Below are 115,343 nucleotides of genomic sequence, written 5' to 3' on the forward strand. Positions count from 1 at the left end.
TCGAGGACTACCACCTGACCATCGACAAACGGGACAAATCACTGAATCCCCGGACCTTGGCGACCAGCGGGGTCGGAGCCCGGCTGAAGAACCGGTTCGACCGCGACGGGACCTGGCCGGTACAGGCGACATTCGAATACTGAATGACGCGAACCGGTCCGGTCACGGCCCGGCCGAGGTTCACGAACCGGCGAGCCATCCGGATCACGACGCGACGCCGGAAAGCCAGGACCCGGATTCCACCTCCGAGAGGCAGACCGGCGGATCGACCAGGCCCCGCAACCCGTTCGACGAGCCCGCGCAACATGCGTGGGCTGACGATGCTTACGACATCATCCGCGCGTCGGACACCGACGTCCGCGATGCCGTCGCGAACCTGTCGGGGCTGGTGCGCGGCGACGGTTCGGTCGGGTTCACCACGACGGAGATCGGTGCGATCAAACAGCACCTGTTCGTGGATGAACACAAGCTGAGTATCTTCGACGACAACGGCGACGTCATCGGATACGAACAACGCCGATTCGACGCCGATGCCGATATCGCCGAGGCATGGATGCGCCTGACCCGGGGCGAACCGCTGGCGGCCGATGTCACGCTGCTGGAACACGAACTCGCCGAAGCGGATTACCTGCGCCGGCATCCGGATGCCAGTTATCGGGAAGCCCACGAGTACGCTAATTCGAAAGCCCACTGGGAGAACGAGATTCCCGGCCGGACCGGCGAGAACCACGAGAAATGGGGTGAGACCGATCGCGCTGTACCTGGTCTACCGGAAGGTCGGCGAAACCCCGGCCGAGGTGACGTACCACTTCGGGAACAACGAGACGGCCCTGGATCGGCAACTGACCATCCGGAAGGAAGACGAGGCCGTGACAGCGGCGGACGGTCGATCGGACCCGCTGCTGACGAAGGTGGCAGCCCGAATCCTGAGCAGGCACACGGCCGACCGCGTCTGGCCGGGTGGGGGCGGGATTCAGGCCTGACCGACCGGCTACCGGTCGAGGACAAACCGTATTACGGCAACCCGGAATATCGCGATCCGGTTGCTGAGCGCGAATACGCGCGAACTGCGAAGCTGGACGAGGCCATCAGGATTCGGGCCGAAAATGCAGCGGACCATCCCGAGATCGCCCGCCTGTCGAACGCGGATATCGCCGTCATTCGCCGCAATCAGGATATGAACCTGAACCAGGCGGTGAACGGGGCGACACGCGATGGTGACGGCGCACTCCTGGACAAGCACGACATCGAGATCCGCGCCTTGATCAACGCCTACAACAAGCTACCGGATCACCAGGGCCGGGTATTGCGATCGCTGTACATCGACGACCCGGTGAAGCTGAGCAACTTCCTGGACGAGTACCGGCAGGGAAATACCGTTCCCGATCGCGGCTTCGCCTCCGCCGACAAGGAATCGTCGATGGTCGGCGGAAATATCGAGCTCATCATCGATTCGCACTCCGGCAAGGACATCTCCTGGGCCTCCACCTGGCAGGACGAGGTGGTCTTCCCGCCCGGAACCGAGTTCAGGGTCCGATCCGTTGTTCCGCGCGACGGCAAGGTCTACATTCACCTCGAGGATCTCGGAAGGAATGCCGATGCCCATCACTCCGGAGGAATGGGACGCGATCATGCGGAAGGTGGAGGAACACAACGCCACCCAGCCCCCGCTGTCCCCCGAGAGCCAGGCGGTGGTCGACCGCAATATGGCGTTCATCGAGGAGCGGGAAGCAGCCGGCCGGCGGCCCGCGACGAAGGAACAGGCCGAGATCTGGCAGGCGTGGGGCGAGTCGGAGCTCCGGAGGATAGACCGGGAGCAGGGCGGCACGGCCGAGTAGATCCGGCGCCTCGGCACCCGGCTCCCGAACATGCTGCCGGACAGCACCGGCCGGCGCACGCGTACTCCCGGCAGGAGGTGGAGCAGGCCCGGCACGGACGGCAGGCGCGCGAGCAGTTCCGCCAGGCTCCGCCGGAACACGGCCGAATGACACAAGTCCCGGCGCACGGTCCCGGCAGCCGACCGGCGTTCGAGGTGCGCCGCCACCTTGACGCATCCGGTGGACCGATCTCGGTCGTCACCGTCCGCGCGCACGCGACGGTGGATGCCCGGATCCCGGTCCACGAGATGAACCGCCTCTGGGAGAACGCGCAATTCGCCTGCGACACCGCGTTCAACCATGGCAGGTCCCTGCCCTCCGGCGATCGGCTGCTGGTCGACCTCGTCCATACCCCCGACCCCGCGGCCGCCCACCTCCACATCCACGCCGACCCGCGGCCCGGGGCGCCCTGGCATCCCGGAAACCACCCACGGGTGCTGGCCGACCACCTGCGCGCCCAACTCGGGCTGGCGCCGGACTCGCACGGCCACGGCCTCGCACCCCACGAACTTCGGCATCTCGGTGCACATATCGACGCCGCGACCCACCCTGTGCCGCACCGCCCTTCCGTGCACGAGGCCGGTGCCACTCACGGCGAGCGCACCGCGGCCGGTATCTCCCACCACGACGATCCGGGGCTGCGCAATCACGCACGACTCGTCCCGCACGACTCCTACCACTACACCGCCGACGTGCACCTCACCCCTGACGGCCATGCCGTCATCGGCGGACACGAGTACACCGCAGCGGACTACGCGGACCTGCTCCGCAACGAGCCCGCATGGAACCACCGCGACCCGATCCGGCTCATCGGATGTGACGGCGCCACCAACGGTTTCGCCGCCGACCTGGCCCGCCATCTCGGCGTCGACGTCACCGCCCCCACGCACAGCGCCTGGACCGACAACCACGGCCGGGTCTACACCTCGACCCCCGAGGCCGACGCCTACGGCAACCGCCGCCCCCGCATCCCACCGGACGGCCACTGGGAGACCTTCCACCCCGACGGCACCAGCATCCGCACGAGCACCGACGGTTTCGCTCCCTTCACACCCGACGCGCACAAGTACGGGCTCGATACGGACACCGCACGGGAACGCGCAATCGAGGGCGGATATCGACCCGAACCGGACGGACCTCCGCACCCAGGCAGCGTGGATGACCCTCATGCCATCCACGAGGATGCTCGGGAAGCTGGGCCCGGCACGTCCGACGAGCCCGCACACGGCCCGGACGACGAACCACCCACTCGTCGCTTCGAGACGGATGCCGAAGGTAGTCATTACGGCGAGACCGTGCTGGGTCCCGTCCGCGACGGCTTGCCGCCGCACGAGTTCGGCGAGGCTCAGCAGTACACGAACACGTCGGTGGTGAACGCGTTTCTACGCCACGGCGACGTAGCGGACCTCGTGCGTACGCTGGAGCGGGACCACGGCCATTTCCGGGACTTGTCGAACCTGTTCGGCAGCGATCAGGTGCCGACACCTGACGTGCTGATGCGACACTGGCAACGCACGGATCTGACTCCCGGTCATCGCGACCTGCTGGCCGAGATTCTCGACAGCGAGAATCCGCTGCGACACATCACATCGATCTGGAAGAACGCGTCTAAATATCGGAAGATATCGCTCGATTTCAGAGCTCCACCGTCCGTCGATCTCATCGAGAATCACGCGACAACACTGGATGCGGCCGGACGACCACTGCCGGAGCACATCGAAGGCGTCCGCGGCCTCTCGACCATAGAATTCCTGACCGTCGACGGTATTCCACTGGGCCCCCACGGCAGCCCGCTCGACCTGATCGGCACGATTCAGACCGAAGCCGGTTTCATGTCGGCGAGCCTCGGGGCCAAACCACCACCGGACTTCGACGGGGAATACCGCATGGAACTCGAAATACCTTCCGGCACCAGAGGAGTATGGATGGGGTTGCGGAGCAGCTATCCCGACCAACGCGAGTTGATCCTGCCCCGAGGCGTACGCTACGAGATAATCGCGGCCATTCCCGACCCGCCGGGAGAGCGTTACTCCGAGGTGAAATGGCTGCTCCGGGCGCGCATCTCGATACAGCGCCCGGCACCACCCCCATAATGGGAATCGTTGTCCCGAGAACAGCACGCCCAGAAGGAACCTCATGCCGCCGAACGCCGACTCACCCCTGCCTCCCCCGGATCGGGGCTTCGATCCGGGCCCGGCACCGATCCTGCCCGAGGGATACGACCGCTGGACGCGCCGGCCCATCCTGTTCGTGCCGGTGATGCTGGACGGACAGGTGATCGGAGTGCTGTGGGCATCGAAGGGCGGCAATGCCGCCGCATATCAGCGACGCACCGCGGTCGATCCCGACAAGTTCACCCGACCCGAGTTCTGGGAGAACCGCCTCGACGAAGGATACCGCCGCGGTCTTCCAGCCGAGGACGCCGTCCGTTCCTGGGTGGGGGTCGACGAGGATCCGCGTATGGGCGGGGTCCCAGCGGGCACTCGGTTGCAGGAAATCGGAAGTGAGCAGTTGCTGTGGGAATGGCTCAATCCGGGCGCACCACCTCTCGAGGAGGGGCCGTGGATCCAGGACGGCGAATTCCCCGATGGCACACCGGAAGACCGATCGAAGGGGTGGACGGTGCCGGTATCGCTCAACGAGTCGAATTATGCCTCTTCCACGGACACAACGATTCACTATTTTCCGGTGACGAGAGGCGGACCGATTCTCGGCTATCTCTGGGCATCGGCGACCGAGGCCGCCGCCGGATATATCGCCCGGCCTTCGGCCGGTGTGGACGGCATTCGCGGTCGCGGCCTGTGGATCGCACGGCTGCAAGATTGCCACCGGGCCGGCCGCACTGCGCTCGAGGCCGTACGTTGGTGTGCGGCCCAACCGGCCGACGAGTATGCGGGCGTGATCGAACCGGGGACACCCGAACAATCAGCATCCAGCCCGACGGAATTGACGGAAATCGCTGGTCGCTGATCATGCCGAGTGAACGTCCGTCACGTTTCGATGGGATTCCCGGCGGTGTTGGATCGAATCTCCCCTTTCCGCCTGGTGGGTCCGCACCACCAAGATCGTCCCGTAGCGCTACGGAAACCGCACGGCCGCAGTCGATCCCACGGCTATCATTGTCACGGGAGCACCGGGTTCGGGGACGACCACCACGATCCGGGCCGACGACGTCGTCACGTGGGGATGCACTGGGCCGGACGGCACTGGCGGTCGAATCCGCGGCGCTGGCGCGAGCGGACATCCTCCATTGCCGCCGCGGACATCGGCAGGCCCTCATCGACGAGACCGGATAGCGGCGTTCATGGAGGTGAACAATGCCGGAGCAATACCGAACGCAGGATCAAGTGGAGGAGTATCTGGCCCGTATCTTCGGTCCTGACACGAAGTTCTCCCTGCTTCGGGCAGAACACGGTTGGGTATGTCACCCGAAACCGGCGGAACCCCGAGATCCGGGGACGCCACCACAGCCGGGCCAAGCGAATTTCGTGGTGAACGCCACCACAGGAGTGGTGACGGTCCACTCGAGTCTGTCCATGCAGATGATCGGCAACCAGTACGACCAAGCAATCCGGTCCGGACAGCCGATACCCGGATATCAGGTTCATCCACCCCGCTGGAGGCTGACGCTCCAACGAGAAAGGGAGAGCGAGGCCGAGATCGAGTACCGGGTAACGGCCGAATCCCTGACGATCCCATCGGAACCGACGACCCGAGATCGACTAACCATCGACAAGAGCAGCCTTCGATCCCGAACGAACCGGCACGGAATCCCGGTGCACTGCCGCTACGCGAAGGCATGGGCCTACGCAAACCGGTCGAACGGGGTATGGCCGGAGAGCGGAAGCTTCGAGTACTGACCGACCCGTCGACTCGTGGAGAGGACCACACAGTGGCACCCCAACTGCACACCATGGAACAGGTCCGGGAATACCTGACCTACGCCTTTCCGAGCCAGCGGTTCGAGGCGATCATCCCGAGTCGGCACGGGTGGATCTGCCGTCCGGAACTCACCACGGAGGAAACCGCCCAAGGACACGGCCTGGGCCTGAGCAACTACGCGGTGCACCGGGAGACCGGCATCGTGACAGTGCACGCGAGTCTGGACCCGGTGACGATCGGCGAAATGTACGACCAGGCGATCTCGACCGGCCAGCCGGTCCAGGGCGCCCAGATCTACCCCCCGCTCACCCGGACGATCATCCAGCGAGCCCACGAGACCGCGACGACGATCCGCTACCTGGTCCGGACCGAATCGCTGAGCCGACCACCCGAACCATCGACGGAATTCCAGCTGACCATCGACAAGAACAGCCTGAACTATCACCCGGCCGACACGATCGCGGCAGCCACGACGTCGTGGGTGGACTGGAAGCGCAGCCAGATCGGGACATGGCCGGATCAGGGGACCTTCGAGGAATAGGGCACCCGGCCGTCACGGATCGGAGGAGATGATGAATCAGGTGAACGAGCAAATACGTGAAACATTCACGGCGCATGCGCAGGAGAGCGCGAGGATGGTCGCGATCATCGTTCAGCGAATCCAAGAGCTCGAACTCCTGTATTCGGCCATCGGATGCAACCGACCGTCGAGAAGTCGAGAACAGCTCCACGGGCTCGGTCGTCAGCGCTCACTCGGGCGACCGAGACGGCGGCCAGGTTCTGTTGCATGACGGAGTGGCGCGCACTGGACCATGCGGAGATCACGCAATGGGCCACCGGCCTACTGTCTTTCACATGGTCGTGGCGCACTGCCGAGGTACCGGAACTCGTGGCCGCCTTCGGCTGGCAGGTGCTGTTGACCCGCCCCAGCCGAGTATTGTTCGACACCGGATTCGGCCTGTCCAGCGGTCTGGCCTTCGGGCTCGAAGAGGGGCGCGTCGACCACATCGAGTTGGAAGTCAGCGACACCGCAGATGATGATGCATCCGGCCACGCGCTGGTACAGGATGCGTTCGCCTCGATGGCAGCGGCACTGACCCGAGCGTTCGGTGAGCCGACCCAACGGAGACCCGGCAAGTACGCCGAAATACGCTGGGCAGGAGCAGAAACGACACTGTTGCTGGAGCGGCTACCGAGCTTGCTGCTGCTTCGCCTGGCCCGTAATGCCTACCTGGCGTCCCAGGACCGGATCGATGAATTGGACAAGCAGGGACTGTTGTGACCGACTGGGAGACCTTCGCCGCGGGACTCGTCGAGGAACTGGCCGACCTGCCGTCCGGCGCCTTGGTCGTCATCTCCGACATGTCGGACGCAGATTCGACCTACTTCGCGCAGTTCGCACAGCTCGACGATAAGTTGGCAGCCCAATTGACCGGTGACGCCAATCTGACCGGGGGCCGGCCGCCGGCCGTGGATCATCGGCAACGCCTGATCGACGTCGGTTGGCAGACACCCGATCCCACAGATTCCGACAACTGGTGGGTCGAACTCCCGTGGCCGGTCACGTCGGCGCTCTACCGGCAACTGGCGACAATGGTCGTCATCGGGCTGCGCGATGCTTTCGGTGTCGCCGAGCCCGCCCAGCTGGCGTACCGCGCATGGAACGGTAACGACCGCAACCGGCCGATAGAACTGCCCCGGCTCGGCCTTCCGAGAGTGGACCGGACATGAAATTGCTGAAGCGGCTTTCGACAGTGACGGTCCGAGGGCAACTCGATCAAGCGCATCTCGACCAATTGTGCCGGAACCTGGGCCTGGAGACCCTGGGCACGCCGAGCGCGCCCATAGGTACCGAGTTGGGCAGGCGTATCGAGGCCCACCCGCGGTTCCGCACCGTCACCGCGGTGGTCATCAGCGTGACGCGCACCGGGGCCGACGAATGGACCGTTACGGTCGATACGATCCCGTCGCAAGAATTCGCGCGCTGGCGGACCTTCCCCGAGATCGCCGTTCGCGCGTCAGGGCTCACGGTCCACCCGCCGCATGTGCCTTCGCCGCTGACGATTTCACCCGGTGACACGGCAGACAGACCCCTGGTGGATGCGTCGGCGCCCAGCGATCGGACCACGCCCGAGCCAACTGCCGCGCCCGACGCACAGGCATCATCGACCTCTGAGTCCGCCATGGACGACGACGAATTGCTGGAGCTCGTCGACGGGATGCGCAATCACGTGTGGGCCTGGCGCATGGACGATCTCGGGGGACTGGGCAGGTTCGCCAACCGCTGGTTGATTCTGCGATTCGAGCCCGGACGGATCGTTTTCGACACTCAGGCGGTGCCGGGCGAATGCTACCTGATCGGATCGAACGGCGATGTCGTGGCCATGGACGTGCCCGTGGCAGCGGTGTCCGCGACCAGCGAGCCGGAACTTTCTCGGCTGCAAGCGATCACGAACCGAATGGCGGCTGTACTGATCTCCCGTTACGGCGAACCCACGCTCTGGACTTCACGGCCCTACCCGCACATCCGTTGGCGAGACGCGAAGAATTCACTGATACTGAGCTGCGAACCGCCTTGTGTTCGAATTATTGTCGAGCCCGAAAGAGCCGCGGACGACGTCGGCTTACCGATTTCGATCGACGAAGCCATCCGCAGAAGAGGGTCCTGATCCGAGCAGCGTCGTTTCGAAGACCGCACCGGTGAAGGTTCACCTCGATATTCCAACCGGAGATCGTGCCACACGTATTTCCGCTCCGGCAGCCCGTCGGGGGTACCGGGTAGAGCGCAACACGGAGGGCCCCTCTGCCAGACTCGGCCGAGACATGGTGACCACGTAGTTATCTGTCGATACGGGCGAGATCGGGCTGTTTCAGCGTGACGTCGAGTGTTGCCGAACTGGCCGCCGGGAACGACGGTGGCGTGGCGGGTGAGAAGAAGGGCCCTCGGGCCGATCGATCGGAGCGGCGAACTCATCGTCGACTGGACCCGCCGGCGCGACGCGGGAGCATGTTCGGTCTCCGCGATGTATCGAATCCTGCTCGCCAGCAATGAGATTCGTGAACGCCGACGACAAGCTGCCCACCCGAATCGGGTGTTCGGCTGGGACATCACCGAGTTGAAAAGCCCACTACGACCGGATGGTGAAGTGGCAGGAGCCGGGTCGGCGGATGAGGTTCGGCCGGCGGCGCGGGCAGCCTCCTCAGTACGGGCCGCCCGCCAGTTCGATCAGTCGCTTCAGCAGGTTGGTGGAGGCGCCACGTTGTACAGGATCGTCGGTTGCCGGGATTGCGTAGGTGATCGGGATGTTGCCGGCCAGGAGCTGCGCCGACAGTGGATCGCAGGTGTCGGGGCAGGGCTGGCGGTCGCTGTAGAGTGCGGTGATCTTGTCGGGGCCGAAACCTCGGGCTTTCAGCTGGTCGAGGATGTGGTCGTCGGCGCCGTCTTCGCCGTCCTTGCCGACTCCGATCACGAGGTCGCCGGTTCCGGGGTCGTTCCAGCCGGGTACCTGGGCGACGCCGATATTTTGTTCGGCCGGGACGTTGGTCGTGACCCTGGTCTTGTAGGCAGCGCGGCTCAGTTCGTCGCTGTCGTAGGGGACCATGGCGAACGAGCAGTTGTGGACCAGGACGGCGATGCCGTTGGCGACGACGAAGAAGGTGGGGGTGTCGGCGATGCTGAGGTTGTAGGTGCTGGTGGTGGCGGTGTAGGGGGTTACCGCTCGGACTTCGGCGGTGGCGGTGGGGGTTTGCAGGTGGTTGCCGGGGGTGAGGGTGGCGGCTTCCGTCCAGGTGGCGGTGGTGGTGTCGTAGAAGCGGTGGCCAGCGGTCGTGTCGATGACGCCGGTGGTGTCCGGGGCCGCAATGGTGAGGTGGACGAAGTCGTGGTCTTCGTCGGTGCGGTGGACGGCGGTGACCCGATTCGTCTGCGGGACGGTCCTTCCGGGGGTGGCGTTGCGGATTTCGTCGCCCGCGGTGAGGGTTTCGATCGGGCGGGTGGTGCCGTCGGCCATCAGGACGGGGGTGCCGGCGACGAAACTGTTGCGGGTGCAGGCGGAGGCGCGGTTGTCGGTGTTGCGTTGTTCGCCCTGCTCGCTGGCCACCCAGAGATCGACCTCGGCCTGGACACCGGCGAGGGCCTTGATGTCGACGTGGGCGTGGTAGTCCAGGGTCCAGGTGATGGTGACGTTCTGGCCCGCGATTCTGGCCTGGGCGTTGGCCTTTGCTTGTTGTTCTGCTCTGATGGCGGCGATGACGGGGGCGACGCCGGGGTCCACACAGCTCAGGGTTCCGGTGCCGTTGATGGGCAGGGCGCCGGTGGCGTCGCAGCCACCGGCGGGGCGACCGTTGACGGTGACCGTCGCGGCCATCGACGCGGTGACGGTGCCGGACAGGCGGGCCTGGCGGGTGGCGGTGGTCGTGGTGCCGATGTGGCTGGTGACCGTGCAGCTGGTGTTGTCGTCGCAGCTGAGACCGCCGGCGGCGTCGAAATCGAAATTCACGCCGATGTCGACGGCGTCGGTGAGGGTTCGGGTCTGCGCGATCAGGTCCGAGTACGCCTGGTCGGTATCGGCCGGTGACATCGGCAGGAAGATGATCGGGCCGACGCCGTCCGCCAGGGGTGAGCTGTCGACCGGCAGGGGGCCGATTTGCGCGCCCGGATCGTCGGTGGTCGGGGTGGGGCGGGCGATCGCCGGGACGCTGTGGCCCTCGGGGGCGGGCTTCAGTTGCAGGACGCGGTAAGGGGCGGTGGCCGAAACATCCAGTACGCCAAGGGGCGTGGTGACCTCGAGGGCTCGGTCGGTGCCGACCGGCACGGTGGGGCCGCCGATGCGAGGGAATTCGGGGGTGGTGTCCAGGGCGTTCAGGAGTGCGGCGCCGACGGTGTTCGGCGACCAGGAACCCGGCGGCAGGCCGGTGGTGAGTCCGTCTGTGCCGGTGAGCCATCGACCGGCCACCGATTGGGCGGTCAGGCCACCGGGCAGGGCGGGCAGGGCGTTCGCGGGTGGTTTCGCGTAGGTGCGGCCACCGGCGGCCAGGACGTCGGTTCGGTTGCCGCCCTGAACGATCGAGCCCAGCGACTCTCCGGCGCCGGTGGCGCGCAGGTCCCACCGCGCCGAATCGTCGGCCGCGGTACCGGCGTAGTGGCCCACCGGCTGGGTCAGCAGCGTGTTGACGGCGAGATAGAAGGGCGCCGAATTCTGCCGGGGTTCGGGACTGCCGGGAACGGTGGTGGCACAGCCGGTCAGGGCGATCAGCGCGATCAATATCGAGCCGAGCAGGCCGCCGCGGCCGACGGCGGCACGGACACCACACATTCCTGCATATCGCATGCGATATCTCCCCCTGCTGTGCGGTTTCGGCGTAGCGCACCGAACAGCCCAGTGCGGCTCGGCATTTCGAGCCTGTCGACCCATATTCTGCAATTCTCCGCGCGGCAGCGCCACCCCACCGCCCGTCAGGAGCCGATGATCCACAGGCTGCCGTTGCCGACGGCGTAGGCGGCGTGGTCGGACGGGTCGACGGCGACGGCGGTGGCCGCGGCGGTGAGTGGGATTGTCGCCGTGACGTTTTCGGAGACCGTGTCGACGACCGCCAGGCGAGCGGCCGCGGGATCGGCGATCGCCAGGTAGGCGGTGTGATTGCCGGGGTCCAGGGCGGCGCGGGTACCCGGTGGCCCGGTCCGGACGGTGGTGGTCACGGTGCCGGAAGTGGTGTCGAGAACGATGACGCCGGCGGTGGTGGAATCGCCGGTGGTGGTGAGGTACAGGGTGTGCACGTTCGGGTTGACGGCCAGTCCGGTGGCGCCGCCGGGGGCGGGGATCGTGCCGGACAGGGTCAAGGTGGCGCCGTCGACGACGCGGACGGCCGGATCGCCGCCCGGAGCGGGCAGCACGTAGAGCGTGTGGGTGAACGGATTGATCGCGAGGTCGCGGGCACCGGCCGCCAGGTGCAGTCGGCCGGTGACGGCCCTGGTGGTGGTGTCGAGAGCGACCAGGTCGGCGTCGCGATCGTCGGAGGTGGTCACGTAGACGGTGTGCCGGTCGGGATCGACGGCCAGGTGCCGGGCGTCGGGCCCGACCGGGACGGTGGCCTGGAGGGCGCCGGTGCTGCCGTCGACCACGAGGACCGAGCCGTGTCCCTGGCGGTCGGTGGCCGTGACGTAGACATAGCGTGAATCCGTCACCAGCGCAGCGGGATAGCGGCCCAGGGGCGCGACCGTGCGCAGTGCGCGGCTACGGAGGTCGACGATCCAGATGGTGGAGTCGGCGCCGAGTACGTAGGCGGAGCCGGAGCGGACGGCCACGTCGATGGGGTTGTTGCCGATCGGGACGGTGGCCCGGATCGCCGGAGCCGCGGGGGTGAGGACGGTGGGGGCGGCGGCGGTGCCGGTGACGGATCCGGCGAGATGCCGGGTCCGGGTCGCGGCGAAACCGGCGATCCCGGCCGCGGCGAGCAGCGCCACGACGACGGCGACCAGGATCGGTATGGTTCGCGACCTGCCGGCCGGTGGCGGGCGATTCGCCAGTACCTGCTTCAGTTGCGCTGGTGTGGTGTCGATGTCGAGTTCCGCGGTGGGCGGCCCGGCGGTGTCGGCCTGCCACACCGGCAGCGGTGGCAGGCGGCGCAGTGTGTCGGTGCGGCCGGTGGAATCCGGGGCGCGGCTGGTAATGGCCGGGGGGCCGGCGATGGAGAGTGCGCCGGCCGCGAGTTCCGGATGCCACAGGGCGCCACGGGCCGTCACGGTTTCCGGCTCGCTGTCGCGTTCGATCCGGCCGAAGCTCTGCAAGCGGTGCTGCACGATCGGGATACGGGTGCCGCCGCCGGTCGGATAGACCGCGTGCAGGTCGTCGCGGCCGCGCACCCCGGCGAGTTCCAATGTCTCCTGGACCAGATCGCCGATGCGGGCCACGAACGGCCGTGCCAGGGTGTCGAATTCGGCTCGGGTCAGGGTGATCTTCTCGTCCTCGCCGTCGGCGGAGATCACCAGCGTCGCGCCGGTGGCGGTGGTCAGCCGCTGCCGGGCCAGCCGGATGGTCGCGGCGAACGAGGGGTCGTCGGCCTCGGAATCGGCGCCGAGCGATTCGGCCACCTCCGAATCCAGGTCGCGGAGCCGGTCGGCGATCCAGTGCCGGATCGCGGTGTCGAGGGCGGCCACGTTCAGTGATTCGTCGGAGCGGGCGGCCAGCAGCGGGAAGGATCCGTCGGCGGCGGCCATGAGAACCGCCACATCCAGTGAGCCACTGCCGAAATCGACCACCGCGACCCGGCGGCCCGGCGCGACCGGGCTGGTCCGTTGATGGAATCGCACCGCCGCCAGCGGTTCCGGCACGGTGCGGATGCGATGTTCCGGCAGGCCGATGTCCCGGGCGGCCCCGGCCAGGATCTGCACCTGCGGGGGTGACCACAACTGCGGGTAGGTGAGCACCACACCGGTCACCGGGCGTTGCGCCACGACCTGGGCGCGGGCGATCACCGCGCGCAGCAGCGCCGCGATGGCGGCGCGCAACGACACACTGCTCCAGCCGACCTCGAAGCTGTTCTCACCGCGCACGATTCGCTGTTTGAGGTCGATCACCACACCGTCGCGAACGGTGCGGGCCCGGCGCAACGCCTCGGCGCCGACCTCCATGGCCGTGGACGAGTGCACGAACACCGCGGCAGGCAGGAATTCCCCGGAGTCGGTGAGCGGCAGCGTCTTCGGTTCACCACCCGGGCCGTAGCCGGTCGCCGCCGCCGTGTTGTCGGTGCCGATGTCGACGCACAACCATCCCGATGGATCCACCCCCGTCATGGCGGCCTCTCTGCTGCTCCGACACGCGGGCCGATCGTAACGCGAACATCGGGCGATCGCACCCTGCTGCCGCGCTCACCAGGCAGTTCGCGGCTCGTGCGGTGTCAGCCGCCGGTGATCACCGAGACCGCGAGATCCTTGGTCTCGTCATCGACCTCGTCGAGCCGGAAGTTGTGGTCCAGGATGTGCAGGACCAGGTCGGGTTCCGGGGAGAGTCCGTGCTTGCGCAGATAGTGGGACACCGAGCCCGACCAGATCCAGGTCCCGTCGGTGCGGTAGTTCATCGGGACGTCACGTACCCCGGGGGTGAACTCGTCGACGGCGAAACTGCGCGCGGCCAGCACGATCGGGGCCGCTTCGAGGTAGGTCAGCAGGGCCTCGCGCAGTTCGGAGTCGATCGCGGGCCGATCGACGACCGGCCTACCGGCATCGTCGCGCCGGTCGTAGACGCGTGCCAGGCGCAGGGGCCGGTCGCCGTTGCCGGCGAGAGGAGGGGTCATCGGTGAAATCCTCGGGTGTTCTGCATTTTTCGGTCGATGGATGGTAGCCGGAAAATCCCGACCGACGGGTCGAGGCCGAGGGGTGCGCCGACCCGCCGGTCGAGCAGCGACTACCAGCCGCTGTCTTTCACACTGCCGCGGCCGTCCACATCGAGTTCCTCGACATCCGGGATAGGAATACTCGAAATCGGCGACCCGCGTGGGCCGGTCGAAGGAATTCGGTGGACGCTGCGGTGTGAGTGCTCTTTGTCCGGGTGTGCCCGATCAGGTCGGGCATACCCTCGATGAGGCACGCTTTTGCGTGTCGGTGATGGTCGTCACCTGTTCGCGGAAGAGACGGAAGATGTTCGCCGCCTCTTGTTGTAAGTGTTCGTTCACCACCCCGACATGCCCCCTTTTCACTGTCTTGAATCACCGTACCCGACACGCGAACTCCGGTCACCCCGAATCGCGAAGCTGTCCCCGGTGTGACATGGCGCTCGCCGGGCGCGTCAGCGGCGTGCCGGGCTCCGCCGAAACATGCTGTGACCCCGCACGACCCGGTGCCACGCGGAGGTCCGTGACGCCGACTCGGTCGTGCGCGGAGTGTCGTGAGCACCACGCGGCCCACGTCGCCGCGGCCCGAGTGCGGAAAATCGGTGGGCTATTCCCGTCGGAGGAACTCCGGTACGGCACAGATCAGCAGTTCGGCGGGTACGTCCGGTAGTTCGTAATCGGCGCGGTCCGTTGGTCGTTCCGTACCGCGAAAAATGCCGGCAGGCCGCCGCCGGCCCTCGATCGCAGCGCAGTGGACGGCATTTTCCGGTTTGTGAACGTCGATGTCGGCGCGCATATCGACCGGCTCGGTGGCGCAGCCGGATTCGGATACTCGGCTCGCCGTCCGAGTGCTTCGGATCGGCGAATGCGAAATGCAGTGCGGGACGAACTGACCCAGTCAACCGGGGCACCGGTATCGGATTATCCGATCACGACATCCGAAATCCGTGACAGTGGTGACACGCGGCCGGCGGGCGCAATGGATCGCTCCGCCGCTCCCGCGCACCCACCCCGTCCGGGAGCGGGCGGGTTAGCGCCCGGAGATCGTGCTGCATACGATCTTTCCGACGGGGTTCGCCCTGTGTGTCGATGGTTCGAGGATGGAGTGACAGCGATGGATCCGCGCCGATGCGTCGTTCTGGTTCCGTGCGGCGGGTACGTGGAGCCGGAGTGCGGGCGTGGGCTCAACGAGTTGGAGCGGCGCGGGTACAAGGTGCGGGTGGTGACCGGGTACGCCGCGATCGATCAGGCGCGCAGTCAGATGGCCACCGATGCCCTGCAGGACGGGTTCGAGAGCATCATGTGGATCGACTCGGATATCGGGTTCGATGCCGATGCCGTGGATATGCTGCTCGCCCACGATCTTCCGCTGGTCTGCGGGATCTATGTCAAGAAGGGTGTCCGCGAGCTGGCTTGCCATCTGCTGCCGGGCACCGAGAACATCGTGTTCGGCGAGGGCGGCGGGCTGCTGGAGATCAAGTACGCGGCAACCGGTTTCCTGTTCACCCACCGGGGCGTGTACGAGGCGATCCGGATGCACGAGGGGCTGCCGTGGTGCAACAAGCGATTCGGTCGTGTCACGGTGCCGTATTTCCTGCCGATGCTGCTGCCGGAGGAGAACGACCACTGGTATCTCGGTGAGGACTACGCGTTCTCGGAGCGCGCGCGGCGCAGCGGCTTCCCGATCCTGGCGGATTCCCGGATCCGGTTGAACCACATCGGGCGCAAGGGTTACTCCTGGGAGGAAGCGGGCAGCGATCAGCCGCGCTACGCCAGCTACAACTACCGGCTCACCTGAGCGGGAAACAGCCGGAGAAGTAGACGACGTCAGGGCAACGGGCTGCCCGTGATCACGCAAAGAGTTGGTAACGGCTGCGTTTCGGGTGTGCGTCAGCCTCCGGTTCGAGCAATCATGGAGTAACGGGTGTTCTCGTCAGTGGCGCCCGGCTTCCGCGGGGAGGTGGATCACCGTGTCCGACAACCAGATCTGTACTGCCGATGTACGACCAGCGGACCTGGAGGAGGCGCATCGGCTGATGCAGGTACATCGCGCCTGCCCACGCTCGTGTCCGAGCCGGCGCGCGGCGCTGGCGACCCTGGTCGCGGCCGGGCACTACCGGCTGTCCACCCGGTTCGGGCCGACCGACGACACCCAGGTGGCCAGCTGAGGCGGTCAACTCGCCGGTGATACCAGGCCGGCCAGCGCGAATTGGGCGAAGGCGCCGACCAGATCGGTGTCACCGTCGAGATCGAAGGCGGCCGCGACGATGTCGCGGGTGACCGTGGCGGATTCGGCGGCGAGCACCAGGTCGCGGACCGCGGCTCCGGCCGCGCCGGGGCCGAGCACTCCGCAGACGACCTCGGTGACCGTCTCCGCGGTCCACAGTGCGGGGACGGCGGCGCCGATGCGCGCCGGTGACGGTGACTGGCCGCAGTGCCATCCGGCGCCGTCCCACCAGTAGCAGAAGGACAGTTGGCCGGTGATCACGCGCGGGTTCAGCACCGGGGCGGACACCCATTCCGGCGCTCCGGCAAAGTAATCCGGCATCGGGGCGCCGTCGTTGTAGGCGGCGTCCAGATCGGGGGCGTTCCAGACGCCGCCGGACAGCACGGCCCGGTTGCCGGGCAGCCGGTGCAGGGTCGCCCCGCTGCCGGTGGTGGCCTCGAAGATCGCGGTGGCGCCGAGAATCCTCGGGCCCCAGTCGGAGCCGACGGCCACCGCGGTGGCGGCGACGGTCGTCCAACGTGCCCAGAGGGTTTCCGGGTCGAGGAACCGGAACGGCGTCGCGACGGTGCCCGCCTCGCGATCGATCCGGGCCCGCACCACCGACTGGGCCGGGGTTCGCAGCTGCGGGCGGCGGTCGTCGAGATGCGCGGCCAGCCAGACCGGTAGCCGGTCGAGGGGGAAGGCTTCCAGATCCGCTCGGTAGTCGTCCGGGGTCAGCAGTTGAGTCGGCGGGAACGGCTGGTCACCGTAGTCGAATTCGTGGCCGGTCGCGCCGGATCGGTCGCGCCGCAGCCGGACCCGCCACCACGGGCGGCCGGTCAGTGGAACCGTCACCGTCCGCAGCAGACGCACCAGATCCGCGGCGGCGTCGGAGATCTCGGCGCGCGTCGGCTCGCCCTCGGCATCGAGGAACATCGCGTCACCCGTCATGGCCGAGATGGTCAGCGCACAGGTCATGGTGAGTTGTTCCCACCGGGGTGGGGCGTCCGGCAGCAGTGCGCCGGTGATGTCGGCGACGAGTCCGGTGACGTACTCCCGGATGTCGGTGGTCGGGTCGTACGAATCCTCGACTGCGGACGCCGTTGCGGGGATCGGGGCGGTCCCGGGGACGGGCTGCACCGCGGCGATCGGGGTGGGTTCGGAGGCGAGGGGTCCGGACCGTGGCATCGGCTCCGGTGCGCTCGCTGCCGCACCCGAGCGTGCTTCCGCGGGAACAGATGTGGTCTCCGTGCCCGGGGCCACGTCCGCGGCAACTGCCGGCGCAGGTGCGGCCCCTGGCATGGCTGCGGTCATGCTGAACGGAATGTCGGGGCTGCCATCGGCGATCAAGAGCGCCTCACCGTCGGACTCGTTGTCGCTCATCGGTTCTCCGCCTCCTGATCGTCGTCGGCCGGATCACCGTCGTCCGAGCTGTCGTCGGCCGAATCGTCCGGCACATCGCTGTCGGCCGGAGTGCAGTCGTCACCGGGGGTTTCATCGCTCCAGCCGCCACTGGAGGAACCGGGGTCGCCCACGCCACCGGCCCACCCCTCGCCCGGGGGACCGCCACCGTTCCGGCCGCCATCACCGGAACCACTGCCCGACGCGGCGCCGCTACCCCGACCGGCGGGCGGACCACCGTCACCCGGCCCGCTACCGCCGTCTCCGGGCACCGGGCCGGGCCGGCCGTCACCACCGAAACCATCGCCCGGCGAACCGCTTCCGCCCGGCGGGCCACCGGTGTACCCCCCATCGCTGCCGACGGAACTCCCGCCACCCACGCCACTGCCCGATCCACCATGGGGACCGTCACCGGGATGAGGACCGTCTCCACCATCGGGACCACTACCACCATGATGCGGACCATCCCCACCATCCGGACCACTACCACCATGATGCGGACCATCCCCACCATCCGGACCACTACCACCGTCCGGCCCACTCCCCCCGGGCTGCCCGCCCCCGCCCTGCCCGGTGCCCGCCGGATCGAGCCAGAAGGATTCCGGGGGCGCGGTGAGGGCGACGAACGGGTCCGGCATGCTCTGGTCGAGTTTGTGCTTGCGGTTCTTGGGTTTTCCGCTCATGTAGCCGCCGTCGATCAACTGGCGCTCGAAGCGGAGGTTCTTCTCGAGGTCGGCCAGTTCCCGGCGCAGCCGGACTTCCGTGCTGCCGGAGCGCAGCAGTACTTCGTCGCGGGCGCGGCCCATGTCGTCGAGGCGGTCCACGACGGCCTGGGCGCGGGCGCGGTCGTCGATCAACTGGTCGCGGGCAGCGGTGGCGCGGCCGAGAGCGGCGGTGCGGGCGGCGATCTCGGCGGCGCGGCGATCGCGTTCACCGTTGAGCGGACGGAGTTCGCGGTCGATGTCGGCGAGCGCGCGAGCGTCGTCCGGGGCCGTGCGGGCGCGGGCCTCGTTCAGTTGCCGGATCCGATCGTCGGTGACGGCCTGGGCTCCTTCCAGATCGCGGCGCTCGGTCGTCAGATCGGTGAGTTCCTGCTGGCGGCGGACGAGTTCGCGATTCGATTGCCGCAGTGCCGTATCGAGATCGTCGTGGGCGCGCCGGACCTCCGTGCCCGCGGCGGTCTGGCGGTCGATCACGGTGTCCAGGTCGGCCACGCCGCCCGGGGCGTTGCGGCTGCGCAGTGCGGCCAGACGCCGGTCGGTGAGTTCCAGGCGGGCGGCGGCGCGGTCGACATCCCCGGATGCCGTTCGCTCGTCCTGGGTGGCGTCGTGCAGTTGCTGCCGGGCCTGCTGCCGCGCGGCGTCGTCGACGGCCTCGTCGAGTTCGGTCTGGCGCTGCCGCACCAGATCCCGGGCGTCGGCGTGCTCGTCCTTCGCCGTCGCCAGCGCCTGTTCGTGCTCGGCGCGGGTGTTGCCGAGTTCGTCCAGTTCGGGACCGATCGCGGCGACGCGGCGCCGCACCTCGGCGTCGGCATTGCCGAGTTCGGCTCGGCGGCGGTCGAGTTCGCCGATCGTGTCGCGGACGTAGTGGTGGGCGCCGGCGTCCTGGTTCCGATAGCGGTTCGGCAGTTCGGGTTCCAGGCCGGCGAGCACGCCGACCTCGTCGTCGGTGAGTGCGCCGCGTCCGCGCAGCGCCCGGTTCTCGACCTCGCGCTGCCGCTGGGCAGCCACCGGGGGCGCCGCGTGCTCGCCACCGGCGGCCTCGCCGGCCCGCTGGGTGTCGGTGCGGACCCGGGTCGCGATGCGGCGAGCGGTGTTCAGCCGGGCCCTGGCGTTCACGACATCCGGATGCTCCTCGGGATTCGCGGCCCCCTCCGCGATCGCGCGGCCGCGGGTGCGGACCACCTCGAGTTCGGCCTGCCTCTCCGCCACCTGGGATCGGTTGAGCCGCAACTGTTCCACCTGCTGCCGCTCGGCCACCGCGGGACGATCGTCACCGGCGGTGCGCAATTCGTCGCGGTGACGTTGCTGCATCTGCTGCCGTACCTCGTCGAACGAGCCGACCGGCTGATTCTCCCGGACCGGCCGCGGCACCACCTCGTCCTCGGCGGGCGGGTGCAGATTGAGGGCGTCGGCGTCGAATCGCGCTCCGGTGCCGGGCTTCGCGCCGAGCTCGCCGATGTAGCCGCGCTGCGCGCCCATGATGCTGTTGCTGGCGGCGGCGCCGATCATGCCGTGCCACAGACCGGTGACGTCGAAGGTGCCGGTCCAGGCCGCGGCGACGCCCGCGCCGACCACCGAACTGGCCTCGGTCGAGATCACGCCCGTGAAGGCGCCGGCCGCGCCGCCCCAGATGCCGCCGGTCGCATCCTTTCCCAGCGAGCCCAGCAGCGACGCGGCGCCCCGCCCGGCGTAGGTGGCGACCGCCGCGCCCGCGTACCAGCCGGCGATCGAGGCGGTCACCGACATGCCGAATTCCTTGGCGTCGAAGCTGTCCCGATGTCCCTCGGCCATCTGGATGCCCTGCACGAACACGTCCTGGCCGCCGGCCCAGATGGTGTTGTTGATCGCCTTCTCGATCAGGAATTTGGTGAGCCCCTCGGGCATCTTGGCCAGCGACAGCGCCAGCGCCTCGTCGGCGCCGAGCCGCCCGGCGGCGCCGGCCAGCGACGGGGCCGACTTCGCGACCAGTTCGGTGAACGGTTTCGCGATGATGCCGGCGAGCCTGCCGGGCTGATCGCCGAGTACCGGCACGAATCGGATGGTCTTGACCAGATAGCTGCCGACGCCGGGGATCTTCTCGATCGCGTCCAGGGCCATGTTGGTGATCCGGTAGAGATAGGCGCGGGTGGCGCCGATCTCGGCGGCCTCGACCCCCGGTGCCGTGGGCGGCCACAACCAGGCCGCGATGATCTGCGTGGCCAGCATGACCAGCGCCATGATAATCATGATCTTGGTCTGTTCCATGGTGGTCGCGGCATGCCGGGTCGAGGTCCCGATCTGCCGGTAGTCGGCCACCAGTTTGGCGATCGAATTGTCGCCGGTGAGCAGTTGCTGCATCTCCGCGTCGACCGCGGCCACGGCACTACCGTCGAGATAGGCGTGGGTGACGTCGGTGCGGGCCGCGGACAGCAGCGGGGCGACGTCCTTCTCTATCTTGTCCGCGGCATCCAGCCAGGCCTGGGCCATCGCGAACATGCGATCCTCGTCGCCGGCGGGCCATTCCGATCCGGTGACCCAGCCCAGCCAGCGCAAACCTTCCGGCAGGTAGAGCGACACGATACGGCCGAGTCCAGCCTCACATGTTCCGGAAGTTGTCGCGGCCGGAGGCCTCGTTGCCGGTGAAGTTCCCGGCGGCGTCGATGAGGGTGCGGCCGACCGAGCCGATCACGGAGGCCATGTCGGAGCCGCCGCTCAGCAGATCGTCCCGCGCGGCGACGTAGCCTTCCTTCCCGTCGGCGAACTTCTTGCCGTAGGAATCGTCACCCCAGGTCTGGGATCCGTAGTTGTGCAGGGCAGTGGTCAGGTCGCCGACGATGGCGGCGAGTTGTCCCTGGGCGGTGGCGGATCCGCTGCCGCTCAACTGCCTGCCCGCATCGGCTAGTTTGCCGGGATACACCACGATCGAGCCGCTCGCCATGACACCTACTCCGATCACTCACCTGTGATTCACCCGAGATTGCGGCTGCGGCAATCTCGATGTCACCTCGTAGATAGTCGGACTTTAACCATTTCGGGTCGCCCGGGTGGGGCGGCTGCGTTAAATCGATGTGATTTCGCGACATGAATTGCCGTGTCGTGCAGCGTTCATCGCAGGTCGGCGAGTGCGACCGCCGCGGGCAGCGCGGACCACGGGCCGGCGCCGGACGGGACCGGCCCGTCGGTGAACACCACCGCGCGCAGGTCGGTCGGCGTCCGCGGATCCAGTTTCGCGAGTTCGGCGGTGCCACCGAAGACATGGGTGACCCACTCGTCGGCGAGCAGGGCGTTGTGGTCGTCGGCGGTCTCGATGTCACTGCGGCCGAGCACGATCGACGCGCCGACCAGGCCCACCGCCACCATCTCCACGACCGCGGCCGGATCGCGCGCCGGGCCGAGGTGGAACGTCCGCGACTCGTAGGTGAGCTTCGTGGCCGTCCGCAGCCGGTCGGCGATCGCCGCCAGGCCGTCGTAGTCGACCGGAATGTCCAGCAGCAGTGCGGGATCGACGCCTTTCAGGCGGGTGATGCGATGCGCGTAGGTCACCGGCGCCGCGGATTGCGCCTCGATCGCGGCCGTCACCATCGGGTCGTCCAGCCGCAGCCAGCCGATTCCCGGCATCGTCTCGGCACGATCGGCCAGGGCTCCGGAGGTCACGCCGATTCCCGCCTGCGGCACCACATCACCCGCGACAGCGGTCACCGGGCCGGGCTCGGAGAGCCACAGCACGGCGGCGCCGGCCTTCAGCACCGCCCAGATGGTCACGACCGCCTCGATGTCGCGGTCGAGCAGCACTCCCACCGCGTCACCGGGACCGCAGCCCAGCGCGATCAGCACTCGCGCCAGACGTGAGGACCAGGCGTCGAGTTCGCGATAGCTCATCTCCTGATCGCCCGCGACCACGGCGGGGCCGTCGGGGTCCTCGTCGACGACGGTGCGCAGCAGCGCGGTGAGTTGCAGGCCCGACACCGTGACGTCGAAATCGGCGACGGCCGAGGTCGATTCGGTCGTACGGGCACCGGCCGGCGCGATCCGGTCCAGGGCGATCTCCGGGTCGGCGGCGACGGCGATCAGCAGTCGTTCCAGCTCACCGGCCATCACGACCGCGGTGGTCGCCTCGAAGAGATCGGTGGCGTAGGCGAATTCGACGATCATGTCGGCCGGGTCGCCGGATTCGGTGTGGCGGGGGTCGATCGCGATCTGAAGGTCGAATTTGGCCGCCACCGCGGCGATGTCGAGCGCCTCGACGGTCAGTCCCGGCAGTCGCAGCACCGGCGTCTCGGTGGTCTGCACCGACAGCATCACCGACAGCAGCGGATTGTGCACCGACGCGCGGCCCGGGGCCACCTCGTCGACGACGCGCTCGAACGGTACGTCGGCGTGTGCGAAGGCGGCCAGGTCGGTGTCGCGGGCCCGGTCGACCAGATCGGCGAAGGACATACCGGATTCGACCGTGGTTCGCAGGGCCAGCGTGTTGACGAACATGCCGACGAGTTCGTCGAGCGCCCGCTCGCCGCGCCCGGCGATCGGCGTCCCGATCACGATGTCGGATTCCCTGGTCAGCCCGGCGAGCAGCGCGGCGAGGGCCGCGTGCAGCACCATGAACATGGTCGAGCCGTGGCGCCGGGCCAGGTGTGCCAGGTCGGCGTGGACCGGGGCGGGCAGCGTGCGCCGCACCGACGCGCCGCGCATCGAGGGCACCGGCGGACGCGGATGATCGTGCGGCAGCGGCAGTTCCGCGGGCGCCCCCGCGAGCCGGTCACGCCAGTAGGCCAGTTGGCGGGCGGCGGGTGAATCCTCCTCGTCGCCGGCGCCGATGACCTCCCGTTGCCAGATCGCGTAGTCCGCGTAGTCGAGTTCGAGCGGACCCCAGCCGGGCGCCGCACCGGCGGCGCGCACGGTGTAGGCGGCCATCAGGTCGCGGGCCAGCGGGGCCAGCGAGGCGCCGTCGGCGGCGATATGGTGCACCACCCAGACCAGGATGTGTTCCGGCGTGCGTGCCGCGGTCGTCTCCAGCAGTAGTACCCGGACCGGAACCTGCTGTGTCACATCGAATCCGGTGGACATCAGTTGCCGCACCCGGCCCAGAGGCGCGGTGGACTGTTCCACCGGCAGGCCCTCCGGCAGCGCCTCGGCGGCGGACGTCACCACCTGGCAGGGCAGACCGGTGCCGTCGTGCAGGGGATAGCGGGTCCGCAGCGTCTCGTGCCGGTCCAGCACATCGGTGATCGCGTGCCGCAGCGCGGGCACGTCGAGAGCGCCGGACAACCGGACGGCCAGCGGGATGTTGTAGGCCGTCGACGCCGGATCGATCTGGTTCAGCACCCACATGCGTTGCTGCGCGGGCGACAACGGCACCGGATCCGGGCGCCGGGTGCGGACCGGCGGCCGCCACCCCGCCGCGCGGGCCTCGGCGGAGGCGGCGCGGGCGGCCAGCGCCGCGACCGTCGGCGCCTCGAACAGGGTCCGCACCGGAATGTCCGCCAGCAGTGCCCGGCTCAGCCGCGCCACCGCACGGGTGGCGATCAGCGAGTTGCCGCCGAGTGCGAAGAAGTCGTCGTCGACGCCGACCCTGGCCACGCCGAGCAGATCGGCGAAGACTCCGGCGACGATCTCCTCGATCGGCGTCGACGGCGCCCGGAACCCGCGCGCGGCGAATTCGACCGCGGGCAGGGCCTTCCGGTCGAGCTTGCCGGAGGCGTTGAGCGGGAACTCGTCGAGCACCACGATCCCGGCCGGGACCATATAGGCCGGAAGTGTCTGCGACAGGGCCGCTTTCACCGCATCGGTCACGATCACCGCATCGGGTTCACGAACCACGTAACCCACCACCTGATCACCGGCGTGCGGATCCTGCCTGACCACCACCACCGACTGCGCCACCCCCGGCTGCCCCAGCAACGCGGACTCGATCTCCCCCAACTCGATCCGCAGGCCCCGCAGCTTCACCTGAAAATCGGTGCGACCCAGATAGTTCAGTTCACCATCAGCGGTCCAGGCCACGAGGTCACCGGTACGGTACATGCGTTCCCCGGTCACGGAGAACGGATCGGCCACGAAACGATCCGCGGACAGATCCGCCCGCCCGAGATAGCCACGAGCCAACTGCACACCCGCCAGATACAACTCACCGGGTACACCGGGAGCAACCGGATGCAATCGCGCGTCCAGCACATACACCCGGGTGTTCCACACCGGTCGCCCGATCGGGACCGCCACCGCATCGGTCTCGGCCACTTCGTGATAAGTGACGTCGACGGCGGCTTCGGTGGGGCCGTACAGGTTGTGCAACCGGGCCCCGGTCAGCTCCCGCAACCGCTGCGCGGTGGGGGCGGGCAGTGCCTCACCGGAGGCGAACACCTGCCGCAGACCGCTCGCCGACACCTCCGTGGCCGCGGTATCCAACGCCGACACGAACACCGACAACATCGACGGCACGAAATGCGCCGTCGTCACACCGTATTCGGCGATCACCCGCGCCAGATACACCGGATCCCGATGCCCGTCCGGACGCGCGATCACCAGACTCGCACCGACCTGCAACGGCCAGAACAACTCCCACACCGACACATCGAAGGTCGCGGGAGTCTTCTGCAACACCACATCCGCAGCCGTCAACGGATACTCGTGCTGCATCCACAACAAGCGGTTCACGATCGCCGCATGAGTGACCGCCACACCCTTCGGACGGCCGGTCGAACCCGAGGTGAAGATCACGTACGCGGCGTTCGAATCCCGGAGCGGGGCAAGCCGATCGGCATCGGTGACCGGGTGGTCGGCGTACCCGGTCAGGTCCGTCCGGTCGAGCCGGATCACGATGTCCGGGGCGAGCGCGGCGGCCAGGTGCGGCGCCGCCGCGAGGTCGCGGGCCGTGGTCAGTACGCAGGCCGGAGTGGCGGTGTCGAGTACGTCTCGGGTGCGGTCGGCCGGATGGTCCGGGTCGACGGGGACGTAGGCGGCGCCCGCGGCCACCACCGCGTACAGGCCGGCCAGCAGATCCGGCGAGCGGCGCATCGCCAGCGCCACCCGGGTCTCCGGGCCGACACCGAGCGAGATCAGGTGGCGGGCCGTCCGATGCACCCGGGCGGCGAAATCGGCGTAGGACAACCGCTCGGCCTCGAACACCAGGGCGGGCGCGTCCGGGGTGGCGGCCGCCTGCCGCGCGAACAGCCCGGCCAGCGTCGCGGCCGGCACCAGGTGCGTGGTGTCGTTCCAGTGCCGCAGCACGCGCTGCCGCTCGTCCGGCGCCAGCAACTCCACCTCGCCGATCGCGCGATCGGCGTCGGCGGCCACCGCGGCCAGCATCCGGTGGAAGCGGTCGGCGAAGCCGATCACCGTGCGCTCGTCGAACAGGTCGGTGGCATAACCGAAGGCGGCGGCCAGGCCCAGCGGCGTACCGTCCTCGCCGTGCCGCTCGACCAGGGTCAGGTGCAGATCGAATTTCGCCAGTGGCACCGCGATGTCGACACCCGCCACGGTCAGCCCCGGGAAATCGAGCTGCTCGGCGGCGAGGTTCTGGAAGGTCAGCATCACCTGGAACAGCGGATGCCGCGCCCGCGACCGCACCGGGTCCAGCCGTTCCACCAACTGCTCGAACGGCACGTCGGCGTGTGCGAAGGCGGCCACGTCGCCGGCGCGGACGGCGGTGAGCAGTTCGGTGAACCGCCGCTGCGGCCGGACCTCGGTGCGCAGGACGAGCGTGTTGACGAACATGCCGATCAGGTCGTCGATCTCCTGATCACCGCGCCCGGCGACCGGTGTGCCGATCGCGATGTCGGCGCTGCCGGACAGCCGGGCCAGCAGCGCGGCCAGTGCGGCGTGCACCACCATGAACACGGTCGCGGTGTGCCGCTGGGCGATCCGGGCCAGCGCCCGGTGCAGATCGGCGCCGATCTCGAATTCGACGGTCGCCCCGCGATGCGATGCCACCGCCGGGCGCGGCCGGTCCGCCGGCAGCGCCAATTGTTCCGGCAGCCCCGCCAATTCCCGATCCCAGAACGCGATCTGCTGCGCCAGCGGTGATTCCGGATCGTCCTGCGACCCGAGCGTCTCCCGTTGCCACAGCGCGTAATCCGCGTACTGGGCCACCAGCGGCGCCCACGGCGGCTCGTGGCCCCCCGACCGGGCAACGTACGCCGTCATCAGGTCGCGGGTCAACGGTCCCGTCGAGAATCCGTCGGCGGCGATGTGATTCACCACGCAGACCAGGACATGGTCCGGGAGAATGGAATCCGGCGCCGGCAACCGGAGCAGCCGCAGCCGCAACGGCGGCACCACCGTCACGTCGAAACCCTCGAGCGCCGCGGCGGCGATCAGCGCGGTGACCTCGTCCGCGGTGGTCTCGATCACCGGAAGACCCGGTACCGCACGCGGATCCGACACCGGCAGCACCCGTTGATATCCGATGCCGTCGTGGTCCGGGTACACCGTCCGCAGCACCTCGTGCCGGGTCACCAGATCCGTCACCGCCGCCCGCAGTGCGGCCACGTCCAGCCGTCCGGACAGTCGCACCGCGAGCGGGACGTTGTCCACCGCGCTCGCCGGATCCAGCCGGTTCAGGAACCACATCCGCTGCTGCGGGAACGACAACGGGATCCGGTCCGGGCGCGGTACCGGCCGCAGCCGCCGCCCCGCGGCCAGCTCCGCTTCCCGTTCCACCCACCGTGCCAGCGCCGCCACCGACGGCGCCTCGAACAGCGCCCGCACCGAGACCCGGGTGCCCCGGGCGGCGCCGATGCGGGCCACCGCCTGGGTCGCCAGCAGCGAATCGCCGCCCAGCTCGAAGAATTCGTCGTCGGCACCGACCGGTGCGCCCGCGGTCAGCAGGGCCGCGAACACCTCGGCCACCATCCGTTCGGCGGCCGTCGCGGGGGCCCGGAACTCGCGGCCCCGGAATTGCGGCTCCGGCAACCGGGTTCGGTCCAGCTTGCCGATCGGGGTCAGCGGCAGTTCGTCCAGCACCACGATCGCGGCGGGAATCATGTGGTCCGGCAACGACTTCGACAGGAAGTCGGCCAGTGCGGCGGGTTCCACCCGGGCGCCCGGACGCGGCAGCACGTATCCGACCAACGCCGTTGCGCCGGAGGGCAATCGGCGGCCGATCGTGGTCGCGAACGTCACCTCCGGATGCGCGGTGAGGGCGTTGTCGATCTCGCCCAGTTCGATACGCAAGCCGCGGATCTTCACCTGGAAATCCGAGCGCCCCAGATATTCCAGCGGCCCACCGGCCACCGCGGTCCGCACCAGATCGCCGGTCCGGTACAGCCGTTCGCCCGGAACTCCGTCGGCGGCCGCGAACGGACTGGCCACGAACCGATCCGCGGTCAGGCCCGGCCGGCCCAGATAGCCGCGGGCCAGGCCGGGACCGGACAGGTACAGTTCGCCGACCACACCGGCGGGCACCGGGCGCAACCGCGAATCCAGGATCAGCGCACCGACTCCCGGGATCCGGGCGCCGATGGTCACCGGCTGTCCCGGCCGCAGTGCGGCGGTGGTGACCATCACCGTGGCCTCGGTGGGCCCGTAGGCGTTGAACATCGTCCGGCCGTCGCGAGCCCAGCGGGTCACCAGTTCGGCGCCGACCCGGTCGCCGCCGCACACCACGGTCCGCAGCGCCGGGAAACCGGCCGGGTCCATGGATTCCAGGGCGCCGGGGGTGATCAGCAGGTGCGTGACCTGTTCCCGGACCAGCAGTTCGGCCAGTTCCGCGCCGCCGAACACGTCCGGTGGCGCGATCACCAGCCGCGCTCCCGCGGCGAAGGTGAACAGCATCTCCATCAGGGAGAAGTCGAAGCTCGGCGAACTGACGTGCAGCACGGTCGAGGCCGCGGTGATGCCGTAGGTCCGCCCGACAGTCGCCATCGCCGCGATGCCCCGGTGGGTGACGGCCACCCCCTTCGGCAGCCCCGTCGACCCGGAGGTGTAGATCACGTACGCCAGGTGGTCGGCGGCCGGGCGGCGCCGTTGATCGGCGTACGACACCGGATGCGACGAGCGGGCCGCGATCCGGGCCGCCGGTTCCGGCTCGTCCAGCACCAGCCAGTCGACCGGACCGCCCAGGGCGGCGCGATGGGCCGACAGCGTGAGGCCCAGGGCCACACCGGAATCGGTGAGCAGGTACGCGATCCGGTCCGGCGGATACATCGGGTCCACCGGCACGAACGCGGCCCCGGTCTTGGCCACCGCCCACACCGACAGCACCGACTCCACCGACCGCGCGATCCCGATCGCCACCACCTCGCCGGGGCCCGCGCCGCGGGCGATCAACTCCCGCGCCAGCCGCGAGGACGCCTCGTCCAGTTCGCGATAGGTGAGCTCGCGGCGGACGCCACCGGCGGGCTCGAACCGGATCGCGACCGCGTCGGTCGCCGATTCCACGGCAGCGGTCAGCAATTGCGCCAGCAGCGTGCCGGTCGATCGGTGGCCGGCCACTCGTCGCGCGCGGCGTCGTCCACCCGGCTCGGTCACGGCGCCACACCTCCACTGGCCCGCTCCGCGCGCGGCGGAGCGACTGTCCTCGGGCCGCCCGACCGCACCGGGGTCGCCGGTACGGACAGTGCCCGGCCGGGATACTACGGACATTTCACCCGGCATAACAGCCCGGTCACGTTCCCGATTCTGGCTATAGTGGTGAACTTCCGGCATCCACGCGGCGAATCATTCCGCCGCGACCCCCGCGATGATCAGCTGGTAGTACGCGCTGTCGAGATCGTGCTCCGGCGCGGTGAACACCGCGGCCAGGTCGGCGCGCCCGACCCGATTCGTCTCCGCCGCGCCGACCAGGGCCCGCACCGCCTCCGGCCGTGGTGGCGTGGCCTCGGCCGCCAGCAGTTCGACGATCGCCGAGACGGTTTCGGCCGGGCCGGACACCGGCGGCAGCGCGGCCGCCGGATCGCCGCCGGGGCCGCCGCGGTACCACTGCCCGCCGGACCACCACAGGCAGAACGACAGCAGTCCGGCCCGCGAACGCGGATCCAGCACCGGATCGGCAACCCACGCCGGCGCACCCGCATAGAGATCCGGCAACGGGCCGCCGGTGTTGTAGGCGGCGTCCAGGTCCGGGTCCGTGGCGACCCCGCCGGACAGCACGGCCCGGCCGCCGGGCAGCAGGAACAGCGAGGAACCGCTGTGGAATCCGTCCTCGAACCAGGCCAGCGCCGGCGCCACCCCCGGGCCACGGGGGGAGCCGATGGCCAGGAAGGCCGCCGCGATCACCGTCCACCGCCCCCACAGCGCGGGCAGCTCGGGCACTCCGGCGACCGGCGCCGGCACCGCCCGCGCGGCTCTGGCCGCCTCCGCCGCCTGCCGCGGCGTGCGCACCTGACGACCCTCGTGCCACAGATAGGCCGCCAGCCACAGCGGCAGTCGGCGGCGCGGGAACACGTGTAGATCCTCGAGATACGCCTCGGGGTCGAACAGCTGATCGTCCGGGAACGGTTCGGCGCCGTCGTCCGGGACGAGTTCGGTGTCGCCGCCCGCCTGCGCCGCGATCAGCAGCCGCCACCAGGGACCGTCGCCGTCGGGGGCCGACAGCAACCGGTGTTCCCGCACCGCGGCCAGGGTGGTCTCCGGCGGCTCCACCCGCGCGACCCGGTCCTGATCGTCGAGGAAGCCGACATAGCCGGCCTCGGCGGCGACGGTCAGCGCGAACACCGCCTCCAGCCGGGTCCACCCGGCCGGTCCGAGCGCGGTCAACTCCCGGCCGATGCGCGCCTCCAGCTCCCGAATCCGGGCGGCCCGCTCGGCCGCGCCCGGATCGGCGGCCACGATGTCCGGTGGCTCGGCCGAAACAAGCTGTTCGGCAACGGATTCGGCGACCAGCTCGCCCATCAGTGGATCGATTCCCAGTTCGCCGAGCAGGAACGGCACATCGGTGTCGATGGGTGTCGCCCTGGGGGCTTCGCCGTCGGAACTCGTCACGTCGCCGGGTCTCCTCGTCCGCGTGCCGAGCACGATGTCGGCCCCGGCCATCCTGACACAGCAGCGCAACGACTTTCGACGGCCGCGATGCCGAATGACCAGGTAAGAGTCGCGAATTCGCCCGGCCTTCATTATCGTGTTGCTCACCGGCCTCGTTTTCGTGATCCGATGGCGGTGTCCGTCTTGTCCGCAGGAGGTCCCCGGTGTCCGACGACTCGCTCGAGGTCCACATCGACGACCTGCGCAGGGCCGGTAAGAATTTCGAGGCCCTGAAGGATACTCTCGCGTCGATCGTGTCGAGTCTCACGGGTTCGCTCAACGGGCTCGGCGAGCCGTGGGGCAACGACGAGATGGGCAAGAAGTTCAGCGAGGGCGCCACCGGCTACATCGCCTCCCGTGACGATCTCGTCGGCGCCAGCGGCGCGCTGGTCTCCTACGAGAACCTCTTCACCACCTACGGCGCCGACATGGTCGACGCCGCGGACGCCTTCGCGAAGAAAGAGGACTCCTTCGGCGAGCAGTACATCGAATCGATCGGCGGGTCCGGCGGTGGCGGGAGCGGCGGCGACAACGGCTCGGGGGGTGACAACGGCTCCGGCGGTGACAACGGCTCGGGTGGCGGCAACGGCTCGGGTGGCGGCAACGGCTCCGGCGGCGGCAATGGCCCGGGAAGTTCGGGCGGCGCGAATTCCGGCGGTAACAGCGGTACCTCGACGGGCGGCCTCGGCAGCGGACTCGGTTCCGGCGGACTCGGCAACGGCGGACTCGGCAACGGCGGACTCGGCAACAGTGGGCTCGGCAACGGCGGGCTCGGCAACAGTGGCCTCGGCAACAGTGGCCTCGGCAACGGCGGGCTCGGCAACGGCGGGCTCGGCAACGGCGGGCTCGGCAACGGCGGGCTCGGCAACGGCGGCCTGGGCGACAGCGGTCTCGGGTCCGCGACCAGTCCCGATACCGGCTCCCTCGGTTCCGGACTCGGATCGGGTCTGGGCGACGGCTCGGCCGGCACCGATTCCGGGCTGGGCACAGCGGGTTCGGGCACCGGCGACGGCGCCTACGGCAGCACCGGAACCGGCACCGACGGCACCGGAACCGGCTACGGCACAGGCGATTACGGCGCCAGCGGCCCGTACTCACCGACCGGCGAATACGGTGCGGACGGTCAGCCGATCGACGGTTACGGATCCGGCAGCCCCTTCGGCACTCTCGGTAACTACGGGACCGGTGGCAGCGGTCCGGATTACACCGATGCCGCGGCCCGATCCGCGGCCACGTCCGGTGGTTCCACCACCGGCGGCGGCGCCGGCCAGTCGGGCGGCGGGGCCGGCGGCGGCGCGGCGGGTCTCTCGTCGAATCCCCAGGGCCCCTTCGAAGGTGAACAGCTGGCCAAGGGCACGGCGGGCACCTCGGCGGCCGGATCGCGGGCGGGCGCCGGACCACTCGGCGGGATGCCGTACGGGCCGGGCTCGCCCGGTGGCGGCGGCCGCTCGCGCAATTCGCCCGAGGCCGAACGCAAGAAGCGTCGGCCCGCCCGCTCCGGCCAGTCCACGGAGCCGGAGCCGGAGGAGAACGACGGCGGCACCGGCAGCGGCATCTGGGAGCGATCGGGCTGGTCGACCCCGCCCGGCACCTGATCGCGAAAGGAACCCGACCCGTGAATCCCGAACCCACCGTGGCGGACTCGTTCGACGAGGCGGAGTGGCTGGAAACCCTGCTGGCCGAGTTCTGCGCCCCGATGAGCGAGATCGGCGACCTCGACGACGCCGATCTGGTGGCCCGCGCCGCCACCGACCTGATCGACGGCATCAGCCACTGGGCCACGGTGGACGAGTTCCATCCGGCCTTCACCCGCGCCGTGACTTCCGCCACGCTGCCCGCGGCGACGCTACTGGCCGCGGAGGGGCATACCGAGGCCGAGATCCTGACCTTCCTGCGGCAGTTGCTGGCCGAGTTGGAGCGGCGGCGGCCCTGGCCGGATCCGGCGTTCCTCGAGGCCGATGCCACCGAATGGCCCTCGGCCGGCGCCGGTCTGCCCATCGGCTGGGTCGAACTACCGACGGCCCTGGTCGAGCACGCCGTCAAGGCGACTTTCGACGAATCCGAGGACGGCGCACCGGTACTGGTGCTGCGGCTGCGCGGTGGCCAACTGGTGGCGCTGATCGGTGAGGCCGGGGACCGGCCCTCGCGGTTCGTGGTCGTCCTGCCCGATGCCGACGGGCAACAGGATGCCGACGACGTGATCGGCTACCTCGTGGGGTACGCTGGGCTGCCCGTGCGCACCGAGGGCGTCCAGCGATCCTTCACGATGTTGTCGGACCTGTGATGTACTGAATCTCGTGTCGCGACCGAACGAACGGCTGGTCTCGGATTTCGCCCAGTTCCTCGATTCCTTCCACGATGTCATGGCGCAGCTGATCGATGCCCGGCAGCAGCGCGACGCCCTCACCGCGTCGGCGAGCGTGGAACGTGGGCGAATCACCGTGGAGGTGAACGCCTCCGGATCCGTTGTGCGCACCATCTTCACCGAGGACGTCGACGATCTCAGCTACGGCCAGATCGCCCGGGCCACCGTGCAGGCCGCGCAGCAGGCCGCGGCCGAGGTACGGCGCAAGGCCGAGGAGTTGCTGGCCCCGTTGCACGCCGCCCGCGCGCGCCTGCCGAAGATCGGCGATTTCATCGAAGGCGTACCGACACTGGAGGATCGGATCGCCGCACCACCTCCGGCGCCGCTGACCCCGCCGAGCGAACGAGAGCAGGACACGGCCCGGCCGGAATTCGAGGATGCGGTCGAGTACCGGCCGAACCAGCGCGGCACCTTCGATCGCTGAGAGGGAATCGTCATGTCCGACAACGAATTCGCTGCCAAGATCGAGCAGTTCCGGGAACAGGCCGATGAAATCGGCCGATTGCAGGAGGCCCGCACCCGGCTGATGGGGGTCGGCACCGCCGAACGCCGCCGCGTCACCGTCACCGTCAATGCCGACGGCATTGTGATCGATATCAAATTCTCTTCGGACATCGGCGATCTCGAGTACGACGAGATCGCCACGGCCATCACCGAGGCGTCCCGGCTGGCCGTCGCCGATGTGGCCGGACAGACCACCGCGCTGTTCGCGCCGATCGCGGTGGAGTCGACCGGACGTGTCGGGCTCACCGAGACGCTGGCCGATATCGATGCACTTCGTGATCAGTTGCACTGAAATCCGCTGCGGAACAGTGGGTTAACAGGAGGTACGCCCCCGGTTCACAGCGCGCGCCCCCGCCCGACCTGTGATAAATAGTCCATACAGAACGGCACGTGGGAGTTTGACCGTGGCACCCGATCCGAGCCTCACCGACGACACCGGCTGGTCCGGCCTGAGCACGACGGCGCGCAACGGCGATCTCATGCTCGAGCCCGGCGTCGCGGAGACGGCCGCCAACCATGTCCTGGACGCGCTGAACTCGATCGTCGGTGCGCACCAGTGGATTCAGCAGAACCTCCAGCTGGCCAGCCCGACCGTCGCGAGCACCGCGTCCGGTACCGCGCTCGCGGGCGTCTTCCACAAGAAGATCGCCACCGATCTCGAGGATCGGATGATCAAGCATCAGAACATCCTCACCGATATGGGCAACGCTTTCGTCGAGGCCGGCAAGGCCTACGCGGCGGCCGAGACCACCAGTGCGCAGAACTTCGGCGCCCAGGTCACCGCGCTGTCCAACATGTCGTTCAGCAATCCGACCGGCACCGCCCCGGCGGGTTCGCCGTTCATCCAGGCGCTGCCGCCGCGCGGCACCCCGAACTGGCCGGGCACCCCGATGGACAGCGTGTCGATCACGCCGGAGCTGGGCTCGACCCTGCAATGGGAGCAGCTGTACCAGATCGGGCAGAGCATCGACGCACAGGGCGTCGCGAACGCCGGCGGTGTCTGGTACTGGCTGGCGCAACTCGTGCTGCAACCGACGTTCGACACGCTGAAGCAGAACATCTCGGGTCTGTCGAGCCAGTGGACGGGCAGCGGCGCCACCGCGTCGATCAACGCCACCACGAAGTACACGACGGAATCGAAGACCCTCACCGACGACATGAACAAGCTGGGCGACCTGCTGATCTTCACGGCGGACTGGCTCCAGAACACCAAGACCTCGATGCCGCAGACGGAGACCCCGCCGACCACCAGCAGCTCCGGGGCCACGCTCACCCCCGCCGACAGCCAGGCCCTGCTACTCCAGTACCAGAACGCCTTCAACACCAGTTACTACGACAATTTCTCCGGCACCACGAACAACGTCGTCGCGCTGACCGACCCGAACCCGGTGACCAACGGCAACGTCAACAGCAACACCCAGACGACCAACGCCAATCCGAACGATTTCTCCTCGGGCTACGGCGACACCACCCCCAGCAACAGTGAGTACACCCCGTCGAACACCTCCGGCGGCAGCGGCGGCAGTTCGAACGGCAACTCGGGCGGTACCGGCGGCGACACCTCCTCCGGGAGCACCGGCACCGGCGACACCGGCACGGGCACCACGGGTTCGGGAACCACCGGGACGGGAACCGGCACCGATACGGGTACCGGTACCGGCCTCGGCGACACCGGCACCGGCACCACGGGTTCGGGAACCACCGGCACCGACGGCACGGGTACCGGTACCGGTCTCGGCGACACCGCGACCTCGGGCCTGGACGCGCTGTCGGGGCTGAACGGCGACAAACTCGCCGACCCGGCAGGCAATTTCGCCGGAAATCCGATGCTCGGCGGAAATCCGCTCGGCCGGGCGGCCGACGACCTCGCACGCGCCGAGCGCGGCCTGCTCGGTGGCCTCGGCAAGGGCGCGCTGGGCCGGGCCGGCGAGGCGCTCGCCGCGGAGGAGAAGCTGCTCCAGGACGAGTCGAAGCTGTTCCCGCGCTCCAAACTTCCGCTCGAGGCCGAGCGGCTCGGCCGGGCCGGTGCGGCGGAGGGCCGCGAACCCGGCTTCCCGTTCGGCGGTTCGCCGCAGGGCAAGAAGGACGAGGAGAAGGAGCGCAAACGCTCCGACCTGCTCAACTCCACCGAACATCTCGACGAGGCGATCGGGCCCCTCGATCCCAGTATCCGTCCGGTGCTGGACCGGTGAGCGTCACCTGGAATCTCACCGACGCCGAACTGGTCGTCGCCTGGGAGCGACTGTTCGAGGAGCGGCTGCCCGCGCCGCTGTGCGCGCTGATGCGCGAGCACTACGCGGACGAGTACCGGCGGATGGCGGACCGGACCTGGGATGCGATGTGGGAACGGCACGACGGCTCGCTCCAGGACGCGCTCGGCCGGGTGGCGCACGCCGACGTCCGGGTGCTCACACACAGCGTGGATCCGGCCGATCAGGAGAATTCGGCGGCCCGGGTCCGGGTGCTCGGCGCGCGGCAGGGCGCGGTGGCCGTGCTGATCCGGCAGTTGCCCGGTGAAACCATGTGGCACAGTAGCGGTTTCGTGATCACGATGGGCCCGGCGGAGCGATTGGCCGGTGCGGTCGTGGGTGCGCTGCCGCCGCGCGCGCCGGGCCGGTTGCCGGACACCCCGTTGGTGAGTTCGCCGGATCGCAGCGACACCGATCACTGGTACGGACGATCCGAGGTGCTCGACGACTACGTCGAGCTGGAACGCCGCAGCACCGCCTGGCTGAATCTGCCCATCGAGGTGCTGGGTGTGGTCGAAACCTTCCAGGGCAGTTCGATTTTCGGCCCGCGTGGGATCACGAAACATCGCATCTTCTGGCGGGATCTGGTGGAGGACGGCCGGTACGCCATCGCCGACACCGCGACGCCGGTCGCGGTCGCGGCGGATCCGCATCGGCTGGCGGCGATGATCGGCGCCGACATCGCCAAGGTGCTCCAGACAGTGGAGGACGAGCGCAGTGCCTGATCGGTCATGGTTCCCCGAGGACGAGGACGCCGGATACACCGGCGCGATCCACGACGGCGCCGTCTACGAGGGGGTCGAGCCGGAGACCGACGACGACCGTCCCGACCCGCCACCGGAGCCCGAGCCCGACACCGAAGCGGCACCGGACGAACCGGTCTTCACCACGTACACGACCGCGGACGCCGCCCTGCGCGGCGGTGAGATCGTGGTGACCGCAACCGAATCCGGCCTGCCGATGGCGTTGCGGGTGCAGGCCGACCAACTGCGTCGCGACCCCGCGGAACTGGCCGACGATCTGCTGCGGCTGTGCCGGCTGGCCGCCAACCGAGCCGGACTGACCCGGCGCACCGACCTCGCCGCACTGGGGATCACGGATCGGGCCCTGGATCTGCTGGGCCTGCCCACCCAGGATGCGGTGGAGCAGAACGAGATCGGTGACGAGAACGACCATGGATACGAGCCGCGCAGCTGGCTCGACCGAGACGGGAGTGTGTGGTGAGTTCGACGACGGGTGTTCCGGACACGACCCAGTGGCCGACGCTGCTCAGCAGCGCCCAAGGCAATTCACTGCTGTTCGACTCCAGCTCCGCCCAGGCATGCATCACCGCCTGCCAGAACCTGCTCAGCTTCATCGAATCCATGCTCGCCACCGTCAACACCCTCCAAACACCCTCCAAACCCCTCATCACCTACGCCTCCGACACCTACAACACCAGCAACTGGAACCCACCCACCACCTACCCCAACAACGAAACCGTCGGCTCCGCCACCAGCTTCCGCAACCTGCTGAAAAGCAAATGGACCGAACTGGCCCAACGCCTGCGCCAGCACCAGAAAATCGTCACCGACATGGGCGACACCTTCGCCGCCGCCGCCAAAGCCTACGAAACCGCCAACCAGATCAACGTCGACAACTTCAACCTCATCGACCCCGCCAACACCACCCCCATCACCTTCGACATCAACAACCCCATCACCCCCAACGCCGACAACTGGCCCAGCGAAGCCGCCTCCGGCCCCACCGGCATGAACAACAACTTCCACGCCGACCCCCACGCAGCCACCGTCGCCGGCGAAGCAGAACCCGGCAGCATGTTCAACCTCGCCCAGTTCTACTTCATGGCCCTGTCCATCCAGGACAACAACCCCACCCTCGCCCTCGAAGCCACCCAATGGAGCCAACTCGCCGCCAAATGGAACACCGCCACCGACGACTTCTACAACGCCACCTACAGCACCCTCACCGACACCGCCACCTGGTCCGGCCAAGGCTCCACCGCCGCCCTCACCGCCGTCCAGAACTACTACCAATCCGCCCAAGACCTCGGCACCGACATGAGATCCGTCTACACCGCCGAGGCCTACCTCACCGACCTCTTCGCCAACCTCTACAAAGCCCTCCCCCAAGACTGGTCCGACGTCTACTGGGGCTCCTGGGGCGGCTGCAACGACGACGACAACAACCTCTCCACCACCCAAGGCCACTGGAACACCATCTACGTCCCCGCCCTCCCCAAAATCGCCGCCTACATCCCCATCCTCGCCGACCCCAACACAGACACCGCCGCCGGCGCCACCGGCACCTACGGCACCGGCAACCCCGGCAACAACGGATCAGGACCAGGATCAGGATCCGGAGACAACGGCAACGGCGGCAGCGGTAACGGCAACAGCGGCAACGGCAGCGGCAACAATGGCAACAGCGGCACCGGCGGCGGCAACAGCGGCACCGGCGGCGGAACCGGCGGACTCGGCTCCAGCGGTGATTCCGGCAGTGGTGGCGGCCAGAGCGGCGGCGGACAAGGCACACCCAGCGGCAGCGGTGGTGTCAGCGGCCTCGGCGCCAGCGGCGACAGCGGCAGTAGCGGCAGTGGGACCAGCGGCAGTGGACAGGGTTCCCCCACCGGTTCCGGCACCAGCGGACTCGGTTCCAGTGGCGACAGCGGCAGCGGCGGCAGTCAGGGCAGTCCCAGCGGGACCGGCGGCGGCACCAGTGGCGGCACCAGTGGCGGCACCAGCGGTGGTACCACCGGCGGCTCCGGCGCCAGCGGATCCGGTTCCGGCGCAAGCGGAATCGGCGCCAGCGGGATCGGCGGCTCCGGCGCCTCGGGCGCCAGCGGTGCGGCGGCGGATCTGCTCAGCCTGTTCGGCGACATCCTGCAGATGCTGTCCTCCTCGATGCCGGGCCTGGAACAGCTGGCACAGCAACTGCTGCAACAACTTCCGCCCGATCTGCAACAGCTCGGCCAGGCATTCCAGAGCGGCATGCTGAACTTCCAGCAGGCGATGAGCGCGGCCGCGACCGATGTCGGCAACGACGTGCAGAACCTGGGTGCCACCGTCGACCACGAAACTCATCGAGTGGCAAGGGATCTCGGTCTGGAGCCGCCGGACGGCACCGACCCGCCGGTCTTCGAGAGCCGGGCCGAGGCGGTCGGGCCGGACGGCCCCACCGGCCCGCAGAGCGATTTCTTCCCGCGGGCCTCGGCTTCGGTGGGCACGACGTCGCAGCCGGTGGTCCCGGACAATGTGGTGGCCGGCAACGAGGGCACCCCGGTCATCCCCGTCTCGGCTCCCGAGCAGCCGCGCCGACTGACCAAGCTGGAAGAGGACTGAGATGAGCGAGCAGACCTGGCACCTGTCCGACCTCGAATTCCTGGTGCTGCGGGAGCGGGTGCTCCGCAGCGACCTGCCCTACCCGTTCACCTACGTGAATCCGAAGCTGACCACGTATCTGGAATTCGAGCGGCTGAAGTCGTCGGTGTGGCGATCGCTGCAATCGCGATGGGACCCGGATCTGGTCGACGTCCTCACCGAAGCCGCCAGACCCGAAGTGCGGGTACAGGTCCGGACCTGGCACAGCGCGGACATGGGCGACACCAGCCAGCGCTACTTCCTGATCGCCAACCGATGCGGCGAGCGGGCGATCCTGATCCAGGGCTACAGCGATCACACCGTGGACACCTTCGACCGCTACCGGATCGTCGAGGCGCCCGCCGAATCGCTGTCGGGGCTCGTGGTCGGTGCGCTGCCGGAGATGACCGCCGGATCCCAGTCCCGGGTCGATCTGGTCACCTATCATCAGGAGGAGACCGTCGACCACTGGAGCAATCGAGGGTTCTACGACAGCGGCGACAACGACGTGGACCGGCGCAGCCAGAGCTGGCAACAGGCGGCACAGGGCCTGGTCGGCATCATCGAGATCCGGCAGGGCCGATCCCGATTCGGCCCGCGGAACATGCGGTTGACGCGACTGTTCTGGGAGGACCATCCGGGCGACGGCCGGTACCTGATCGACCTGACCCCGCCGATGGCCGCGATCGGCATCGATGCCGCCGCCATGCGGAACCACATCGATCGGGCAATCGCCGACACGCTGCTCGTCGTCCAGGACGAATCCCGGGAACTGATGCGCGAGAGCGTCTTCGACAACTGACGATCAGGGCACGATGGTGAGCAGGCCGAGACTCGGGAGTATGCGGTGAGTGCGACGGGTGTTCCGGACACGACCCAGTGGCCGACGCTGCTCAGCAGCGCCCAAGGCAATTCACTGCTGTTCGACTCCAGCTCCGCCCAGGCATGCATCACCGCCTGCCAGAACCTGCTCAGCTTCATCGAATCCATGCTCGCCACCGTCAACACCCTCCAAACACCCTCCAAACCCCTCATCACCTACGCCTCCGACACCTACAACACCAGCAACTGGAACCCACCCACCACCTACCCCAACAACGAAACCGTCGGCTCCGCCACCAGCTTCCGCAACCTGCTGAAAAGCAAATGGACCGAACTGGCCCAACGCCTGCGCCAGCACCAGAAAATCGTCACCGACATGGGCGACACCTTCGCCGCCGCCGCCAAAGCCTACGAAACCGCCAACCAGATCAACGTCGACAACTTCAACCTCATCGACCCCGCCAACACCACCCCCATCACCTTCGACATCAACAACCCCATCACCCCCAACGCCGACAACTGGCCCAGCGAAGCCGCCTCCGGCCCCACCGGCATGAACAACAACTTCCACGCCGACCCCCACGCAGCCACCGTCGCCGGCGAAGCAGAACCCGGCAGCATGTTCAACCTCGCCCAGTTCTACTTCATGGCCCTGTCCATCCAGGACAACAACCCCACCCTCGCCCTCGAAGCCACCCAATGGAGCCAACTCGCCGCCAAATGGAACACCGCCACCGACGACTTCTACAACGCCACCTACAGCACCCTCACCGACACCGCCACCTGGTCCGGCCAAGGCTCCACCGCCGCCCTCACCGCCGTCCAGAACTACTACCAATCCGCCCAAGACCTCGGCACCGACATGAGATCCGTCTACACCGCCGAGGCCTACCTCACCGACCTCTTCGCCAACCTCTACAAAGCCCTCCCCCAAGACTGGTCCGACGTCTACTGGGGCTCCTGGGGCGGCTGCAACGACGACGACAACAACCTCTCCACCACCCAAGGCCACTGGAACACCATCTACGTCCCCGCCCTCCCCAAAATCGCCGCCTACATCCCCATCCTCGCCGACCCCAACACAGACACCGCCGCCGGCGCCACCGGCACCTACGGCACCGGCAACCCCGGCAACAACGGATCAGGACCAGGATCAGGATCCGGCAGCGGATCGGGATCGGGCAACAGCGGCAACGGCGGTAACGGCAACACCGGCAGCGGCAACAGCGGTACCGGCGGCGGCGACACGGGCTCGGGCGGCGGCGACACCGGCAGCGGCGGCGGACAGAGCGGCGGCGGACAAGGCACACCCAGCGGAAAGGGCCTCAGCGCGGGCGATCTCGGCAATCTCGGCCTCGGTTCCAGCGGCACCGGAGGTGATTCCGGCAGCGGCGGCGGACAGAGCGGCGGCAGTCAGGGCACACCCAGCGGAAAGGGCCTCAGCACAGGCGACCTGGGCAATCTGGGCCTCGGCGGGTCGGGCATGCCGGGCACCTCGACCGGTACCGGCACCCCGACGGGGACGGGCACCCCGTCCGGTGGCAGCGTCGGCGACCTCGGCACGGTGGCCGCCGCGGCCTCGGGCCCGATCAGTTCCCTGTTGCGGGGACTGCTGGGCGGCAGCGGCGCCAGCGGCGCGCTCACCTCACTGGCGGATCTGTTGGGCGCCACGGGCGTAACCGGGCCGTTCGGCGCCACCGGGGCGTCCGGTCCGTTCGGTGTCTCCGGCCCGTTCGGAGCATCCGGCATCAGCGGCCCGTTCGGGTTCGACAGCGGCAGTGGCGCTTCCGGCGCACTGTCGGATCTGCTCGGCGGCGGTGGCGGGGGTGGCGGCGTCGGCAGCGCCGGTGGCGCCCTCGGTCCGGGCGCACTGGGCTCGGATGCCCTCGGGGATTCCAAGCTGTTCCCGCGCGCCTCCACCACCAGCGGCAGCACGCCCGACCAGGCGGGTGATCCCGCCGGCACTCGCGCCGGAGCCGCTGCGGCAGCGCAGGATTCGTCGATGGCCCCGATGGGGATGGGCGGCATGCCGATGGGCGGCATGCCGATGGGCGGCATGGGCGGCATGGGGGCCGGCGGCCAGAACCAGCAGCAGAAGGATCGCAAGCGCGCCTCCTACCTGGACGGCAAGGAACATCTCGACGAGGGACTCGGCGACGATCCGTTGAGCGTGCGCTCGATCATCGATCGATGAGTGCTCCCGGCCGGATCGATGCTGGTGGCGGAAACGGAAGGACGCGTTGATGATCGGTGAGCAGTGGGCGCGATTGGAGGCCGGCGCCCAGGCCCGGCTGGGCCGTATGCGGCAGCTCTCCGACGACCTGGCGGCCGTCCGAGTACGGCACACCGCTGCCGGCGGCGCGGTGACGATCACCGTGGACGGCTCCGCGAAATTACTGGATCTCGAACTGTCGGAATACATTTCACAAATGTCGCCGACCGAGTTCGCACGGGTGGTGATCGACACCGCGGCCGCGGCCGCACAACTGGCGCTGGCCAGGCGCGCAGCCTTGATCGACGAATTCAACGATGAGATGAACATTTAACGATGAGGTGAACATTCGGCGGAAAGTCCCGGCTCGGGTTGCCGAAACCCCTGGGCACGTTAACATTACCGATGCGTCGCTTTTCTCTTTGCGTGGACAAGCTCTAGGAGGAGCCGTGGTGGACATCCTGAAGGTGGACCCCCAGGTATTCCGGCAGTACGGCGACATCGCCGAGGGCAGCGCGGGCGCCGTCGCGGCCGCGGGCGCGATCGATCAGGCGAGCACCGTCGCGGCCGCGGTACCGGTTTTCGGGCTGATCGGGCAGGAGTTCCTCGCGAGCTTCGCCTACGCCCAGAACAACCACGTCACCGCCGTGACCCAGCTGGCGAACGTGCTCGCCGGTCAGGCCGCCACCTCGCGCGCGGCCGCCGACACCTACGAGCGGGCCGAGCAGCACAGCACGGACGGCTTCTCCGCGCTGTGACCGAGGCCGCCCGAACGCTGGCGGCACCACTGCATCCCACGGTTCTGGACGCACTGCAGAACACTCCGGCCGCGCCGTTGCTCGGCCAGCCGGTCCAGCAGGTACTGGCGACCATGGGACTGCCCGAATTGCCGCAATTACCCACCTTGCCACCGCTTCCGACGCTGCCGCCGTTACCTCCGTTGGATCCGGGCACGCTGGTCAAGCCGATCACCGATCTGTTCAGCGGATTCGGTTCCGGCCAGCTCGGCGCCAACGGCGCCCTCAATCCACAGGCGTTGCTGCAGAACGTCGTTCAGACGCTGAGCACCGTGATGCAGTGGGCCCAGCAGGGTTTGTCGCTGTTGCAGTCGATGGAGGGCTCCGGCACCCAGGCGGCCACCTCGGCCGGGGTGGCCACCCAGGCCAGCTCCACCGCGGTGTCCACCCAGGCCGCGAACATCCATTCGGTACTCGGCGCCGCCTCGTTGACGGTGGCCAACGGCGCCGCCGAAATGGCCGGGGTGACAGCCCGATTCCTCGCCACCACGGCCGCGCTGGGCCCCACCCTTATCACACCGGCGGGTCAGGCGGCACTGCTGGCCGCGGCGATGGAGTCCGGGACCGAGGCGAGCGCGATCACCGCGAAGACCAAGGCGAGCCTCGCCGGGCATTCGGCGACGATGTCGCAGGCCGGCAGTTCGGTGACGGTCAACGGCTCGTCCGCGAGCAGCTCGCAATCCGCTCTGCAACAGCTGTTGTCGGAGGTACAGCAGGTACAGCAGCTCGTCCAGCCGCTGGTGTCGGCCGCCCAGCAGGTCGGTGCGACGGTGACCAAGGCGACCACCGCGGCGCCCGCCGCGGGCGCGGTGTCCGGCACGCAGGCCACCACCGGTGGCGCCCTCGGCGCCGCCGCGTCCGGCTCGCTCGCCGGGTCGGCCGCGGCCGCGATGGCGGCGGCCGGGCTGGGCCGCGTCGGCGGCGGGCTCGGCGCTGCGGCGCCGGCGCCGCTGAACGCGTGGGAGCAGGAGGACGCCGTGGTGGAGACCGCGGCCACCACGCCCGTCAGCAGCTCCGGGCTCAACACGGGCGAAACGGTGACCGAGGAGGCGATGCCGCCGTTCATGCCCGGCGGCGGCGCGGCGATGGCGGCCGCGCGCGCGGGCGGCGCCACCACCAGCGGCACCCCCGAGGCACTCGTGAACGCCGCGCACGGTGACGAACTGGTCGGCGAGGACGCCGACTCGGCCGCTCCCGTGATCGGCGCGGTCGGCAACCCTGCCGGCAATTCCACCGATCCCTTCAGCTTGTGAACACAACGCCGTGACGAACCGATAGACCCGATAGCGAACCACCTTCTCGGCAAGGAGATTCCATGAGCAAGATCGCCTTCGACCACGAACTGGCCCGGCAGGCCGCCGGACGCCTGGACAGCCTCGCCGATCAGCTGGAGTCCGGGATGACCGGCGCCGGTGGGTCGCTGAACCCGGCGGCGGCGGCCCTCGACGCGGTGTCCGCCACCACCGGCGACACCCTCGACTCGGTCGGCTCCTCGTTCCGGGATTCCTACCTCACCGGCGTGACCGAACTCCGCAAGATCGCCGCCAACATGCGGGCGCACTCGGATTCGTTCGGCGACACCGATACCGACGCCGTCGACAGCTTCCGCGGCCTGCTCTGACCGTCACCGGGTGAGACCGAGAGGACCGAGAGATGGTTGACCCGCCGCAGACCGGGTTCACCGGCACGGTGTGGGAGGCCGTCCCGCCCGAACAGCTGGCCCAGGACCTGACCACCGGCCCCGGGGCGGCCCCGCTGGCCGAGGCCGGACTGGCCTACGCCGCCCTGGCGGCCGGTCTGGGCGAGGCCGCCACGGAGTACCGCGCCATCCTCTCGGTGATGGGTGATGCCTGGGCGTCCTCGGGCAACGAGGACGGCCTCAATCAGCTTGCCGCCCTGTCGGACTGGCTGGACAAGACCTCCGCGGCCGCCCAGTCCAACGCCGCGATCGCGGCCCGGCAGGCGGCCGCGTACGAGGTCGCCCGGAACACGTTGCCGCACATCGTGGAGATTACCCAGGCCGTGCAGGCAGCTGAGGATCTGGTGCGCGGCAGCCTGCTCGGCGCACCCCTGGCCGGGCTGCTGGACGCCGCCGAGGAACAACTCGACGGCATCCGGCAGCAGGCCGCCCGCGTGATGCAGGCCTACGAGGAGGCCAGCGAACATCTGGCCCGGCCGTGGCAGCAGGAACACGCCCCCGAGGTGTCCGACGGCGCGGCCTTCCTCGCCGAACAGCCTGGGGGCGGCAACGGCGGTGGCGACGGCCCCGGACCCGGCGGCGGCAACGCCCCGATGGACGGGGTCGCGGGCCCGGAACAACTCCAGCACCAGATCCAGCTGCCGGATCTGTCGCAGCTCGACCTGTCCTCACTGCAACCACCCGCGCCGACGGTGCCGGTCGGTACCGAGTCGCTGGTGATGGCGCCGCTGGCGCCGGCGCCGGGCACGCTGCCGGTGACACCCGCGGGCGTCACCGGGCTGACGGTGGGCCCGCAGCCGATGACCGCCGCGCCGCCGGTCATGGCGCCGGCCGCGGCGCCGATCGCCGCACCGCCGGACGCGATGGTGCCCCGGGCCGACTCCGCCGACCCCGAGGACGCCGCCGAGATGATCCGGGTCAATGCCGGATTCGCCACGGCCCCCGCGGTTCTCGGTGGCACCGGCACACCGCATTCCGGCGGTGCCACGATGCCGTCCGGCGGGGAGGGCTGATGGCGACGCTCACCACCGACGGCATGCTGGCCGTCGCGGCCGTGCTCGGCGTCCAGACCTTCCCGACCGTGCTGGCCGTCCGCCCCCGGCAGACCACCCACGCCGAACTCGCCGCCGCGCGCACCGCCGCCCTGACCGAGCTGTCCGGCCGCGGCGTGCTGGACTCCGACGGCGAGGTCCGCGACGACGAGCTCACCTCCGCGCTGTTCGCGCTGGCCCGCCCCGAACGGCAGCTGGTGGCGCGAATCCGGCGCGACGACACGCTGATTCGCTTCTGCCTCGCCCGGCGCGGGCTCGATCACGCGGTCGCCGTGCGCACCGGTGATCAGCTGGAGGTCCGGACGGTCTGGGTCGGCGAGGATCCGGCGACGCTGGCCCGGCCGTTGCTGACGGTGCTCGGACCGGCTGTGCCCGCGCATGTTCCGGCGTTCAGCGCACCCACCGACGAGGTCCGCGCGCGCTTCGACGCCGCGGGCGCGGACGGCGGCGCCGCGGCCTACGGGCTGGGGATATCGGAGGAAGACGCCGTCACCATCGGACACGCACTGCGCGAACGACATTCGACCGCCGAACTCGTCTGCTACAGCCATCGGGACGGACTGGCCGTCCGTTCCGCGGCCGCGGCCGCCGTCTACGACACCGCCGCCGGCCGCATCATCGGCGGCGGCAGCGTCACCGCCGACGACGGCCGTCCCTGGACCACGCTCGCCCCCGGCACCGACGGTCGATTGGCGCAGGTGATCACCTCGCTCGTCGAATCGTTACCGGAGGGCAGGTGGATGCCCTAGCACACCGTGCTGGGGCATTCGACGACCGAATCACAGCCCCCGAGATCCGAGAGAAGGTAACCGCAATGGCCGATGCAAGCCAGATTTCCTATGACGTAAGTGCCGACAACGCGCAGACGGAGATGGGTAACGCCGTCGACGCGCTGCGCGCGAAGATCGCGAAGATCACCCAGGCCGTCGACGACGCCAAGCGCGGCTGGCAGGGCACCGCCTTCCAGGCGTGCAGCACCGCCGCCAACAACTGGGACGACGAGGCCCGGAAGCTGAACACCATCCTGGACGAGATCACCCAGGAAGTCGGCCACGGCAACAAGAGCTACACCGGTCTGGAGGGCGACAACACCCAGACCTTCACCAAGCTGGAGTCCGAGGCCGGTTCGGCCTACACCTCGCTGTCCAACTGATCGCCAGCCGGCCAACACATTCGACATTTCGGGAGACTGCCGTGACCAGTGACTACATGAAGTACGAAGAAGGGGTCCTGACCGACCTCGCCGACCTGCTCGTCCAGTTCAAGAAGGATCTGGGCGCCGAGTCCGACAACTTCCACTCCGCCGCCAAGAAGCTGGAGGTCGCCTGGGCGGGCAACACCGGTCTGGACGCGTTCCAGCGGTCGGTGCAGAAGTGGGACACCAGCTTCGGCGCGGAGGGCGACTCCAGCACCGGCACCGCCCTCGGCATGATCCAGGCACTGTCCGACGCGGTGCGCACCGCGCTGGCGAACGCGCAGGCCGCCGACCGTGGCGTCCAGAACTCCTTCTCGCAGTACGAGTAGGACCCGGTACCACGACCATCCTCGCACCGCCGCACCCGGATCCCGCCGTCACCACCCGGCGGACCGGGTGCGGTGTCAGGTGTGGCGGCGATTCGTCCCCCGCGCAAGCGGATCCGGTCGCGCGGACCGGAACCCCGTGTGGCCGAGCCGGGCTCAGGCGGGCTGCAACGGCTGCTGCGCGGCGGCCGGGTCCGCGCCACCGATGTAGCGCAGTTCGTCCGGAATCGACACCACCCGGACCGTCCACTCCCCGGAGGCGGTGCGCACGTGCACCTCGTCCTGGTCCTCCTCGGATTCGACCAGGACCACATCCGCGCCCAGGATCGCCGCCGACAGTTCACCGGGTCCGCGCACGTGCATCACGGTCGCCTCGGCGACCTGACCGGTGGAGGCGACGCCGTCGTACACGATCAGCGTCGCGGCGGCCGTGTGCTGGGCCCCACCACCGGGTGACGACACCGACAGCGCCTCGGGCACACCGACCAGCGTGACCATGTGCTCCCAGTCCTGCGGCCGGGTGCTGTGCACGATCACCCGGGCGCCGATCGCGGCCGCCCGCAGGGTGGTCTGCTGGGCCAGCCGCAGGCTGCCCACCACCTCCACCCGCCGCACGGCCGGACCGAACAGCGGCACCGCGACGCCGAAACCCTCCGCGGTGGCGCCGATCACCTGACCACAGCCACCCGCGGGCACGGCCAGCTGCTGCAACGTCGCGGCCGGGCCGTAGGCGGCGTCCGGATGCTGTTCACCGTTGAGCAGCACCTGACGCTGCACCCCGGTCAGCGGGCGCAGGCCCAGGGCCGTCAGCGCCTTGCGGGCCGCCGCGGTGCCACCGCCGAGGGTGTCGTGACGCACCAGCGCGGTGACCTCGAAGCGCTCGTCCGACGGCCGGGCACCGGCGCGCGTGACCGCGGGGGCCAGCCGCAGCCGCATCAGGGTCGACAGTCCGGGTACCGCCCAGATCCCGGCCAGCACTTCGGAATTCAGCCGGTCCGGCCGGACGGCGTAGCCGGTCATCTCGATATCGATGCCGTGCAGCGAATCCCACTCCTCGCGCCACTGTTCCGGCGCACCGCCGTAGAGCATGGTGGAGTCGGCGGCGGCGATCTCCGCCGCGGTGAGCACCCGGGAGCGAACCCCGTGCCGGGCCAGCCGGTTGGCGACGCGGCGGGTGGCGACCAGGGCGGTGCGGACGGTGCCCTCGGTGCCGCCGCCGCGGTTGCCGATCGCCTCGGCGTTGTCCAGCGGGTCGAAACGGAGGGCCAGCCAGACGGTTCGGGTCGCGGTGGCCGGCAGCGGGCCCAGCATCCGCTCGTACATCCGGATCGCGTCGTGGTTGCCACGCGAGCGGACGCCCAGCGCGAGCACGTCGATGGCGGCCAGGCGAATGTCGAACTGGGACAGGCACCGCACCACCTCGGCCAGCGGCACCCGGTCGCCGGTGCGGATCTCGGTGGGCGCCAGCAACGTCGCCGCCACCCCGGTCGGTTCCACCTGCAACACGGTGACCAGCACGCCACCGTCCCAGCGCATTCCGTAAACGGCGCCACCGGCTTCCGGAGCCGGAACATCGAATGGCGCTGCGGGAGCAGCGATACCATTACCGCGCATTTTGCGCCACCGCAGCGCGCAGCGCATTCCCAGTATTCGCCAGATATTTCTTCCGCGGACGCGAACCGTTCCCAGCAGGGTCACCGCGACACCGGCGCCGATCGCCGCGAGCAGTGTGACGTGCGCGGCAATCATGATGGTGCCCACCATGGTTCCGGCCGCGGCGGCAGGCAGCAGCACCGACAGCGGCAGGCGATGAAAAACACTGCGATGACCGGATGTCAGCTGGTCGACCATTAGGCATATCTCCCGTCGGCACTCACTCCCGCATTACGGTAGCCTCTCACACGACCGCCAATTTTGTTGTGTCGCGGGTTCGGTGGAGGTGTTTGCAGTGCCGGCACAGTTGACCACCCGAGCTCAGGTCAATGGTTACCGATTCTTGTTGCAGCGGTTCGAGCATGCGATGGTGCGTCGTGATGTGCGCATGCTCCACGACCCGATGCGGATCCAATACCGTTCCCTGATCACGGGTCTGGTACTCGCGGTGCTGTTCACCGCAGGGTGCGCGATCCTGTCGTTCATCCGGCCGCAGGGTCAGGTGGGGCAGGCGAAGATCGTGATGGGCTCGGACTCCGGCGCGCTCTACGCGGTGGTGGATCAGACCCTGCATCCCGTGCTGAACCTCGCCTCGGCGCGGCTGATCACCGGCAGCGCCGAATCGCCCACCTCGGTGAAGGATTCGAAGCTGGCGTCCATGCCGCGCGGGCCACTGCTGGGCGTGCCCGGCGTGCCCGCCGCACTGCCCGGCCCCGCCGATCACGATCTGTCCGCCTGGACCCTGTGCGACGACGTGTCCGCCGGGCTGAAGACCACGGTCGTGGCCGGCGCGCCCTATCTGGGCCCGATGACCCGGCCGCTGGCCGGAAGCGAGGCCGTACTGGTGTCCCAGAACGGCGTCACCTATCTGATCTACGAGGGCAAGCACGCCCGCGTCGACATGGGCAACACCGCGATCGTGGACGCCCTGGGCGTGCGCGGGATGCGGGCGCGGCCGGTCGGCGACGGCGTGCTCAACGCCACCGTCGCGGCGCCGGACCTGACCGCGCCCGCCGTGCCCGGCGCCGGATCGCAGGGGCCGGTGCACTGGGGGAAGCTGGTGGTCGGCGCGGTGATCCGGGTGGACAGCTTCAGCACCGCCAAGCTGTACATCGTGCTCCCGAACGGGGTGCAGAAGCTGTCGCCGTTCGCCGCGGAGGTGATGCGCTCGGCCAGTTCGATGGGGCTGACCGAGATCGCGCTGGTGCCGCCGGACGCGCTCAGCGGGGTGCCGGTGGTCGATTCCCTTCCGCTGGGCCAGTTCCCGACCGAGCAGCCGCACATCGTCTCGGCCGACGACCAGCCGGTGGCCTGTGTGACCTGGGCTCGCGGCCGGCACGACCCGATCGCGCAGCTGGGCCTGCTGGTGGGCAAGGGGGTGCCGCTGGCCGACGGCATGCATCCGGTCACCCTCGTCGACGGCGGTCACGGCCAGCGCGCCGACGCCGCCTACATCCGGCCCGCCAGCGGGGAATTCGTGCAGGTGACCGGGATCGAGCCGGACAGCACCCGCCGGGAGGTGCTGTTCTACGTCACCGATACCGGCGTGCGGTTCGGCATCCCCGACACGGCCACCGCGGGTGTGCTGGGCCTCTCGGATCCGAAACTCGCGCCCTGGCAGATCGTGAACCAGCTGCCCGCCGGGCCCATGCTGGATCGGCAGACCGCACTGGTCGCCCACGACACGCTCGGCGCCGCGAAGCCCGACGCGCCCGCGGACCAGGGTGCTCCGCGCCCGTCGCCGACCGCAGCGAGCGGTCCGGGGGCGCCCGCGCCACCGGCAGGCGCACCGGCCCCACCGGCAGGCGCACCCGGCCCCGGTTCCGGTCCGCCACCCGGAGCCGCCGGCTCGGGCACCCCGCCCGGCGCCGGTACGCCACCGGGCGCCGGTACGCCATCCGGGCCGCCCGGATCGGCGGCGCCGTCGGGAGCCCCCGGCTCCGCACCGCCGATAGCCGCGCCCGGATCCGGTGGCTCCGCAGCGGATTCGCCACCGGGCACCTGAACCCCGCACCGCCGCACCACGACCCACCGACCCCGGCCCGCAGACCTCGAGTGAACGAATGAGATTCCACGTAGCCGCGCTGCCCTACACGCAGACCACCAAGTACTACACGCCGTGCGCGTACACCCAGAAGGTGCGCAAGTTCTGCGACATGATGATGGGCCTCGGCCACGAGGTGTACCTGTACGCCGGCGAGGAGAACGAGGCCGCCTGCACCGAGCTGATCACCGTCTTCACCAAGGACGAGCAGCGAGCGTGGTTCGGCGAGAAGACCCTTGCCGACGGCTTCGACTGGTTCTCCTGGAATCCCGGCGAGATGCACTGGATCCACACCAACTCGCGCGTCATCACCGAGATCGCCAAACGCAAACAGCCACGCGACTTCCTGTGCGTGATCGGCGGTTCCGGGCAGAAGCCGCTGGCCGACGCCTTCCCCGAACTCCAGACCGTCGAATACGGCGTCGGGTACAGCGGGGTGTTCGCCAAGTACCGGGTCTTCGAAAGCTACGCCTGGATGCACGCCGTGCACGGCGCCCGCACCACCGTCCCGAAGATCATGTCCGACCGCGGGCAGTTCTACGATGCGGTGATCCCGAACTACTTCGAGGTGGCCGACTTCCCGTTCTCCGCCGAGAAGGACGACTACTTCCTGTTCGTCGGCCGGATCATCGAGGCCAAGGGCGTGCAGATCGCCGTGGACGCCTGCCGCCGGCTGGGCGCGCGGCTGATCCTCGCCGGTGCGGGCCGCCCGCCGAGCTACGGCGAACATGTCGGCATGGTCGACGTGCAGCGGCGCGGGGAGCTGATGAGCCGCGCCCGCGGGGTGTTCGTGCCGTCGCTGTATCTGGAGCCGTTCGGCGGCGTGCACGTCGAGGCGATGCTCTGCGGCACACCGGTGATCACCACCGACTGGGGCGCGTTCAGCGAGACGGTGCAGCAGGGCGTGCAGGGCTTCCGCTGCCGCACGCTGCGCGAGTTCACCGAGGCCGGTGAGTCGGTGGACAAGCTGGACCATCAGGGAATTCGCGACTACGCGGTGTCGAAGTTCTCCACCGAGGCGATCGCCCCGCAGTACGACTACTACTTCCGCCGGCTCGAAACCCTCTGGGACGACGGCTTCTACACGATGTAGGGAGAGGGAACCATGAACGACAATTCCGGCACGCACGATCTGGTGATCGCCCGCTACAACGAGCCGCTGGACTGGGTGTTACGGGTGCCCGAGAACTTCCGCGTGCACATCTACAACAAGGGCGGCCCGGATCTGCCGATGGAGATCCTGGAGCACGCGACCACCTACGTCCCGCTGCGCAACGCCGGTCGCGAATCCGACACCTACCTCACTCACATGCTCGAATACGGGCCGGGCGCAGGCGAATACACCGTCTTCGCGCAGGGCGACCCGTTCGAGCACAGCCCGGATTTCCTGGCGCTGCTGGAACGCGCCGACAGCTGGAACGACGTGCAGGGACTGAGCTGGGCCTGGAAGGCGCACATCGGGCATCCGCCGAACACCCTGCTCACCCCGGAGCGGTCCCAGGTGCCGGGGCTGCGGGTGCGCGAGGAGCTGTACTCGCTGTGCACCTGGACCACCCTGGAATGGGTGGATCCCGGGTCGGAGCGGATCGGCCTGAACTACCGCCTGCTGCACCGCCTCCCCCAGGGCGTCAACATGATGTCGCACTTCCTGGGGATGTGCGAACTTCCCGATCTCGCCGAGGAATGCGCCCGGCACCTGATCGGGCGGCATTGCTACGGAGCCATTTTCGCCGTCCGCAACCCGCTGATAGCCAAGCTGCCGCAGCGGGCGATGGTCCGGATGCGCCAGGCCGCCATCGGCGCCGAGGCACACGGCTACTTCTGTGAACGCCTGTGGCTGCACGTCTTCGGTGAGCCGTTCCTGATGCCCGCCCCGATCGGCGGTCCGGTCATCCCAGAGTACTGAGCAGGTTCTCCAGCGATTTCGCCATGTCGGCGGCCTCGATCCGCATCAGCACCTCGTCGTCGAGTGCGCGCAGATCCAGGCTGTCGTCGGTGGCGAGGCGGTATTCCCGCTCCTCCTCGGCATTCTCGATCACGTTGCGGATGAAGCGGCCGTTGCCCGCGATGTCGATGCCACGCCGCGGCAGGCCGCTCTGGTCGACCCGCTCGGCCTCGAACAGCTCCTGGCAGGCCGTCCACAACAGCGCCACCGCGTCCTCGGACACGGTGGAATCGCGGTTCTTCGCGATCAGCCGGCCGATGTCGCACAGTTCGTCCGGGGTGTAGGAGTCGAACTTGACCCGCTTGGCGAAGCGGGAGGCCAGGCCGTCGTTGGCGGCCAGGAAGCGGTCGATCTCGCCGTCGTAGCCGGCGATGATGACGATCAGCCGGTCGCGGTCGTTCTCCATACGGGCCAGCAGGGTGTCCACCGCCTCGCGGCCGAACGCGTCACCGCCGGAAAGTCCTTGCTGGATCAGCGTGTACGCCTCGTCGACGAACAGCACGCCGTCCATCGCCGAGTCGATCAGCGCATTGGACTTGATCGCGGTGGAGCCGAGGTGCTGGCCGACGAAATCGGAACGCTTGGTCTCGATCACCTTATCGGTCTTCAGCAATCCCAGCCCGCAGTAGATCTTGGCGACCACCCGGGCGATGGTGGTCTTGCCGGTGCCGGGCGGGCCGGTGAAGGCCAGGTGCTGGCCGCGCGGCATGCTCGACAGCCCCTTCTCGGCGCGGATCTTCGCCAGGGTCGCCGACGATTGCAGCTTGGCCACCTGGACCTTCACCGCGCCCAGGCCGATCTGCTGATCCAGCTCGGCGCGGGCGGCGGCCAGGATCGCCTCCGCCTTGTCCTGGTGCTCCTGCTCGGCGACCTCCGCCAGGGACGGCGCGGAGGCCGGGTCCCAGCGATCGGTGCGGGCCTCGATGTTCTCGCGGGTGGTCACCACGATGCGGAACTTGGGATCGCGCAGGGCCTGCGCGTTGGCCTCGAAGTTCGGGACCTGGGTGTAGACCTTCTCGAACATCGACCGGGCCGCGTCCTCGTTGCCCTGTTCGCGCAGGCACAGGCCGCGGCAGTACATCGCGGCGGTGCGGGCGGCCGGGATCGGGCCGTTGTCCGCCAGATCCAGTCGCCGGATCGCCTCACCGAACAGGCCCAGATGCGCACAGGCGGTGCCCACCATGATGTGCGCGCCCGCCGCCAGATAGTTGTCGGGCCACTCGGCCGAACCGGCCAGCACCGACATCACATCGGGCCAGCGCTGGGTATTGAAGTGCAGCACCCCGCGGGTGTACGCGGACACCCGGTCGTCGATGGCGCGGTCGGGATCGTCGGCCAGCGCCCGGCGCCGCTCGGCCAGTTCGTCGAGCACCTTCTCGGCCTCGTCGTACTCCTGGTCGTTGATCAGCTGCATCGCCCACGCCAGCCAGATCTCGGCGAGGCTCGCGATGGGATATTCGATGTACTGCCCGATCTGGAATCGGCCGACCAGCGCCCGGGGCTGCAACCCGATGCGGCGCTGTTCGCGCAGCAGCGCGGTGGTGGAAGTGCGGTGCAACTGGGCCAGTACCTCCCGGGTCACCTCACCGGCGGCGGCCCGGCCCAGCCAGGCGTCGCACATCGTCGGGTCGAGTTCGGTAGCACGCCGGAACGCGATCTTGGCGTAGTCGAGATCTCTGGCTGCCTGCTGACCGTCGACCATCAGGCCCAGGGACAGCACTCCGGCATCGAATACCTGTTGCGCTTGCCGAATGGCGGACATACTCGAAACTCTCCCTGAAGGTGAACCGAAATCTCCGGCCGGCACTCACAGTTCACTATCGGTTAACGTGAAAAGTGGGGCCAACATATGAATTTTGCCACGCCGGAGGCGAATGCGCCGAGCGCGGTTGGCTTCCCGTGCCCGGTGGAGGCCGGACTCCGCCGGGCACAGCGCAGTCACATCTGATAGCTTGCAGAACGCACGACCGGAGTGACACGGGAGTACGTCCAGTGATCGAGTCAACGGCTATCGAGCCACAGCTGTGCCGGGTTTCGATAATCGGCGGCAACACCCAGGTCGACATGGCATTGCCGGCTTCGATCGCGATCGCCAATTTCATCCCGGATGTCGTGGAGATCATCGCTTCCCGAAATCCCGATCTCTCCGAACACGACGACGGTGGCGGGCCGCTGAAGGCACAGCACTGGACGTTGTCGCGGCTGGGCCACGAACCGATCGAGCCACACCGATCGCTGACCGAGGCAGAGGTTTTCGACGGCGAGCTGCTGGTGCTGCGCACCATCGACACCGTCGAAGCGCCCGCGCTGTTCGACGACGTCATCGACGCGGTGGCGCGGCTCACCGAAAGTTCCTTCCGCGGTTGGAGTTCCGACGCGGCCGGGCGCGCCGGTCTGGCCGCCGCCGTCGCGGGCGGCCTCGGCACCGCACTGCTGCTGATCATGGCCACCGCGCACGGCTGGGGCATCGCCGCCGGCGGCACCGGACTCGGCGCCGGACTGCTGACCCTGGTGGCGGCCGGCCTCGCCGCCCGCATGTACTCCGACACACGCACCGCGACCGCGCTGTCGCTGGCCGGCCTGATCCTCACCGGAACCGGTGCGGCCCTGCTGGTTCCCGGTCGTCTCGGAAGCCCGCAGATCCTGCTCGGCTGTGCGGCGACCCTGCTGCTCACGGTTCCGGTGCTCCGCCTGGTCGGGACCGGCACCATGATGTTCGCGACGCTGATCACCGTCACCGTCTTCGGCACCGCGAGTTCGGCGGTGACGACGATCTGGCACGTGGAGGCGGCGAAAGTGGGTGCGGTCGTAGTGATCTGCGGCCTGCTGGGGATCACCATGGCGCCGCGGGTCGCGGTGGCCACCGCCCGGCTGCCGGTGCCGCCGGTGCCGACCGCCGGTGGCGTCATCGACCCGCGCGACCACGAACAGCGGCCCACCATCGAGGGTATCGGCGCGATCGGCGCCACGGCGATCCCGTCGGCGGCCGGGCTCGGGCTGCGCTCCCGGCTGGCCAACGACTACCAGTCCGGCATGCTCGTCGGGATCGTGCTGGCGGTCGTCGCCGGTGCGCTCGCCGCCGCCGGATCCACCGAACACCGCTGGCAGGGCGTGGGTTTGGCGGTGGCCGCCGGTCTGGTGCTGTGCCGGCGGGCCCGCGCGTTCGCGGATCTGAGCCAGGCCGCCGCGCTGGTGCTGGGCGGCTGCGCGATCCTGATCGTGCTGCCGGTACTGCTCGGCGCCCGCCAACACGAGTTGGCCCTCGCCGCCGCCGGTGCGCTGCTGGTGTTCTCGGCCGGGGCGGTGCTGTTCGGGGTCGTCGGCCCGCGGCTCGAGGTGTCGCCGGTGGTGCAACGCCTCGGCGAAATCCTGGAGTACCTGTTCATCTGTGTGATCGGCCCGCTGGCGTTCTGGGTCCTGGACATCTATTCGCTGGCGCGCAATGCCTAGTCCCCTACCGCCGTTCGCCTCGCCGTCGGTTTCGACGACGGGCCTCCGGCCGGTTCGGGGCGGAGACCGCCCGGCAGGCGGAGCACGTTCGCAGCCACTGCGAGCCGCGACGCAGCAGAACGGCCACAGCGCAACCGCCCTGCGCGACACCGCCACGCTCGCCCTGCGCCGCACAGCCACAGCCGGCTTGCGCCGCCCGGCGGCAATCGGCTTGCGCCGCACGGTCACAGCCGCGATGCGCGGGGCGGCCGCGCTGGCGGCCGTGTCGCTGCTGGCGTTCGGCCCCGCGCCCGGGGCGCAGGCGGTGGCGCCACCCGGTGTCGATCCCAATGCCCTGGTACTCGGTGCGCCGGTGAAACCGCCGGAGCCCAGTCAGCAGCATCTGGTGTGCTCCCATCCGGTCTGGACCGGCGCTGCCCCGCTCACCACCGAACCGCCCGTGCAGCGGGCGCTCGGGTTGCAGCAGGCATGGCAATTCAGCCGGGGCGCGGGACAATTGGTGGCGGTGATCGATACCGGCGTGAACAACCATCCGCGGCTGGCGGTCGTCCCGGGCGGCGACTACGTCTCGGACTCCGACGGCACCGTCGACTGCGACGGGCACGGCACCCTGGTGGCCGGCCTGATCGCGGGACATCCCGCGCCCGACGGCAGCGATCGGTTCTCCGGGGTGGCGCCCGACGCGACCATCCTGTCGATCCGGCAGACCAGCCTCGCCTACGAGGTGAAGAACCAGGCGAGCAGCGACAAGCAGGGCCGGATGTCGGCCGGCGGGTACGGCACGGTGACCACCCTCGCCTTCGCCATCGTGCACGCGGTCGACCTGCACGCGTCGGTCATCAACATCTCCGAGGTGTCCTGCACCTCCGCGGGCGACAACCCCGCCGACGGCGCGCTCGGCGCGGCCCTGAAGTACGCCTACGACCACGATGTGGTGGTGGTCGCCGCGGCCGGCAACCTGGAGAGCCAGGGCGCCTGCAAACAGCAGAACGGCACCACCGGCTGGGATTCGGTGCGCACCATCGCCACTCCGGCCTGGTTCTCCCCGTACGTGCTGTCGGTCGGCTCGGTCGAACTCGACGGGACACCGTCGACGTTCACCCTCTACGGGCCCTGGGTGTCGGTATCGGCGCCGGGCAGCAATCTGACCTCGCTGGACAGCACGCCCGGCGGCACCGGACTGGTCAACGGCACCCCGCAGGCCGACGGGCCGACCGCGCCGGTCGACGGCACCAGCTTCTCCAGCGCGTTCGTCGCCGGCGTGGCCGCGCTGGTGCGGTCCCGGTTCCCCGCGTTGTCCGCGCAGCAGGTGATGGACCGGATCGTGCGCACCGCGCACGCGCCCGGCCCCGGCCGCGACGATCGCATCGGCGCCGGGCTGGTCGATCCGGTGGCCGCGTTGTCGGCCGCACTGCCCGATTCCGGCGCCGCCACCGGGGTGGGCCGGGCCATCCCGGCGCCGATACCGCCGCCGCGCGAGGATCCGTGGCCGCGCCGGATCGGGGTCGGCGGCGCGCTGGCCTGCCTGGCGCTGCTGGCCGTCGTGATGGCCGTCTCGATCCCGTTCCGCCGCGAGCATCGCCGCCCGCTCGTGCTGCCCGGCGATGACCAATGACGTCCGCCGAGCGCACCCCGACGGAGGAAAAGCCATGAGCACCCTGGGTTTCGTCCGGCTGGCCCGGATCGCACCGCCGCGCTCGCCCGGTGGCGAGGTGATCCTGAACGCGCCCCCGGAGATCACCGCGCCGATCCCGAATCCGTTGTGGCAGCGGCTGATGCCGCTGGTGATGGTGGTCGGCACGGTCGGCATGATGGGCCTGATGTTCACCATGGGCGGCCGCACCCTGCTGAGCAATCCGCTCACCATGATGTTCCCGATGATGATGCTGATGTCGATGGTCGGCATGTTCGCCGGTCGCGGCGGCAGCGGTAAGCGCCCGGCCGAACTCAACGAGGAACGCAAGGACTACTTCCGCTATCTGGAGCAGGTGCGCAAGGACGTCCGGCACACCGGGCAGTCCCAGCGCGAGGCACTGGCCTGGAGCCATCCGCATCCGATCGACCTGCACGCGCTGATCGGCACCCGGCGGATGTGGGAACGGCGCCCCAACGACCCCGATTTCGGGCACGTCCGCATCGGGGTCGGCAGCCACCGGCTGGCCACCAAACTGGCTCGGCCGGAAACCGGTCCGCTGGAGGATCTGGAACCGGTCTCGACAGTGGCGCTGCGCCGGTTCGTCCGCACCCACTCCGTCGTGCACGGCCTGCCGACGGCGATCTCGTTGCGCGCCTTCCCCGCCATCAACATCGAGGGTCCCCGGCTGCACAGCCGCGCGCTGGTCCGCTCGATGCTGCTGGAGCTGTCCATCTTCCACGGCCCGGACAACATGGTGTTCGCGATCGTCACCGCCGATCCCGACTCCGAGGCCTGGGAATGGACGAAATGGCTTCCGCACCTGCAACATCCGCGGGACAAGGACGGCGTCGGCAGCACCCGGATGCTGTACGAGTCGCTGTCGGAGCTGGAGACCGCGCTCACCGAGGATCTCCAGGAACGCGGCCGGTTCCTGCGCAACGCGCCGCCGACCCCCGGCCGGCTGCACCTGGTGGTGGTGATCGACGACGGCTACGTCAACGGCGCCGAACGCACCGTCAGCGACGCCGGACTGGATTCGGTGACCGTGCTGGACCTGACCGCCCCGCAGACCGGTCTGGCGGTGCGCCGCGGCCTGCAACTGGTGGTGGAGGAGAGCATCATCGGCGCGCGCACCGGCGGCGCGGTGGAGAAGTTCGCGGGCCCGGACCGGGTCAGCGCGGCCGAGGCGGCGACCTTCGCCCGCGGCATGTCCCGCTACCGGATCGCCTCCGCGGCGCAGATCGTGAACCTGGGCGACGAGACCGTGGCCAATCCGGGACTGATGCCGCTGCTACGGATTCCGGACGCGGCGGCCATCGATCCCGACGTGGTGTGGCGGCCGCGCTCGGCCCGGGAGCGGCTGCGGGTGCCGATCGGCATCACCCCCGACGGCACCCCGGTCGAGATCGACATCAAGGAATCCGCCGAGAACGGCATGGGCCCACACGGATTGTGTATCGGCGCAACGGGTTCCGGTAAGTCGGAATTCCTGCGCACGCTGGTGCTGTCGATGGTCACCACGCACTCCCCCGACCTGCTGAACCTGGTGCTGGTCGACTTCAAGGGTGGCGCCACCTTCCTCGGCCTGGACCCGCTGCCGCACGTGGCCGCGGTCATCACCAACCTCGAGGAAGAACTCTCGATGGTGGACCGCATGCGCGACGCGCTGGCCGGCGAGATGAACCGTCGCCAGGAATTGCTGCGCGCGGCAGGCAATTTCGCCAACGTCACCGAATACGAGAAGGCGCGCGCCAACGGCGCCCAGCTCGACCCGCTGCCGGCGCTGTTCGTGATCGTCGACGAGTTCTCCGAACTGCTCTCGCAGAAGCCGGATTTCGCGGACCTGTTCGTGATGATCGGCCGGCTGGGCCGCTCGCTGCGGGTACATCTGCTGCTGGCCTCGCAGCGGCTGGAGGAGAACCGGCTGCGCGGCCTGGACTCCCATCTGTCCTACCGGATCGGCCTGCGGACCTTCTCGGCCAGCGAGTCCCGGCAGGTGCTCGGCATCACCGACGCGTACCACCTGCCCAGCCAGCCGGGCGCGGGCTACCTGAAAAGCGATGCCGCGGAACCGTTGCGGTTCAACGCCAGCTACGTCTCCGGCCCCTACGAGCCGCCGCTGACCACGGCCGGCGGCAGCGGTGGCACGGTCACCGCCGCGGCCGGCTCGGTCGAGGTGTTCACCGCCGCCGCCGTGGCGGTGGTCGAACGGTCCGCGGAGACGCCCGCGGAGACGAAGGAGCCGGTCGAGGTCGCGCTGCCGGATCTCAGCGCGCTGCTCGCCGACCCGCCACCGGCCCCCGGCGGCGGCATGGAACGCACGCTGCTCCAAGTGGTCGTCGAGCGGCTCACCGGGCACGGCCGGCCCGCGCACGAGGTGTGGCTGCCGCCGCTGGACATCTCCCCGACGGTGGACATGCTGCTGCCGGAACCGAATTGGCGCTCGCCGGGCAATCGGCACGGCAAGCTCTGGATGCCGATCGGCATCGTCGACAAGCCCTACGAGCAGAAGCGCGACGTGCTCACCATCGACCTGTCCGGCGCGCAGGGCAATGTCGCGGTGGTCGGCGGCCCGCAGTCGGGCAAGTCCACCACGCTGCGCACCATCATCATGGCCGCCGCGGCCACCCACACCCCCGAACAGGTGCAGTTCTACGTGCTCGACCTCGGTGGCGGCACGCTGGCCGGCATGGGTGACATGCCGCACGTGGGCTCGGCGGCCGCCCGGCTCGAGATCGACCGGGTGCGCCGCACCGTCGCCGAACTGACCGCGCTGCTGCGCCAGCGGGAGGCCCGGTTCCTGCGGCTGGGCATCGAGAACATGCGCGACTTCCGCAAGCTCAAGGCCGAACTCGCGGCCAAGCCGGAGGCGGAGCGGGCCGCGGATCCGTTGTCCCAGGACCTGTTCGGCGACGTGTTCCTGGTGATCGACGGCTGGATGGCCTTCCGTGAGGACTACGACGCGCTGGAGAGCAGCGTGCAGCAGCTGGTCGCCCGCGGCCTGTCCTACGGCATCCACGTGATGTTCGGCGCCAACCGCTGGGGCGAGATCCGGGCGGCGATCAAGGACCAGGTCGGCACCCGTATCGAACTACGGCTCGGCGACCCGTCCGATTCGGAGATGGACCGCCGCACCGCAACCAACGTGCCGATGAACCGGCCCGGCCGCGGTATCACCCGCGAGAAGCTGCACATGCTGCTGGCGCTGCCCCGGCTGGACTCGGCGGTCGACCCGGCCACCCTGTCCGAGGGTGTCACCGCCGCCAAGTCCGGCCTGACCGCGATGTACGGCGACCGCAAGGCCCCGCCGGTGCGCATGCTGCCGAAGGAACTGCCGCGCGAACGGGTGCTCGCCACCGCGCGCGAGCAGAACGTGACGCTGGACGCCAAACATGTGCTGATCGGCTTCGGCGAATCCGAATTGCAGCCGATGGTGCTGGATTTCGAGGAGCAGCCGCACCTGATGGTGTTCGCCGATGTGGGCTGCGGCAAGACCACGCTGCTGCGCAACATCGCGATGGGCATCGTCGAGAACTCCGACGCCTCCCAGGCCCGCATCATCCTGATCGACTACCGCCGCACCATGCTCGGCGCCATCGAGGGCCCGCACCTGGCCGGGTATTCGACCTCGTCGCAGACCTCGATCGGGACGATCAAGGAGGTGGCCGGATTCGTCGGGCAGCGCATGCCCGGCGCCGACATCACCCCCGCCCAGCTGCGTGAACGCAGCTGGTGGACCGGGCCCGAGGTGTACGTCGTCGTCGACGACTACGACATGGTGTCGTCCAACAACCCGCTGGTGCCGCTGATGGAACTGCTGCCGCAGGCCCGCGACATCGGCCTGCACCTCATCATCGCCCGCCGCTCCGGCGGCGCGAGCCGCGCGCTCTACGACAACGTGCTCGGCCCGATGAAGGACATGTCGGTCGACGGCATCCTGATGAGCACCCCCAAGGACGAGGGCGTCCTGCTCGGTGACGTCCGGCCGGCGATCTACCCGCCGGGCCGCGGCATGCTGGTGTCCCGCAGCCGCGGGCGGGAACTGATCCAGATCAGCCACCTGCCGCCGCTGTGAGCCGATCGCGCCCGGTCCGGGCCGGGCGCGATCGCGCCGTGTGAATCCGGCTCGGCCGGAATCGAATCCGCGGGAATCCGCCGCGTCGCGGACGAATCGAGCTCAGGCGGAACCGAATCCGCTGCTGGACACGTCCTCGGTGTCGCCGGCGCCGTCGGCGGCCTGATGCATGCCCTTGGCGAATTCGGCCAGGGTCGAGGCCATGTCGTAGCCACCTTGCAGCAGGTTCACGCTGGTCTTGGTGTAACCCTCGGCGCCGGAGCCGAACTTCTTGCCGTAGGAGTCCGTGCCCCACGGCGGATTCGAGCTCGCATCGGCCGACACGGTCCCGGTCTGTACCCCGTTCGCGGTGGTCTCGGTGACGCTGATCGGATCACCGAGCCGGGACAACGTCTCGTACAGCGTGGTGACGGTGGCATGTACGGATGTCGCGACGGCATCCATTTCCTTTGCGGCGGTGCGCAACTCATCGGGCTGGACAATGATTGTCTCGTCGGCCACGGGTGCCCCTCTGTTGTCGCCTACCGCACACGGTCGCATCCGCATCCGACCCCTCTCGGAGGTCGGCATGAAGCGGCATGGAACGGCAAGTTAAAACTGAGTTACCCGGCGACTTTCGGTCGTCGGCCGTGACGGGTGTGGTGGGGCGTCGCGGCCATGGCGGTGAGTGTGGTGGCCCCGCAACGCACTTCGATGAGACCCGGCGGTCTGCACGGTGGCGACGACGCGTTCAGCGGCAGGACACCCCGGCCCGCAGCACGATCGGTTCGGATCGGCGGTCATTGCCTGCACTCGAGCACTGATCCGCCGTCGCATCCACCGAGTGGGTCAGCGCATCGGGTCGGTCGGGTCGGATCAGCGGTCGTCGCCCATGCTCGATCATGAATCCGCCGGTCGCCTCCCCCGCGCCGAGTGGATCAACGCATCAGGTCGGTCGGGTCGAAGACGATGTCTGGGTCGTCGGCGTCCCGGCCGGGATCGTGGTCGTGATCCGTAACGTCGGTGCCGTCGCGGCCCGGGTCGCCGTCGTCGTGGATGTCGGCCGGGCCATGGCTGCCGCTTGCACCGTCGCGGACGTCATCGGTATCCGCGTTCGGGTCACCATCGGGACCGTGATGGTGGTGGCCGTGACCGCGGTGATGGTGATCGCCGTGAATGTGGCTGTGCCCGTGACCGTCGTGTCGGCCGTCGTCGTAGCCGGGACCGTCGACGCCGTCCGGGTCGTCCGGGTCGTCGGGGTCATTGCCGTCGTCCGGGCCACTGCCGCCCTGGTCGCCGTCGTCGTCAGGGCAATCGTCGTCGTCCTGCCCTGGACCGCTGCCGCTGCCGGAGTCGGATCCGGATCCGGATCCGGTGCCCGAATCCGGGCCGGAGCCGTGCCCGTCACCGGAACCCGAGCCGCCGTCGTCATCGGGGCCTGTACCGCCATCGGGGCCGCCGGGGCCGTGACCACCGCCACCGCTCGGACCTGCGCCGCCGGGGCCGCCACCACCCGGACCGCCACCGCCAGGTCCCGGACCGCCGCCACCGGGTCCTGGACCGCCGCCCGGACCGGGAGCACCGCCGGAAGCCGGACCGGCACGACCGGGATCGACACCGCCGCCGCCGGAAGCCGGACCGGCGCGGCCTGGAGCCGTGCTGCCGCCACCCGATCCGGTGCTCGGCTCGCCGGAGCCCTGACCACCGGTGCCCGAACCCGCGCCGGGATTCGTACCCGAACCCTGCCCCGAGCCCGGAGCGGAACCACTCCCCGATCCAGCGCCGGGGCTGGAACCCGGCCCCGAGCCGCCGCCCGATCCGGGTCCGGTGCCGGAACCTGGACCAGTACCGCCCGAACCTGGGCCGGTACCACCAGAGCTGGGACCGGTACCCCCAGAGCCAGGACCAGTACCACCGGAACCCGGACCAGTACCCCCAGAGCCAGGACCAGTACCACCAGAACCGGGACTGGTGGCCGATTCCGGTGTCCCCCACGCTGATTCGGGAGGCGCCTCGGGAGCGTGGTATTCCGCGATCACCGGGAAGTGGAACTTGTCCACCTTCGGCCGGGTCTTGCTGCGGACGTCGGTGCCCTTGGTCATGTAGCGGTCGGCGTCGGGGCCGCCCTGGCCGTAGCGCTTGCCCAGGCGCTCACTGCCCATGAGTGTGCGCTTGAGCCAGGTGTCCTCGTTGGCGCCGGGCGCGGACACCTTGGTGCGCTCGGAATCCGCGCGGGTGTTGACGGCGCCGCGGTTCACCCGGACTATCCGGGCCTTGTCGGCGGCCTGCTGCGCGGCGTCGGCCTCGCGCTGGACGCCGTTGGCGTGGGCCTGGTCCTGGTCCGCCTGGCGTTGCAGGGTGACCACGTTGCGCTCGGCGTTGTTCAGGGCGACCATCGCCCGGGCCTGGGCCCGTTGCGCGGCCTGGCCGCGGCGCTGGAGGTCGGCGAGGCGGTTCGGGTCCGGCGCCGCACGGGCCTGCTCGTTGCGCAACTGGTTCTCCAGCAGTTGCGTCTGGCGTTGGGTGTTGACCAGATTCGCGCGCGCGTTGGTCACGCCGGCCTGCGCACCGGTCGCGCGGCCCTGGCTGCCATCGGCCTGCTGCTGCGCGTTGTCGGCGCGGACCTGGGCGGCGTCCGCGGTCCGCTGGGTGGCGGTGGCCTCGGCCTCGAAGCTCGCGGCCCGTCCGGCATATCGCATGCCCCAATCCGGTTGCCGGTTCGCCGTCACCAGGGCGGCCGGATCGCCGAGGGCGCGAGCCGGCGGCGGATTCGCCACCGCGGGGTCGGGTGCGGCCCGCAGCACCGGTTGCTGCGCGCGGACCTGCTGGTTGTAGTTCCGGAGGGCCGCCGCGTCCTGCCGGTCGAGGCCCGCCAGCTGCCGCTGCTGTTCCGGGGTGGGTTCGCCCACGATCGCCGGTCGCGCAACCGGATTGGGGCGATTGATGCCGTAGTTCACCTGGCCGACGGCGTTTTCCGCTTCGGAGGCCCGCGCGTACACGTTGCCCTCGCGGTCGACCTGGAAATGCCGCAGGAAGCCGTGTTCCGCACTGGTATTCGACACCCGGGCCAGGGTCAGGCCGCGGACGACGCCACCGGTGGCACTGCGGAACGCGCCGCCGATCACCGAGGCCCGGAAGCCGTCACCGCTGAACGCGCCCTGCCAGTCACCGGTGTTCAGCGCCGAGCCGATGGCACCGCCGATCACGCTCACCTCACCGGCGAAGGTACCGACCACCGCGCCGCGGAACATGCCGCTGGCACGCCCGAAACTGTTGGTGAAGCGGCCGATCGACGCGTCGAAGGCGATACCGCCCCAATGCCCGGCGGCCCGGCCCATCATGCCGCCGAGATACGACGCCCCGAACGACACCAGCACCTCGTTGCCGTCCATGTGCCGCCGGGTGCCGTGGGCCATCTGCGCGCCCTGCACGATCACGTCGACGAGCACCGACTGGATGCCGGACACCGCGCCCTTGACCGCGTATGTCGACAGGTTCTTCACGACCAGCTTCGTCCACGGCTGACTGCCGCTGCGCCCCAGCAGTTTCAGCACCATCTGCGAGATCTTGTCGATCGTGAGGTCCTCGAGCGCGCGCAGCCCCGACCGGGTGCCCGCCACCGCGGCGGCCTCCACCGCGGGCGCGGTCGGCGGGAACATCCAGGCCCAGGCGATCTCGATGGCCAGCAGGATGTAGGAGGCGATCACCATCCATTTGGCCTCCTGGATGGTGGTGCCGAAATCGAAAGCGGCATTGCCGATCTCGTCGAACGCCTTGGCCAGGGTGGGCAGCGAGGAGTCGCCGTCGAGCAGTTCCGCGAACATCTGCGCGATGGTGTCGGCGCCGGCGCCGGCCTGATAGCCCGAGGCCGCGACGGATTTCACCGATGCGATCGGATCGACCTGTGCTGCAAGCGTTTTCGCGGCATCGTTCCAGGCGTTCCCGATGGCGAACATCAGGTCCTCGTTGCCGTCCGGCGGGTCGACGCCGACCAGCCAGCCCACCCATTTCAGGCTGTCGGGGAACTCGATCATGTCGAATTCACTTTCGGCACTGCGGGTCCGGGTGCGTCGCTACTGCGCGGCGCCGAGGGCCACCGGCTCCAGACCGGTGTAACGGGCGAAGTAGGTGATCACGTCGGCGGACCCCATGGTGTCCGGCAGATCCGGTAGCAGCACGGTGAAATGCGACTGCTCCACTCCGTCGTCACCGGCCAGCCCGATCACCTGCCCGGGGCGCAATCGCAGCACCATGAACGGGATGTCACCGGTCGCGGTGAACTGCGCGTGCACCGCCGCTTCCAGTTCGTCGCGTGGCACCTCGAGTCGCGCGATGGGCACGCTCGCTCCCGGCGACGGCCAGTCCCGGCCGTCGATCGCCATCAGCGCCGGCGACGGCCAGGGCTGCCGCCGCTCGAGCTCGGCGGTCAGCCGGGCGAGGAAGTCGAGCACCTCCGGCTCGTCGTGGTCACCCACCCGGGCCAGCGCCTCGCCGGGCACCGCCCCCGCGGCCACCACCTCCCGCAGTGCCGGATAGAACTCCTCGACCGTCGCCGGGTAGCTCACGCGGTCGATCAGATCGTCGGCGGCATGGCCCATCATCTCGTCGGACAGGTCGCCGACATACGCGATCGACTCGCACAGCATGCTCACCGGATCTTCCGGCCCACCGAACTCCGGCTCCGGATCCGGCAGCGGCACCCCCGCGAACGCCTCCTTGAGCGCCGTGGCCAGCAGCCGCATCGAGGCCGGGGCGCCGGGATTGAGCAGGACATCGATGCCCTCGTCGGGCAGCGCGCCGACCAGCTCCACCGCGTGCACCTCGGCCCACTGCTGGACCTCGACGCGATGCCGGTGCGCCGGAGCGGTGGTGACCAGCACACACGGCACCCCGTCCGGCGAGGAGTCGATCACCGGATTCTCGTCCTCGTCGACCGCGACGCCGACCACGGCTTCGCGCAGCGTCGACATCAGCTCGTCGGATCCGGCCTTGCCCTGGGTGATCAGTTGCAGGGTCGCGTCGACGGGATCGGTGGGCGAGGTCGGAGTGGACGGCTCGTAGTCCGGATTGGCGTGGAACCGGCCGACTTCACCGTCGGCGTCGACGAACCAGCCGCCGACCACCGCTTCGGCCGGCGGGCGGGCGCCCTCCTCGGCGGGCTGCCAGGCCGGGTCGATCATGAACACCCATTCCGGGTCGGTCCTCGGATCTACCTGTTCCTCGGTCATTACCATGCCTTTTCTCGTCGTCGGGTGCATTCAACCATGGTCGCGGCCTGCACCGGGGTCAGGATCTGGTCCGTGGATCGAGCTCTGGGGTGGTAGTTCCGTACCGGAATGCGAGCCATCCGGCGTTGTTGAGCGCCGCCAGCCGAGCGACCGTCATTCCGACGATCGGCGTCCAGGTGACCTGGACGGTCGCCTCGGACGCGTGCACGGTGCCGCGGGTGAAGCTGTCGTGCATGGCCCGGGCGAACTCGCCGGCGGCCGGCCCCGCGGCCGGTCGGCAGGACATCAGCACGAAGGAGGCGTCCGGATCGGCCGCGAGCACCGCCAGCACCGCCGGATTGCGTTGCACGATCGCGGCATACGTGGCTCCGTCCACCAGCAGTGTGGTTCCCGTTCTCAGCCTGATCTGGAAACCACCGGGATTCGCGTGCGCGGAGACGAAGACCGGATTGCCGCCACGCGCGAAATCACCCTGCCAGGGCGCGTCGATCTGAGGTCCGGGGTCGGTGAGCCGGCCGAACAGCCCGGCTGCCGAACCGGGTTTCGTGGTCGAGACCTTGTCGTGGCCGGTGTCGGCGCCGGCCCAGCTCTCGACCAGCGCGACGTCGCGCGGGGCGTGCATGAACGTGACACCGAGCGCCTTGCCGCCGCCGTCGCGCAGCTCGTGACTCACCACGTCCTCGGGCCGGAATCGCACCCGCACACCCGCGACATCGGTTACCCGCAGGGCGCTGGGATCGTTGCGCAGCTTCCAGGAGTTCAGATAGGTTCGCCAGCCGGAGGATCGGATCTTCGCGGCGGGCGGCGCCGGGGTGGAGCGCTGCGCGTGCTCCGGCTGCGTTGCGGGGGCGGAATGTCCACGCTCGGTGTCGGCGGCGGCCCGCACGACCGGTCCGTTCGCGAAGGCCGTCGCGGTGTTCTGGTGCGGCACTGCCCCCCGAACCGTGCGCGCCGCATTCGCTCCGGCCGCCGGGCCGCCGGTCTCGTCCGGCGGCCGCCATTGCACGGCCCGGCCCCGGGTCGAGCTCGCGACGACGCGATCGGCCGATCTACCGGATTCGCTTCGCGGATACCGAGTGTCGTCGTTGCGCCTACGGGATCCATCCGGGCGGAAGGTGTCCCAGCCCGCGTTGAAGTCGGCGCCGGTGAGCCGGTAGACGTTGCCCGCCGGGTCCGTGAGGACGGTCGCGCCGACCTTGGCCCGCGAGGCATGAATCCTGCTGTTGGAGAAGTTGTTTCGCATCGCCCGCGCGAAATCTCTGGCGGCGTCGCCCGCGCCGGCCCGGCACGCCAGCAGGACGAACGAGCGCGGGTCCCCGGATCGCCGGGTCCCGGCGGCGACCGCGTCGCGGAACGGCCCTGTCTGCTCGACCACTCGTTGCAGGGTCGTACCGTCGACGTCGACTCTGGTCCCGTCGTGCAACCGGAGTTCGAACAGGTCCGGATCGGCGTGCACGCTGACGTAGACCGGGCTGACCCCGTCGCGGTAGTCCCCGGCCCACGGCGCCTCGACCGCCTCCACCCCGGGTCGCATCGGCCGTTCGAAGACATCCTGCTTGCGCTCACCCGGCTGGGTGCGGACCACCATGTCCTTCCAGTTGTCCGCGCGGGCCCACTGCTGGTCGAGTTCGATCTCGTCCTGCCGGTGCATGAACGTGACCCCGACCGCGACCCCGTCGGATCCGGTCAGCGGATTCGCCACGACTTCCGCCGCCTGGAAGTAGACCCGATGGCCCTGGCTGTCCCAGCCGTACAACCTGGGAGCGGCCGGCGCCGCGGGCTGGGATTCCGCACCGATCGTCCGGGCAGCCATGGCGGTCGCGGCGATCGGATCGCGGGTGCTCGCGGCTGATGTCGTCGGCCGACCGGTGACATCGGTTCCGGCGGCCGGCGCGGTGGTCTGCCCCGCGGCATCGGACCGAGCCGGAACACCTTGGGCCGCAGTCATTGTCACGGGCTTCAGACCGACGGGCCGGCCGCCGCGACGCAGCAGCCTGCGGCTCCAGGTCTGGTCCGCTCCGGCCGGGTAGCGCGTGTGGAACTCGATGCGCCGACCGGTGGTGGCCGAGAAGGAGGTCCAGCCGGCATTGTCCGCCGCGATGGTGGCCGCCTCGCTACGGCGCGACAGGTACGTCCGCGTGCCGACGTACACCACGGCCGACGACGCGTGAACCGTGTTGCCCGAGAAGGTGGCCCGGATCGCGGTGGCGAAATCCGGTGCCGCGCTGCCCATTGCGGGCTTGCACGACAACAGCACGAACGACTTGTGCGGATTCGACTGCAACGCCTCGCGCACTGCGGCCGTACCCGCCACGATCTTCGCGTAGTTGCGTCCGTCGACGACCAGCCGGCGACCCGACTTCAACTCCACCTGGAACTGGTTCGCGTCGGCGTGCGCGTCCAGGAAGATCGGGCCGCCCTTACCGTCGAGAAAGTCCGCCTGCCACGGTGCCGGCACGCTCTTCTTGCCCGGAACGGATCTGCCGAACCAGCCGTGGCGCGTCCTGACCACCGTGTCCTGCCCGCTGTTGGCCGCCGCCCATTTCTGCGCCATCGTGATATCGGCGGCCTCGTAGGTGAAGGTCACGCCGACGACGTCGCCGTGCCGGTTCCGCATCGTGGTGCTGAGCACCTCGTTCGCGCGGAAGTACACCGGGTCGCCGTCGCGGTCCTCGCCCTCGATGCGATCCGAGGCCGGAACGGTCTGCTGGGGGTCGGGAGTCGCCGGCTTCGTCGGGGAAACCGGTTGCCGCCCGGCGGTGGTCGAAGGCCGATCCTGCGGAGCCGATTGCTGCGCCTCGATGACCAGCGGTTTCTCTTCGGGAATTGTGTGCAGGCCCGGCACCGGCAATGCGCTGCCGGCGTCGCGCGACCGCACCGAGGTCAGGTGGGCCCGCCAGTTCGCGCCGAACGAGAGGCCGCCGGCGTTGCCACGAGTCCTCCACCGCGAGAACGATTCCGGGCCGCTCGACGAGGCCACGGCCGGGGCAACGGTGGTGCCGCCGGTATTCCGTGCCGCCGCTGCGTTCACCTGCGGCGTGGTGTTCCCCGGCGCGGCCTTCGCGACAGGCGGGTAGCGAGTGTCCTTGGCCTCGAACGAATTACCGTTCGGCGTGAAGGTATCCCACCCGGCATTGCCCTTGGCCGTGACCAACCGCGTCTCGATGTTCGGCCGCGCGGTATTCCACGAAACAGTTGTGTACACCGTCCCCTTGGACGCGTGCACCCGTATGTACGGGAAGTTCTCCGCCATGGTCTTCGTGAAGTCCCTGGCGGCGGTGCCTCGTGCGGGTTTACACGCGATCAGTGCCACCGTCCGCGTCGACCGCACCAACTCGTCCTGCTCGTCGTTCACCGCATCACGGAAATACTGCGAAGCCTGAACGATCTTCGCGAACGTCGCCCCCGACACCTCCACCGTCGACCCCGTGCGCAAACGGATCTCGAAGGTGTTCGGACCCGCATGCGACTGCACCAGCAGCGGTCCCTTCGCCGTGAGGTATTCGCCTGCCCACGGTGCGTCGACCAGTTCCTGCCCCTCCCGCAACGTCCCCGCCAGCACCCGCTGTGTCTTGTCGCCCTTGCGCGACCGGACGATCTTGTCGTTCCCCTCACCCGCCCGCGCCCACCGTTGCGCGGACGCGACCTCCCCCCGCTTGTGCGTGAACGTCAATCCCACCGGATTACCGCTGTTGTCGAACAACTGATGCGATACGACGTCCGCCGTGCCGAACTTCACCGGGATGCCGAGGAAGTTCTTGCCCACCATGGCGTTGTCGTCTTTGCGGAGCCGCCAGGAATTCAGGTAGGTCTTCCATCCGATATCCAGCGGCACATAGCCGGGAGTGTCGTGGGCGACGATGCTGCCGATCGACTTCGCGCCGCTGTCGGTGGCCTTCGCGGTGGTGGTGGCAGGCGTCCGCGTCGCGGCAGCGGTCTGCTTCGAGGTGGCGGCCACCGCGGGGTAGCGAGTGTCCTTGGCCTCGAACGAATTACCGTTCGGCGTGAACGTATCCCACCCGGCATTACCCTTCGCGGCGATCAATCGTGTCTCGATACCCGGCCGCGCGGTATTCCACGAAACATTCGTGGTCACCGTGCCCTTGGACGCATGCACCCGCAGGTACGGGAAATTCTGCGCCATCGTCGTCGTGAAATCACGAGCGGCGGCACCCCGAGCGGGTTTACACGCCACCAACGCCAGCGACCGCGTCGACCGCACCAACTCGTCCTGCTCGTCGTTCACCGCATCATGGAAATACTGTGACGCCTGAACGATCTTCGCGAACGTCGCCCCCGACACCTCGACGGTTGATCCTGTCCGCAGTCGAATCTCGAAAGTGTTCGGACCCGCGTGCGACTGCACGAACAGCGGCCCCTTCGCCCCGAGGTACTCCCCGGCCCACGGGGCGTCCACCACCTCCTGCCCCTCGTTCAACGTCCCCGCCAGGACACGGTCGACTTTCTGACCCGGCTGGGTGCGGACGACCTTGTCCTTGCCCTCACTCGCCCCGGCCCAGCGCTGGAACGACTGGACTTCGTCCTGCCTGTAGGCGAACGTCAGACCGATCGGGTTTCCGTCGGTCCCGTGCAGCGGATGCGTGATCACATCCTCGAACCGGAAATTGACCGGCAGACCCAGGAAATTCCTGCCCTGCAACGCATTCTGGTCCTTGCGCACCTGCCACGACCGCAGATACGTCTTCCAGCCCAGCGCCGCCGACACCGGGCCCGGATCGGCATGCGACATCGCCCGGCCCAGTATTGTGGAAGCGCCGCTGTCGGTGGCCTTCGCGGTCACGGTGCCGGGCGCCTGCTGCGTGGCGGTGCTCGCGGTCGCGGTCTGCTTCGACGTGGCGACCGCCGACGGGTAGCGAGTGCCTTTCGCCTCGAACGAATTACCGTTCGGCGTGAAGGTATCCCACCCGGCATTACCCTTCGCGGCGATCAATCGCTTGTCGATACCCGGCCGCGCGGTATTCCACGAGACATTCGTCGTGACCGTGCCCTTGGACGCATGCACCCGGATGTAGGGGAAGTTCTGCGCCATGGTTGTGGTGAAGTCCCGAGCAGCGGTACCTCGTGCGGGCTTGCACGCGACCAACGCCAGCGACCGCGTCGACCGCACCAGCTCGTCCTGCTCGTCGTTCACCGCATCGTGGAAATACTGCGACGCCTGCACCAACTTCGCGAACGTCGCACCGGACACTTCGACGGTCGTGCCGGTTCGCAACCGGATCTCGAAAGTGTTCGCGCCGGCATGGGACTGCACGAACAGCGGGCCCTTCGCGCCGAGGTACTCCCCGGCCCACGGGGCATCCACCACCTCTTGTCCCTCGTTCAGCGTCCCGGCCAGCACCCGGTCGACTTTCTGACCCGGCTGGGTACGGACGACCTTGTCCTTGCCCTCACTCGCCCGAGCCCAGCGCTGGAACGACTCGACCTCGTCCCGCTTGTGGGCGAACGTCAGACCGATCGGATTCCCGTCGGTCCCGTGCAGCGGATGCGTGATCACATCCTCGAACCGGAAATTGACCGGCACACCGAGGAAATTCTTGCCCTGCAAGGCATCACCGGCGTTGCGGGCCCGCCACGAGTTCAGATAGGTCTTCCACCCCAGCGTCGACGACACCGTGCTCGAGAGGCTGTGTGAGAGCGCCGGGCCGGTGCGGTGGGCGCCGCCCGCGCTCTTGGCCGCCGAGGCGCTCGAGCCCGCGATAGTCGCCGGCGCGGTGGCCGTGGCCGTCGGCTCCGCCCCGGCCGGATAACGCGTGTTCGGATTGCTCACGACGCGATCGGGCAGGAAGGACAGCCAGCCCTTGTTCCGCTCCGCGGCGATGGTGGCGATGATCCGGCCTCGGCGCCGCCGGGTACCGGCGGTCACGATGGCGGCGGAGGCGTGCACCGACTTGCCCGGGAATGCGCCGCGGATCGTCGTCACGAAATCGTCCGCGGCGATTCCCCGGGCCGGCTCGCAGGACAACAGCACGAAGGACCGGCCGGGATTCGACTGCAACGCCTCGCGGACCATACTGCTCTGCTGGACGAGCTTCGCATAGTTGCGGCCGTCGAGAATGATCCCGAAACCCGATTTCAACTTCAGATCGAATGTGTTCGCATAGGCGTGGGTGTCGAGGAAGATCGGCCCTTCGCCCCCGTCGGCGTAATCCTTGCTCCAGGGCGCGGAAACCTGGTCGCCCTTGACCCATTCACCCTTCTCGCCGCGGTACGTCCGGAATACCGTGTCGTGTCCGCTGTCGGCTTCCGCCCACCGTTTCATGAGGTCGATCGAGCCGGCGTCGTACATGAAGGACAGGCCCAGGAACTTGCCGTCCTTGCCGATCAACGGCCTGCCGACGACGTCTTCGGGCCGGAATCGGATCGGGAATCCCCAGAAGTCGTCGGTGGCCCGGATGGCCTCGGGGTCGTCGCGCAGCCGCCAGGCGTCCGCGAACGCCTTCCAGCGCGCTCCTTCCTTCGACAGGGCCGACGGCTTCCCGGCGGTGGTGTCGGTGACGATGGCCGGGACGGCCTCGGAATCCTTGCGCGGCCGCCACGAGTCCAGGACCGCCTGCCAGCGGGCGCCCTGCGTCGCCCACGACAGCGGCTTGGTGACCGTGATCTCCTCGGCGACCGACGACGAGTGCTGCGCGGTGGTCGTGGCCGCCGCCGGGCTCGCGGTGGCGGCCGTGGTCTTCGCGGTCGCCGCGGCCGGATAGCGCGTCCCCGGATTGTCGAGTGTGTTGCCGAACAGGTAGGAGGTCCAGCCCCTGTTCTTGTCCGCGGCGATGGTCGCCTCGGTGCGGCCGGATTTCAGCTGCCGCCAGCCGGTCCGCACGGTGGCGGGTGAGGCGTGGATCGTGTTGCCACCCGAGAACGCGTTGCGCATAGCCGCCGCGAAATCGGTTGCGGCCCTGCCCTTCCCCGGCTTACAGGACAGCAGGACGAAGGACTTGTACGGATTGGATCGCAGCGCCTCCGTCACCGCGGCGGTTTGTTCCACGAGTTTCGCGTAGGTACGCCCGTCGATCAGCAGGGTGGTGCCGGATTTCAGCCGGATCTCGAAGCCGTCGGCCTCGGCGTGCGCGTCGAGGAAGACCGGGCCGTCCCGGTCACCGAAGAAGTCCGTGTACCACGGCGCCGAGACCGCGTCGCCCCGGACGGAACGACCGAGCCAGCCGCGCCAGCCGGGCGCGCGCCGCGTCCGGTAGACCTTGTCGAGCCCGCCGTCGGCCGTCATCATCTTCTGCGCGAGGTCGACATCCTTGGCGGTGTGGGTGAACGTGACACCCACCACCGCGTTGTCCTTGTTCGTCAGCGCGTGGCTGACCACGTCCTCGGGCCGGAACCGCACCGGGATACCCGCGAAATTGGTGCCACTGAGCGTGCCGGAATCCCCGCGCAGCCGCCAGGAGTTCAGATACGACCGCCAGCCCACCGCCCGGGAGGCGGTGACGGATTCGACCACCTGCGAGTCGGATTCGGTGACCGGAGCGGCGGTGACCGAGGCGGTGTGGGTGACGACGGTCGGGTCGGTGGGGGTCGGCGCGACCGGCGCGGTGGTCGGCGTGGTCGCCGACGGCTCGGTCTCGGTGGACGAAACAGCTTGCGCCACAGTCGTGGCACGCACCGCGGTCGGCGCGACCCGCTCCTGCTCGACGAGTTCCTGGTCCGTGAATCGGGTGGCGGGGTGCTGTCTGCGTCTGTTGTTGTGGAAGGAAACCCACCCGGCGTTGTGGTGGGCGCCCAGGATGGCGTCCACGTCCGGCACATTGAATCCGCTGACGAGGCCCTCGGAGGCAAAGACCCGGGTGGTCGGGAAGGCGCCCCGGACGGTGCCGTAGAAATCCCCGGCCAGCGAGACCCGCGCACCCTGTGCGGACAAGCAGGACAGCAGCACGAACGACTTGTCGGTGCGGCCGTTGAGCGCGTCCTGGAAGGCCTGCGTGGTCTGGGCGATCGTCGCGTAGGTCTCACCGTCGACGAACACCTTGGCACCGGACTTCAGGTGCACCACGAAACCGTCGGGACCGGCGTGGGTGTCGAGGTACACCGGGCCGTGATAGCCCGGTGTGGTCTGCGGGCGCACATAGTCGAGCACCCACGGCGCCAGGACCAGATCGACCTCCGGCTCCAGTTTGCGCTCGGCCACCGCGAGCATGTCGTCGTCGCCCGGACGGGACCTCAGCACGCTGTCGTGTCCCGCCGGCGCCCTCGCCCAGTCCAGCATCCCGGCCAGCTCCTGGCCCTGCATGAACGTGACGCCGATGGTGCGACCGTCCTTGTCCACCAGCGCATTGCTGATCACATCGGCGGCGCTGAACCGGATCGGATCGCCGGTGGAGGCGGTTCCGTCGAGCAGACCGTCATCGGTGTCGGCCCGCGATCGGATCGAGGCGGCGGTCTCCGTCGCGGCGACCGGCTGCACGGCGGTGCCCGGCTCCGTGGTGGTCCGGCCGGTTCCGGTGCGCGACCGGCGGAATCGAATGGCGCGCAACGCGCCCTGCAAGATCCGCTTCCAGCGGCCCGCGCGGGTGGCACCGAATTCGGCCACCACCGGATCGGCCCCGGACTCGGTCTGCTCGAGCCCTTCCGCAGCCGCGGCGCGCACCTGGCGATCGAAGGTCGGTTCCGCGATCTCGTCGAGACCGAACAACGCCCGGGCTCCGGCGCCACTGACCGTGAGCCCGTTGAACTTCGGGAGATGTTCGAGGTCGACCGACAGCACGCCGTCGGGGTACTGGCGGATTCCGCCCATCGGCTGCACGGGTGTGGCGCCGGCCTCCCAGTGTGCCCGCCAGGGGTTGCGCAGGATCAGCGATACCGGATCGCCGTTGCCGTTGCGGGCGACCCCCAGGACGGCGAAACTGTGACCGCCCACCAGACCCGGGAATACGGAGGTGTTCTCGCGGCTGGACCCCCATCTCCGGGTGTCCAGCATCACCAGATCGCCACGGTTCAAAGCGAATTGCATGCGCTCGGCGGCCGCGCGCGACACCACCGGATCCGGCGCTCCGGTCCGCCACGAATCCTCGATGCCGACCTGCGCCACGAGCCGATCGATCTGTGCTGCCCAGCGGGTGCGCTGCTCGTCGGTGAGCTGCTTCTGCAAGAAGTTCCGGAACCCGTCGCCGATCGCCGGATTGTGCCACTTGATGGTGTCGAGGAACTCCCGCATCGCCGCGGCCGGTCCGGCCTGCTCGATCAGGATCTGCATCAGTTCGCCGTCCCCGGCGTCCGCGAGCGGATTGCGTTCCCGCATCACGTGGGCCTGGAGCGACCGTTCCCATTCGCTCTGTAGCGACCCGATCGTGCGGACGAATTCCTCGTCGCCGCCGATCAATTGGCGCAGGGAGTCCAGATCCAGGCGCATCGGATGCAGGAAGTAGGTGTCGCCGACGGTCCGCGCCGGCTGCGGGCGGTAGCTGCCCGGCAGCACATCCGGCATCATCGCCGCGGCGGCGATATCCGCGGTGCCGCCCTCGATTCCGACGTAGCCCTTGTCGATACCGGCGAAGACCGCGTACGCCTTCTCCAGCATCGCCGGCCACAGGACGCCGTTGCGAATCGCGACGTTGCGGGCAGCCCCGCCGGGGTTCAGGTAGAGGTCCTTGGTGACCCGGATCCAGACCTCGTTGCGATTCCGGTCGAAGAACCGCACCGCCACCGAATCACCCAGATCGCGCATCATCCCGGACAGCAGGCCCGGCGTGCGTGCCAGCTCGAGCATGTTGGAGATGAGGTAGCAGTCGCCCAGATAGCCTTGTGCGACATCGGTTTCCCGCGGGCCGTCGGCGCCCCACAACGGGGCGTCGATCTTCCGCAGTTCCGTCAGGCGGATGCCGGCCGTGCGCGCGGGCAACCGGCGCCACGCGGTGGCGGGATTCTTGTCGGCCGGGTCGCGGATCATGATCGTGTCCGGATCCAGGGTGCCGTCCCGGTTCTCCACCCGGCGCACGGCGACGTTGTCCCCGGCCGTCAGAGCCACCGGATTCCCGTCGGCGCCGTCGAACCAGATACCCGGCGTGGCCAGCAGATAGCTCGCCTTCGAGAACCAGCCCGCCGACACCTCCTCGACGAAGGCCCGGTCGACGACCGCCTTGCTCAGGAAGATCGGATCGTGGTCGCCGCGCTGCTCCACGGGCACCAGCCCGACGTACTCGCGGCCGTCGGCCGCGACGACCGGGGCCCCCGCGATGCGCCGCCAGCCGCTGCCGGAATCGATGCGGTGCGCGGCGCCGGATCGGTCGAGCACCACCATGCGATCGATCGCCACCGGCTCCTGGATCGCCGGTGCCACGTAGGGGTGCAGATCGTCGAAGGTGGTGCGTTGCGGCACCTGCTGATTCGCCGTGGCCGGGGCGACTGCGGCGGGCCGCACCGGTTCCACTGCGGCGGGCCGCACCGGTGCCACTGCGGCGGGCCGCACCGGTGCCACTTCCGCGGGCCGCACCGGTGTCGCCGCAGCCGCCTCGGCTTCGGCGCGATCGAAGAAGTCGGCGATCTCGTTGTCGTCCCACTGCGTACCGGTCGCGGGATCGTCGACGAACAAGCCCGGCGCCGCCGCCGGATTCAGCGCATCCTCGGACATACCCGCGAGATCCGCGAACTCCGGATCGGTGAGGGAACCGTCGCGCACCGCCCGCGCCCGCACCGCACGATCGAAGTTGTCGTCGAATACGTTGCGCGCGAACCAGTTCCGCAGCGTCTCGGATTCCGCATCGTCGGTCACGGCGGCCGTCCGCACGTTGCGGTCCAGGGTCGACGCGGCGACGAGGTCGAGGCCGAACAGTCCGCGAGCCCCGGAACCACTGACCGTCAGCCCATCGAATTTGCCGAGATGTTCCAGCCGTATGGTCAGCATGCCGTGCGCGTAGTGCCGGATTCCGGGCAGCGTAGTGGTCGCCGACACCCCGTGCTGCCAATGCCGGCGCCACGGATTCTGAAGTATCAGCTCCACCGGATTGCCGGCGCTGTCGCGGCGCACGCCGGTCACCGCATATCCGTGACCGCCGACCAGACCGGGGAACTCCTCGGTGTCCTCGGCGGTCCGCCCCCACTGACGAGTGCTCAGCGTGAGCAGATCCCCGCGGTCGAGAGCGTATTGGATGCGTTCGGCGATCGTCTGCGTCACAGCCGGGTCCGGTGTCCGGGTACGCCACGATTCGTCGGCGCCGGCGTGCGCGACCAATCGGGAGATCTCCGCGGACCAGCGGGTCTGCTGAGCCGAGGTCAGATGCCATTGCAGGAAACCCCGGAAGCCGGCCGACAGTGCCGGATTGTCCGGCCGCAGCTGCGTGAGGTAATCCTTCAGCGCCGCGTCCCTGTCGTAGTTGTGTCGCAGCAACAGATTCAGCAACAGCGTGGCGTCACCGAGTCTCGTGTACGGGCTCCGCTCCCGGACCGTGTGGTCGTGCAGGGCCTGTGTCCAGGTGTCCTGCAACGAGGCGATGACCGCCGCGAATTCGTCGTCGCTACCGATCAATCGCTGGATCGTGTCGGCATCCATCCGCATCGGGTGCAGGAGATAGGAATCGTCGACCGTGCGCGTCGGGCGCGGGCCGAAGCTGCCCGGCAGGAAATCCGGCATGATCGCCGCGGCCGCCCACTCCGTCTGCCCGCCGTGGATGCCGACGTAGCCCCGGTCCGGGCTGATGAACGCCGCGTACGCCTTCTCCAGGATCGCGGGCCACAGCACTCCGTCGCGGACCGCGGCGTTGCGCGCGACGCCGTTGCCGTTGGTGTACAGATGCTTGGACACCCGGACCCACTGCTCGGTGCGGTCCTTCTTGTAGAAGCGTACGGCCACCGAATCGCCGAGATCGCGCATCATGTCGGTGATCAGCTCGGGATGACGCCCCAGTACGAGCATGTTGGCGATCAGGTAGCAATCGCCCAGCGAGCCTTGCTGCACATCGGCCTCGGTCGGGCCGCCGGGCTTCCAGAGCGGAGCGGAGAAGGATTGCAGGTGTGGCATCGTGGGCCCGAACAACCCGCGCGGCAATTGCCGCCACCGGGGGTTCTCTAGCTCGCTGATCATGACCGTGCCGGTGTCGAGCGTTCCGTCGGGCAGCTCCACCGGCTTGACCAGCACCTTGTCATCGGCCTTGAACAGGGCGGGCCAGCCGTTCTCCTCGAACCCGAGACCGGCACCCGCGATCAGCTGCTCCGGCCCGGCGACGTTCTGCGCGGTCGTGAAGCCCATCGCGATCAGGATGTCGTTCACCCAGATCGGATCGGCGTCGGACTGCTGGTGGTACGGAACCAGTCCGACATAGAGGTCGTTGGTGGCGGGATCGATGACCGGCGCGGCGGCGATCCGCCGCCACCGGCTGCCGGTGTCGAATCGGTGGGGCACGCCGGTCCGGTCGGGCAGGACCAGCCGATCGGCGGGAACCTGTCCCGCGACGGGCAGGGCGGTGACCTTCGGCAGCTGCCTCAGGGTCGCCGTGTCGGGTGCGACCGGTAGCGCCGCCGGGGCCTGGGTCGTGGTCGCGGTGGTCTGCTGCGGCGTCGCGCCGGTGGCTTGCTGCGACGTCGCGCCGGTGGCCTGTGGCGACGTCGCGGCCTCCGCCTCCATCAGGTCGAAGAAGCCACCGATCTCGTTGTCGCCCCACTGCGTACCGGTCGCGGGGTCGTCGACGAGCAGACCCGGTCCCGCGACCGGATGCAGCACATCGTCGGACAGGCCCGCGAGTTCCACGTACTCCGGATCGGTGGCGCTGCCGTCGCGCACCGCCCGGCCCCGCACCGCACGATCGAAGGTGTCGTTGAACACGTTGCGCGCGAACAAACTCCACAGCCGGGCGTCCGCGGAGTCGAGTACCGGCGGTACCGGACGGGGCGCCTCGGCGGCGCGGGAACGCTGCCCGCCCCGGTTCCGTCCCGCGCCGCGGCGTACCGGGGTCCCCGGCAGCAACCCGCCGTCCGGCCGGGCGATCGGGTTCGCGGTCGTTCTCCGGCTCGGACCGGCGTCGACCACCCGGATCGCCGGCGCGGGGGCCGAATCGGCCTGCCGCGCAGCGCCGAACGCCGCTACCGCGTTGTTCAGCAGGCGGGTCCGCGCCGCCTGCGGCGTCTCGCCCGTGACCGAGGCGGCAGTCGCCCGGTGACCGAGCCACAGCACGGTGGCGGCCGCGGCGCGGGGATTCGATTGCATCGTCTGGACGTAATGATCCATGGCGGTGGACAATTCGTCCGACATCGACGCCGGCCGGGTGTCACCGGGCGCGGCCCGCCACACGATCGAATCCGCGGTGTCGACATCACCGATGCCCAGCACCACGCCACCACCTCCGCCGAACGCGTTCGGCTCCAGGCTCAGCAGATGGACCGGCGGCTGCGTACCGGTCCGGCCGGTGTTGAGGTACACCTCCAGCTCGGCGTCGTACACGGCGCCGAGTACGGCCGTCAGATTCGCCTTCCGCGCCACCTGCTGCCGCGACGGGTTGACGATCCCGTCCAGCCTGCGCAGCTCCGCATCGATGTACGCGCGATTGATCGTGTCCCGCACCGGGGCCGGAATGCCCTCGGCATTACGCAGTTCCGGGAAGTCGATCGCCAGGCGGCGCTGATACTCCGACGCCAGATCGGTGAATTGCAGGTTGTCCCACCAGGTTCGGCCGTGATCGCCCCACCACTTCGCGAGTTGCCCGGTGCGCGTGGTGGCATCGGTCAGGCAGCGGTCGGCCGCGGGGAACTCCGGCGGCACGATCCGATCCCGCGCCGACTTCGGCTCGGGATGCGCGAAGAGGGTCAGCGCGGCCGAGCGCCGCACCCGGTTCTGCCGCAACAGGTCCGCCCAGGCATCGACATCGCGCTGCCGGCCGGCGAGACCCTGGCGTTCCTGCGCGAGTTGTTGCCGCACAACAGGTGTGGTGGCGGTCCGCTCGCGCCTGCTCAGTACCGCGTCGTGCGCGACGATGATCCGGCGCAGGCGGGCCACCTCGGCCGTCTGCCGGGCATGCTCCCCGGCCCGCTCCCGCTGCGGCCCCCGGACACCGCCGCTGATCCGCTGTGGGTCGTAGCGACGCCGATGGAAATCCGGCGCCGGCCGCAGTCCGCGTCGGCGCAGCAGATCCAGGGCGAAATCGTTCATGTCGTCCCGCGGCGAGTAATGACCGCTGTGGTCGGACATGATGCGCAGCACACCGTCGTCCACGGCCAGATACCCGGCGGCCGTGACGGTCCGCCCGCCGAGGAACGACGAGTGGAATCGCGTCACGGTGGTGTCACCGGCGTACACGTTGCCGAATTCGTCCATGACGAATCGCGCGCCCCGGGTGTCGAACGGGGCGCCGTCGCGGGCCTGGTACAGCCGGCCGTCCGGCCCGACGAAGAGGCGGTGCTGCTCGCGCTCCGCCGGCGTCATGTAGTGGGTCGGCCCCTCGCCCCGGAATTCCAGGGCTTTCAGCTTCGCGGTATTCCTGTCCCACTGCCCCTTCGTCAGGCCGAGTTTCAGATTCGCGAGCACCCGCACGGGCCGGTTCTCACCGGCGTAACGCTGCCCGAGCACCGCGCCGTCGAGCAGCGGAATCGCCTGCGAGGCCAGCACCCGATCGAACGGGGCCGGAATCCGTTCGAGCGGAATCGATCCGGGCGCTCGTACCGCGGACGGCACGATCGGGCGAACCGCCGAGAACAGCGAACCATCCGCGTTCAGGCCGATCTCGTACTGCCCCGCCGCAGTGCGGTGAATCGCGACGGTGCCTCGCCGTTCGTGTTCGGTGACATGAATCGGCGCCCCCGACGCATCGTCCAGCACGATATTGGTGTCGAAGGCGCGGGCGGCCAGCACCAGCAGTTCGCGGTGGGTGAGATCGCTGCCCCGTACCGGATGGCCCTCGAAGTCGTGGCCCGGATCCAGCAGGTGGGTACGCGCGCGTTGCAGCCGGGTGGTGGTCTGGAGCCGGTAGCTCTGGTTGAACATGTCCTGGATCCGCTGCTCCAGATCCCTGTTCGCGGCCGCCCAGGCCGGATCCGCGGCGGCCCGGGCCAGATGATTGCGCCGCCGGACATGTTCGGCCGCCCACCGCGCGGCCTCCCGCTCGGAGATCATCGTCCGCTGATAGTGGCCGAGATTGTCCTGCAACTCCGCGGCGAGCAACCGCCGCACTTCCTGCGCGGAATCGAGGCCGAACATCCGCGCCAGCGTGGCGAACAGCGGATCGGCGGTGTCCCCCATCGGTTCCCAGGCCGCCGGACCGGATCGCCGGGCCGGTGCGTGCTGCGCGGGTGCGGCGGGCGCAGCCGGAGAGGTCGCGTGGTAGTGACCACCGCCGTAATCGATGCGGACCAGCACGACATCGGCGGCGGCGATGTCCTGTGCCGGGGTGGGCCACCGCTCGTCGACGATCGCGATCACCATGCCCTGCGATTCCGCGATCGCCCGGGGCAGCAGGTCGGCCAGATCGTTGTTGTAGACACCTTCGGTCCGCAGCAGGTTCAGTTCGCGGTCGAACATGCGCGAGCGGTTCTGCTCGGAGACGCCCAGCGGGTGGTAGAGGGCGAAGTAGGTCGCCCGGTTCGCCGCGATGTGGTCGAGGGCCTCGTCCCGAATCGTCAAGTGGTGCTTCGTACTTCTCGAAGCCACGACGAACGATTCGAACATGCAGTTGCCGGCGGCCGTAACCGGTGTCAGGGTCAGTCCCGCCGTGCGCAGCGCCGCCGCCTGCGCCTGGCTCGGGGCCCACCGGTAGCTGCGCAATTCGGCGAATGCGGCATCGAGGTCGGCCGCGCGCAGCACTTGGTCCAGCGCCGCGACGGCGGTCCGCGCAGTGTCCGCCGGCATCTGCGAGAGCGTGTCGCGCAGCGTCTGGATGTTGTCGCGACCCTGCAACCGGGCCAGTTCCAGCGGACCGGCGAACGCCCCGTCGAACAGGATCCGGGCGGCGTCCCGGAGTTGATCGGGCGCACCGGTGAGCGCCGGGCGGCCCGCCGCGTCCAGCACGACGGGCGTCGCGCCGGTCGTGGCGGCCGGGGTCACCTGTGCGTCACCGGCCGGAGTCACCCGCGCGTCGGCGAACGGCACGTTCCCCTTGTCGGTGACCCAGGCCATCGGCGTGAATGCCGCCACGATCGTGGGATCGATCGGTGCGCCGGTGTCCGTGGCGAACAGGCGCACGCCGAGCACATCCTCGGCGTAGTTCGCGATCGTGTCCGCGACCTCGACGTAGTCGGCCCGGTCGGGACCATTCGGATTCGCCGCGATCTCCGCCAGCTGATGAGCGAGATAGCGCGAGTTCGCCGGCGCGATCACCAAGCGGTCGTTCATCCGGCCGTGCAGGTACTGCCGATCGACCGCCCGGCGCACCTGCTCCGATCGGGGCAGCTCGCGATCCTGCCCTGTCGCCGGCCCGTCGAAGAGCATCGGCGCGAACACCGGCACATCGTCCACGTGCATGGTCATCGGCCGGACATCGGCCAACCGCACGCCCCCGGGCCCCAGGGCCGGATCGGCGAACACCCCGCCACGGGTCAGCAGCACCGCATTGCGCCTGATCTCCGCGGCGAGTCCGGTCTTCCCAGATCCCAGGCTCGCGTCGTAGGCGGCCACCAGCCGCGGGTCGCCCACCGCCGCGACGACGTCTCGCGCATCGTCACGCACGACGAATCTGTGCGCGAAAGCGGCCATGTCGGGATCAGCGGCCAACTGGTCCCGAAGCCGATCGTTGCCGGCGTCGGTCCACAGCGTGAACGTCCAATCGGTGGTACCGGCGGACCGTATCCAGGCCTTGATGTTGGCCAGGGCCGCCGGTGTCAGCCCCCCGCCGGGCACCTCGAAATTCATCTCCCGCGTCACCGGGCGCACCCGGTTCAGGTCCGCGGCGCGCAGGTTCGGAATCAGGTTCGCGGTCATCAGATCGCGCACCCGGCGCAGGCCGTCCCGATCGACGCCCGCGATGAGCAGACGGGCCGGCAACACCTGGCCGGCGGCGGTCAGCATGTCGAAGCGGTGCGACAGCATGTCGATGCTGACGCCGGCGTCGAACCCGATCGAACGGGCGAGGAACTGCCGGTAGGCGCCGCGGACCTGATCGACGGTGAGCTTGTCCCCCTTCACCTTCAGTGTGTCCAGCAGATCGAGCAGCAACGCCCGCTGCATCGAGGTCGGCGGGCCGTGCGTATTGAATTGCGCCAGCAGCTGATCGACGTGGGCGAGGGTCGGCGGCGTCGAACCGCGCAGGATGCCCTCGGACCGCAGCAGATCCACCAGCCGCCGGACCGTGGTCAGCTCCTGGACCTGATCTCCGCGGGTGCTGCGCGACGACCCGGCCAGGGCGGAGCGCAGATATTCCAGCGCACGCAGTTGCGGTCCGGGATCACGGAACCGGCCGGTCATCTGTTCGTGCCGGTGGAACAGCCCGATCGCCCGGGCCAGCTGCTGATCCGGCGTGCTGCCACGGGCCAGGAAATTCGCCAGACTCGTTCGGCCGCGCGACGATTCGACCGCCGCGATGACGTCGCCGGTGGCCGCGCGCGCGGCCACCGGACCGGTCCGCGCCTCGGAACCCACGGGTGCCGTCGCCGTGATATTCAGCGCGCCTTCGAGTTTCGCGGTCCCGGCCGTGATCGCGGCGGTGCCGAGGGTCTCCGGCGCGACGGCGGTCGAAGCATCGGCCCGCCCGGTGCTCGCGTCGAAGACGCGGACCCGGACCTCGCCGGGGTCGATCTCGACGGCACGGCGCGCCTCGTCGAACGCGGCCAGCGCGTTGCGCAGGGCGGCCGCGCGCGCACGCGACGCGGAGACGAATCGCGTGGTGCGCGAACGGACCCCGGTCGCTCCCCGATGATCGGCCCACACCACGGCCGCGACCGGCGCACCATTGCTCTGCTCGGTATCCGCCACGAAGCGGCCCAGCGCGGTGGCCACCTCCCCGGCCATCGCCGCCGGGGAGAGGTCGTCGCCGGTCACATGCCACGAGACCGCGTCCGCGGCGTCGATGTCGCCGATGGCCAGCACCACCGCACCGCGGCCGGCGGCCTCCGGATCGAAGGCCAGCAGTCGTACCGGCGCCGCGGTGCCGCCGGTCCGATTGGCGGCCAGCGCCGCCTCCAGTTCGGCGTCGTACACGACGGCGAGGACGTTCTCCAGATTCCGTTGCCGTCGTTGCTGTTCCGGCGACAACCGGTCGAGTTCGGCGAGCTTGCCGAGTTCGGTCGCGACGTAGTTCCAGTTGAGCAGGTCGCGGACCTGCGCCGGAATACCTTCCGCGGTGCGCAGTTCCGGGAAATCGGTGGCCAGCCGGTGCTGGTATTCCGCGGCGAGATCGGAGAAGTGCAGATCGCTCCACCACTGCCGGCCGTGCTGCCGCCACCAGGTCGCGATGTCGTGGGTCCTGGTGCGCACGTCGGACTTTCGCGCCGCCGGCGGGAATTCCGGCGGCACGATCCGGTCCTGTTCCGACAGCGGCTCCGGATGCGCGTACAGCTCCACCTGGGTGGAGGGCCGCACCGCACCGGTGGCGAGCAGTTGCGACCAGTCGTCCAGTTCGCGCCGCCGGTCCGCGATCCGCGCGCGTTCGCGGGCGAGATGCTCCCGGACCTCCGGCGCCGCGGCGCCGCCCTCTCGCCGGCTCAGCGCGGCGTCCTGGACATTCAGCAATCGGCGCTGCCGGGCGACCTCGGCGGCCTGACGCGCCGGTTCCCCGGCCCGCTCGCGCACCTCCCCGTTCAGCCCGGTATGCGTGGGGTCGAAGCGGCGGCGCTCGAATCCCGGTGCGACCTGCAATCCTTCGCGGCGCAACAGATCCAGGGCGTAGTCGTTCATCTCCTCGCGCGGGTGGTAATGGCCGCTGTGATCGGTCATCACCCGCAGGCGGCCGTTGTCCGCCACCAGATAGCCCGCGCTGGTGACCGTCCGGCCGCCGAGGAAGGACGAGTGGAACGTCACCACCGTGGTGTCACCGGCGTACAAGTTGCCGAATTCGTCCATGACGAATTTCGCGCCCTCGGTATGGAACGGAGCGCCGTCGCGCGCCTGGTACAACCGGCCGTCCGGCCCGACGAAGAGGCGGTGCTGCTCACGCTCCTCCGGCGTCATGTAGTGCGTCGACAACATGAACTGGAACTTCGGCGTGTTCAGTGTCGCGGTCCCGGCCGCCCACTGCTCCTCGGTCAGGCCGAGATCGAGGTTGGTGAGCACCCGGATCGGCCGGTGCTCCAGGGCGTAGTCCGGGCCGAGGACCGCGCCGTCCAGCAGCGGGACCCGCGAGGACGCCAGGATGCGATTCTTCGGGGCCGGAATCTGTTCCTGCGGTATGGCATCCGGCACCGGGTACGGCAGCGGCTCGATCGGGCGGACGGCCACGAACAGCGTGCCGCCCGGCGCCAGTCCGATCTCGTAGTTGCCGGGGCCGGTAGTGCGCAGGTGAATCGTGTTGCCCCGCGGGAACTCCGCGATGGTGGTCGTCGACCCGTCCCCGCGCGTCACGACGATGTTGGTGCCGAACGTGTGGCTCGCCACCTTCAGCAGTTGTGCGTGCGTCAGGTCGGCGTTGTGACCGGCGTGGACCTCGAAATCGTGAGCGGGATCGCGCAACAGCGCGATCACCTGCCGGACCCGCCCGGTGGCCTCCTGGATCCAACCCCGGTCGAACTGCTCGCGCTGGTTCCGCTCGCCGTCCAGGTACGCCGTGCGAGTCGCCGGATCGAGGTCGAACCAGTCGTCGAACTCCCGGCGCCGATTCTGCTCGTCCGCCCAGGCATCCTCGAGCGGCCCGAACCGCAGGGTGTCCGCGTAGTTGTCGAAGTCCCGCTCCAGCGTCTCGGCGAGCGCCGCCCGCACGTCGAGCGCGGTACCGGCGTTGAAGGTCACGGCGAGGGTGGTGAACAGCGGGTCGCGGTCGGCGTGCACCGGTTCCCAGGTCACCGGGCCCGCCTGCGCGGGCTGCCCGGCCGGTTGCGTGGCCTCCTGGACCACCGCCGGCCGGACCGCCGCGTGGTAATGCCCGCCACCGTAATCCACACGCACCAGGACCGCCTGCGCCGTGGCCGGATCACCGATCGGCGCGACCCAGCGTTCGTCGACGATCGCGATCGTGGTGCGCTGCGACTCGCCGATCGCCTTGGGCAGCAGATCGGCCAGGGTGTTGTCGTAGACCCCGCCGAGCCGCAACTGGTTCAGGTCCCGGGCGAACAGCGCGGCCCGGTCCGCCTCCGCCACACCCTGCGGATGATAGAGCGCGAAGAAGGCGGCGCGGTTGGTCTGGATGTGGGCGATGGCCTCGTCCCGGACCTGCAGGTGCGACTTCCGACTGCCGGAGGCGTCGATGAACGACTGGAACAGGCAATTGCCGTCCGGCGCAACGGTCTTCAGTCGCAATCCGAAAGTGTCGACCAGGTGCAGCTGGTCCCGGCTCGGCGCCCAGCGCAGCCGCTGGAGGTCGTCCAGCACGTGCTCGGGGTCCTCGGTGCCCAGCGCTTGCCCCAATATCCCAGCGGCCGAAACGAATTCGGCATCGGGGTGCCGGGACAGCGCGTCCCGCAGTACCTCCAGGTGCCGACTGCCGTGACCGCGGGCCACTTCCAGCGACCGGGTCAGCCGGCCGCCGAAGAACAGGCGGGCCGCGGCGCGCCGCTCGTCGTGCGCGAGATCCGGTACCGCCGCGACACTTTCGGTGTCGTCCGGCGCTGAGGTGTGCGCGGTCGCCGTCGCGTGGGTGGCCGCCACCGCGGGCGTCCCGGCGCCGGGCGCCGGTTGTGCCCGGTCGAGCTGTGCCCCGCTGTCGTCGGTGAGCCAGCCCAGCTGCTTGAAGACCGCGAGGATGCCGGGGTCCATCGCCGCGGCGTAATCGCCGTCCGCCATCGCGGCCAAGCCGAAGACCCGGGCGGCGTAGTGCGCGATCGCACCGTGCTCGAGGTCCGCCGAGTCGTCCTCGGCCCGCATGAGCATCGGACCGCTGAGGAACGCCGCCGTGATCACCAGTTCCGGGTCGACGCCGCGCAGCGCCGCCAACTGCTGCAACCGCAGCAGGGCGGCCGGAATCGCCGCGATGCCGCCGGTGTACAGGGATTCCAGCAGCTCCTTGTATTCGCGGCCCAGATCGTCGAGTCCGGCGGTGCGCTCGATCGCCACCTGCATGCGCAACCACTGCTCCAGTACACCGCGCTGGGCCTGGATGGCGCGCCGATCGGCCCGGTCGTACTGCTCGATGAACCGCAGCGGGATCGCCGCCATGAGGTCGGCCAGATACCGGGAGTTCGGCGGGGCCACGATGAAGTTGTTGTTCATCCAGCCCTCGCGGTACTGCTGCTCCACCTTGAGCCGCAGTTGCTCCTCGAGCGGGAGGCTCTGGTCCATGTCCTCGAGCCAGGTCACGTCGCGGACCAGTGGGGCGAGCACCGGGATGTCGTCCTCGTGCATGTACATCGGCCCGATGTCGGCGAGTTTCACCGCGCCGGGGCCCAGATCCACGTCGGCGTACACGCCACCGCGCAGCTTCAGCACCGCGTAGCGCCCGATGTCCGCCACCAGGTTGAAGGCGCCGGCCTGCATGCTCAGGTCGTACACGGCGGCCAGTTCGGCGCCACCCACCTCCTCGACGATGTCACGCACATCGTCGCGGATGACGAATCTGTGTGCGGCGGCGGCGAGTTCCGGATCCTGCTCCAGCTGGGCCCGCACCCGGTCGTAGCCACCCTGGGTCCACAGCGTGAAGGTCCAGTCCGAATCGCCCGCCGAGGTCACCCATGCCTTGATGTTCGCCAGCGCCGGGGCACTGAGCTCACCACCGAACCAGGCGAGATTCATATCGTGCGGAATCTCGTGCACCAGGCTCGGATCGGCCGCGCGCAACTCCGGCATCAGATTCGCGGTCATCAGCGCATGGACCCGGGACAGCCCGGCCTGCTGCGCGCCGGCGATGAGCAACCGGGCGGGCAGCACGGCGCTCGCCGCCGTGAACCGATGGAATTCGGCGCCGAGGGCGCCGACGGTCACCGTCCGGCCGTCCACGGTCGCCCGCTTGCGATCGACGACCGTGGTCTGCCCGCCGACGGTCGCCGTCGTGCCGTCGACGGTCACCGTCCGGCCACCGAGCGTCGCGGCCGGGCGGGTGAGGAACTGCCGGTAGGCGGCCTCGACCCGCTCGGAGGTGGTCGCCTGCCCTCGTACCTTCACCTGGTCGAGCACGTCGAGCAGCAGGGCCCGATGCGCATCGGTCACCTCGGCGATGTCCGTCCCGGCATGGAATCCGGTGAGCAGCCGGTCGACGTCGGCGACGGTCGGGGCGGCCGTGGCGGACACGAATCCCTTGTGCCGCAGGATATCCGACAGTTGCCGGGCGACCGTCAGATCCCGGACCCGGGCCGCGTCGCCGACGGGCGCGACACCCAGGTCGGTCAACAGGCGCTCCAGCGCCCGCAATCGCGGTCCCGGATCGAGGAACCGGCCCGAGACCTGCTCGTGCTGATTGCGCAGGCCGATCGCCTTGGCCAGCTGCTGATCCGGATTGCCGCGGGACAGGAAGCTCGCCAAACTCACACGGCCACGCACGGATTCGGTCACCGGCGCGACCACGTTCGTGGCATGCGAAGCCGCGGCGGCAGTCTCGTTCAGCTCCGCCGGAGCAGTGTCGTTCAGCTCCGCCGGAGCAGTCTCGTGCGACCGCCCCGGGGCGGTGTCGTTCAGCCCCTCGGCGGTGTCGTCCAGCCCCTCCGGGGCGGCACCCACCCGGCGGTCGAAGGTCGTCCCCGCCACCTTGTCCAGGCCGAACAGCGTGCGCGCGCCGGCGCCGCTGACCGTGATCCCGGTGAACTTGTTGAGGTGTTCGAGCCCGACGTACAGCGTGCCGTCCTCGCCGTAGCGGATCCCCGGCATCGGCGGTGCGACCGGGGCTCCGAGGCGGCCGTGGCGGCGCCACGGATTCCGCAGGATCAGCTCCACCGGTTCCCCGGCCTCGTTCCGCTCGATCCCGAGCACCGCGAAGCTGTGCGTGCTGACCAGACCGGGGTACCGGAGGAGATCCTCGCGGGTGGCGCCCCACTTGCGGGTGTCGGCCATCACCAGGTCGCCACGGTCCAGGGCGATCTGGACGCGCTCGGCGACGGTCCGCGCCACGATCGGATCCGGCGCGGTGCTCTGCCAGTACTCGTCGGCCGCGGCGAGGCCGACGAGCCGATCGATCTGCGCGGCCCAGCGCTCCGGCTGACCGGGCTCTAGGCGCTGGTTCAGGAAGCGGCGGAATCCGTCGGTGAGGGCCGGGTTGTGCCACCGGATGTGGTCCATGAACGCGTGGACCGCCCCGGCCACATCATTGGGGTGTTCCTCCAGCAGGAGCTCCATCCGTTCCCGGCCCGCTTCGGAGCCGGTCGGATTGCGCTCCAGGTCGATGTGCTCCGCGAGACTTCGCTCCCATGCGGCTTGCAGCGAACCGATCGCGTGGGCGAATTCCAGATCGCCGCCGGTCAGTTCCTGCAGGGTGTCCACATCCATCCGCATCGGATGGAGGAAGTAGGGGTCGGCCACGGTGCGGGCCGGGCGGGCCCGGGTGTCGCTGGGCAGGGTGTCCGGCATCAGCGCCGCGGCGGCGGCCTGCGAGGAGTCACCATCGATGCCGACATAGCCCCGGTCCCGGCCGCGGAACACCGCGTACGCCTTCTCCAGCATCGCCGGCCACAGCACGCCGTTGCGGACGTCGGCATTGCGCACGGTCCCGGTGGGAGTCAGGTAGAGATCCTTGGTCACCCGGATCCATGCTTCGCTGCGATCCGGGTTGTAGAACCGCACCGCCACCGAATCGCCCAGGTCGCGCATCATGTCGGCGAGCAGTCCGGGCGTGCGGGCCAGTCCGATCATGTTCGAGATCAGGTAGCAGTCACCCAGATTTCCCTGTGCGACATCCGATTCCCGCGGGCCCTCCGCCGACCACAGCGGCAGGTCGAAGGTCTGCATCCGGGGCAGGTTGATCCCGGACACCGCCGTCGACATCCGCCGCCACGCCGTCCCGGCGTTCGCATCGGCCGGATCGCGGACGAGGATCGTGTTCCGGTCCACGGTGCCGTCCGACAGTTCCAACGGACGCACCGTGATCGTGGAGTCGGCGGCGAGCTTGCGCGGCCGCCCGTCGGTGCCGTCGAACCAGATGCCGGTGTCGGCCATCAGGTACTTCGTCGACGAGAACCAGCTCGGTTTGTATTCCTCGAACGCCGCCGCCGCGATCGCGGTGCTCACCCAGACCGGGTCGGCGTCGGTCTTCTTGTCCCAGGGCACCAGGCCGACGTATTCGCGGCCGGTGTTCCGATCGGTGATGGCCGGTCCGGCGATGCGCCGCCACCCGGTCCCGGGGTGGAACCGCTGGGCGTTGCCGAACATGTCGAGGACCACCATGCGGTCCTCGGGCACCCACGAGATGACAGCCGGAGCGACGTAGCTGTGGTCGCTCCACGGATTCGCTTGCGGCGCTTCCTCCCCGGTGTGTGATTGCGGCTGCGTGGCCGGCGCTCCGATGCCGTCACCCCGCTGGTCGGCCGGTACCGCGTCCTCCGGCGGGATGCCGGTCTCCATCCAATGGAAGAAGTCGGCGACCTCGTAATCCTGCCAGGCAGCGCCGGATTCGGGTGTCTCGTCGACGAACAGGCCAGGCCCGGCCCCGGGGTCGCGCGCGTCCTCGGACATTCCCGCGAGATCGGCGGACTCCGGGTCGTCGGCGGTGCCGTCGCGGACCGGCCGCCCGCGTACCGCCCGATCGAATACATCATTGAACGTGTTGCGCGCGAACCAGTTCCGCAGCTGTCGCGTCGCGGCGTCCTCGTCCAGGATCTGCGGGCCCTCGTCCTGCTGCGTGCCGAACTGCTCCGGTTGCGCCGCGGTCGCCGGCGCGACGGTGTGCTCCGGAGTCGTGCCGGTGCCGCCCGTGGTCGCCGGTGCGATGCTGTCCTGCGGCGTAGGCATCGTGACATGACCCGCTCGCTCCAGATTCGAGATCGCCTGCGCCACTGCGAAATGCACGCCGACCGGCTGGCCATTGCCGCCGAGCACCTGCCCCGACGGCCGGCTGCGGGTCGCGCTCGCGGCGCTGTCGACCACCCGGATATCGGGCACGGTCGTCGAATGCGCCCGGCGGGCGGCCCCGAACGTCGCCAGCGCGGTGTTCAGGAGACGGGTGCGTACACCCTGCGACGTCCCGGCCTGGGGTACGCCGGAGCCGGGAACCGGAGCCCGATGCCCGATCCACATCACGGCGGCGACGTCGCCCGCCGGATTCGCCTGCTTGGCTGCGACGAAATGCTCGATGCCGGTCGCCAATTCACCGGACATCGAGTTCAGTGCGGCGGTTCCGGTGGTGGCGTGCCACACCACGGATTCCGCGGCATCGATGTCGCCGAGACCCAGCACCACCGCGCCGCGACCGTCGAACGCGTCCAGATCCAGCGTCAGCAGGTGGACCGGCGGCTCCTCGCCGGCCCGGCCGCCGTTCAGCCAGGTCTCCAACTGGGCCTCGTACAGGGCGTACTTGACGGACTCCAGATCCCGGCCCCGCTGCTGCTGTGCCGCGGTGGGCATGCGGATGTGGGACAGCCGCTCGGACTCCGCATCGACGTAGACGCGGTTGAGCGTGTTGCGCACCTCCGCCGGAATACCGTCGGCATTGCGCAGTTCCGGGAAATCGACCGTCAGGCGCCGCTGATACTCCTTGTCCAGATCGGTGAAATGCACATCGTCCCACCAGCTCTCGCCGTGGTCACGCCACCACGCCGCGAGTTCGGCGGTGCGGGCGGACGCGTCCGTGCTCACCCGAGCCGGCGCCGGGAACTTCGGCGGCACGATCCGATCCTGCTCGGACGTCGGCGCCGGATGGGCGAACAGCTCCAGCGTGGCCGAGGGCCGCGGCCGATTGCGGGCCAGTTCGGCCGCCCACGCATCGAGATCGGCCTGCTCGGCGGTCATGGTCTGCCGAATCATGGTGAGCTGCTGCTGCATCACCGGCGTCGCGGCATTCCGCTCCCGCCGGTTCACCACGACGTCCCGAATCTGCAGGTTCGCGCGCCTGCGAGCGACCTCGGCCAGCTGCCGGGCAGTCTCGCCGACCCGTTCCCGCACCTGTCCGCCCAGGCCGGTGGGGTTGGCCCTGAGGTCGAAGCCCCGGCGCTCGAAATTCGGCGGCAGCTGCAATCCGCGCCGGCGCAGCAGGTCCAGGCCGTAGTCGTTCATCTCGAGCCGCGGCTGATAGTGACCGCTGTGGTCGGTCATCACGCGCAGCACACCGTTGTCCACGATGAGATAGCCCGCGGCGGTGACGCCCTTTCCGGCGAGGAACGACGAGTGGAAGGTGACCACGGTGGTATCACCGGAGTACAGGTTGCCGAATTCGTCCATCACGAACTTCGCGCCACCGGTGTGGTACGGGGCGCCGTCGCGCGCCTGGTACAACCGCCCATCGGGTCCGATGAAGATGCGGTGCTGCTCGCGTTCCTCCGGCGTCATGTAGTGCGTCGGCGGTTTGCCGCGGAACGTGATGGGTTTCAGCTTCGCGGTGTTCACGACCCAATCCATCGGCGTCATGCCGAGATCGACGTTCGTGAGTGTCCGGATCGGGCGGTTCTCCCCGGCGTAGTGCGCCCCGAGCACCGAGCCGTCCAGCAGCGGAGCCGCGCGGGAGGCCAGCACCCGCTCGTACGGCGGCGGAATCCGGTCGCGCGGAATCGCTCCCGGAATCGGCGCCGCGGCGGGCTCGATCGGGCGGACACTCGCGTACAGCGAACCGTTGGCGTTCAGGCCGAGGTCGTACCGGCCCGGCGCCGTGCGGCGCAGATACACGGTCACCCGCCGCTCGTGCTCGGTGACGTGGGTCGGCGCGCCCGAGGGATGTTCGAGCACGATATTGGCCTTGAAGTGCCGGGAGGCCAGGACCAGCAGGTCCCGATGGGTGAGGTCGCCCTCGCGGACCGGATTGCCCTCGAAATCGTGCGCGGGATTACGCAGTTGGGAGATCGCGCGCTGCAACCGGATATCCATCTGCGCGCGGTAGTTCTGGTCGAAGGTATCGCGGGTCTGCCGCTCCGCGTTCTCGTTCGCGGTCCGGTACGACGGATCGGCCAGGACTCGGGCGTCGTACTGCCGGCGCCGGACGACCTCGGCCGCCCACTGGGCCGCCAGCCGCTCCGACGGCAGCGCCTGCTGATAGTGCCCGATGTTCTGCTGCAACTCGTCGGCCAGGGCCGACCGCAGCTGCCGCGGAGAGTTGTCGAAGGTCCGGGCGAGCGTGGTGATCAAAGGGTCCGCCACCGCGCCCATCGGCTCCCACACCGGCGGGCCGGGCCGGGGAGCGGTGCGCGCGGGCTGCCCGTCGACGCCGGTGTTCGCCGGTCGGACCGCCGCGTGATAGTGCCCGCCGCCGTAGCCGATTCGCACCAGCACCGCACCGGCGGTGGCGAGATCGCCGGTCGGCGCCTGCCACCGGTCGTCGACGATCGCGAGGGTCGTGCGCTGCGATTCCGCGATCGCGCGCGGCAGCAGATCGGCGAGATTGTTGTTGTAGATCCCCGACCTGCCCAGCTGGCGCAGTTCCGACTCGAACAGCGCCGCGCGGCCGTCCTCCGCCACCCCCTCCGGGTGGTAGAGCGCCAGGAAGGCCGCCCGATTCGCGGCGATGTGGGCGATCGCCTCGTTACGAACAGTCAGATGATGTTTCGTACTGCCGGAGGCGAGGACGAAGGCTTCGAACAGGCAGTTGCCGGTGGCCTCGACGGTGGTCAGCTCGAATCCCGCCGTCTGCAAGGCCGTCAGCTGCGCCACGGTCGGCGCCCACCGGTAACCGCGCAGGGCGGTGAAGGCCTGTTCCAGGTCGGCCGCGCGCAGGATCTGGTCCAGGGCCGCGACCGCCACCCGGGCCTCGGGAATCGCGGCAGCGGATCCGGCCAGGGTGCCCCGCAGGACGACGAGCGCGTCGCGTCCCTGCTGCCGGGCGATGTCCACCGCGCCGGAGAACGTGCCGTCGAACAATGTCCGCGCCGCATCCCGGCGTTCGTCGTGGGTGAGACCGGGTCCCAGGATCGGGTCCACGGCGGTGTGGACGGCCGGGACCGGTGCCGGATTCGTCGCGGCCGACTCGGTCTTCGCCGCGGTCTGCACGGTCGGCGTGGACGCCTCCGAGGCGGCGGCGGCCCGGTCGCCGTGCCACGCGGCCGGGGTGAACGCCGCGCGTATCCCCGGCGCCAGCCCGGCGGTCTGGTCGTGTGGTCGCAGCGACCGCAGCCCGAACACGTCCGCGGCGTAGTTCGCCACCGACTGCGCGAGGGTGGCGCGGCCGCCACGGCGCGAGGGGTCACCGAGCCGCGCCACGATCGCCGCCAGATGATGGGCCGGATAGCGCGAATTCGGCGGAGCCACCAGGAAACGGTCGCTCAGACCGCCGCGCCGGTACTGGTTCTCCGCCGCACGCCGCGTCCGGGCGGCCGGCGAGAGTCCCGGCGACGTGTGGGGCGGGACCGCCCGTCCGATCGACGGACCGAAGACCGGGAGGTCGTCCGTGTGCATCGGCATCGGCCCGAGGTCGGCCAGCTTCACCGCGCCCGGCCCGAAGGCGGGATCGGTGAACACGCCACCGCGGACGTACAGCCCCGCGTAGCGGCCGATCTCCGCGGCCAGGCCGGGGTCGTTCACGAGGGCCTCGTCGTAGGCGTTCACCAGTTCCTCGCCGCCCGCCTCGGCGACGATGTCGCGCAGATCGGTACGGACGCTGAACTTGTCGGCGAAAGGCGCGAGCTCCGGATCGTTGTCCAACCGGGTACGGAGTTCGTCGCCGCCGCTGTGTGCCCACAGCGTGAAGGTCCAGCCGGAATCGGCCGCCGAAGTGATCCAGCCCTTGATGTTCGCCAGCGCCGCCGGTCCGAGCGCGCCGGCGACGGTGAAGTTCATCTCCTGCGGAACATCCCGCACCGCAGCGGAATTCGCGGCACGCAGTTTCGGCAGCAGATTCGTGCTCAGCGTGTCGTGCAGTCGGCGCAGGCCGTCGCGCTGTGCCCCGGCGATGAGCAGCCGGGCCGACAGCACGGCGCCGGCGCCGGTCAGTTGCTCGAAGCGCGCGGGCAGATCGCCGAACGTCGTCGCCGGACCACCGGCCGTCGCGGCCGTGCGGGTGAGGAACTGCCGGTAGGCGACGCGGGCCTGTCCGACCGTGATCGCCCGATGATTCGCCTTGAGATTGTCCAGCACATCGAGCAGCAGCACCCGATGCATCGGTTCCACCTCGGTGGCCGTCCCGTGGTGGAACTCGGTCAGCAGTTGATCGACATGGGCGACCGTCGGTACCACCGACCCTCGCACCAGACCCTCGCGGCGCAGCAGATCCGTCAACCGCCGGACGGTCGTGAGTTCCTGAATCCGTGTCTTCTCGTCGCCGTGCAGCGGCCCGTTCACATCGGTGGCGAGATTCTCCAGCGCACGCAGTCGCGGCCCGGGGTCCTGGAACAGGCCGGTGAGCGTGAACCGATTGTTCAGCCCGATCGCCTTGGCCAGCTGTTGATCTCGCGCACCCTCGGTCAGGAAGTCGGTCAGCGTCGACTGCGGGCGAACCGATTCGGGTGCGACCACCGGACGATCCACGACCACCGCGGTGGCCACCGGCGACTGCTCGCCCTGTCCCTGCTCCGACGGCCGCACCATGGTCGCCGTCGGCACGGCGTCGCCCGGTGCGTCCGTCGACTGCGACGCAGACGGCGCGAGCGGCTGCGCGAGACCGGTTTCCGTCGCCACCACCGGTGTCTCGCCGGGCCGCGACACCTCGGACTCCGACGGCGCGACGATCGGCGGCTGGTGGTGCGATTCCGGATGCGCCTGCGAGTCCGAATGCGCTGTCGACGGCGAGTGCGACTCCGCCGGTCGGATCACCATCGGCCGCGGCCGCTGAATCGGCGACTGCGACGGCGGGAGAATCGGTGACTTCTGCTGCGGCACAGTCGATTCCGGCGACTGCAACGCGGCTGGCAGCGGTTGCCGCGGCGGCGGTACGTCGAATTCGTGCCCCAGCTCGGAATCCTGCTGGTGCAGCAGCGACTCCGGCGGCGACACCGCCGTGGAATCCGTCGCCTTCACCTCCGGCGATCCGGGCGGTGAGATCACGAATTCCTCGTGCGCCGAATGCGAATCGGCGGGCGGCACCGGTTTCTCGGTGCCGTGCGACTCGGACTCGGGCGGCGGCCGGGTGTCCTGCTCGAGCAGCGACTCCTTCTCCTGCTCCGCCGCGGGCTCCGGGGTGAGCTGATCCTGTGAATCCTGCGGCGCCACCGGCTGGATCGGCATCGGACGCGCCTTGCCCTCGTGCTGGAGCGTCGGGACCAGTTGCCGCAGTTGGTCTTCCGATTCCCGCAGCGCGTTCTCGGTGATTTCGGTGGGCGCCTGCTCGTGCGCCTTCGCCGCGTCGGTGTACCGGATGATCGCCATCTTGACGTGGCTCTGATCGGTCTGCACGTAGAGATCGTCATCGGCCGCGACGTAGTACTTGACGCTGCCGTTCTGGCCGTTACGAGCGGCCCGGTTCTCGGCCTGGACGTCGATGTCGCGGGACTCCGCGGACCGGCTGGTGATGAGCACGTGCAGACCGCCGTGCTCCTCGCTGACCCTGTCCGAGATCTCGATGTCGACACCGCGGCCACCTTGCCGGTTGATCACCAGCACCTTGCCGAGCCCACCTGCCTCCTTGAAGATCTGCTGGAGCTTCGCCTCGGCGGCCGGGCCCTCCTTCGCGAACCAGGCGGCGTCGACGGCGACGTGCTCGACGCCCTTGTCCGTCAGCAGTTTCGACAGCTGCGCGACCTCGCTGTTGCGGTTCGCGATCACCAGCTGTGGCTGCCGGGTGGTCTGCTGTTTCTCGGCGATGTCGTCGACCATCATCCGATGCTTCCCGGCCTGGTTCTCGGCGACGCCGTCCGCACCGACGGCGAGCTGGAGTTCCTTGAACCGCGGAATCTCCACGACATCCGCCATGCCGAACTCTTTGAGTTCGCGGGCCACGCCCTTGGCGGTACCGGAGGCGCCGGTCGTCTCCTTGCCGTCCGCCTTGCTGAACATCTCGCTTGCCGACAGACTCTTGGTCTTCGCGGGGTCGGAGTCCGAGCGGATCGTCAGGTCGTGCTTCGCCTCGACCGCCTGCGCCAGACCACCGTTCCAGCGGCTCTCGGTGGAGGTCTCCGGATCGAACATCACCTTGTGGGTGCTCTGGTCGATGATCAGGACCCGGCCGTCGTGCACGATGTAGTGGTCGTTCTCGATGAACTCCCACTTGGCCGACGCGGCCATGTTGATCCGGTTCAGCTCCTCATCGCTGAGCTTGTGCCCCATCAACTCTTCGGCCTTGGCGCGACCGGCGTCGGTGAGCACCGCGCGCCCGCCGACCTGACCTTCGCGGCGGCCGAAGTCCGCCTCGGTCAGCTTCCCCTCCGCGACACGATCTTTCAGGAACTGGTGAGCGTCCTTCACCTCCCCGATGGTCTTCTCGTCGGCGGGCCGGGCCGGGCCGTCGGACAGGATGTAGGTGGTGTCGGCGTGGACCAGCGCCTCGTCGATCTCGTCGATCGCGGCCCGGCTGCCCGGTACCTTGTTCCCGCGCAGCTGCCCGAATCCGGCATCGTTCATGGTGCCGATGTAGATGGTCGGCTTGCCCTCCACCGGCAGCGCGTAGTCGTGGTCCGGATTCATCCGGATGATGTCGAAACCGAAGTCCGACAACGTCTTCTTGTACTGGTCGAAGGCCTCGACGGCGAGGGAGTCACGGGTGGTGAACACCTGCACGATCTTGACCTTGGCCGACTTCATCATGGCGTCGGCGAGGAACACCAGGGTCTTGCCCTCACCGGCGGCCATGTGGATCGGACCGTGCTGCATGGCCAGCACCGCAGTCACCTGGGTCCAGCGCAGCGTCTTGCCCGACTTGCGGCGGATCACCTCGATCGAGGCCGCCATCGCCTCGTGCTCGCTGCCGTGCTCCAGCGCGTTCTTGACGGCGGACTGCAACTGCTCGTCGGTGAGTTTCGTCCAGCCGTCGTGCTCGTGCGCCGCCAGGACCTGATGGGCCTCGGCCTGATAATCCCGGCTGATCTCGAGATCGAGATCGAGATCGTCGTGGTGGCTCGCGGGATCGTCGTGCGAACTCCCGTGCGCCGCGGCGGGTTCGGTGACCCGCTTGCCGTTGTAGTCGTAATGCTCGAAGTCGTCGGCCTTCTCGACGCCCTTCAGCATGTTGTGCACCAGATCGGTGACCCGGCCGCGGTCCGGCACGTACGCGCCGGAATGGTCGGTGACCGACTTGATCACACCGTGCTCGACCTCGGCGGTGGCGGCCGTGTGCACGCCGAGCTTGTCGAACGCCTGGTGGGTCCGCACCCAGCCCACGTCCGGCGTCAGGTACAGATTGTCGTTCATGTCCCGGATCAGCATGTGCTGCCGCGTCCGGGTGGGCCATGTGGTGGCCGGGGAGTCGGGGGTGTGCACCAGTTTGCCGGTGCGCGCGTTGTACAGCTTGCCCTCGTGCGCGACGACGCGGAAGTTCTCCGCCTCCCGCTCGGTGAGGTACAGCGGCTCCGGGAATCCGGTGCCGGGCTTCCCGTCCGCGCGGTTGCGCAACGGCTGCGGGCTCTCGCCCTCGTGCGCGGTCGTCTCGTGCCGCGGCGGCACCGGCTCCTCGGTGCCGTCGAAATGCACCTTGCGCGAAGCCGGATCGCTCTCGAACATCTGGTGGATCCAGCGGAGCAGACGCCCGACACCGGGTATCCGCAGCAGCATCTCCTTCGCCACCGAACCCATCCCGCGCCGGATGTCGTCGCGGCTGTCGGTGCTGTGTTCCTTCGGTGTCTTCTCGGGCCGATCACTCTCCGCCGCAGTGGTTTTCGAACCACCGGCCTTCCGGCCGCCACCGGCTCGCGCGGCGCCGCCGCGTTTCGGCCGCGCGACCTCCGACGGCGGCCGGTGCTCGTCGGCCGGGGTGTCGCCGGGCTTGCGGGTGGGCGTCCGATTCGACTTTCCGGCCAGGGGATTCGCGCGTTCCGGCACCGTCGCGTGGTGCTCACCGGCCAGCATCTTGGCGTGGGTGATGCCGTGCTCGTCGAGCAGCACCGACAGTGCCGCGAGGCCACTGGGATTCGACTTGCCGAAGGTCTGTACCGGCTTGCCTTCGTGGTCGAGCACCTGCACCCGGTCGCCGTCGATCTGGGCGGTGAACTTCTGATGCTCGGTGTCACCGAGCAGCGCGGTCCCCTTGAATTCCGGTAGGTCACGGACGAATTCGGCGGTGCTGCGCTCGACCAGGGGCCGGTCGCCGCCCACCGTCACCTCGGACCAGGGCCGGCCCGTGTTCTCCGTGTGCCCGGACACCATCGAGGCGCGCTGGTCGTCCGGCGACCGGTCCTTGCCGGCCACCACCGTGTCGTCGCCGAGGCCGGTCTTCGCGGCGACGCTGGGCCGCTGATCGTCATTGCTCGACCGCAGCGACCGGTTACCGCCGGCGGTCGGCGTGGACTCCTCACGCTTGCCACCGCTGGTCGACGTGGACTCCTCGCGCTTACCGCCGCCCTTGACCGTCTCGGCCGGTGGGGTGGGCTTACCGGTGGTCCGGTCGACCGTGCGGGTCGGGTCGTCGCGCTCCGGCGAGCGCTGGTCGTCGGTCTGCGACCGATTGCCGCGCTGCTGCTCGTTCGACACCCGGGACGGCACCGCGTCGTCGGTCTTCTTGGTGAGCGGCTGTTCGGACTCGTTCTGCCGCGTCGTGCCGACCTCGGTGTCGGAGCGGCGGGCACTGACCGAGGGGCTCGGCACGGTGGACTCCGAGGAGCCCGCACGGCCCGGACCGGAGGCACCCTCCCGGCCCGCGAGCCCCGACCGCTGCTGCTGCACCGGCGTTTCCGGCGAGTTCGTGTTCGACCGCGACGGGTTCGACTGCCCGGACGTGCTCTCCGGCGAACGGATGTCGTTCTGGCCGCCGAGATCGTTGCGGGTGCCGACCACCGGTTTGGTGGTGCCGTCGCCGACGATCGGGGTGCTCTGCTGATCCCGCGTCGAATCGTTCTGGCCGCCGGTGGAACCCACCCGGTTGCCGGTGCTCCCGACATTCCCGGTGCCGGTGTTCCCCGTGCCGTTGACGCCGCGCGTGGTCTGGTCGTTGCCGAAAGTGTCGGTCTGCGAGCGATTGTCGGTCAGCCCGCCGTCATTCGAGGTGCTGCTGCCCGGACTGCCGGCCGGTGCCTCGTATTCGGCTGCCGGAGAACGACTCACGGACCCGTTGCCGACGACGGCGGCGCCCGTGGGATCCTCGGCGACGTTCTGGTTGCCGCCGGCCCGATTCTGATCGCCCGCGGCGAGGTTCTGGTTGCCGGTGCCGCGGTTGCCGGTACCCACGGTGCCGTTCTGGTTGCCGGTGCCGTTCTGGTTGCCGGTGCCGTTCTGGTTGCCGGTGCCGTTCTGCCCGAACCCGTTGGCGCCCTTGCCGTTCCGAGTTCCGTCGCCGCCGGTCCCGTCGCCGCCGCCGGAGTCGATGGACGACCCCGAACCACCCGTGCCGTCCGACCCGATCTTCTCCGGCGCCGCCACCGCGATCGGATGCTCGGACGCCAGCGAGACCGGGCTGATGTCCGGCGCGTCGATCTTCGGTACCTCGATCTCGGGGACGTGCACGCTCCCCGCGGTCATCCGGTACCCGCGGATACCGCCGGACATGGCGCCGGCCACACCACCGAGCAGGCCGACGGAGTTCAACTGGAATTGCCCGCCGTTGAACGGCATCGCGCCGACGGAACCACCCAGCATGCCGCCCACGCCGCCGCCGAGGCCGACGAGCACGTTCTCGGTGATCGCGCGGGTCCGGCCGCCGAAGGCGTTCTCCATCACATTGCCGAGGGACTTGTCGAAGACCTTGCCCAGCGCCTTGCCGGCCCCGTAGCCGAAGGCGCCGCCGAGCCCGCCCGCGACGGTGGCCTCGCCGAATTCGTTCCAGTCGAACGACTTGCGGTGGTGCTGCGCGATCTGGATCAACTGGATGAGCGCGTCGGTGACCGCCTGGGTGACCGCGCCGATCGCCGCGGCCTTGATGATCTCCATCGCGATCTCGCGGGCGATCGTCAATGCGGTACGGGTGGCGGCGATCTCGGCGGCCTCCACCGCGGGTGCGGCCGGTCCGGCCAGGAACGCCCAGGACAGATCGATCAGCAGGATCGCCAGGCCCACGATGATCTGAATCTTGTTGGACTGGATCTGACAACCGACCTTGTCGATCGAATCCGCCAGATCGTTCATCGATTTCGCGACGGCCTGCAACGATTGGTTGCTGGAGTCGTCGGTGATCCCCTTGAGCGTCGACAGCATCGAATCCCGGCCCGGGCCGGACACATACGCGTTGGAGATCGCCGTTTCGATCGTCTCGACCTGAGACACCAGATCCCCGGATCCGCCGGAGATCGCAGTGGCCGCGTTGCGCCACACGTCGGCGAGCTGGAACATCTTGTCCTCGTCGCCGTCCGGCCACGCCGCACCCGCCAGATAGGAGACCGGTCGTAACGCGGGAGGCAGGTCGATACTCACGGCTCACGCACCGTTACCGACCGAGGTCACGGGTCCTCCAAGCAGATCGAGCCGTGCGGCAGGTCATCAGCAGCGCCGTAACAATCAGATAAAACGATAATCACCCGATGGCGTGGATGCGACCCGAGCCGCCACGCCGATGCGGAATTGGCACGGTGTTCACCGCCCTGCGATGATTATCGGCCGTGCGGGTGCTGGTGCAACGAGTGAGTTCGGCGCAGGTGACGGTCGGCGATGAGGTCGTCGGCCGGATCGACCCGGCCGCCGCCGGTGCGCCGCACGGCCTGGCAGCGCTGGTCGGCATCACCCATACCGATACCGCGGCGATCGCGCGGGCATTGGCGGACAAGGTGTTCCGGCTGCGCATCCTGGCCGGCGAGCGATCGGCGGCCGACCTCGGCGCGCCGATCCTGGTGGTGAGCCAATTCACTCTCTACGCGGACACCGCGAAGGGCCGCCGTCCGTCCTGGTCCGCGGCCGCCCCGGGTCCGGTGGCGCAACCGCTGGTCGACCTGTTCGCCGCGACGTTGCGCGACCTCGGCGCGCCCGTCGCCACGGGTCGTTTCGGGGCGCACATGGCAGTGTCGCTGGTCAACGACGGACCGGTCACCGTCCTGCTGGAATCGTGAAAACCCAGCGGCGGCACCGGTCCGTTGTGAAATATCCAGCGGCCCTGCATCGCTCGGCGTGTCGCCGGAAAATCGCGGGAATACTGGGCAGCAGCCAGCACTCGAATCCCGACGCCACCGCGGCGAGGAAGAACGACCATGCGCAAGCCCATCGAGCCCGTCACGGCTCACCCGTCCAGCGAGATTCTCGACTTTTTCGGCAAGTGCCCGGAATGTGGTTACCCCGCACGAGCATCCACCACACCCAGTAGTCCGGGCACCGTCGCCGCCAGTTGTGATCGGCCGTGCGGCTGGACCGGCACCGTGCCGTTGACGACCATGACCCGGCATACCCGCGGGCGGGTCTGAACCGGGCGGCTGCCCGCGCCGAACGGTCCGGCTACTCCGGCCGCGGCGTCAGGATGCGCGGGCCGTCCTCGGTGACCGCGACGCTGTGTTCCCAGTGCGCCGCCCGGCTGCCGTCGGACGTCACCACCGTCCAGCCGTCGTCGAGTTCCCGGGTCTGGGTGGTGCCGAGGGTCAGCATCGGCTCGATCGCCAGCACCGATCCCACGCGCAGCAACGGGCCCTTGCCCGGGGTGCCCTCGTTGGGCAGATACGGGTCCATATGCATCTCGCGGCCGATGGCGTGACCGCCGTAGCCCTCGACGATGCCGTAGGCCCGGCCGTGCTCGCGCTCGGCGGCCCGGGTGCCCTGCTCGATCGCGTACGAGACGTCGTAGAGGCGGTTACCCGGCACCATCGCCGCGATACCCGCCTCCATCGACAGCCGGGTCGCCTCGCTGAGCAATCGGTCCGCCTCGATGATCTCGCCGATGCCGAAGGTCCACGCCGAATCGCCGTGCCAGCCCTCGAGGATGGCGCCGCAGTCGATGGACAGCAGATCACCCTCGGCCAGCACCACGTCCCGGGTCGGAATCCCGTGCACCACCACGTCGTTCACCGACGCGCAGATGGAGGCGGGAAAGCCGTGGTAGCCCTTGAACGAGGGCACCGCGTGCGCGTCACGGATGACCTGCTCCGCGACCTCGTCCAGCTCCAGCAGGGAGACGCCGGGATCGGCCGCCTTCCGCACCGCGACCAGCGCCCGGCCCACGATGGCGCCCGCGGCGGCCATCGCGTCCAGTTCGCCGGCGGTGCGGAACGGCACCACCTTCTTCTGCTTGCGGCCGAAGACCATCCGCGTCAGCGACCCAGGGCGCGCAGCACTCGGGCGTTGACCTCGTCGACCTCGCCGACACCCTCGACGGACACGATGGCCCCGTCGTAGTGCTGCAACAGCGGCTCGGTCTCGTCGCGGTACACCCGCATCCGGTTGCGGATGACGTCCTCGGTGTCGTCGGCGCGGCCCCGGCCCAGCATGCGCTGCACCACCACGTCGTCCGCGACCTCGAAGCTGACCACGGCGTCGAGCTCGTGCCCGGACTCCTTCAGCATCTTCTCCAGGGCCTCCGCCTGGTCGACGGTGCGCGGATAGCCGTCCAGCACGAATCCGTTCACCGCGTCCGGCTCGGCGATGCGCGCCTCGACCATACGATTGGTCACCTCACTGGGCACCAGATCGCCGGCGTCGAGGAACTTCTTCGCCTCCAGACCCAGCGGGGTCTCCTGGGAGATGTTCGCGCGGAACAGGTTCCCGGTGGAGATGTGCGGCACACCCAGCTGGTCCGACAGCAGTTCGGCCTGTGTGCCTTTGCCGGCACCCGGCGGCCCGAGCAGTACGAGTCTCACTTGAGGAACCCTTCGTAATTTCTGTTCATCAGTTGGCTCTCGATCTGTTTGACCGTATCGAGGCCGACGCTCACGACGATCAGGACCGCGGTACCACCGAACGGCAGATTCGACGTGCCACCGGCAGCGCCGATGTGCAGCAACAGGTTCGGAAGTACGGCGACCGCGCCCAGGTAGATCGAGCCGGGCAGCAGCAGGCGGCTGAGCACCTTGCTCAGATAATCGGCGGTCTTGTCACCCGGGCGGTAACCCGGGATGAAGCCGCCGAATTTCTTCATCTCGTCGGCCCGCTCCCGTGGATTGAAGGTGATCTCCACGTAGAAGTAGGTGAAGAAGACGATCAGGATGAAGTAGATGGCGACATAGACCGGGTTACCCGGATTCACCAGATACTTCTGGATGAGCTCCTGCCACCAGCCGGGCTTGGTGGATCCCTTCTGGGTCAGCTGGGCGACCAGGTTCGGCAGGTACAGCAGTGAGGACGCGAAGATGACCGGGATGACACCGGCCTGATTGACCTTCAGCGGCAGATAGGTGGAACTGCCGCCGTACTGTTTACGGCCGACGATCTGCCGGGCATATTGCACCGGGACCCGGCGCTGGCCCATCTCGATGAAGATGACGCCGACGATCACCACGAACGCCGCCACACAGACCAGGCCGAACACCAGGCCGCCGCGGCTGTCGAGAATCGACTTGCCCTCACCGGGAATTCGCGCCGCGATACCCGCGAAGATCAGCAGTGACATGCCGTTGCCCACACCGCGTTCGGTGATCTGCTCGCCGAACCACATGACCAGCGCCGCGCCGGAGGTCATCACCAGCACGATGATGATCATGCCGAAGACGCTGTTGTCGGCCAGGATGTCCTGCGGGCAGCCGCGCAGCAGCTGACCGCGGGCGGCCAGCGCCACCAGGCCGGTGGCCTGGAGGACGGCCAGCGCGACGGCCAGGTAGCGGGTGTACTGGGTCATCTTGTTCTGACCCGCCTGGCCCTCCTTGCGCAACTCCTCGAAGCGCGGGATGACCACCGTCAGCAGCTGGATGATGATGCTGGCCGTGATGTAGGGCATGATGCCGATCGCGAACACCGACAGCTGCAACAGCGCGCCGCCGGAGAACATGTTGATCAGCTGATAGATACCCGCCGAATCACCACCGGAGACGATATCGATGCACGTGCGCACCGCCTTGTAGTTGACTCCAGGCGAGGGCAGGGACGCGCCGATGCGATATAGCGCGATCAGGCCCAGCGTGAAGAGAATCTTCCGCCGTAAGTCCGGGGTCCGGAAGGCCGACGCGAAGGCGGAAAGCACAGATCCTCCTGGCAAACGACATGGGGGGAAAGACGGCAAGCGACACTTGCACTCTAACAGCGACGCCGGACGGGCTCTCACCCATCCGACGTCGAGTTATCTGTCAGGCCAGTTCGGTAGCGGTGCCGCCGGCCGCGGTGATCTTCTCCTTGGCGGAGCCGGAGAACTTGTCGGCGCTGACCTGCACGGCCACGCCGATCTCACCCTCGCCGAGCACCTTCACGAGCTCGTTCTTGCGGACCAGGCCCGCGGCGACCAGTTCGGCCTTGCCGATGGCCCCGCCGGCGGGGAAACGCTCGGCGAGATCGCCGACGTTCACCACCTGGTACTCGGTCCGGAACGGGTTGGTGAAGCCCTTCAACTTGGGCAGCCGCATGTGAATCGGCATCTGGCCACCCTCGAAGGCGGGCGAGACGTTCTTGCGGGCCTTCGTACCCTTGGTACCGCGGCCCGCGGTCTTGCCCTTGGAGCCCTCACCACGACCGACGCGGATCTTGTCGGTCTTGGAGCCCGGAGCCGGACGCAGATGGTGGAGTTTGATGACGCTCATGCTTGAACCTCCTCAACGGAAACGAGGTGGCGCACGACGTTGATCAGCCCGCGGGTCTGCGGAGTGTCCTCACGCAGCACGGTCTGGCGGATGCCCTTCAGACCGAGGGTGCGCATGGACTCACGCTGATTGTGCTTGGCGCCGATCGTGGATTTGACCTGAGTCACTTTCAGCTGTGCCATGTCAGGCTCCTTGTCCCGCGCGCGCCCGCAGCATGCCCGCAGGAGCGACGTCCTCGATCGGCAGACCGCGACGGGCGGCCACCTCCTCCGGACGCTGCAACTGCTTCAGGGCCGCCACGGTGGCGTGCACGACGTTGATGGCGTTGTCGCTACCGAGCGACTTGGCCAGAATGTCGTGGATACCGGCGCATTCCAGCACGGCACGGGCCGCGCCACCGGCGATCACACCGGTACCCGGCGAGGCCGGACGCAGCATGACCACACCGGCCGCCGCCTCACCCTGGACCGGGTGGACGATGGTGGAGCCGATCATCGGGACGCGGAAGAAGCCCTTGCGAGCCTCCTCGACACCCTTCTGGATGGCCGCCGGAACTTCCTTGGCCTTGCCGTAGCCGACACCGACCAGGCCGTTGCCGTCGCCCACGATCACCAGGGCGGTGAAGCTGAAGCGCCGGCCACCCTTGACGACCTTGGACACGCGGTTGATCGCGACCACGCGCTCGAGCTGGTTCTTCTCCTGGGCGGGCTGGTCGCGACGATCGTCGCGCCGGCCGCGGCGCTCGCGACCGCCTTCGCCACCACTGCCACTGTTCTGTCCGGCGGGTCCGTTTCCGCCGTCACGCCGCTGACGTCCCGGCATCAGACGTTCCTTCCGTTCATAGACAGCTGTGCCTTCCGAGTACTCCGCATCAGAACTTCAACCCACCTTCGCGAGCGGCATCGGCCAGAGCGGCGATGCGGCCGTGGTAGTCGTGGCCACCGCGGTCGAACACCACGGCCTCCACACCGGCGGCCTTCGCGCGGGCGGCGATCAGCTCGCCGACCTTGGCGCCCTTGGCGCTCTTGTCGCCTTCGAGGGCGCGCACGTCGGCCTCGATCGAGGACGCGGCGGCGATGGTCTTGCCCGCGGAGTCGTCGACCAGCTGCACGTGCAGGTGCCGCGCGGAGCGGAACACGATCAGGCGCGGACGCTCGGTGGTGCCCTCGACCTTCTTGCGCAGCCGGAAGTGCCGGTTGCCCTTGGCAATCCGGCGACGGGTGGACGCATCCTTGCCGAGCGGCTTGCGCGCAGCCTTCTGGGCTTCGGTCTGAACCTTCTTCGACATGGCTTACTTACCCGTCTTTCCGACCTTGCGGCGAACGACCTCGCCGGCGTAGCGGATGCCCTTGCCCTTGTACGGATCGGGCTTGCGCAGGCCGTGGATCACCGCGGCGATCTGGCCGACCTTCTGCTTGTCGATGCCGGACACCGAGAACTTGGTCGGAGTCTCGACCGCGAAGGCGATGCCCTCGGGCGCCTCGACGGGAACCGGGTGGCTGTAGCCGAGGGCGAACTCCAGGTTCGAGCCCTTCTGCTGCACGCGGTAGCCGACGCCGAAGATCTCCATCTTCTTCTCGTAGCCCTGGGTGACGCCGACGATCATGTTGCTGATCAGCGTCCGGGTCAGCCCGTGCAGCGAGCGGTTGAGCCGCTCGTCGTTCGGCCGGGCGACCTCGAGTTCGCCGTTGTCCGCCTTGCCGACGGTGATCGGGGCCGCGACCTCGTGCGAGAGGGAGCCCTTGGGACCCTTCACCGCGACGTGCTGGCCGTTGATGGTCACCTCGACACCGGCGGGAACCGGGATCGGCTTCTTACCGATACGCGACATTGTTCCTACCTCCCTTACCAGACGTAGGCGAGGACTTCCCCGCCCACACCGTGCTGTTTGGCCTGACGGTCCGTGAGCAGACCCTGCGACGTGGAGATGATCGCCACGCCGAGGCCTCCCAGCACCTTGGGCAGGTTGGTGGATTTCGCGTACACCCGCAGACCGGGCTTCGAAACCCGGCGCACACCGGCGAGCGACCGCTCGCGGCTGGGCCCGTACTTCAGGTCGACGATCAGGGTCTTGCCCACCTGCGCGTCCTCGACGCGGTAGTCGGCGATGTAGCCCTCACGCTTCAGAATCTCGGCGATGTTCGCCTTGAGCTTCGAGTGCGGAGCCTTGACCTGATCGTGGTACGCCGAGTTGGCGTTGCGCAGACGGGTCAGGAAGTCTGCGATCGGATCTGTCATGGTCATGGATTGACCGTTACCTTTCTCGCCGCGGTTCCCATGCAACACCGTCGAAGAACGGCGGTCGTGGGCCTACGACAATTCGGTCGGTCCGGCCGGGACTGCCCGACCGGATGCTGCACAGCCGCCCGGACCAGGCCGTATACCCGCGCGCATCCGCGCGCAGACATGACGATGCCCGAGCAACCGGTCAAGTGTAGGCAATAGCCGTGCGGCATCAAAATCGGGGTCGGGAACTCGGGGGTCGTCGGCTGATGGGATGGTTCGAGTCCTGCTGATCGACTGCCTCGAGTCCTGCTGATCGGATGGTTCGAGGTCTGCTATTCGGATGGTTCATAGCCTGCTGATGGGATGATAGAAGTCCAGGAACGGGGTAGATTAGTGCCGTGACCTCGTATCAGAGCAGGATCGTCGACAGCGAACTGGACGAACTGCTGAGCGGCCTGGCCGCCGTGGCGATCGAGGGCGCGAAGGGCGTCGGCAAAACGGCTACCGCAGAACGGCGAGCACAGACCGTCTACGCCCTCGACAACGAACAGCAGCGAGAACTTCTGGCCGCGGATCCCGGTCGTATCGATCGCGAGCACGCCGCGCTCAGCTGGACGGTTATATCGCCCGCATAGTCGAACGCGAATTCCCCGAACTGGGGCACCGAATCCGGCGGCCCGCCACATTGCGCGCATGGCTGACGGCCTACGCCGCCGCGACCGCGACCACCGCGTCGTACACGACCATCCTCGATGCCGCGACCTCCGGCGAGACCGACAAGCCGTCGAAATCGACCACCACCATGTATCGCGACGTTCTGTCGCAATTGTGGTTGCTGGATCCGATTCCGGGCTGGTTGCCCCTCGACAACGCCTTCGCCCGATTGGCCCAGACACCGAAACACTTTCTCGTCGACCCGGCGTTGTCAGCACGACTGCTCGACCTGACCGCCCCCACGCTGCTGAACGGCAGCGAGCCCGGCGTACGAACCCCGTTCGGCGCCACCATGCTCGGTCAGCTTTTCGAAGCCCTGGTCGCCCTGGGACTTCGGGTCTACGCCCAGGACAACGAAGCACGGGTGGAACACCTGCGCACCCGTAACGGAGACCACGAGGTCGACTTCATTGTCACCGGACCCGGCGGTCGCATAGTCGCGCTGGAGGTGAAACTCTCCGCCACCGTCGATGAACAGGACCTCACGCATCTGCGCTGGCTGGCGGACAAAGTCGGAGGTTTGCTTGCCGATAGCGTCATAATAACGACCGGAAGGTATGCCTACCGGCGGCCGGACGGAATCGCCGTGGTACCCGCGGCACTGCTGGGTCCATGACCGCACAGCGCTCCATGCGGCGATTACTCGCTTGTTCGCCGCAAGATATGCGGTGAATTGCCACTGCTCAGCAATCTTCGCGGTGACCACCAGCGCCCCGGTGAGTCGGCGCGCTCCTCAACGCGGCGTCAGGTGCATGGTCAAGCCGATGGGGTTGAAGGTGAGGCCCTCCGAGGCTCGGAGTTCGTACCCGGCGGGCAGTTTCGGTTCATACCGTTGCAGAACCGTCGCGACCACCAGGACGATCTGGTGCAGGGCGAATTGGCGGCCGATGCAGGCGCGGATGCCGGTGCCGAAGGGTTTGTAGGCGTGGGCGGGGCGGGATCGGTTGTGTTCTGGGAGAAAGCGATCCGGGTCGAAGGTTTCGGGGTCGTCGCCCCAGACGGGGTCGCGGTGCAGGGCGGGGGCCAGGACGAAGAAGGGTTCGCCGGCGGGCATAGGGTAGTGGCCGCCGAGTACGGTGTCCTGCTTGGCGACTCGGGAGTAGCCGGGGGCGGTGGGCCACAGGCGCAGGGATTCGTCGACCACGCGGCGCAGGTAGCGCAGCTTCGCGACCTGTTCGAATTCCGGTTCGGCGGAACCGATCACGGTGTCCACCTCGGCGCGGGCGCGGGCCGCGACATCCGGGTTGGCAGCCAGGTAGTAGAGGGTGAAAGACATGGCGGCCGACGTGGTTTCGTGGCCCGCCGCGAGGAAGGTCAGGACCTGGTTGCGGATCGCGGTCGGGTCGAGGGTGTCCGAGTCGAGCATCAGGCCCAGCAGGTCCGCGCCGCGGTCCCCGCCGGTGCGCCGCGCGATCACCTCGTCGACCACGCCCTTCAGGTAGGCGATGTTCTCGTCGTTGCGTTCGGTGGCGCGCTTGCCGAGGAAGCCGCCGGCGATCGGGGGGCGGGTGACCAGGCGCTGGCCGTGGTTGAGGACGTCCTCCAGCGCCGTCACGAACGGGTGCGCGGTGGTGCGGTCGAAGGAGTCGAAGGAGTAGCCGAAGCCGGCGCGGCCGATGATCTCCAGGGTCACCTTCGCCATCGCGGCGGTGACGCTCACCGCCGCGTCGGCCGTGGCCCAGCTGTCGTGCAGTTGCCGGCACACCTCCAGCATGAGCGGGTGGTAGCCGCGCATCGCGGTCTGGGAGAACGCGGGCATCAGAAGGTCGTGCGCCGCACGCCAATTCGGCTCGTGATTGTAGGCGGTCAGCAGACCGTCGCCGATCATCGGCCGGATCACCTCGAGCGCGGGCAGCACGTGCTTCTCGAAGCGGCGGTCGTCGGAGAGTTCGGCGACCAGGTCCGCGCCGGTGACGAAGGTGAACTCCAGATTGAAGAATTCGCGCTTGTACACCGGGCCCAGTTCACGGGCCAGCCGGGTGGACTCCTGCATGAACGAGGTGCTCAGCATGCAGTCACCGGGCACCCGTTCCCCGATGAACCGGCAGCCCGGCCGGTGCGCGGACGCCGGGCCCGATCGCTGTGCTCATGCCGACTCGGTGTCCAGGGTGTACACGATCAGGTCGACCAGATCGGTGCCGGTCCGCACCTCCACCAGTTCGTCCTCGTCCAGGGTGATACCCCAGTGCTTTTCGCACTTCACCACCGCCTGCACCAGGCGCATCGAGTCGATGCCGGGCAGTTCGGTGAGCCGGGCGTCGAGGTCGACCTGATCGACCGGGCATTCGAGCAGTTCCGCGAGCTCCGCTCGCAGCACGGCGGTGACCTCGTCGGCCTTCTCGTTCACGGACGCAGTCATCACGAACTCACTTTCTGATCAACGGATTCGATAGTCGAAGCGTGTGCGCGGGCGAGCTCCGCGACCAGCGAACGCTGCCATTTGCCGCTGGTGGTGCGGGGCAGGGCCTTGGCGGGCACCAGCAGCACCACGACCGCGGCCAGGGTCAGCGCCTTCGACACCGCGCGCGAGATGCCGGCGACCACGGCATCGCCTGCCGCCGTACCGGATTCGTGCTCGCTCTCCGCGACCACGATCATGCGCTCACCCTCGGTGTCGGCGACCGCGACGCAGTGCCCCTTGTGGACGCCGGGCACGACGCGCACGGCCTCCTCCACATCGTCCGGGTAGAAGTTGCGGCCCTGGACGATGATCATCTCCTTGACCCGGCCGACGATGACCAGTTCGCCACCGTCGAGCAGGCCGAGGTCACCGGTGCGCAACCAGCCGTCGACGAGGGCGGCCCGGGTGATCTCGTCGTCGCCGTGGTAACCGGAGGTCACCGCCGGGCCCTGGATGCGGATCTCGCCGACGTGCCCGCCGGGCAGCGGCGTGCCGTCGAATGCGCAGATCCGCACCGTGATACCGGGAATCGGGACGCCGACGCTCACCAGTTCCCGGGCGTTCGGCGCGTCGGGCGGCACGGGCCGCGCGGGCCGGCCGGGTACGAGTTCGTCCCGGTCGACGGTGAGCACCCGTGGCGCGGCGCCGGGGACGGGCAGGGTGACCGCGAGGGTCGCCTCGGCCATGCCGTAGCACGGATACATCGTCGACGCCGGCACGCCGAGCGGCGCGAAGGTGCGGGCGAATTCACGCACGGTGTGGGCCCGGACCGGTTCCGCGCCGTTGAGCGCCAGCCGCCACCGCCGCAGCGGCCGATCGCCGGGCTCCCCGCCGAACACCTCGCCGGCGGCCTCGATGAGCTTGTCGAAGGAGAAATTCGGCCCGTTGGTGATGGTGCCGCCGACCTCGGCGGTATACCGCAGCACCGCACCCGGATTCTTGACGAAGGTGAGCGCGCTGAACAGGTGCGCGTCGTTCGGAGTCAGCAACGAGCACATGAGCGACACCAGGCCCATGTCGTGGAACAGCGGAACCCACTGCACCAGCACGTCGTCCGCGGTCGTCGAGATGTGCGTGTCGATGGCCGCCACCCCGCTGAGGAACTGCGCGTGGGTCAGGCGCACGCCCTTCGGCCGCGCGGTGCTGCCGGAGCTGAACTGCACCACCACCGGTGCGTCCGGATCGGCGGGCTGCCAGTCGATCTCGTCGTCGCGCTCGAGCGTGTCCAGTTCCAGCACCGTCAGGCCGGGCACCCGCGCGGCCAGTTCCCGCGCCACCTTGCGGCCCTGATTCGCGGTGACCAGCAACCGGATTCCGCCGGCTCGCACGATCGGCACCAGGTGTTCGGCGACCGTGCCGGGATCCAGCACCAACGGCGGCAGGGGCAGCACGGTCACCGCCGCGCCGGTGGTCACCGCACCGAAGAAACCGGCGAACCACTGCGGGGTGGCGGGCATCAGCACACCGACCAGCTCGCCGGGACCGGCGCCGGCCGCCCGCAGTCGCCGACCGACCGGCCCGGCCAGGCCGGCCAGCTCACGATGGGCCAGCGTGACTTTCGAATCCGCGAAGGTGATGGTGCGCTCGCTGCGGCGCAGCGCTTCCAACAGTTCGACGAGGGTCTGTGGCCTGCCGGTCAAAGTGATTCCTCTCGTTCCCCGCGCACCATCAGCATGGTCACGGTCAATCCCACCCCGATATTCACGATCAAGCCGTATTCCCCTGGTGACAAGGGTCTTTCGGTGGACAGATGATGGAGGTTCGCGGCGAGGTCGCCGGAGAACAGATGCCCCGTCTCCTCGGTCAGGTTCAGGACCTCGGCCGGAGGTAGCAGCTCGTAGAAGATTCCGGCGACGAAATCCTTGTCGAGCCGCGGCAGCATGGTGACGACCACGCGAGGATCATCGAGTTCCAATCCGGCGTCGGCGAAGACCTGCTCCACCGAGATCCGTACGCAGCGGCGGGCCCGGAAAACGTTGGGCGGTACCGTGACCGCCCCGTCCGGCAGCCGCTCTGCCCACCAGAGTTCCTCCTGTGTCATCGAATTCGACACCATCGCCTGAATCGACATCGGACCGCGGTCACGAGAGATCAGGACCGCGGTCGCGGCGTCGCCCAGGGCCGTGCCGACGCTCTGCTGCCACCGCCAGACGGCCTCCTCGCCGTGCGCGTCGGAGGTCAGCACCAGGCTGTGCCCGATCCGGGGCTCGCCGAGCATGTGCGCGACCGCGCAGTGCAATCCCATCGCACCGCCGTTGCTCATCTGCCGAATACCCAGCGCCACAGCCTGTTTCGCGCCGAGCAAGCGGGCCAGCCGGGGTGCGATCGTGCAGTCGGCGGCGCCGGGATCGAAGATCCAGGAATGCGCCAGCAGCCCGATGTCCGACGCGGCGACCTGTCCCGTCGCGAGCGCATCGGCGGCGGCGGCGAGCGCGAGCGTGGTCGCGTCCTCCCCCGCTGCGGCCACCGACAACACCGTGTCCGTCGCGGGCAACGGCATGCCGTTGCCCGCATGTCCACCGGCGATCACATGGTCGAAGGCCTGACGTCCACCCGCGAGTGCTACCGAGGCCGCCGCGATGTGCAGAAGTCCGTTTACTCGCATAACCAGCCTCGTACTCTGCACACACCCGGTGGGCCATCGCCAACGACATGCCCCGCATCCAACCCGGTCGACCGGGCACGCATCATATTTCCGGTGACTTGTGTCAGGTTCACGAACACCCGGTGTCGTGACGGTGTCGCAAAACATATCGACCGGTACTGAATCGCCGTCACGCCCCTCGGACCCGGCGGTGATCGAAACATGCTCTCTCATCACGGATATCGCAGTGGACGGCTCAACGCACTACCGGATACAGAGTCAATCCGATGGGACCGAAGGCGATTCCCTCCGAGACGCGCAGCCGATAGTCCGGCGGCAGCGTCAGATCGTAGCGTTGCAGCACGCGCGCCATCACCAGCACGATCTGGTGCAGCGCGAACTGACGGCCGATGCAGGCGCGCAGGCCGCTGCCGAACGGTTTGTACGAGTGCGGCGGCCGGGCCCGGACCCGTTCGGGCAGAAAACGATCCGGATCGAATCGTTCCGCGTCCGGACCCCACGACGCCTCCCGGTGCAGCGCGGGCACCAGCACGAAATAGGGCTCGCCGGCGCGCATCGGATACCGGCCGCCGAGTACGGTGTCCTGTTTCGCCGTCCGCGAATAGCCGGGCGCGACCGGCCACAGCCGCAGCGACTCGTCCACGACGCGGCGCAGGTACCGGAATTTGGCGACCTGGTCGAACTCCGGTTCGGCGGTTCCGGCCAGCGCGATCACCTCCGCTCGC

64 protein-coding genes (2 of these 64 cut by a window edge) are annotated in these 115,343 nt (G+C 69.1%); 36 read left to right on the forward strand and 28 right to left on the reverse strand.

Translation table 11 applies throughout. The annotated features are described in order from the left end of the window. The 6 genes from LBW94_RS11835 to LBW94_RS11860 all read left to right on the forward strand — a co-directional run. Positions 1–3,970, forward strand: partial view of a toxin glutamine deamidase domain-containing protein gene (locus LBW94_RS11835; RefSeq protein ID WP_225061022.1) — the 3' portion only. The gene continues 3,566 nt to the left of window position 1, outside the view; 3,970 of the gene's 7,536 nt are visible here — the last part of the coding sequence; its start codon lies beyond the left edge, outside the window; the stop codon is at positions 3,968–3,970. A gap of 157 nt (positions 3,971–4,127) precedes the next feature. Next, positions 4,128–4,847, forward strand: a complete 720-nt coding sequence (locus tag LBW94_RS11840; protein WP_225061023.1) for a hypothetical protein — start codon at positions 4,128–4,130, stop codon at positions 4,845–4,847. Positions 4,848–5,769: 922 nt separating this feature from the next. Next, positions 5,770–6,300, forward strand: coding sequence for a hypothetical protein (locus LBW94_RS11845; protein WP_225061024.1), 531 nt, complete (start codon positions 5,770–5,772; stop codon positions 6,298–6,300). A gap of 246 nt (positions 6,301–6,546) precedes the next feature. Beyond that, a complete protein-coding gene (locus tag LBW94_RS11850) occupies positions 6,547–7,041 on the forward strand; it encodes a DUF6301 family protein (protein WP_225061025.1) in 495 nt (164 codons plus the stop codon). Further along, the gene (locus LBW94_RS11855; protein WP_225061026.1) at positions 7,038–7,490 is read left to right on the forward strand and encodes a TY-Chap domain-containing protein; all 453 of its coding nucleotides are present in this window, start codon (positions 7,038–7,040) and stop codon (positions 7,488–7,490) included. The genes LBW94_RS11850 and LBW94_RS11855 overlap by 4 nt, the downstream gene beginning before the upstream one ends. Beyond that, positions 7,487–8,428: a DUF6301 family protein gene (locus LBW94_RS11860; RefSeq protein ID WP_225061027.1), complete on the forward strand. Its 942-nt coding sequence runs from the start codon at positions 7,487–7,489 to the stop codon at positions 8,426–8,428. Before LBW94_RS11855 ends, LBW94_RS11860 begins: the two co-directional genes overlap by 4 nt. 531 nt (positions 8,429–8,959) lie before the next feature. On the opposite strand, the gene LBW94_RS11865 is transcribed toward LBW94_RS11860, so the two are convergent. From LBW94_RS11865 to LBW94_RS11875, 3 genes are all read right to left on the reverse strand, one after another. Further along, complete coding sequence (locus LBW94_RS11865; protein WP_225061028.1) at positions 8,960–11,089, reverse strand: nucleic acid/nucleotide deaminase domain-containing protein; 2,130 nt, start codon at positions 11,087–11,089, stop codon at positions 8,960–8,962. Between the two features lie 125 nt (positions 11,090–11,214). After that, positions 11,215–13,551 (reverse strand): Hsp70 family protein, encoded by a 2,337-nt coding sequence (locus LBW94_RS11870; RefSeq protein WP_225061029.1) that lies wholly within the window; start codon positions 13,549–13,551, stop codon positions 11,215–11,217. 104 nt (positions 13,552–13,655) lie between these two features. Further along, entirely contained in the window at positions 13,656–14,051 is a 396-nt protein-coding gene (locus LBW94_RS11875) for a hypothetical protein (protein WP_225061030.1), read from the reverse strand. Between the two features lie 1,150 nt (positions 14,052–15,201). Between LBW94_RS11875 and LBW94_RS11880 the strand changes: the two genes are divergently transcribed. Further along, complete coding sequence (locus LBW94_RS11880) at positions 15,202–15,885, forward strand: hypothetical protein (protein WP_225061031.1); 684 nt, start codon at positions 15,202–15,204, stop codon at positions 15,883–15,885. A gap of 172 nt (positions 15,886–16,057) precedes the next feature. Beyond that, the gene (locus tag LBW94_RS11885; protein ID WP_225061032.1) at positions 16,058–16,255 is read left to right on the forward strand and encodes a hypothetical protein; all 198 of its coding nucleotides are present in this window, start codon (positions 16,058–16,060) and stop codon (positions 16,253–16,255) included. 5 nt (positions 16,256–16,260) lie between these two features. Here LBW94_RS11885 and LBW94_RS11890 read toward each other — a convergent pair whose 3' ends face one another. The 5 genes from LBW94_RS11890 to LBW94_RS11910 all read right to left on the reverse strand — a co-directional run bounded on the left by LBW94_RS11890 (position 16,261) and on the right by LBW94_RS11910 (position 30,311). Next, complete coding sequence (locus tag LBW94_RS11890; RefSeq protein ID WP_225061033.1) at positions 16,261–17,676, reverse strand: hypothetical protein; 1,416 nt, start codon at positions 17,674–17,676, stop codon at positions 16,261–16,263. Continuing rightward, entirely contained in the window at positions 17,673–20,972 is a 3,300-nt protein-coding gene (locus LBW94_RS11895) for a hypothetical protein (protein WP_255634976.1), read from the reverse strand. The genes LBW94_RS11890 and LBW94_RS11895 overlap by 4 nt, the downstream gene beginning before the upstream one ends. 19 nt (positions 20,973–20,991) lie before the next feature. Continuing rightward, positions 20,992–21,333, reverse strand: coding sequence for a hypothetical protein (locus tag LBW94_RS11900; RefSeq protein ID WP_225061034.1), 342 nt, complete (start codon positions 21,331–21,333; stop codon positions 20,992–20,994). A 167-nt stretch (positions 21,334–21,500) separates the two neighbouring features. Continuing rightward, on the reverse strand, positions 21,501–28,859 hold the full coding sequence (locus LBW94_RS11905; protein ID WP_266270679.1) for a non-ribosomal peptide synthetase: 7,359 nt from the start codon (positions 28,857–28,859) through the stop codon (positions 21,501–21,503). Between the two features lie 189 nt (positions 28,860–29,048). Then, complete coding sequence (locus tag LBW94_RS11910) at positions 29,049–30,311, reverse strand: hypothetical protein (protein ID WP_225057810.1); 1,263 nt, start codon at positions 30,309–30,311, stop codon at positions 29,049–29,051. 203 nt (positions 30,312–30,514) lie between these two features. Here LBW94_RS11910 and LBW94_RS11915 point away from each other — a divergent pair, with 203 nt between their 5' ends. The 18 genes from LBW94_RS11915 (at position 30,515) to LBW94_RS12000 (ending at position 46,933) form a co-directional block, all read left to right on the forward strand. Continuing rightward, positions 30,515–31,945 carry a hypothetical protein gene (locus LBW94_RS11915; RefSeq protein ID WP_225057809.1) on the forward strand — a complete coding sequence of 477 codons (1,431 nt, stop codon included), beginning with the start codon at positions 30,515–30,517 and terminating at the stop codon, positions 31,943–31,945. 20 nt (positions 31,946–31,965) lie between these two features. After that, positions 31,966–32,634 (forward strand): hypothetical protein, encoded by a 669-nt coding sequence (locus LBW94_RS11920; RefSeq protein ID WP_225057808.1) that lies wholly within the window; start codon positions 31,966–31,968, stop codon positions 32,632–32,634. Positions 32,635–32,647: 13 nt separating this feature from the next. Continuing rightward, entirely contained in the window at positions 32,648–33,139 is a 492-nt protein-coding gene (locus LBW94_RS11925; RefSeq protein ID WP_225057807.1) for a YbaB/EbfC family nucleoid-associated protein, read from the forward strand. A gap of 12 nt (positions 33,140–33,151) precedes the next feature. Next, positions 33,152–33,511, forward strand: a complete 360-nt coding sequence (locus LBW94_RS11930) for a YbaB/EbfC family nucleoid-associated protein (RefSeq protein ID WP_225057806.1) — start codon at positions 33,152–33,154, stop codon at positions 33,509–33,511. Between the two features lie 112 nt (positions 33,512–33,623). Next, positions 33,624–35,411 (forward strand): hypothetical protein, encoded by a 1,788-nt coding sequence (locus LBW94_RS11935; RefSeq protein ID WP_225057805.1) that lies wholly within the window; start codon positions 33,624–33,626, stop codon positions 35,409–35,411. Continuing rightward, positions 35,408–36,193 (forward strand): ESX secretion-associated protein EspG, encoded by a 786-nt coding sequence (locus LBW94_RS11940; protein ID WP_225057804.1) that lies wholly within the window; start codon positions 35,408–35,410, stop codon positions 36,191–36,193. The genes LBW94_RS11935 and LBW94_RS11940 overlap by 4 nt, the downstream gene beginning before the upstream one ends. Continuing rightward, positions 36,186–36,692, forward strand: a complete 507-nt coding sequence (locus tag LBW94_RS11945; RefSeq protein ID WP_225057803.1) for a hypothetical protein — start codon at positions 36,186–36,188, stop codon at positions 36,690–36,692. The genes LBW94_RS11940 and LBW94_RS11945 overlap by 8 nt, the downstream gene beginning before the upstream one ends. Next, the gene (locus tag LBW94_RS11950; protein WP_225057802.1) at positions 36,689–38,809 is read left to right on the forward strand and encodes a hypothetical protein; all 2,121 of its coding nucleotides are present in this window, start codon (positions 36,689–36,691) and stop codon (positions 38,807–38,809) included. The genes LBW94_RS11945 and LBW94_RS11950 overlap by 4 nt, the downstream gene beginning before the upstream one ends. Position 38,810: 1 nt before the next feature. Continuing rightward, the gene (locus tag LBW94_RS11955) at positions 38,811–39,629 is read left to right on the forward strand and encodes an ESX secretion-associated protein EspG (protein WP_225057801.1); all 819 of its coding nucleotides are present in this window, start codon (positions 38,811–38,813) and stop codon (positions 39,627–39,629) included. Positions 39,630–39,674: 45 nt separating this feature from the next. Beyond that, positions 39,675–41,843 (forward strand): hypothetical protein, encoded by a 2,169-nt coding sequence (locus LBW94_RS11960; protein WP_225057800.1) that lies wholly within the window; start codon positions 39,675–39,677, stop codon positions 41,841–41,843. A gap of 49 nt (positions 41,844–41,892) precedes the next feature. Continuing rightward, complete coding sequence (locus tag LBW94_RS11965) at positions 41,893–42,195, forward strand: YbaB/EbfC family nucleoid-associated protein (protein ID WP_225057799.1); 303 nt, start codon at positions 41,893–41,895, stop codon at positions 42,193–42,195. Positions 42,196–42,310: 115 nt separating this feature from the next. Next, positions 42,311–42,619: a type VII secretion target gene (locus LBW94_RS11970; protein ID WP_323137845.1), complete on the forward strand. Its 309-nt coding sequence runs from the start codon at positions 42,311–42,313 to the stop codon at positions 42,617–42,619. After that, complete coding sequence (locus LBW94_RS11975) at positions 42,616–43,911, forward strand: hypothetical protein (RefSeq protein WP_225057798.1); 1,296 nt, start codon at positions 42,616–42,618, stop codon at positions 43,909–43,911. Before LBW94_RS11970 ends, LBW94_RS11975 begins: the two co-directional genes overlap by 4 nt. Before the next feature lie 62 nt (positions 43,912–43,973). Next, the gene (locus tag LBW94_RS11980; protein ID WP_225057797.1) at positions 43,974–44,279 is read left to right on the forward strand and encodes a PE domain-containing protein; all 306 of its coding nucleotides are present in this window, start codon (positions 43,974–43,976) and stop codon (positions 44,277–44,279) included. Positions 44,280–44,311: 32 nt separating this feature from the next. Further along, positions 44,312–45,370 (forward strand): PPE domain-containing protein, encoded by a 1,059-nt coding sequence (locus LBW94_RS11985; protein WP_225057796.1) that lies wholly within the window; start codon positions 44,312–44,314, stop codon positions 45,368–45,370. Continuing rightward, positions 45,370–46,158 carry an ESX secretion-associated protein EspG gene (locus LBW94_RS11990; protein WP_225057795.1) on the forward strand — a complete coding sequence of 263 codons (789 nt, stop codon included), beginning with the start codon at positions 45,370–45,372 and terminating at the stop codon, positions 46,156–46,158. The genes LBW94_RS11985 and LBW94_RS11990 overlap by 1 nt, the downstream gene beginning before the upstream one ends. A 65-nt stretch (positions 46,159–46,223) precedes the next feature. Then, positions 46,224–46,562, forward strand: coding sequence for a WXG100 family type VII secretion target (locus LBW94_RS11995; RefSeq protein ID WP_225057794.1), 339 nt, complete (start codon positions 46,224–46,226; stop codon positions 46,560–46,562). A 41-nt stretch (positions 46,563–46,603) separates the two neighbouring features. Then, positions 46,604–46,933, forward strand: coding sequence for a WXG100 family type VII secretion target (locus tag LBW94_RS12000; protein ID WP_225057793.1), 330 nt, complete (start codon positions 46,604–46,606; stop codon positions 46,931–46,933). A 153-nt stretch (positions 46,934–47,086) separates the two neighbouring features. On the opposite strand, the gene eccE is transcribed toward LBW94_RS12000, so the two are convergent. Continuing rightward, on the reverse strand, positions 47,087–48,781 hold the full coding sequence (eccE, locus tag LBW94_RS12005) for a type VII secretion protein EccE (RefSeq protein WP_225057792.1): 1,695 nt from the start codon (positions 48,779–48,781) through the stop codon (positions 47,087–47,089). A 97-nt stretch (positions 48,782–48,878) separates the two neighbouring features. Between eccE and eccB the strand changes: the two genes are divergently transcribed. The 3 genes from eccB to LBW94_RS12020 are packed head-to-tail and all read left to right on the forward strand — an operon-like array spanning position 48,879 to position 52,533. After that, positions 48,879–50,588: a type VII secretion protein EccB gene (gene eccB / locus LBW94_RS12010; RefSeq protein WP_225057791.1), complete on the forward strand. Its 1,710-nt coding sequence runs from the start codon at positions 48,879–48,881 to the stop codon at positions 50,586–50,588. 58 nt (positions 50,589–50,646) lie between these two features. Then, positions 50,647–51,720 carry a glycosyltransferase gene (locus tag LBW94_RS12015; protein WP_225057790.1) on the forward strand — a complete coding sequence of 358 codons (1,074 nt, stop codon included), beginning with the start codon at positions 50,647–50,649 and terminating at the stop codon, positions 51,718–51,720. Positions 51,721–51,732: 12 nt separating this feature from the next. After that, complete coding sequence (locus tag LBW94_RS12020) at positions 51,733–52,533, forward strand: hypothetical protein (RefSeq protein ID WP_225057789.1); 801 nt, start codon at positions 51,733–51,735, stop codon at positions 52,531–52,533. Here the strand turns inward: LBW94_RS12020 and eccA are convergent. Beyond that, on the reverse strand, positions 52,517–54,334 hold the full coding sequence (gene eccA / locus LBW94_RS12025) for a type VII secretion AAA-ATPase EccA (protein WP_225057788.1): 1,818 nt from the start codon (positions 54,332–54,334) through the stop codon (positions 52,517–52,519). The genes LBW94_RS12020 and eccA overlap by 17 nt on opposite strands. A gap of 230 nt (positions 54,335–54,564) precedes the next feature. Here eccA and eccD point away from each other — a divergent pair, with 230 nt between their 5' ends. From eccD to eccCa, 3 genes are all read left to right on the forward strand, one after another. After that, positions 54,565–56,022, forward strand: coding sequence for a type VII secretion integral membrane protein EccD (eccD, locus tag LBW94_RS12030; protein WP_225057787.1), 1,458 nt, complete (start codon positions 54,565–54,567; stop codon positions 56,020–56,022). 235 nt (positions 56,023–56,257) lie between these two features. Further along, on the forward strand, positions 56,258–57,637 hold the full coding sequence (gene mycP, locus LBW94_RS12035; protein WP_225057786.1) for a type VII secretion-associated serine protease mycosin: 1,380 nt from the start codon (positions 56,258–56,260) through the stop codon (positions 57,635–57,637). A gap of 34 nt (positions 57,638–57,671) precedes the next feature. Continuing rightward, positions 57,672–61,733, forward strand: a complete 4,062-nt coding sequence (gene eccCa / locus LBW94_RS12040) for a type VII secretion protein EccCa (protein WP_225057785.1) — start codon at positions 57,672–57,674, stop codon at positions 61,731–61,733. A gap of 102 nt (positions 61,734–61,835) precedes the next feature. On the opposite strand, the gene LBW94_RS12045 is transcribed toward eccCa, so the two are convergent. The 4 genes from LBW94_RS12045 to LBW94_RS12060 all read right to left on the reverse strand — a co-directional run bounded on the left by LBW94_RS12045 (position 61,836) and on the right by LBW94_RS12060 (position 102,446). After that, the gene (locus LBW94_RS12045; protein ID WP_225057784.1) at positions 61,836–62,234 is read right to left on the reverse strand and encodes a hypothetical protein; all 399 of its coding nucleotides are present in this window, start codon (positions 62,232–62,234) and stop codon (positions 61,836–61,838) included. Between the two features lie 416 nt (positions 62,235–62,650). Further along, positions 62,651–65,746 carry a hypothetical protein gene (locus LBW94_RS12050; RefSeq protein ID WP_225057783.1) on the reverse strand — a complete coding sequence of 1,032 codons (3,096 nt, stop codon included), beginning with the start codon at positions 65,744–65,746 and terminating at the stop codon, positions 62,651–62,653. A gap of 39 nt (positions 65,747–65,785) precedes the next feature. Then, positions 65,786–66,940: a type VII secretion system-associated protein gene (locus LBW94_RS12055; RefSeq protein ID WP_225057782.1), complete on the reverse strand. Its 1,155-nt coding sequence runs from the start codon at positions 66,938–66,940 to the stop codon at positions 65,786–65,788. Between the two features lie 58 nt (positions 66,941–66,998). Next, complete coding sequence (locus LBW94_RS12060; RefSeq protein WP_266270695.1) at positions 66,999–102,446, reverse strand: C2 family cysteine protease; 35,448 nt, start codon at positions 102,444–102,446, stop codon at positions 66,999–67,001. Positions 102,447–102,631: 185 nt separating this feature from the next. Between LBW94_RS12060 and dtd the strand changes: the two genes are divergently transcribed. Continuing rightward, positions 102,632–103,075, forward strand: a complete 444-nt coding sequence (gene dtd, locus LBW94_RS12065; RefSeq protein WP_225057780.1) for a D-aminoacyl-tRNA deacylase — start codon at positions 102,632–102,634, stop codon at positions 103,073–103,075. 138 nt (positions 103,076–103,213) lie between these two features. After that, the gene (locus LBW94_RS12070) at positions 103,214–103,423 is read left to right on the forward strand and encodes a hypothetical protein (RefSeq protein WP_225057779.1); all 210 of its coding nucleotides are present in this window, start codon (positions 103,214–103,216) and stop codon (positions 103,421–103,423) included. Between the two features lie 31 nt (positions 103,424–103,454). Here the strand turns inward: LBW94_RS12070 and map are convergent, their stop codons facing one another. The 9 genes from map to rpsH all read right to left on the reverse strand — a co-directional run bounded on the left by map (position 103,455) and on the right by rpsH (position 108,916). Beyond that, positions 103,455–104,255, reverse strand: coding sequence for a type I methionyl aminopeptidase (map, locus tag LBW94_RS12075; RefSeq protein WP_225057778.1), 801 nt, complete (start codon positions 104,253–104,255; stop codon positions 103,455–103,457). 5 nt (positions 104,256–104,260) lie between these two features. After that, positions 104,261–104,806, reverse strand: a complete 546-nt coding sequence (locus LBW94_RS12080) for an adenylate kinase (protein ID WP_225057777.1) — start codon at positions 104,804–104,806, stop codon at positions 104,261–104,263. Continuing rightward, the gene (gene secY, locus LBW94_RS12085) at positions 104,803–106,122 is read right to left on the reverse strand and encodes a preprotein translocase subunit SecY (RefSeq protein ID WP_225057776.1); all 1,320 of its coding nucleotides are present in this window, start codon (positions 106,120–106,122) and stop codon (positions 104,803–104,805) included. Before secY ends, LBW94_RS12080 begins: the two co-directional genes overlap by 4 nt. Before the next feature lie 103 nt (positions 106,123–106,225). Next, entirely contained in the window at positions 106,226–106,672 is a 447-nt protein-coding gene (gene rplO, locus LBW94_RS12090; RefSeq protein WP_225057775.1) for a 50S ribosomal protein L15, read from the reverse strand. Beyond that, on the reverse strand, positions 106,669–106,854 hold the full coding sequence (gene rpmD, locus LBW94_RS12095) for a 50S ribosomal protein L30 (protein WP_225057774.1): 186 nt from the start codon (positions 106,852–106,854) through the stop codon (positions 106,669–106,671). The genes rplO and rpmD overlap by 4 nt, the downstream gene beginning before the upstream one ends. Position 106,855: 1 nt before the next feature. Further along, positions 106,856–107,494, reverse strand: coding sequence for a 30S ribosomal protein S5 (gene rpsE, locus LBW94_RS12100; RefSeq protein WP_225057773.1), 639 nt, complete (start codon positions 107,492–107,494; stop codon positions 106,856–106,858). A gap of 49 nt (positions 107,495–107,543) precedes the next feature. After that, positions 107,544–107,960, reverse strand: coding sequence for a 50S ribosomal protein L18 (gene rplR / locus LBW94_RS12105; RefSeq protein ID WP_225057772.1), 417 nt, complete (start codon positions 107,958–107,960; stop codon positions 107,544–107,546). A 3-nt stretch (positions 107,961–107,963) separates the two neighbouring features. Next, positions 107,964–108,503, reverse strand: a complete 540-nt coding sequence (gene rplF / locus LBW94_RS12110; RefSeq protein ID WP_225057771.1) for a 50S ribosomal protein L6 — start codon at positions 108,501–108,503, stop codon at positions 107,964–107,966. 14 nt (positions 108,504–108,517) lie between these two features. Next, entirely contained in the window at positions 108,518–108,916 is a 399-nt protein-coding gene (rpsH, locus tag LBW94_RS12115) for a 30S ribosomal protein S8 (RefSeq protein ID WP_019931153.1), read from the reverse strand. 380 nt (positions 108,917–109,296) lie between these two features. On the opposite strand from rpsH, the gene LBW94_RS12120 reads away from it, so the two are divergent. Then, on the forward strand, positions 109,297–109,533 hold the full coding sequence (locus LBW94_RS12120; protein WP_225057770.1) for a hypothetical protein: 237 nt from the start codon (positions 109,297–109,299) through the stop codon (positions 109,531–109,533). 50 nt (positions 109,534–109,583) lie between these two features. Further along, entirely contained in the window at positions 109,584–110,228 is a 645-nt protein-coding gene (locus LBW94_RS12125; protein WP_255634256.1) for a DUF4143 domain-containing protein, read from the forward strand. A 117-nt stretch (positions 110,229–110,345) separates the two neighbouring features. On the opposite strand, the gene LBW94_RS12130 is transcribed toward LBW94_RS12125, so the two are convergent. From LBW94_RS12130 to LBW94_RS12150, 5 genes are all read right to left on the reverse strand, one after another. Beyond that, on the reverse strand, positions 110,346–111,623 hold the full coding sequence (locus tag LBW94_RS12130) for a cytochrome P450 (protein ID WP_225057769.1): 1,278 nt from the start codon (positions 111,621–111,623) through the stop codon (positions 110,346–110,348). Between the two features lie 75 nt (positions 111,624–111,698). Next, on the reverse strand, positions 111,699–111,971 hold the full coding sequence (locus tag LBW94_RS12135) for an acyl carrier protein (RefSeq protein WP_225057768.1): 273 nt from the start codon (positions 111,969–111,971) through the stop codon (positions 111,699–111,701). Further along, positions 111,971–113,653 carry an AMP-binding protein gene (locus LBW94_RS12140; RefSeq protein ID WP_225057767.1) on the reverse strand — a complete coding sequence of 561 codons (1,683 nt, stop codon included), beginning with the start codon at positions 113,651–113,653 and terminating at the stop codon, positions 111,971–111,973. Before LBW94_RS12140 ends, LBW94_RS12135 begins: the two co-directional genes overlap by 1 nt. Beyond that, positions 113,650–114,618, reverse strand: coding sequence for a 3-oxoacyl-[acyl-carrier-protein] synthase III C-terminal domain-containing protein (locus LBW94_RS12145; RefSeq protein ID WP_225057766.1), 969 nt, complete (start codon positions 114,616–114,618; stop codon positions 113,650–113,652). Before LBW94_RS12145 ends, LBW94_RS12140 begins: the two co-directional genes overlap by 4 nt. A 235-nt stretch (positions 114,619–114,853) precedes the next feature. Then, positions 114,854–115,343: the final stretch of a cytochrome P450 gene (locus LBW94_RS12150; RefSeq protein ID WP_225057765.1), read on the reverse strand. The gene runs 800 nt beyond the window's last position; only the last 490 of its 1,290 coding nucleotides appear in the window; its start codon lies beyond the right edge, outside the window — the gene reads right to left on this strand; its stop codon occupies positions 114,854–114,856.

This window comes from Nocardia sp. alder85J (assembly GCF_020176955.2).
Classification (GTDB): Bacteria; Actinomycetota; Actinomycetes; order Mycobacteriales; family Mycobacteriaceae; genus Nocardia.

Excerpts from the sequence above, each read along its gene's own strand:
- LBW94_RS12055 (WP_225057782.1), bottom strand. The coding sequence starts at position 66,940 with ATGACCGAGGAACAGGTAGATCCGAGGACCGACCCGGAATGGGTGTTC.
- LBW94_RS11880 (WP_225061031.1), top strand. The coding sequence starts at position 15,202 with ATGGATCCGCGCCGATGCGTCGTTCTGGTTCCGTGCGGCGGGTACGTG.
- rplF (WP_225057771.1), bottom strand. The coding sequence starts at position 108,503 with ATGTCGCGTATCGGTAAGAAGCCGATCCCGGTTCCCGCCGGTGTCGAG.
- LBW94_RS11870 (WP_225061029.1), bottom strand. The coding sequence starts at position 13,551 with ATGACGGGGGTGGATCCATCGGGATGGTTGTGCGTCGACATCGGCACC.
- LBW94_RS12050 (WP_225057783.1), bottom strand. The coding sequence starts at position 65,746 with ATGATCGAGTTCCCCGACAGCCTGAAATGGGTGGGCTGGCTGGTCGGC.
- rpsH (WP_019931153.1), bottom strand. The coding sequence starts at position 108,916 with ATGACCATGACAGATCCGATCGCAGACTTCCTGACCCGTCTGCGCAAC.
- rpsE (WP_225057773.1), bottom strand. The coding sequence starts at position 107,494 with ATGCCGGGACGTCAGCGGCGTGACGGCGGAAACGGACCCGCCGGACAG.
- LBW94_RS11985 (WP_225057796.1), top strand. The coding sequence starts at position 44,312 with ATGGTTGACCCGCCGCAGACCGGGTTCACCGGCACGGTGTGGGAGGCC.
- LBW94_RS12130 (WP_225057769.1), bottom strand. The coding sequence starts at position 111,623 with ATGCTGAGCACCTCGTTCATGCAGGAGTCCACCCGGCTGGCCCGTGAA.
- mycP (WP_225057786.1), top strand. The coding sequence starts at position 56,258 with ATGCGCGGGGCGGCCGCGCTGGCGGCCGTGTCGCTGCTGGCGTTCGGC.
- LBW94_RS11865 (WP_225061028.1), bottom strand. The coding sequence starts at position 11,089 with ATGCGATATGCAGGAATGTGTGGTGTCCGTGCCGCCGTCGGCCGCGGC.
- LBW94_RS12070 (WP_225057779.1), top strand. The coding sequence starts at position 103,214 with ATGCGCAAGCCCATCGAGCCCGTCACGGCTCACCCGTCCAGCGAGATT.
- LBW94_RS11890 (WP_225061033.1), bottom strand. The coding sequence starts at position 17,676 with ATGAGCGACAACGAGTCCGACGGTGAGGCGCTCTTGATCGCCGATGGC.
- LBW94_RS11990 (WP_225057795.1), top strand. The coding sequence starts at position 45,370 with ATGGCGACGCTCACCACCGACGGCATGCTGGCCGTCGCGGCCGTGCTC.
- LBW94_RS11995 (WP_225057794.1), top strand. The coding sequence starts at position 46,224 with ATGGCCGATGCAAGCCAGATTTCCTATGACGTAAGTGCCGACAACGCG.
- eccA (WP_225057788.1), bottom strand. The coding sequence starts at position 54,334 with ATGTCCGCCATTCGGCAAGCGCAACAGGTATTCGATGCCGGAGTGCTG.
- eccCa (WP_225057785.1), top strand. The coding sequence starts at position 57,672 with ATGAGCACCCTGGGTTTCGTCCGGCTGGCCCGGATCGCACCGCCGCGC.
- LBW94_RS11930 (WP_225057806.1), top strand. The coding sequence starts at position 33,152 with ATGTCCGACAACGAATTCGCTGCCAAGATCGAGCAGTTCCGGGAACAG.
- LBW94_RS11875 (WP_225061030.1), bottom strand. The coding sequence starts at position 14,051 with ATGACCCCTCCTCTCGCCGGCAACGGCGACCGGCCCCTGCGCCTGGCA.
- LBW94_RS11965 (WP_225057799.1), top strand. The coding sequence starts at position 41,893 with ATGATCGGTGAGCAGTGGGCGCGATTGGAGGCCGGCGCCCAGGCCCGG.
- LBW94_RS11900 (WP_225061034.1), bottom strand. The coding sequence starts at position 21,333 with ATGGCGAGCGGCTCGATCGTGGTGTATCCCGGCAAACTAGCCGATGCG.
- rplO (WP_225057775.1), bottom strand. The coding sequence starts at position 106,672 with ATGAGCGTCATCAAACTCCACCATCTGCGTCCGGCTCCGGGCTCCAAG.
- rplR (WP_225057772.1), bottom strand. The coding sequence starts at position 107,960 with ATGTCGAAGAAGGTTCAGACCGAAGCCCAGAAGGCTGCGCGCAAGCCG.
- LBW94_RS12015 (WP_225057790.1), top strand. The coding sequence starts at position 50,647 with ATGAGATTCCACGTAGCCGCGCTGCCCTACACGCAGACCACCAAGTAC.
- LBW94_RS11980 (WP_225057797.1), top strand. The coding sequence starts at position 43,974 with ATGAGCAAGATCGCCTTCGACCACGAACTGGCCCGGCAGGCCGCCGGA.
- LBW94_RS12020 (WP_225057789.1), top strand. The coding sequence starts at position 51,733 with ATGAACGACAATTCCGGCACGCACGATCTGGTGATCGCCCGCTACAAC.
- LBW94_RS11850 (WP_225061025.1), top strand. The coding sequence starts at position 6,547 with ATGACGGAGTGGCGCGCACTGGACCATGCGGAGATCACGCAATGGGCC.
- LBW94_RS12135 (WP_225057768.1), bottom strand. The coding sequence starts at position 111,971 with ATGACTGCGTCCGTGAACGAGAAGGCCGACGAGGTCACCGCCGTGCTG.
- map (WP_225057778.1), bottom strand. The coding sequence starts at position 104,255 with ATGGTCTTCGGCCGCAAGCAGAAGAAGGTGGTGCCGTTCCGCACCGCC.
- LBW94_RS11955 (WP_225057801.1), top strand. The coding sequence starts at position 38,811 with ATGAGCGAGCAGACCTGGCACCTGTCCGACCTCGAATTCCTGGTGCTG.
- eccE (WP_225057792.1), bottom strand. The coding sequence starts at position 48,781 with ATGGTCGACCAGCTGACATCCGGTCATCGCAGTGTTTTTCATCGCCTG.
- rpmD (WP_225057774.1), bottom strand. The coding sequence starts at position 106,854 with ATGGCACAGCTGAAAGTGACTCAGGTCAAATCCACGATCGGCGCCAAG.
- LBW94_RS12145 (WP_225057766.1), bottom strand. The coding sequence starts at position 114,618 with ATGCGAGTAAACGGACTTCTGCACATCGCGGCGGCCTCGGTAGCACTC.
- LBW94_RS11860 (WP_225061027.1), top strand. The coding sequence starts at position 7,487 with ATGAAATTGCTGAAGCGGCTTTCGACAGTGACGGTCCGAGGGCAACTC.